This is a genomic window from Pseudomonas sp. B8(2017) (genome assembly GCF_002113575.1).
Taxonomy (GTDB): domain Bacteria; phylum Pseudomonadota; class Gammaproteobacteria; order Pseudomonadales; family Pseudomonadaceae; genus Aquipseudomonas; species Aquipseudomonas putida_Z.
Genome location: NZ_NEIO01000010.1, coordinates 57,672 through 173,014, shown reverse-complemented (window position 1 = coordinate 173,014; position 115,343 = coordinate 57,672). Strand labels below are relative to the sequence as shown.

At 62.5% G+C, this 115,343-nt stretch carries 95 protein-coding genes and 1 pseudogene (2 of these 96 cut by a window edge); 61 read left to right on the top strand and 35 right to left on the bottom strand.

The window, feature by feature from the left end:
* A protein-coding gene (locus CAG22_RS16535; RefSeq protein WP_025339481.1) for a GNAT family N-acetyltransferase crosses the window boundary here: on the top strand, positions 1-352 show its 3' portion. The gene continues 155 nt to the left of window position 1, outside the view; 352 of the gene's 507 nt are visible here — the last part of the coding sequence; its start codon lies beyond the left edge, outside the window; its stop codon occupies positions 350-352.
* Between the two features lie 332 nt (positions 353-684).
* On the opposite strand, the gene imm45 is transcribed toward CAG22_RS16535, so the two are convergent.
* The 4 genes from imm45 to CAG22_RS16515 all read right to left on the bottom strand — a co-directional run bounded on the left by imm45 (position 685) and on the right by CAG22_RS16515 (position 4,298).
* On the bottom strand, positions 685-1,014 hold the full coding sequence (gene imm45 / locus CAG22_RS16530; RefSeq protein WP_085588167.1) for an Imm45 family immunity protein: 330 nt from the start codon (positions 1,012-1,014) through the stop codon (positions 685-687).
* Between the two features lie 415 nt (positions 1,015-1,429).
* On the bottom strand, positions 1,430-2,353 hold the full coding sequence (locus CAG22_RS16525) for an MBL fold metallo-hydrolase (RefSeq protein WP_085588169.1): 924 nt from the start codon (positions 2,351-2,353) through the stop codon (positions 1,430-1,432).
* 98 nt (positions 2,354-2,451) lie between these two features.
* Complete coding sequence (locus CAG22_RS16520; RefSeq protein WP_085588171.1) at positions 2,452-3,654, bottom strand: NAD(P)/FAD-dependent oxidoreductase; 1,203 nt, start codon at positions 3,652-3,654, stop codon at positions 2,452-2,454.
* A 269-nt stretch (positions 3,655-3,923) separates the two neighbouring features.
* The gene (locus CAG22_RS16515; protein ID WP_085692999.1) at positions 3,924-4,298 is read right to left on the bottom strand and encodes a response regulator transcription factor; all 375 of its coding nucleotides are present in this window, start codon (positions 4,296-4,298) and stop codon (positions 3,924-3,926) included.
* 342 nt (positions 4,299-4,640) lie between these two features.
* Between CAG22_RS16515 and CAG22_RS16510 the strand changes: the two are divergent.
* Positions 4,641-4,865 (top strand): annotated as a pseudogene (locus tag CAG22_RS16510) (LysR family transcriptional regulator); the annotation flags it as partial.
* Positions 4,866-4,902: 37 nt separating this feature from the next.
* Here the strand turns inward: CAG22_RS16510 and CAG22_RS16505 are convergent.
* On the bottom strand, positions 4,903-5,916 hold the full coding sequence (locus CAG22_RS16505) for a GlxA family transcriptional regulator (RefSeq protein ID WP_085705812.1): 1,014 nt from the start codon (positions 5,914-5,916) through the stop codon (positions 4,903-4,905).
* A 270-nt stretch (positions 5,917-6,186) separates the two neighbouring features.
* Here CAG22_RS16505 and CAG22_RS16500 point away from each other — a divergent pair, with 270 nt between their 5' ends.
* The 4 genes from CAG22_RS16500 to CAG22_RS16485 all read left to right on the top strand — a co-directional run bounded on the left by CAG22_RS16500 (position 6,187) and on the right by CAG22_RS16485 (position 13,661).
* The gene (locus CAG22_RS16500; protein ID WP_085705811.1) at positions 6,187-6,849 is read left to right on the top strand and encodes a response regulator transcription factor; all 663 of its coding nucleotides are present in this window, start codon (positions 6,187-6,189) and stop codon (positions 6,847-6,849) included.
* A gap of 75 nt (positions 6,850-6,924) precedes the next feature.
* Entirely contained in the window at positions 6,925-12,420 is a 5,496-nt protein-coding gene (locus CAG22_RS16495) for a trifunctional serine/threonine-protein kinase/ATP-binding protein/sensor histidine kinase (protein ID WP_085705810.1), read from the top strand.
* A 69-nt stretch (positions 12,421-12,489) separates the two neighbouring features.
* The gene (locus tag CAG22_RS16490; RefSeq protein ID WP_085588180.1) at positions 12,490-12,912 is read left to right on the top strand and encodes a MerR family transcriptional regulator; all 423 of its coding nucleotides are present in this window, start codon (positions 12,490-12,492) and stop codon (positions 12,910-12,912) included.
* Positions 12,912-13,661, top strand: a complete 750-nt coding sequence (locus CAG22_RS16485; RefSeq protein WP_085588182.1) for an SDR family NAD(P)-dependent oxidoreductase — start codon at positions 12,912-12,914, stop codon at positions 13,659-13,661. The genes CAG22_RS16490 and CAG22_RS16485 overlap by 1 nt, the downstream gene beginning before the upstream one ends.
* Before the next feature lie 50 nt (positions 13,662-13,711).
* Here CAG22_RS16485 and CAG22_RS16480 read toward each other — a convergent pair whose 3' ends face one another.
* Positions 13,712-14,443, bottom strand: a complete 732-nt coding sequence (locus CAG22_RS16480) for an alpha/beta fold hydrolase (RefSeq protein ID WP_305880078.1) — start codon at positions 14,441-14,443, stop codon at positions 13,712-13,714.
* 196 nt (positions 14,444-14,639) lie between these two features.
* Entirely contained in the window at positions 14,640-14,873 is a 234-nt protein-coding gene (locus tag CAG22_RS27825) for a hypothetical protein (RefSeq protein WP_139833474.1), read from the bottom strand.
* 671 nt (positions 14,874-15,544) lie between these two features.
* On the opposite strand from CAG22_RS27825, the gene CAG22_RS16470 reads away from it, so the two are divergent.
* The gene (locus CAG22_RS16470) at positions 15,545-17,119 is read left to right on the top strand and encodes a phospholipase D family protein (RefSeq protein WP_085705809.1); all 1,575 of its coding nucleotides are present in this window, start codon (positions 15,545-15,547) and stop codon (positions 17,117-17,119) included.
* A gap of 138 nt (positions 17,120-17,257) precedes the next feature.
* On the top strand, positions 17,258-18,397 hold the full coding sequence (locus CAG22_RS16465; RefSeq protein ID WP_085705808.1) for a glutathione-independent formaldehyde dehydrogenase: 1,140 nt from the start codon (positions 17,258-17,260) through the stop codon (positions 18,395-18,397).
* 59 nt (positions 18,398-18,456) lie between these two features.
* Here CAG22_RS16465 and CAG22_RS16460 read toward each other — a convergent pair whose 3' ends face one another.
* Entirely contained in the window at positions 18,457-19,368 is a 912-nt protein-coding gene (locus tag CAG22_RS16460) for a LysR family transcriptional regulator (protein WP_075045463.1), read from the bottom strand.
* Between the two features lie 93 nt (positions 19,369-19,461).
* Here CAG22_RS16460 and CAG22_RS16455 point away from each other — a divergent pair, with 93 nt between their 5' ends.
* The 7 genes from CAG22_RS16455 to chrA all read left to right on the top strand — a co-directional run bounded on the left by CAG22_RS16455 (position 19,462) and on the right by chrA (position 25,895).
* The gene (locus CAG22_RS16455) at positions 19,462-20,409 is read left to right on the top strand and encodes a ketopantoate reductase family protein (RefSeq protein WP_085588188.1); all 948 of its coding nucleotides are present in this window, start codon (positions 19,462-19,464) and stop codon (positions 20,407-20,409) included.
* Complete coding sequence (locus CAG22_RS16450; protein WP_025339475.1) at positions 20,406-20,804, top strand: VOC family protein; 399 nt, start codon at positions 20,406-20,408, stop codon at positions 20,802-20,804. Before CAG22_RS16455 ends, CAG22_RS16450 begins: the two co-directional genes overlap by 4 nt.
* The gene (locus tag CAG22_RS16445) at positions 20,801-21,256 is read left to right on the top strand and encodes a MaoC family dehydratase (RefSeq protein WP_075045462.1); all 456 of its coding nucleotides are present in this window, start codon (positions 20,801-20,803) and stop codon (positions 21,254-21,256) included. Before CAG22_RS16450 ends, CAG22_RS16445 begins: the two co-directional genes overlap by 4 nt.
* Positions 21,253-22,485: a CaiB/BaiF CoA-transferase family protein gene (locus CAG22_RS16440; RefSeq protein ID WP_085705807.1), complete on the top strand. Its 1,233-nt coding sequence runs from the start codon at positions 21,253-21,255 to the stop codon at positions 22,483-22,485. The genes CAG22_RS16445 and CAG22_RS16440 overlap by 4 nt, the downstream gene beginning before the upstream one ends.
* The gene (gene aroE / locus CAG22_RS16435; protein WP_085705806.1) at positions 22,482-23,300 is read left to right on the top strand and encodes a shikimate dehydrogenase; all 819 of its coding nucleotides are present in this window, start codon (positions 22,482-22,484) and stop codon (positions 23,298-23,300) included. Before CAG22_RS16440 ends, aroE begins: the two co-directional genes overlap by 4 nt.
* A 290-nt stretch (positions 23,301-23,590) precedes the next feature.
* A complete protein-coding gene (locus CAG22_RS16430) occupies positions 23,591-24,532 on the top strand; it encodes a chromate resistance protein ChrB domain-containing protein (protein ID WP_139833473.1) in 942 nt (313 codons plus the stop codon).
* Positions 24,525-25,895, top strand: coding sequence for a chromate efflux transporter (chrA, locus tag CAG22_RS16425; RefSeq protein WP_085588194.1), 1,371 nt, complete (start codon positions 24,525-24,527; stop codon positions 25,893-25,895). The genes CAG22_RS16430 and chrA overlap by 8 nt, the downstream gene beginning before the upstream one ends.
* 41 nt (positions 25,896-25,936) lie before the next feature.
* On the opposite strand, the gene CAG22_RS16420 is transcribed toward chrA, so the two are convergent.
* The 13 genes from CAG22_RS16420 to CAG22_RS16360 form a co-directional block, all read right to left on the bottom strand.
* On the bottom strand, positions 25,937-28,348 hold the full coding sequence (locus CAG22_RS16420) for a TonB-dependent siderophore receptor (RefSeq protein WP_085705805.1): 2,412 nt from the start codon (positions 28,346-28,348) through the stop codon (positions 25,937-25,939).
* A 34-nt stretch (positions 28,349-28,382) separates the two neighbouring features.
* Positions 28,383-28,877 carry a RidA family protein gene (locus tag CAG22_RS16415; RefSeq protein WP_075045458.1) on the bottom strand — a complete coding sequence of 165 codons (495 nt, stop codon included), beginning with the start codon at positions 28,875-28,877 and terminating at the stop codon, positions 28,383-28,385.
* A gap of 19 nt (positions 28,878-28,896) precedes the next feature.
* A complete protein-coding gene (locus CAG22_RS16410; protein ID WP_085691918.1) occupies positions 28,897-30,459 on the bottom strand; it encodes an FAD-dependent oxidoreductase in 1,563 nt (520 codons plus the stop codon).
* A 517-nt stretch (positions 30,460-30,976) separates the two neighbouring features.
* The gene (locus CAG22_RS16405) at positions 30,977-32,077 is read right to left on the bottom strand and encodes an LLM class flavin-dependent oxidoreductase (RefSeq protein WP_085588200.1); all 1,101 of its coding nucleotides are present in this window, start codon (positions 32,075-32,077) and stop codon (positions 30,977-30,979) included.
* 31 nt (positions 32,078-32,108) lie between these two features.
* Positions 32,109-33,443 carry an LLM class flavin-dependent oxidoreductase gene (locus tag CAG22_RS16400; protein ID WP_075045455.1) on the bottom strand — a complete coding sequence of 445 codons (1,335 nt, stop codon included), beginning with the start codon at positions 33,441-33,443 and terminating at the stop codon, positions 32,109-32,111.
* Between the two features lie 72 nt (positions 33,444-33,515).
* The gene (locus CAG22_RS16395) at positions 33,516-35,135 is read right to left on the bottom strand and encodes an ABC transporter ATP-binding protein (RefSeq protein WP_085705804.1); all 1,620 of its coding nucleotides are present in this window, start codon (positions 35,133-35,135) and stop codon (positions 33,516-33,518) included.
* Positions 35,132-36,046, bottom strand: coding sequence for an ABC transporter permease (locus tag CAG22_RS16390; protein ID WP_075045453.1), 915 nt, complete (start codon positions 36,044-36,046; stop codon positions 35,132-35,134). The genes CAG22_RS16395 and CAG22_RS16390 overlap by 4 nt, the downstream gene beginning before the upstream one ends.
* 1 nt (position 36,047) lies before the next feature.
* Positions 36,048-36,998: an ABC transporter permease gene (locus tag CAG22_RS16385; protein WP_075045452.1), complete on the bottom strand. Its 951-nt coding sequence runs from the start codon at positions 36,996-36,998 to the stop codon at positions 36,048-36,050.
* Positions 36,995-38,614: an ABC transporter substrate-binding protein gene (locus tag CAG22_RS16380; RefSeq protein ID WP_085705803.1), complete on the bottom strand. Its 1,620-nt coding sequence runs from the start codon at positions 38,612-38,614 to the stop codon at positions 36,995-36,997. The genes CAG22_RS16385 and CAG22_RS16380 overlap by 4 nt, the downstream gene beginning before the upstream one ends.
* A 155-nt stretch (positions 38,615-38,769) precedes the next feature.
* On the bottom strand, positions 38,770-39,564 hold the full coding sequence (locus CAG22_RS16375; protein WP_025339460.1) for a class II aldolase/adducin family protein: 795 nt from the start codon (positions 39,562-39,564) through the stop codon (positions 38,770-38,772).
* A 17-nt stretch (positions 39,565-39,581) separates the two neighbouring features.
* On the bottom strand, positions 39,582-40,526 hold the full coding sequence (locus CAG22_RS16370) for a D-isomer specific 2-hydroxyacid dehydrogenase family protein (RefSeq protein WP_085705802.1): 945 nt from the start codon (positions 40,524-40,526) through the stop codon (positions 39,582-39,584).
* The gene (locus CAG22_RS16365) at positions 40,523-41,656 is read right to left on the bottom strand and encodes an acyl-CoA dehydrogenase family protein (RefSeq protein ID WP_085705801.1); all 1,134 of its coding nucleotides are present in this window, start codon (positions 41,654-41,656) and stop codon (positions 40,523-40,525) included. The genes CAG22_RS16370 and CAG22_RS16365 overlap by 4 nt, the downstream gene beginning before the upstream one ends.
* A 167-nt stretch (positions 41,657-41,823) precedes the next feature.
* Positions 41,824-42,714 carry a LysR family transcriptional regulator gene (locus CAG22_RS16360; protein WP_075045447.1) on the bottom strand — a complete coding sequence of 297 codons (891 nt, stop codon included), beginning with the start codon at positions 42,712-42,714 and terminating at the stop codon, positions 41,824-41,826.
* 198 nt (positions 42,715-42,912) lie between these two features.
* On the opposite strand from CAG22_RS16360, the gene CAG22_RS16355 reads away from it, so the two are divergent.
* On the top strand, positions 42,913-43,878 hold the full coding sequence (locus CAG22_RS16355) for an ABC transporter substrate-binding protein (RefSeq protein ID WP_085705800.1): 966 nt from the start codon (positions 42,913-42,915) through the stop codon (positions 43,876-43,878).
* 16 nt (positions 43,879-43,894) lie between these two features.
* Positions 43,895-44,851, top strand: coding sequence for an aliphatic sulfonate ABC transporter substrate-binding protein (locus CAG22_RS16350; protein ID WP_075045444.1), 957 nt, complete (start codon positions 43,895-43,897; stop codon positions 44,849-44,851).
* A 68-nt stretch (positions 44,852-44,919) separates the two neighbouring features.
* Here the strand turns inward: CAG22_RS16350 and CAG22_RS16345 are convergent, their stop codons facing one another.
* From CAG22_RS16345 to CAG22_RS16320, 6 genes are all read right to left on the bottom strand, one after another.
* Positions 44,920-45,411 carry a GNAT family N-acetyltransferase gene (locus CAG22_RS16345; protein ID WP_085705799.1) on the bottom strand — a complete coding sequence of 164 codons (492 nt, stop codon included), beginning with the start codon at positions 45,409-45,411 and terminating at the stop codon, positions 44,920-44,922.
* Positions 45,412-45,710: 299 nt separating this feature from the next.
* The gene (locus tag CAG22_RS16340; RefSeq protein ID WP_025339453.1) at positions 45,711-46,976 is read right to left on the bottom strand and encodes an MFS transporter; all 1,266 of its coding nucleotides are present in this window, start codon (positions 46,974-46,976) and stop codon (positions 45,711-45,713) included.
* Between the two features lie 33 nt (positions 46,977-47,009).
* Positions 47,010-48,080 carry a sugar phosphate isomerase/epimerase gene (locus CAG22_RS16335; RefSeq protein ID WP_085705798.1) on the bottom strand — a complete coding sequence of 357 codons (1,071 nt, stop codon included), beginning with the start codon at positions 48,078-48,080 and terminating at the stop codon, positions 47,010-47,012.
* 112 nt (positions 48,081-48,192) lie between these two features.
* The gene (locus CAG22_RS16330) at positions 48,193-49,698 is read right to left on the bottom strand and encodes a PLP-dependent aminotransferase family protein (RefSeq protein ID WP_085705797.1); all 1,506 of its coding nucleotides are present in this window, start codon (positions 49,696-49,698) and stop codon (positions 48,193-48,195) included.
* 426 nt (positions 49,699-50,124) lie between these two features.
* Positions 50,125-51,765, bottom strand: coding sequence for an ATP-dependent endonuclease (locus CAG22_RS16325; RefSeq protein WP_371916860.1), 1,641 nt, complete (start codon positions 51,763-51,765; stop codon positions 50,125-50,127).
* A gap of 272 nt (positions 51,766-52,037) precedes the next feature.
* Entirely contained in the window at positions 52,038-53,912 is a 1,875-nt protein-coding gene (locus CAG22_RS16320) for an ATP-binding protein (protein ID WP_256575239.1), read from the bottom strand.
* Positions 53,913-54,763: 851 nt separating this feature from the next.
* Between CAG22_RS16320 and CAG22_RS16315 the strand changes: the two genes are divergently transcribed.
* A complete protein-coding gene (locus tag CAG22_RS16315) occupies positions 54,764-55,000 on the top strand; it encodes a hypothetical protein (RefSeq protein ID WP_015270586.1) in 237 nt (78 codons plus the stop codon).
* A gap of 782 nt (positions 55,001-55,782) precedes the next feature.
* On the top strand, positions 55,783-58,335 hold the full coding sequence (locus CAG22_RS16300; protein WP_085705795.1) for an EAL domain-containing protein: 2,553 nt from the start codon (positions 55,783-55,785) through the stop codon (positions 58,333-58,335).
* Between the two features lie 22 nt (positions 58,336-58,357).
* Here the strand turns inward: CAG22_RS16300 and CAG22_RS16295 are convergent, their stop codons facing one another.
* The gene (locus CAG22_RS16295) at positions 58,358-59,272 is read right to left on the bottom strand and encodes a LysR family transcriptional regulator (RefSeq protein WP_054572910.1); all 915 of its coding nucleotides are present in this window, start codon (positions 59,270-59,272) and stop codon (positions 58,358-58,360) included.
* 199 nt (positions 59,273-59,471) lie between these two features.
* On the opposite strand from CAG22_RS16295, the gene CAG22_RS16290 reads away from it, so the two are divergent.
* From CAG22_RS16290 to CAG22_RS16185, 22 genes are all read left to right on the top strand, one after another.
* On the top strand, positions 59,472-60,440 hold the full coding sequence (locus CAG22_RS16290; RefSeq protein WP_015270114.1) for an ABC transporter substrate-binding protein: 969 nt from the start codon (positions 59,472-59,474) through the stop codon (positions 60,438-60,440).
* Positions 60,441-60,515: 75 nt separating this feature from the next.
* Complete coding sequence (locus CAG22_RS16285; protein ID WP_015270115.1) at positions 60,516-61,367, top strand: proline/glycine betaine ABC transporter permease; 852 nt, start codon at positions 60,516-60,518, stop codon at positions 61,365-61,367.
* Positions 61,364-62,197 carry a glycine betaine/L-proline ABC transporter ATP-binding protein gene (locus CAG22_RS16280; RefSeq protein ID WP_081742278.1) on the top strand — a complete coding sequence of 278 codons (834 nt, stop codon included), beginning with the start codon at positions 61,364-61,366 and terminating at the stop codon, positions 62,195-62,197. The genes CAG22_RS16285 and CAG22_RS16280 overlap by 4 nt, the downstream gene beginning before the upstream one ends.
* Positions 62,198-62,208: 11 nt before the next feature.
* Positions 62,209-63,732 carry a histidine ammonia-lyase gene (hutH, locus tag CAG22_RS16275; protein WP_038408167.1) on the top strand — a complete coding sequence of 508 codons (1,524 nt, stop codon included), beginning with the start codon at positions 62,209-62,211 and terminating at the stop codon, positions 63,730-63,732.
* Between the two features lie 159 nt (positions 63,733-63,891).
* Positions 63,892-65,412, top strand: a complete 1,521-nt coding sequence (locus CAG22_RS16270; protein ID WP_085705794.1) for an FAD-dependent monooxygenase — start codon at positions 63,892-63,894, stop codon at positions 65,410-65,412.
* 204 nt (positions 65,413-65,616) lie between these two features.
* Complete coding sequence (locus tag CAG22_RS16265) at positions 65,617-66,621, top strand: AraC family transcriptional regulator (RefSeq protein WP_085691898.1); 1,005 nt, start codon at positions 65,617-65,619, stop codon at positions 66,619-66,621.
* A gap of 107 nt (positions 66,622-66,728) precedes the next feature.
* A complete protein-coding gene (locus tag CAG22_RS16260; protein WP_085705793.1) occupies positions 66,729-68,159 on the top strand; it encodes a coniferyl aldehyde dehydrogenase in 1,431 nt (476 codons plus the stop codon).
* 29 nt (positions 68,160-68,188) lie between these two features.
* On the top strand, positions 68,189-69,547 hold the full coding sequence (locus CAG22_RS16255; RefSeq protein ID WP_085691896.1) for an FAD-binding oxidoreductase: 1,359 nt from the start codon (positions 68,189-68,191) through the stop codon (positions 69,545-69,547).
* 191 nt (positions 69,548-69,738) lie between these two features.
* Complete coding sequence (locus tag CAG22_RS16250) at positions 69,739-71,076, top strand: DUF1329 domain-containing protein (protein WP_085705792.1); 1,338 nt, start codon at positions 69,739-69,741, stop codon at positions 71,074-71,076.
* Positions 71,077-71,094: 18 nt separating this feature from the next.
* A complete protein-coding gene (locus CAG22_RS16245) occupies positions 71,095-72,921 on the top strand; it encodes a DUF1302 domain-containing protein (RefSeq protein ID WP_085705791.1) in 1,827 nt (608 codons plus the stop codon).
* A gap of 45 nt (positions 72,922-72,966) precedes the next feature.
* Positions 72,967-75,327, top strand: a complete 2,361-nt coding sequence (locus CAG22_RS16240; protein WP_085705790.1) for an RND family transporter — start codon at positions 72,967-72,969, stop codon at positions 75,325-75,327.
* 13 nt (positions 75,328-75,340) lie between these two features.
* Complete coding sequence (locus tag CAG22_RS16235) at positions 75,341-76,318, top strand: YCF48-related protein (protein ID WP_085705789.1); 978 nt, start codon at positions 75,341-75,343, stop codon at positions 76,316-76,318.
* A gap of 37 nt (positions 76,319-76,355) precedes the next feature.
* Positions 76,356-77,576, top strand: coding sequence for an amine dehydrogenase large subunit (locus tag CAG22_RS16230; protein WP_256582436.1), 1,221 nt, complete (start codon positions 76,356-76,358; stop codon positions 77,574-77,576).
* Positions 77,570-78,124: a MauE/DoxX family redox-associated membrane protein gene (locus tag CAG22_RS16225; RefSeq protein WP_085705788.1), complete on the top strand. Its 555-nt coding sequence runs from the start codon at positions 77,570-77,572 to the stop codon at positions 78,122-78,124. The genes CAG22_RS16230 and CAG22_RS16225 overlap by 7 nt, the downstream gene beginning before the upstream one ends.
* The gene (locus CAG22_RS16220; protein WP_256582435.1) at positions 78,121-78,717 is read left to right on the top strand and encodes a redoxin domain-containing protein; all 597 of its coding nucleotides are present in this window, start codon (positions 78,121-78,123) and stop codon (positions 78,715-78,717) included. Before CAG22_RS16225 ends, CAG22_RS16220 begins: the two co-directional genes overlap by 4 nt.
* Before the next feature lie 2 nt (positions 78,718-78,719).
* On the top strand, positions 78,720-79,238 hold the full coding sequence (locus CAG22_RS16215) for a methylamine dehydrogenase light chain (RefSeq protein WP_371916859.1): 519 nt from the start codon (positions 78,720-78,722) through the stop codon (positions 79,236-79,238).
* Between the two features lie 2 nt (positions 79,239-79,240).
* A complete protein-coding gene (locus tag CAG22_RS16210) occupies positions 79,241-79,663 on the top strand; it encodes a hypothetical protein (protein WP_085705786.1) in 423 nt (140 codons plus the stop codon).
* The gene (locus CAG22_RS16205; protein ID WP_256582434.1) at positions 79,660-80,283 is read left to right on the top strand and encodes a c-type cytochrome; all 624 of its coding nucleotides are present in this window, start codon (positions 79,660-79,662) and stop codon (positions 80,281-80,283) included. Before CAG22_RS16210 ends, CAG22_RS16205 begins: the two co-directional genes overlap by 4 nt.
* A gap of 55 nt (positions 80,284-80,338) precedes the next feature.
* The gene (locus CAG22_RS16200) at positions 80,339-80,833 is read left to right on the top strand and encodes a hypothetical protein (protein ID WP_085705784.1); all 495 of its coding nucleotides are present in this window, start codon (positions 80,339-80,341) and stop codon (positions 80,831-80,833) included.
* Positions 80,830-81,543: an NAD(P)H-dependent oxidoreductase gene (locus tag CAG22_RS16195; RefSeq protein ID WP_085705783.1), complete on the top strand. Its 714-nt coding sequence runs from the start codon at positions 80,830-80,832 to the stop codon at positions 81,541-81,543. The genes CAG22_RS16200 and CAG22_RS16195 overlap by 4 nt, the downstream gene beginning before the upstream one ends.
* A 2-nt stretch (positions 81,544-81,545) precedes the next feature.
* Positions 81,546-82,328 carry an enoyl-CoA hydratase/isomerase family protein gene (locus CAG22_RS16190; RefSeq protein ID WP_085705782.1) on the top strand — a complete coding sequence of 261 codons (783 nt, stop codon included), beginning with the start codon at positions 81,546-81,548 and terminating at the stop codon, positions 82,326-82,328.
* 178 nt (positions 82,329-82,506) lie between these two features.
* Positions 82,507-83,859 (top strand): sodium:proton antiporter, encoded by a 1,353-nt coding sequence (locus CAG22_RS16185; RefSeq protein ID WP_085705816.1) that lies wholly within the window; start codon positions 82,507-82,509, stop codon positions 83,857-83,859.
* A 90-nt stretch (positions 83,860-83,949) separates the two neighbouring features.
* Here the strand turns inward: CAG22_RS16185 and CAG22_RS16180 are convergent, their stop codons facing one another.
* From CAG22_RS16180 to CAG22_RS16165, 4 genes are all read right to left on the bottom strand, one after another.
* Positions 83,950-84,168 carry a general stress protein gene (locus tag CAG22_RS16180; protein ID WP_085691886.1) on the bottom strand — a complete coding sequence of 73 codons (219 nt, stop codon included), beginning with the start codon at positions 84,166-84,168 and terminating at the stop codon, positions 83,950-83,952.
* Positions 84,169-84,368: 200 nt separating this feature from the next.
* Positions 84,369-85,694, bottom strand: a complete 1,326-nt coding sequence (locus CAG22_RS16175; RefSeq protein ID WP_085691885.1) for an SDR family oxidoreductase — start codon at positions 85,692-85,694, stop codon at positions 84,369-84,371.
* Positions 85,695-85,919: 225 nt separating this feature from the next.
* Positions 85,920-87,221 carry an Nramp family divalent metal transporter gene (locus tag CAG22_RS16170; protein WP_085588295.1) on the bottom strand — a complete coding sequence of 434 codons (1,302 nt, stop codon included), beginning with the start codon at positions 87,219-87,221 and terminating at the stop codon, positions 85,920-85,922.
* Between the two features lie 196 nt (positions 87,222-87,417).
* On the bottom strand, positions 87,418-88,170 hold the full coding sequence (locus tag CAG22_RS16165) for an SDR family NAD(P)-dependent oxidoreductase (RefSeq protein WP_023662722.1): 753 nt from the start codon (positions 88,168-88,170) through the stop codon (positions 87,418-87,420).
* 100 nt (positions 88,171-88,270) lie between these two features.
* On the opposite strand from CAG22_RS16165, the gene CAG22_RS16160 reads away from it, so the two are divergent.
* From CAG22_RS16160 to CAG22_RS16100, 13 genes are all read left to right on the top strand, one after another.
* A complete protein-coding gene (locus CAG22_RS16160; protein ID WP_085705781.1) occupies positions 88,271-89,230 on the top strand; it encodes a LysR family transcriptional regulator in 960 nt (319 codons plus the stop codon).
* 124 nt (positions 89,231-89,354) lie between these two features.
* Positions 89,355-89,987: a hypothetical protein gene (locus tag CAG22_RS28760; protein ID WP_256582437.1), complete on the top strand. Its 633-nt coding sequence runs from the start codon at positions 89,355-89,357 to the stop codon at positions 89,985-89,987.
* A complete protein-coding gene (locus CAG22_RS16150) occupies positions 89,878-90,447 on the top strand; it encodes an acyl carrier protein (protein WP_085588299.1) in 570 nt (189 codons plus the stop codon). Before CAG22_RS28760 ends, CAG22_RS16150 begins: the two co-directional genes overlap by 110 nt.
* An 11-nt stretch (positions 90,448-90,458) precedes the next feature.
* Complete coding sequence (locus CAG22_RS16145; protein ID WP_085705780.1) at positions 90,459-91,733, top strand: beta-ketoacyl-[acyl-carrier-protein] synthase family protein; 1,275 nt, start codon at positions 90,459-90,461, stop codon at positions 91,731-91,733.
* Positions 91,734-91,890: 157 nt separating this feature from the next.
* Positions 91,891-92,817, top strand: a complete 927-nt coding sequence (locus CAG22_RS16140; RefSeq protein ID WP_170929312.1) for a beta-ketoacyl synthase — start codon at positions 91,891-91,893, stop codon at positions 92,815-92,817.
* Positions 92,814-94,112 (top strand): beta-ketoacyl-[acyl-carrier-protein] synthase family protein, encoded by a 1,299-nt coding sequence (locus CAG22_RS16135; RefSeq protein ID WP_085588303.1) that lies wholly within the window; start codon positions 92,814-92,816, stop codon positions 94,110-94,112. The genes CAG22_RS16140 and CAG22_RS16135 overlap by 4 nt, the downstream gene beginning before the upstream one ends.
* A complete protein-coding gene (locus CAG22_RS16130; protein WP_085588305.1) occupies positions 94,109-95,314 on the top strand; it encodes a beta-ketoacyl synthase N-terminal-like domain-containing protein in 1,206 nt (401 codons plus the stop codon). Before CAG22_RS16135 ends, CAG22_RS16130 begins: the two co-directional genes overlap by 4 nt.
* A gap of 43 nt (positions 95,315-95,357) precedes the next feature.
* Entirely contained in the window at positions 95,358-98,228 is a 2,871-nt protein-coding gene (locus CAG22_RS16125; protein WP_085705779.1) for an aminotransferase class III-fold pyridoxal phosphate-dependent enzyme, read from the top strand.
* Positions 98,229-98,237: 9 nt separating this feature from the next.
* Positions 98,238-98,975, top strand: a complete 738-nt coding sequence (locus CAG22_RS16120) for a 3-oxoacyl-ACP reductase family protein (protein WP_085588309.1) — start codon at positions 98,238-98,240, stop codon at positions 98,973-98,975.
* Positions 98,972-99,736, top strand: a complete 765-nt coding sequence (locus CAG22_RS16115; RefSeq protein WP_023662732.1) for an SDR family NAD(P)-dependent oxidoreductase — start codon at positions 98,972-98,974, stop codon at positions 99,734-99,736. Before CAG22_RS16120 ends, CAG22_RS16115 begins: the two co-directional genes overlap by 4 nt.
* Before the next feature lie 2 nt (positions 99,737-99,738).
* Positions 99,739-101,022, top strand: coding sequence for a DUF1302 family protein (locus CAG22_RS16110; protein ID WP_085705778.1), 1,284 nt, complete (start codon positions 99,739-99,741; stop codon positions 101,020-101,022).
* Between the two features lie 50 nt (positions 101,023-101,072).
* On the top strand, positions 101,073-101,909 hold the full coding sequence (locus CAG22_RS16105) for an outer membrane lipoprotein-sorting protein (RefSeq protein ID WP_085705777.1): 837 nt from the start codon (positions 101,073-101,075) through the stop codon (positions 101,907-101,909).
* Between the two features lie 33 nt (positions 101,910-101,942).
* Positions 101,943-104,552, top strand: coding sequence for an RND family transporter (locus CAG22_RS16100; protein ID WP_085705776.1), 2,610 nt, complete (start codon positions 101,943-101,945; stop codon positions 104,550-104,552).
* Between the two features lie 69 nt (positions 104,553-104,621).
* Here the strand turns inward: CAG22_RS16100 and CAG22_RS16095 are convergent, their stop codons facing one another.
* From CAG22_RS16095 to prpR, 3 genes are all read right to left on the bottom strand, one after another.
* On the bottom strand, positions 104,622-105,005 hold the full coding sequence (locus tag CAG22_RS16095; RefSeq protein ID WP_003253954.1) for a MerR family transcriptional regulator: 384 nt from the start codon (positions 105,003-105,005) through the stop codon (positions 104,622-104,624).
* A gap of 164 nt (positions 105,006-105,169) precedes the next feature.
* A complete protein-coding gene (locus tag CAG22_RS16090) occupies positions 105,170-105,748 on the bottom strand; it encodes an NAD(P)H-dependent oxidoreductase (protein ID WP_085616371.1) in 579 nt (192 codons plus the stop codon).
* A 447-nt stretch (positions 105,749-106,195) separates the two neighbouring features.
* Entirely contained in the window at positions 106,196-108,142 is a 1,947-nt protein-coding gene (gene prpR, locus CAG22_RS16085) for a propionate catabolism operon regulatory protein PrpR (protein ID WP_085705775.1), read from the bottom strand.
* A gap of 199 nt (positions 108,143-108,341) precedes the next feature.
* Here prpR and CAG22_RS16080 point away from each other — a divergent pair, with 199 nt between their 5' ends.
* The 7 genes from CAG22_RS16080 to CAG22_RS16050 all read left to right on the top strand — a co-directional run.
* A complete protein-coding gene (locus tag CAG22_RS16080; protein ID WP_085663873.1) occupies positions 108,342-109,400 on the top strand; it encodes a phosphotransferase family protein in 1,059 nt (352 codons plus the stop codon).
* On the top strand, positions 109,397-109,753 hold the full coding sequence (locus tag CAG22_RS16075; protein ID WP_085691875.1) for a DUF6285 domain-containing protein: 357 nt from the start codon (positions 109,397-109,399) through the stop codon (positions 109,751-109,753). Before CAG22_RS16080 ends, CAG22_RS16075 begins: the two co-directional genes overlap by 4 nt.
* A gap of 49 nt (positions 109,754-109,802) precedes the next feature.
* Positions 109,803-110,975 carry an acyl-CoA dehydrogenase family protein gene (locus tag CAG22_RS16070; RefSeq protein WP_085663871.1) on the top strand — a complete coding sequence of 391 codons (1,173 nt, stop codon included), beginning with the start codon at positions 109,803-109,805 and terminating at the stop codon, positions 110,973-110,975.
* Positions 110,975-111,742 (top strand): SDR family NAD(P)-dependent oxidoreductase, encoded by a 768-nt coding sequence (locus CAG22_RS16065; protein ID WP_085663870.1) that lies wholly within the window; start codon positions 110,975-110,977, stop codon positions 111,740-111,742. The genes CAG22_RS16070 and CAG22_RS16065 overlap by 1 nt, the downstream gene beginning before the upstream one ends.
* Before the next feature lie 96 nt (positions 111,743-111,838).
* A complete protein-coding gene (locus tag CAG22_RS16060) occupies positions 111,839-113,491 on the top strand; it encodes an acyl-CoA synthetase (RefSeq protein WP_256582433.1) in 1,653 nt (550 codons plus the stop codon).
* 56 nt (positions 113,492-113,547) lie between these two features.
* Entirely contained in the window at positions 113,548-113,871 is a 324-nt protein-coding gene (locus CAG22_RS16055) for a DUF485 domain-containing protein (protein ID WP_085663869.1), read from the top strand.
* On the top strand, positions 113,868-115,343 hold the 5' portion of the coding sequence (locus CAG22_RS16050) for a cation acetate symporter (protein WP_085705774.1). The gene runs 183 nt beyond the window's last position; 1,476 of the gene's 1,659 nt are visible here — the first part of the coding sequence; the start codon lies at positions 113,868-113,870; its stop codon lies off the right edge, out of view. The genes CAG22_RS16055 and CAG22_RS16050 overlap by 4 nt, the downstream gene beginning before the upstream one ends.

Here is a 115,343-nt window from a genome sequence, read left to right as displayed (position 1 = left end):
GTGGGGCGATCTTGATAGCTGGAGCAGTTCCGAATGGCAGGCACTCGTTGAACAGGAGTGCCACCGTACCTGGGTTGCCTATCACCGTGGCGCGATAGCCGGCTATTACGAGCTTTATCGCCCCGATGGCTGTAACTGCGAAATCCGCTACTTCGGGTTGGCACCGCAGTTTCTAGGGTGTGGCTTCGGCGGGGCACTCTTGAGTCACGCTGTTCGATCTGCGTGGGAATGGCAAGGTACAGAGCGGGTGTGGGTACACACATGCACGTTCGACCATCCTGCCGCGCTTGGAAATTATCAGGCGCGCGGATTTCGTGTTTTCAAGCAGGAGGAGACGCAGCCAAGCCAATGAGCGCTGGGGCCAGACTGCGAAAGCTCGCCATGGAAGAAGGCGGCCGTTCACGAGTGGCCGTTTTCGACCCAAAGCGAACACTGATCCAAAGCTCTGTAGTCAGTGCAGGCCTCATCGCCGGCAAGCCGGCTCCCACAGGAATATCACCAGCCTTCAGGCATGCGCTGTACTTGTGGGAGCCGCGCTTGCCGGCGATGGGCCGCGAAGCGGCCCCGATTACAGATGTCCGCTTTGGGTCGATAGCTGCCGGTCGGGGATGACCGGTTTCGACCCAGAGCAGTCGTTCGAGGCGTCTACGAAAACCAGAGTCGATTCGGTGCGACACCAACCGCTCAGCATCTGGAGGGGTGCGAACCAGGTTTATAGCCTTCAATCACAAGGACTTGTGAGACTTCACAGTCCGGATAGATCCACTTGCCCCAGTTGGCCAAAACCCACTCCTTGCTGAGGCCAAGGCATTCGGCATTGCTCTCCCTAGGTAGCCAAACCAGCGGCAGGCCGGCCTTATAGCCAGTGGTAACCATCAGCCCAAAGCGACGATCCTCGTCCAGTGTTTCAAAAACCATGAAATCGACAACATCTTCATACGGGTATGAACCCTTGGCTCTGAATACGGTTCCACGACTGAAAACCTCATTTGAGCATTCAAGAAGTGTTGTCATAAAATTCACTTTTCCTTATGTACAGGCAGCCCAAGGCTTTGAGCAGTTTACGACAACTCGTGGCTCAAACGCCTGCTGGGAGGCTGAAGATAGAGTTCGTCGAGCGGCCGCTCTGGGTCTAAAGCTGCTGGTCGTGGAGAGCTCGGTTAGGTATTTGGGCATTGAGGTCGATGACGCTCTGGAGATGGCGGAACAGACTGAGGTTTGACGATGTTATCTCTTTTAGCACCGGGATACAGGCCGGAGCCTTTTGAGGGGAGTTACCAGCGGAATCCAAAACTCTTCTATTTGAATACTTGCCTGCGCCTGAAGGTGCGCCTCTGCTACTAACCAGTTACTGACATTGAAAATCAAAACCCTTGTCCCGCTGGGTCCTTGAAAGGCATCCAGCGGAACAGGGGTAGAACATTTGGTATCAGTAGTTCCAGAAGCCTGCAATCCACCGGAAGGTATCACCATCAATGGCTACGCGGCCAACCGAAGGGAAGGGCAGGTGGGTGGCGACGAACAGTTCGCCACTTGCCGCCGCCTCGCGCAGCAGGCGCACGCGCACTTGGACCGACTCTTCCGGGTCGTGCTCGAAGCCGTTGTGCCATTCCGGGTGGTCGAAAGCCACCGGGAACAGCGCGTCGCCGGCGAAGGTCAAGCGCTCGCCGGCGGAATCGACGTAGACGATGCAATGGCCGGGGGTGTGACCGCCGGTAAGCTTGGACACCACGCCCGGCGCAACCTGGTGTTCGTCCTCGAAGATGTGCAGCCGGCTTTCGTAATGCGCCATGAATTCATTGGCAGTGCGACGCAGGACATCTGGGACTGGCTGCGGCATTTCGGTCAGGCTGAAGTCCGGGATCTTCCAGAAGTCGACTTCGGTAGCCGTGACGTGGATGCGCACCTCAGGGCTCAGACCGTTCTTCACAGTGTCGGTCAGCAGCCCGCCGATGTGGTCCATGTGCATGTGTGTGATCACGATATCGGTGATCGACGACAGCTCGATGCCGGCATCCTTCAGGCGCTTGGGGAGCTGCCCGGCGCGGGGGAAACCGGGGAACTGGTTGCCCAGGCCGGCGTCGATCAGGATGGTCTGCTCACCGCTGCGCACCAGCAGCACGTTCAGTGCCCAGTCGAACATGTCCGGGCCCAGGTACATCTCCTTGAACCACGCCGCGCGCTCTTCCGGCGTGGCGTTGGTCGACATGGTTTCGGTCGGCAGCGGCAGCACGCCGTCGCTGACCACCAGCACGTCGATCTCGCCCACGCGCAGGGCGTAGCGCGAAGGCACCAGTTCCTGGGCCGGGGTGGTGGCATCGGGCTGGGCGAAGGTATTCAGGTGCATGGTCATGGTGGTCTCCTGTTGCTTGTTAGGTCCGGTCCATCAGGCGAATGGCGCTCCCTCGGGGCCAGGGAGTGCGGGCGGAGCGAATAAAGTGGATAGAGCGATCAGGCCACCGGGATCAGCGGGTCAGCGGCGGCCAGGGCGGCGCGGCGGTCGGCGGCCGGCGGGTAGATCCAGACGGTATTGATCTGCGTCTTGAGTTCCTTGGCCTCGGCCTTCACCAGCTTCAGCTGGCGGTCCCAGCCTTCGGTATACACGGCGCCCCAGGCGCCGAGGTCTAGGCAGGTGACGTACTTGGGCTGGCGGTACTGGGTCGGGGCAACGCCAAGCAGGTCGGCGGCGGCGTTGTTGCCGGCGTGGCGTCCGAGGCTGATGGCGTGCTGGCAGGACATCGCGGCGAAGTTGCCGATATCGTCGGTCGCGGCGTAGGCGACGTCACCGGCGGCGAAGACGTTCTGCAGTCCACGAACCTTGAGGTTGCCGTCCACGTGCAGGCGGCCCTGACCATCACGTTGGGCTGTCAGCTGTTCGGTCAGCGGGCTTGCGCGGAAACCCACAGTCCAGATTACTGTGTGGCTCTCGATGTGGCGGCCGTCGGCGAGCGTCACGCCGTTGGCGTCCACGGCCGCGACGGTGGCGCCGGTGATCCATTCGATGCCCAGGCTGTCGGAGGCCTCGATGATCGATGGGCGGATGCCTTCGCCCATTACCGCGCCGATGCGCTCGCCGCGATCGACGATGACCACGCGGACATCCTGGTCTTCACCCAGTATCGCACGCAGGCGGGCCGGCATTTCGGTGCCGGTCTCGATACCGGTGAAGCCGCCGCCGGCGATCACCACGGTGTTGCGTGCGCGACCGGCCGGCTGGTTGCGCAGCGACATCAGGTGGCTTTCCAGATGCGCCGCCGATTCGATCTGGTCGACGTCGAAGGCATGCTCGTTCAGGCCCGGTACCGGCGGGCGGGACAGGTGGCTGCCGCTGGCCAGTACCAGGCGGTCGTAGCTCAGCTCCCCAGCGCGGCCGGTTTCATCGCGGTAGCCGACCTTACGGGACTGCTCGTCGATGCTCTCGGCGGTGCCCTTGACGAAGCGCACGCCCACGACCTCGAACAGCTCGGTCAGCGGAGCGAACATGCTGTGCACATCGGGTTCGTAGAAGCGCGGGCGGATGCGCAGTTCAGGCTGCGGCGCCAACAGGGTGATTTCCACATCGTTGCGGCCGTGCATGTCCAGCAGGCGGGCGGCGCTCAGTGCGCTCCACAGTCCACCGAAGCCCGCGCCAATAACCAGAAGTTGCTGTTTCATCATGTGCTCCTGACTCGAATGGATGAATTTCCTTGAAGTCACTGCTTCAAGTTCGGCGTGACGCTGACGGGTAGTTGCAAACCTGGTTTGCGTTGTGCCGTCTGCAGTCATCCGCTGTGAGTCCATGCTAGGGAGGAAAACTTCCGGGCGCACTTCTACATCGGTGTGCAGGAATTACGCATGTGTTGAAGAGAACTATACGAAGGTATCGACGGGGAGCTGCAGTGCAGTGATCAGGGACGGGAATAGCTTGCGGGGGATTTTCGCGTTCAGGATTTCAGAACTAGGGCAGTTTCGATGCAGGCCAGCAATTGTTCCGCTTCGAACGGCTTGGGCAGGCAGGCGATAACGCCGGGCATGTCCGTGCTGATACGTGGCCGCTCGCCGGGGTAGGCGGTCATGAAGATCACCGGAAGGTCCAGGCCACGGCTGCGCAGCGCTTCATAGAGCTCCACGCCGCACATGCCCGGCATCTGGATATCGGAGATCAGGCAGCTGGCCAGTTCCGGGCCGTCGGAGCCGAGGAACTCGCGCGCCCCACCGTAGGTGCGCGCCAGGTAGCCGGTGGCGCGCAGCAGGCCTTCCAGTGCGGTGCGAAGGGATTCATCGTCGTCGACTACTGCAATGACAGCCTTGATGCGCATTTGCGTCTTTTGCATCCTCTGGGGCGCGCGTGGCGGCGCCTGCCGTATTTGCAAGATACGCCGTCGAACAAGTCGGAGAAGTATACCTAGGTATCGTCGGGCAACACCTGGGTATGGATATTCCGGCTGGCCGTCTGATGCGGGTGATATTCGCAGCAGGACGTTGAGCGGAACAATACCCAGGTATTAGTTCGGATAACCAACGGGTGGCGATATTGCACCCATGTACAACTGACTCAGCGGTTACGCCTGAATAGCCTGCAATCACATCGCAAGCCTGGAGAAGTGAGCCGGCTCTGCGAAAGGCAGTTCGGATGCAACTTTCACCAGGCGGGCGAAACCATGAACAGAAATGACCTGCGACATGTTGATATCAACTTGCTGGTTGTCTTCGAAACCATGATGCGCGAGCGCAACGTGACCCGGGCGGGCGAACGCCTGTTCCTCTGCCAGGCCACCGTCAGCAGTGCGCTGAACCGCTTGCGGACGATGTTCGACGACCCGCTGTTCATTCGCAGCCTGCGCCCGGTGCGTGGCTGCTTTGCCCGCCACCTGGAGCTGCAGCCGGAGCGTTCGCTGGCGCTGGCCGTGGCCTGAGCGAGGCTCAGCGGCTGAAGCGGCTGCGGTAGTCGCGCGGGGAGATCGACAGGTGGCGCTGGAAGGTGCTGCGCAGCCGTTCCTCGTCGGCGAAACCGCAGGCGCGGGCGATCTGCTCGATGTTGCGCGAGGAGTTCTCCAGCAGGCGTTTTGCCGCTTCCAGGCGCAACAGTTCGATGGCCTTGGCCGGTGTGCGCCCGGTACGTTCCTTGTACACGCGGGAGAAATTGCGCAGGCTCATTTTCGCCTGCTCGGCGAGGCGTTCCACGGTCAGTTCCGGATCCCCCAGATTCTCCGCCAGCCACAGGTGCAACTCGTCGAAGGCCGGGCTGTCCTGGGTCTGTAATTGCAGCAGGGTGCTGTACTGCGCCTGCCCGCCGGGGCGCCTGAGGTAGACCACCAGCTCGCGCGCCGCCTGCATGCTGACATCGCGGCCGCAGTCGGCTTCCACCAGCGCCAGTGCCAGATCGATGCCGGCAGTGACCCCTGCCGAAGTCCAGACCGCGCCCTGTTGGATGAAGATCGCGTCGGCGTCCACCTCCAGAGCCGGGAAGCGCTGTTGCAGGGTGTCGCACAGAGCCCAGTGGGTCGCGGCGCGGCAGCCGTCGAGCAGCCCGGCCTTGGCCAGCAGGAAGGCGCCGCTGCACACGGAGGCCACCCGACGCACTTTGGACCCCGCGTGGCTCAGCCAGGCCGCCAGTTCGCCGTGGCTGTCGAGGGTTTCGCCGATGTCCGGGGCGCCCGGGACGACCAGGGTGTCGACCTCGGCGAGGTCGAGTTCAGCCAGCACGCTGCTATCCACCGACAGTCCTTCGACGGTGCTCACCAGTCCGCCGCGCAGGCTCGCCGTCAGCAGCCGGTAGCCGGGCAGGCCGCGCTGGGCCAGGGCCTTGCTGGCGGCCCAGAACACGGTCTGTGCGCCGCTCAGGTCGAGCAGGCCCATCTGCGGGTAGGCGACGAAGGCGACGGTGATCGGCGTCGTTGCCGGGAGCGGGTAAGGGAGCGCAAAGGCGCTTGCCATCGGGGTTCTACCTGTTCGGGTGGCCGGTCGGAAGTGGGCCGAAGGTGGCCGATATTCAGGGGTTTCTGGCCTGGCGGCGCTTCGCTTCGCCAGGCTAGCCTTGCGCGCAGCAGCGTTATGGCGTGCTCCATGGCGCGCGTTATGGCCAATATCCCGAAGGTATCGCTCCGGCCCCATGACCATTGGGCTGGCACTTTGCCGCGGGCCCCATCATGGACTAAATTTTTTGATCTGCACACCGCGAGTATCGCGGTCCCCCAAGGAGGCAAGATGAGCTCGTCGTCGCATTCCAATCCGCCGCAAGGCCCGAAGGAGCCGGTGGTCTATGTGGTCGATGACGACGAGTCCATGCGCCTCGCCCTCGATGGCCTGCTGCGCTCCATCGGCTTGCAGGTGCAGACCTTCGATTCGACCCAGGCCTTTCTGTCCTTTGCCCGGCGTGACGTCCCCAGCTGCCTGGTGCTCGACGTGCGCCTGCGCGGCGAGAGCGGCCTGGCGTTCCAGGAGCAGATGGAGAAGAGCGGGGTGCGTATGCCCATCGTGTTCATGACCGGCCACGGCGATATCGCGATGACGGTCAAGGCCATGAAGGCCGGCGCGGTGGACTTCCTCGCCAAGCCCTTTCGCGACCAGGACATGCTCGACGCGGTGGCCAGCGCCCTGGCCCGCGACGGTAAGCGGTTGCAGGTCGAACAGTCCGGCGCGGCGCTGCGACAGGCCTTCGAGGCGCTGACCCTGCGTGAGCGCGAAGTGCTGCGCTTCGTCGTCGCGGGGTTGATGAACAAGCAGATCGCCGCCGAGCTCAACCTCAGCGAAGTGACCGTCAAGGTTCACCGTGGCCAGGTGATGAAGAAGCTGGCCGCCCGCTCGGTCGCCGATCTGGTGCGCATGGCCGAGGCCCTGGGCGTCGAGCCGTTGCAGCGGACGACCTGAGCGCCGCCACGCGTATCGCATAACAGTCGCTGACCACTGGGGGCAGCAGAAAACCTTTCAGAGGTTGCCGAACCGATGGCCAGCAAACAGAAGATCCTATGGGACGACGGCGAGCGGGTATTCTGCCGCGTCCGTCCATCCGGTGACGACGGCGCCAGCGTGCTGCTTGTGCGCCCGGCCGCTGAACATCCGTTGCCCGCCACGCTGGAACGGCTGGCCCACGAGTACAGCCTGCGCGACGAACTGCACAGCGCCTGGGCACTGCGCCCGCAGGCGCTGCACCGTGAAGGCGGCAAGACCCGCCTGCTGCTCGATGACCCCGGCGGCGAGCCGTTGTCCCGTGTGCTGCGCCAGCCGCTGGACATCGCAACCTGCCTGCGCCTGGCCGTGGACATCGCCGTGGCGCTGCGCCACTTACACCAGCGCGGCCTGGTGCACAAGGACCTCAAGCCCAATCACATCCAGGTCAATTGCACCGATGGCCAGGCCCGCCTGACCGGCTTCGGCCTGGCCTCGCGGTTGCCGCGCGAGCGTCAGGCGCCCGAACCGCCGGAGACCATCGCCGGCACCCTGGCCTACATGGCGCCGGAACAGACCGGGCGGATGAACCGCTCCGTCGACTCGCGCAGCGACCTCTATGCCTTTGGCGTGGTCCTCTACCAGATGCTCACCGGCACGCTGCCGTTTTCCGCCAGCGACCCGATGGAATGGGTGCACTGCCACATCGCGCGCAAGCCAACGCCGCCCGGCGAACGGGTTGCCGGCTTGCCACCGATGCTCTCGCAACTCGTCCTCAAGCTGCTGGCCAAGACCGCCGAGGAGCGCTACCAGAGCGCCTCCGGCGTCGAACACGACCTGCGCCGTTGCCTGGACGACTGGCAGCGGAGCGGGCGCATCGAAGCCTTCAGCATGGACGAACAGGGCACGCCCGATCGCCTGCTGGTGCCCGAGAAACTTTACGGTCGCGAGCGGGAAGTGGAGATGCTGGTCGAGGCCTTCGCGCGCATCGTCGCCAGCAGCACGCCGGAGCTGGTGCTAGTGTCGGGCTATTCTGGAATCGGCAAGTCCTCGGTGGTCAACGAGCTGCACAAGGTGCTGGTCCCGCCGCGCGGGTTGTTCGCTTCCGGCAAGTTCGACCAGTACAAGCGCGACATTCCCTACTCGACACTGGTGCAGGCCTTCCAGGGGCTGGTGCGCACGTTGCTGGGCAAAAGCGGTGACGTGCTGGAGGGCTGGCGCAGCGACCTCTTGCAGGCGCTGGAGCCCAATGCCCGGTTGATCACCGACCTGATTCCCGAGCTGCGGCTGATCATCGGCGACCAGCCGCCGGTGCCCGATCTTGAGCCGCAACAGGCGCAGCGCCGCTTCCTGTTGGTGTTCCGCCGTTTCATCGGCGTGTTCGCCCGCGCCGATCACCCGCTGGCGCTGTTCCTCGACGACCTGCAATGGCTGGATGCGGCGACCCTCGACCTGCTCGAAGATCTGCTCACCCATTCGGAGCTGCGCCACCTGATGCTGGTGGGCGCGTACCGAGACAACGAGGTGGATGCCAGCCATCCGCTGACTCGCAAGCTACAAGCCATCCGCCAGGCCGGCGTGCGCATCGACGAGATACGCCTGGCGCCGCTAGCCCGGGCGCACATCGAGCAACTGATTGCCGAGGCCCTGCGCTGTCCGCCGCCGAGCATCGTCGCGCTGGCCCGGCTGGTGCAGGACAAGACCGCCGGCAACCCGTTCTTCGTCATCCAGTTCCTCCAGGCGCTGGCCGAGGAACAGTTGATGACTTACGACCACGAGGCGCGGCGTTGGCGCTGGGAGCCGGAGCGCATCCACGCCAAGGGGTTTACCGACAACGTCGTCGACCTGATGGTCGGCAAGCTCGCGCGCCTGCCGCTGGAAACCCGCCAGGCGCTGCAGCAGCTGGCCTGCCTGGGCAACACCGCGCAGATCAGTACCCTGGCGACCGTGCTCGACCTGCCGCCGGTGAAGGTGCATTCAATACTCTGGTCGGCTGTGCGCCAGGAACTGGTGGAGCGCCTGGAAGGCGCCTGCGCTTTCGTCCACGACCGCATCCACGAGGCAGCGTATTCGCTGATCGCCGAAACCGCCCGTGCCGAGGCGCACCTGCGCATCGGTCGCCTGCTGGCCGAGCAGACGCCGCCGGAACGCCGCGAAGAAGCGATCTTCGAGATCGTCGGTCAGCTCAATCGCGGCGCCCGGCTGATCGAGGCTCGCGCCGAGCGCGAGCAACTGGCCGATTACAATCTGCTGGCCGGGCAGCGCGCCAAGGCTTCAAGCGCCTACACCTCGGCGTTGGCCTATCTGCGCGCCGGCATGCAACTGCTCGACGGCGATTTCTGGGAACGCCGTCACGACCTGGGCTTTGCCCTGGAACTCAACTGTGCCGAATGCGAATTTCTCACGGGCCAGCTGGCGCAGGCCGATGAGAGGCTCACCGCGCTGACGCCACGCGCCGCCACCACGGTGGAGCAGGCGGCGGTGGCCTGCCTGCAGATGGACGTGTGCCTGTTGCAGGACCGCAGCGACAGGGCGGTCGCCGTATGCCTAGCCTACCTGGACGCAGTCGGCATCCACTGGTCGGCGCACCCGGACGACGAGCAGGTGCGCGAGGAATACCAGCAGATCTGGACGCAGTTGGGCGAGCGCAGTATCGAGCAACTGATCGACCTTCCGCTGATGGAGGACGCCGCCTCCCTGGCGACTCTCGATGCCCTCGGCAAACTTTTCGCCCCGGCGCTGCAGAGCGACGCCAACCTGGCTAGCCTGACCATCTGCAAGGCCGTAAGCCTGAGTCTGGAGCGGGGCAACTGCGACGCCTCCTGCATGCTTTATGCGAACGTGGGAAGGATTGCCGGCCGCCGCTTCGGTGACTACGAAGCCGGCTACCACTTCGGTCGCCTGGGCTGCGACCTGGTCGACCGGCACGGGATGAATCGTCATGAGGCTCGCACCTACCTGTGCTTCTCGATGTTCGTGGCGCGCTGGATGCGCCCGGTGCGCGAGTGCCGGGAACTGCTGCGCCGGGCTTTCGTCGCGGCCAACCGCGTCGGCGATCTGGCTTACGCCGCCTATGCCGGTAACGGCCATATCGCTGATGTGCTGTTCCTCGGCGAGCCGCTGGCGCAGGTGCACGTAGAGGCCGAGCAGGGACTGGCTTATGCGCAGAAGGTGCGCTTCGGCCTGGTGGTGGACTTCATAAGCACGCAGCTGGCGCTGATCCGTACGCTGCGCGGGCAGACCCCGACCTTCGGCTGTTTCGACGATGAGCTGTTCGACGAGGCGCGTTTCGAGGCGCACCTGGACAGCACGCCGGGCCTGGCGCTGGCAGCGGCCAAGTACTGGATACGCAAGCTGCAGGCCCGCTGCATGGCGGGCGATCACGCGGCGGCCATGCACTGTGTGGCGCGGGCGAAGGCGCTGCTGTGGGTTGTGGAGACCTTTACTGAGGAGTCCGAATACCACCTCCATGCGGCGCTGACGCTGGCTGCCACTTTCGATTCCGCGGCTGTCGATGAGCAATCTGAGCGCCTGCGAGAGCTGGCCGTGCATCACGCGCAATTGCAGGAGTGGGCACGGCAGTGCGGCGAATCGTTCGCCTGCCGGGTTGCTCTGGTGGGCGCGGAAATCGCCCGGGCCGAAGGGCGTTTGGTCGACGCAGAGTTGCTTTACGAAGAGGCCATCCGCCAGGCGCAGGACAACGGCTTCGTGCAGATCGAGGCGCTGGCCAACGAGCTGGCGGGGCGCTTCTACGGCGCGCGCGGCCTGGCCAAGATCGCCCGCGTCTACCTGCAGGACGCGCGATACGGCTACCTGCGCTGGGGCGCCGATGGCAAGGTGCGTCAGCTGGAAGGGAAACATCGCTACCTGCGCAACGAGGAGCCCGCGCCCGGCCCGACCGCGACCATTGCCACCCCGGTGGAGCACCTGGACCTGGCCACCGTGCTCAAGGTATCCCAGGCAGCCTCGGGCGAGATCGTCCTGGAGAAGCTGATCGACATGGTGATGCGCACCGCCATCGAGCAGGCCGGCGCCGAGCGTGGCGTGCTGGTTCTTGCCGAAGCGGGTGAGCCACGCATAGCGGCGCTGGCGACTGTCGGCGACGACGCGATGCAGTTGTGCAACGAACCGATCCGCGCGGCGACGCTGGCCGAGACGGTGCTCTACCAGGTGCTGCGCACTGGCGAGAGCCTGTGCCTGGACGACGCCATGGCCGAGCCGGGCCTCACTACCGACCCCTATGTCCGGCAGCACGGCGCGCGTTCGATCCTCTGCATGCCGCTGATGAACCAGGGCAAGCTCACCGGCGCGTTGTACCTGGAGAACAACCTCTCGGCGTGCGTGTTCAGCCCTGCACGGATCGCCGTGCTGCGACTGCTGGCCTCGCAGGCGGCGACCTCGCTGGAGAACGCGCGCCTTTATCGCGACGCCGCGGAACGCGAAGCGAGGATTCGCCGGCTGGTGGACGCCAACATCATCGGCATCATCGTCTGGAGTGCGGGCGGCGAGATAGCAGAAGCCAACGACGCTTTCCTGCGCATGGTCGGCTACGAGCGTGATGACCTGCTTTCCGGCCGCGTGCGCTGGCACGACCTGACACCGCCGGAGTCCTTCGCGCTGAGTCAAGCGCACCTTGCCTCGGCTATCCGGACCGGGCATGCACAGCCCTTCGAGAAGGAATACATCCGCAAGGACGGCAGCCGCGTTTCGGTGATCGTCGGCCTGGCGGCCTTCGAGGCCAGCCAACAGGAGGGGGTGGCCTTCGTGCTCGACCTCACCGAGCGCAAGCAGGCCGAGGAGCGCGTGCGCGAGGGCGAACGTCGCTATCGCGAGGTGCAGAACGAACTGGCCCACGCCAACCGCGTGGCGACCATGGGACAACTGGCAGCGTCTATCGCCCACGAGGTGAACCAGCCGATCGCCGCCACCGTGACCAACGCCAATGCCGCCCTTCGCTGGCTGGGGGCACAGCCGCCGGAGCTGGGTGAAGTCAGCCACGTGCTGGGGCGCATCATCAAGGACGCCAACCGCGCCGCCGAGGTGCTGGGGCGCATCCGCCAGCTGATCCGCAAGACACCGCCGCAGAAACAGGCCGTGGACGTCAGCGCGGCGCTGCGCGAGATGGTCGACTTCACCCGCGGCGAGGCGGCCAAGTGCGGCGCCGTGGTGCGCGTCGAACTTGCCGACGGCCTGCCGAAAGTGGAGGGTGACCGGGTAGAGTTGCAGCAGGTGATGCTCAACCTGATCGTCAATGCCCTGGAAGCCATGGACGGTGTGCCCGTTGGCGAGCGCCACCTACTGGTCTGTTCCGAGTCCGATGCGGGTGGCGTGCGAGTGAGGGTGTGCGATAACGGCCCGGGGTTCGCCGAGAACAACGCCGACCTGATCTTCGCGCCGTTCTATACCACCAAGGCCACTGGCATGGGCATGGGGCTGTCGATCTGCCGCTCGATCATCGACAGCCATGGCGGCCATCTCTGGGCCAGCGCCAACCAGCCCCGTGGTGCGGCGGTGCAGTTCACCCTGCCGGCGCATCCCACAATGGCCGACTGAAAAAGCGAAAGGGGGCTTGACCTTGACACTAGCGTCAAGCCCCCAGAGTGCTCCCCATCGGAGGTCAACATGCAAATCGGAGAGCTGGCCTTACGCGCCGGCGTCAGTACACGCGCGCTTCGCCACTATGAGTCGAAGCAGCTGATCGAGTCGGCGCGGCTGGACAATGGCTATCGCGACTACGCCGCGTCCATGGTGCAACGCGTGCTCTGGGTGCGCGAGCTGCTCGAGTGCGGCTTCAGCACCCGGCAGATCCACGGCCTGCTGCAGTACCTGGAGGAGGAAGAGGACAGCGAAGGCTTCCTCGCCTGCCTGCAGCAGCACCTGGAAAAACTGGTGGCCCTGGACGCGCTGCAGGCCCAGCTGGCCGAGCGCCGCGAACGCCTGGCGGAAAAGATCGAGCGCTATCTGCCCCTGCAACAGGACCTGCTGCGTGCTCCCGATTTGCGACCTCCCAAACGAGCGGATTCACAAGCAACGTTGGAGATATGATGGGAAAGCTAAGCAACAAGGTCGCCCTGGTCACGGGCGGCAACAGCGGTATCGGCCTGGCCACCGCGCAACGATTCGCCCAGGAAGGCGCCGAGGTGGTCATCACCGGGCGTCGTCGGCAAGCGGTGGAGGAGGCGGTCGAGCTCATCGGTGAAAACGCCGTGGGCATCTGCGCCGACGCCAGCCGGTTGGAGGAGCTGGACGACCTGTACCAGCAGATCGGAGAGCGCTTCGGCCGCCTCGATGTGCTGGTCGCCAACGCTGGCGTCATCCGTCCGGCTCCGGGCGATCAGGTCGATGAAGAGCAGTTTGACGAGCAGTTCGATATCAACGTCAAAGGCGTCTTCTACACCATCCAGAAAGCGCTACCGCTGCTGCGTGACGGCGGCTCCATCGTGCTGGTGTCGTCCATCGCCCACCTGAAGGCGCTGGAGGCCCACGTTGTCTACGCGGCGACCAAGGCGGCGGTGCGCTCCTTTGCCCGCAGCTGGGCAGCGGAACTCAAGGGCCGTAACATCCGCGTCAACTGCCTGAGCCCCGGCCCGGTCCGGACGCCGATCATCGGCAAGATGGGCATCGGCGAGGCGCAGTACGGTGAGTTCGAAAGGCAACTGGCGGGGTTAATTCCGCTGGGTCGGCTCGGTCGCCCTGAAGAGCTGGCGAACTCTGCGCTGTTCCTCGCTTCGGACGACAGCAGCTTCATCACCGGCGTCGACCTGTGCGTCGATGGCGGGCTGTCGCAGCTCTGAATGGAATAAGCCTGGGGCTCTGTGCCCCGGAGCTTTCGCTTGCAGCGGCATCAGCCCTTGATGAAGGCCAGCAGGTCCGCGTTAATGGTCTCGGCGTGGGTGGTGCACATGCCGTGGGGCAGACCGGGGTAGGTCTTCAGGGTGCCGTTGCGAAGCAGCTGGATCGAGAGGCGCGCGGAGTCGTCGAGGGGGACGATCTGATCGTCCTCACCGTGGAGCACCAGTGTCGGCACGGCGATTTGCTTCAGGTCTTCGGTAAAGTCGGTTTCCGAGAAGGCCGCAATACAGTCGTAATGGGCCTTGGCCCCGCCGTTCATGCCCTGGCGCCACCAGTTGCCGATCACCGCTTCGGAGACCTTCGCGCCCGGCCGGTTGAAGCCGTAAAAGGGGCCCCCTGCGACGTCGCGGTAGAAGTTCGAGCGGCTGGCGGCGAGCGCTTCGCGGAAGCCGTCAAACACCTTGAGCGGCAGGCCGCCGGGGTTCTTCGCGGTTTTCAGCATGATCGGCGGCACCGCGCCGATCGGCACCGCCTTTGCGACGCGGCCGGCACCATGGCGTGCGACGTAGCGGGCAACCTCGCCACCGCCAGTGGAATGGCCGATATGCACGGCATTCTTCAGATCCAGGTGCGCAACCAGTTCCGCAAGTTCCGCGGCGTAGGTGTCCATGTCGTTGCCTTTGTCGGTCTGTGTGGAGCGACCGTGGCCACGGCGGTCATGGGCAATCACGCGGTAACCCTGGCTTGGGGCCTGCACCATCGTCCATGGGTATCGCACATCCATACCTAGGTTTCACGGATGAACACTCTATGACTAGAGCTCGTCGGTTTACCGAACGTAGATCCTTGGGGGCTGGAAGCGATGCAGCACAGATGTGCCCAGCTTTCGAAGAGTTAAGAGGGAGTATTGGTCTGCTACCGACCCATAGCGGTCAGTTCCTCTGACAGCCTCAGACGAAGACTCCAGGCTGGGATAGCCACTATTGACCCAGGCGTATTTTCTCCAGCTCCGCTAAAGCGATCAGCAGTTCGGCAACAGACTGTGGCTTATGGAGATTGACGCCAGTTTGACGCGCCACCAGTTCAATTACAGCATCACGAGGCAATCCTATTTTTTGAGCTACCAGCAGGTCGCATGAGCGCGCATGTGACGCACGGTGCGAGAGTGGCTCGATGTCATCTAGCAGTTTTTTCTTATGCGAATTGAAGGACATTCTTTTACCAGAGTATTACTCGTCAACCTTGCTGCCAACGCTACTGCTTCGTCATAGTATTGCTCAAGGGCTGCTCTGGGTCGAAAGCCGTCAGTCACTACCGACCGGTATCGACCCAAAGCGGACAGTGATCCAAAGCACTGTTGTCAGTACCGGCCTCATCGCCGGCAAGCCGGCTCCCACAGGAATATCACCAGCTTTCAGGCATGCGCTGTACCTGTGGGAGCCGCGCTTGCCGGCGATGGGCCGCGAAGCGGCCCCGGTTACAGATTTCCGCCTTGGGTCGTTAGCAGCCATCCGCGACCGACCGTTAGCTGTCATTTTGCCCAACAGCAATCATTGTGGGAGCGGGTTCACCCGCGAACACCGGCACCGCCGGTGCCATCCATCGCGGCGCTTGCTTCGCGGGTAAACCCGCTCCCACAGAGTTCGCGTCGCGCTTACAAAGCCAGTTAACTTTCAGCGTCACCGACAATGCCGATGGCCCTCATTGGGTGCCCGTGACGCCCAGAAGCGACACCGCGGTCAGCAGGAGATGAACTACGCTTCTGTAACAACACCGCAGATCGAAGAAACATTGCACAAGGTCGATACGGCCGGATGCTGGTGGTAAGGGACTGGCCATTCTTCGGGACCCGGCACCCTCATCGCCATCACCCGGGGTAGCCTCCGTGACAATCAAACAGCCCCTTGCTGCTCTGCTGTTACTCGCCCTGCTGTCTGGTGGTTGTACAACGCCCAATGTCTCTCACGAACCCAGTCAGGCCTTGCCTGCGAACGATTCGGCGTTCGGTCGCTCCATCCACGCCCAGGCAGCCCCCCATCAAGGCCAGTCGGGCTTTCGCTTGTTCTCCGATAGTGCCGAGGCTTTCGCCGCACGCGCCGAACTGATTCGCAATGCTCAAAGCAGCATCGACTTGCAGTACTACATCGTTCACGACGGCATCAGTACTCGGATACTGGTGCGCGAGCTGCTCATCGCCGCCGACCGCGGCGTCCGCGTCAGGATCTTGCTCGATGACACCACCAGCGATGACCTGGAGCGAATTATCGCGACACTGGCGGCGCATCCGCATATACAGATCCGCGTGTTCAATCCACTGCACCTGGGCCGCAGTACCGTCGTGACGCGTACGATGGGCCGGCTGTTCAACCTGGCTCGGCAGCACCGGCGCATGCACAACAAATTGTGGGTGGTGGACAACAGTGCGGCCATCGTCGGCGGGCGCAATCTGGGGGACGAGTATTTCGATGCCGAGCCCAACAGGAATTTCACCGACATCGACATGCTCGGCGTCGGGCCGGTTGCAGAACAATTGGGACATGGTTTCGACCAGTACTGGAACAGTGCCCTGAGCAAGCCCATCGAGCAGTTCATCTCGACCAGTCCGACGACCGGGGACCTGAAAAACCTCCGGACTCGGCTGGACGAGTCCCTGGAGAAAGTACGCCAACAGAATCATGCGCTCTATCAACAACTGATGAGCTATACCACCCAGCCACGCCTGAATGACTGGCGCAGGGAGTTGATCTGGGCATGGAACAAAGCGATGTGGGATGCACCGAGCAAGGTCTTGTCGAGTGGCGAGCCAGCCCCGTACTTGTTGTTGGCCACCCAATTGGCACCCGAGCTCAATGGGGTATCCAAGGAGCTGATCCTTGTCTCGGCGTACATGGTGCCCGGCCAACCAGGGGTGGTGTACCTGACCCGTCGTGCCGATGCTGGCGTGTCGATCAGCTTGCTGACCAACTCACTGGAAGCCACCGATGTACCCGCAGCGCACGGTGCTTACGCGCCTTATCGCAAAACCTTGCTGGAGCATGGTGTGCAGTTGTTCGAATTACGCAGCCAATCCGGTGACAATGGCGACAGCGACAGTGGGCTGGGCCTGTTTCAAGGTGGATCCTCCAATAGCTCCGAGTCCAGCCTGCATAGCAAGGCGATGATATTCGACCAGCAGAAAGCGTTTATCGGCTCGTTCAATTTCGACTCGCGCTCCTTGTTGTGGAATACCGAAGTCGGCGTGTTGGTCGATGACCCTGAGCTTGCTGGACGGGTGCGCGAACTGGCTCTGGAGGGGATGGCACCGGCTCTCAGTTATCACACCCGGCTGGAAAAGAATCAGCTGGTATGGGTCACCGAAGACGATGGCAAGCAACATACATTGACCAAGGAACCGGGGAGTTGGTGGCGACACTTCAATTCCTGGCTCAGCAGCGCGATCGGGCTGGAGAAAATGCTATAGCGTGGTTAGATCCAAGGCGCGACGATGATTAGCGCCACTGATCTGCTATTCACGTACAGCACTGAACACCTGAGGTAAATCCATTACCCCAACAGGGTAGGGCGCTTTTCCATCGCCCCTGACTTCTGGGAGTTCAGCATGAAAGCAATCGTATACAACGCACCGCGCGACGTCGCCGTCAAGAATGTTGCCGATGCAAGGATCGAGAAGCCTACCGATGCGCTGGTGCGCATCACCACCACCAACATCTGCGGGTCCGACCTTCACATGTATGAGGGGCGCACATCGTTCGAAGCCGGGCGTGTGTTCGGCCATGAGAACCTCGGTGAGGTGATCGAGGTGGGGGCAGGGGTGGACCGCGTCAAAGTCGGTGACTGGGTCAGCCTGCCGTTCAACATCGGCTGCGGGTTCTGCGAAAACTGCGAAAAAGGCCTGACAGGATTCTGCCTCACTGCTAATCCGGGTGCTGCCGGGGCCGCATATGGTTTTGCCGACATGGGTCCCTACCAAGGTGGCCAGGCCGAGCTGTTGCGTGTGCCATACGCTGATTTCAACTGCCTGGTGCTGCCGGAGGACGCCCAGGAACGTGAAGATGACTACGTCATGCTTTCGGATATTTTCCCCACTGGCTGGCATGCGACAGAGCTGGCCGGCCTGCAGCCGGGCGAGAGCATTGCGATTTATGGAGCGGGCCCTGTCGGGTTGATGGCGGCCTATTCGGCAATCATCAAAGGTGCCTCCGAGGTGTTCGTGATCGACAACCAGCCGGATCGTTTGAGGCTGGCCGCGCAGCTAGGGGCAACCCCCATCAACGCGGTCGAGCAGAAGGCTGTGGACAAGATCATGAACCTGACCCACGGCAAAGGCACCGACCGGGGATGCGAATGCGTGGGTTACCAGTGCTGCGACAAGCATGGCCATGAAGCGAACTACCTCACCATGAACAACCTGGTTGCCTCGACCAAGGCTACCGGTGGCATAGGCGTCGTGGGTGTGTTCGTGCCAGAAGATCCGGGTGCGAAGAACGACCTGGCGAAGCAGGGCAAGATGGCCTTCGATTTCGGGGCGTTCTGGTTCAAGGGCCAATTCATCCGCACAGGCCAGGCGAACGTGAAGGCCTACAATCGCCGCCTGGCGCAGCTCATTCATCATGGGCGCGCCAAGCCTTCCCAGATAATTTCCCATCGTTTGACGCTTGCTGAAGGCCCCGATGCCTACAAGCACTTTGATGCGCGGGATGATGGCTGGACGAAGGTGGTGCTCAAGCCTGCTGCCTGACTCGCACCCCGATGTTTCCAGGCAAGGAAGCTCGGCGAGGGAGGCGTTCGTCTGGTGTGCTAACTGGCACCTGCTTGAAACAAGCCCCGAACCACCTCCCTCATCCAGCGATTCCCGCTGTCTTGCTGGTAGCGCGCGTGCCAATGCTGCTTGACCGTGAAGCCCTCCACTGCAAACGGGCAATCGTGCACCTGCAGACCATGCATGTCTGCAAGTGTCTGCCCGATGTGCCGTGGCAGCGTTGCCACCAGGTCGGTCGACCCGACAATCATCCCCAACCCTAGAAATGCCGGCAGCTCCAGCATGATCCTGCGTTCGATGCCGGCCCGCGCCAAACCAGCCTCCAGTAACTTTTGCCCGGTCCCGGCACTGATCTGTACATGCCCCTCGCCCTGGTAGCGCGCCACGCTCATGCCTTGGCCCAAACGAGGGTGTTGTGGGTTGCTCAGGCAGACCCAGTCCTGTTCGAACAACACTTGCTGATACATCCCCGCACCCAGCCAAGGCACAAAGCCGATGGCCAGGTCCGCCTCGCCGGACTCCAGCGCGCTTTCGGTGTTGCCATCTATGCGCGCCGCCTCCAGGCGAATACCCGGCGCATGGGTACGCAGGTGGTTGAGGATGCTTGGCAGCAGGGTGATATGGCTGGCATCACTGACGCACAGGCGAAAGCGACGCTGGGCCGTGGCAGGAACGAATTGCGGCTCCCAGGTAGTCAGGCGCCGCAGCGATTCCAGCACCTCGCGGCATGGCCCGATCAACTGGTCTGCCCGCGGGGTAGGGGCCATGCCCCCGGGGGTGCGCACGAACAGCGGGTCGTTCAGTTCTTCACGCAAGCGCCCCAACCAGATACTCACGGTAGGTTGACTCTGGCCGAGCTGTTCAGCGCTACGGGTCACGCTACGGCAGTGGTAAAGCACATCGAACAGCTGCAGCAGCTTGGGATCAGGCAAGGCATCGAGCGTGCTCATTATTGCGAAACTCAATAAGTGTATTGAGGCCATTGTATAGCCGAAATAAGCCTCGCTGCATAAGGTGGTCGCAAACCACAGGAGGTCAGCGATTTGAAAATCTGCATTCTGGGCGCCGGCGCCCTGGGTTGCGCCATTGGTGCGGCCTTGAGCGAGGCGGGGCACGAAACCTGGCTGTTGAATCGTGGCCAGGCGCATGTCGAGGCGATGAATTTGCGCGGGCTGCGGGTGCAGGATGAACGCGGCGAGCGGCAGGTCCGGGTGAAGGCGGCTTGCGACGCGGCAACCGTGGGCGTGGCCGACCTGGTAGTGGTGCTGGTCAAGTCGTTCCACACCAGCGAGGCGATTGCCGGTGCCAAGGCGCTGATCGGGCCGCAGACGCTGGTGCTATCGCTGCAGAACGGTCTTGGCCACGAAGACATCCTGGCCGAGGCCGTGGGGCGTGAGCGGGTATTGGCCGGCAAGACCTACGTCGGTGGCGTGCTGCTGGCGCCGGGTTCGATCCGTGCCGGCGTGGCAGGCAAACACACCTTCATCGGCGAGCTCGACGGCCAACGGACCTCGCGTGTGCAGGCCATCGCCGAGGCTTTCAATGGCGCCGGGCTCGCCACCACGGTCAGCGACAACATTCTCGGCACCATGTGGGACAAGCTGCTGGTCAACGTCGCGACAGGCGCGCTCAGCGGCATCACCATGCTCAGTTATGGCCAGCTGTACAGCGAGCCGCTGCTGGAAAGCACCGCCAAGGCAGCGGTCAGCGAAGCCATCGCCGTCGCCGAGCGGGCCGGCATCCGCCTGAGCCTCACCAGCCCGGACGCTGCGTGGTGCCTGGCAGCTGAAGGCCTGCCGGCAAGCTTCCGTACCTCAATGCTGCAGAGCCTGGAAAAGGGCTCGGTCACCGAGGTCGATTTCATCAACGGCTCCGTCGTGCGCTGGGGCCAGCGCCACGGCGTGGCTACGCCGGTCAACGCGACCCTGGTTGCCTGCATCAAGGGTATCGAGCGCGCCATGGCCGATCAGCAGAAGGGAAGTAATCCATGAGCCAGCCGAAAGCCTACCTTGAACACGTTGCGTTCTGGGTGCGGGACATCCAGTGGCACATCCGCTTTTTCAGCGAGGTGTGCGGCATGACCATGCGCGAGATGCAGGGTGACGCCGAGCAGCCTGCGCAGTACTGGACCCTTGGTGGCCTGCAGTTCATCCACCAGCCGGACTTTGCCGGCCCGGAAGGGCGCATGGCACACCTGGGCATCATGTGCGAGGACCTCGAAGCCGCGTTGGCCGCCGCACAGCGTTTCGGCGTCAGCGAAATGCCTCAGGGCCGCAACTGGCTGCGCCTGCCTGACGGCCTGGCGGTCGAGTTCATTCAGGCATTGCCGGCGAAATGCGTCGCCCAGGCACTGGCCATCGACCCACGTGCAGAGGTGGTGGCATGAGCGTGGTGGAAAAATACTGGGACGATGCCTGCGAAGGCGATGAATGCATCAGCCCCACCTACACCGTTACCCGCGAACGCATCCTGGCCTACGCCGAACTCACCGGCGACCACACGCCGGTGCATGTCGACGAGGCGTACGCCAACGCGAGCCACTTCGGCTGCCTGGTTGCCCATGGCCTGTTCGGCCTGTCGATCGCCGACGGCCTGAAGACCCAGTGCGAATACCGCTTTGTACCGGGCATGTCGCTGGGCTGGACCTGGGACTTCGTGCTGCCGATCAAGGTCGACGATGTGCTGCACGTGCGCATGCGCGTGGGGGCGATGCGCCCGAGCAACAGCCGACCGGGCTGGGGCATCGTGGTCTTGCCGTCGGAGCTGATCAACCAGCATGGCGAAGTCGTGCAGCGTGGCGAGCACCGGCTGATGGTGCCGAGGAGAGTGCAGGCATGAGCCAGGCATTGCCATTGTCAGGTATTCGCGTCATCGACTACAGCCACTTCCTGGCCGGGCCCTATGTGGGCCGTTGCCTGGCAGCACTGGGCGCCGAGGTGATCAAGGTCGAACGGCCGGGCAGCGGCGATGCCGGCCGCCAGCACGCGTTTACCCTTGATGAACAGCAGAGCGGTTACTTCCTGCAGCTGAACATGGGCAAGCAGGGCGTCAGCGTGAACATGAAGGACCCGCGTGGCAAAGCTTTCATGCAGCGCCTTACCGACTCGGCCGATGTGTTCATCGAAAACTATCGCCCCGGCGCCCTGGACAAACTGGGCCTGGGCTATGCCGAGCTGTCAGCGCGCAACCCGCGTCTGGTGTACTGCTCCATCTCCGCCTACGGCCATACCGGCCCGGATGCCCACCGCGCCGGCTTCGGGCTGATCGCCGAGGCCAAGAGCGGGATCATGCAGATGGTCGGCGTGCCGGGCGAAGCGCCGCCGTTGCTGCGCATTTCCCTGGGCGACATGTACACCGGCATCCATGCCGTGGCGGCGATCAATGCGGCGCTGCTGGGCAGACTGAACAGCGGCCGGGGCCAGCACATCGACATGGCCCTTTACGACACGCTGGTGTCGATGCATGAATACGCGGTGCAGTGCTACACCTTGTCCGATGGCACGGTCCTGCCCGAGCAGACCGGCCATGACATGCCCACCTCCACCCTGTACGGCGTGTTTCGTGCGGCTGATGGTGACCTGGTAATCGCCGCCCAGGTCGACGACGCCTGGAAGCGCTTTGCCGCGATGCTCGAAGCCAACGGTGGCCCGCCCGGGTTCGGCAGCGACAGCCGCTACCACAGCCTCAATGGCCGCAACGCCCACCGCCAGGCGATCCTGGCCGTGGTGCGTGACTGGGTTGGTGCGCGCCGGGTAGCCGATATCCTGCAATTGCTCGATGACATCGACATCCCCAGCGCCAAGGTTCAACGCATCGACGAGGTCGTGGCTGACCCACAGATCCAGGCGCGCAACATGGTCATCGAGCAGCAGCACCCGCGCTACGGTACCTTGCGCCTGCCCAACCTGCCGTTCCGCTTTTCCGAGTGCGACACCACGATCCACCAAGTGGCCCCGGACCTCGGTCAGCACAATGCCGAAGTGGCCGCCGGCCTAGGTTTCAGCCCTGAAGAAATCACCGCCATGCAGGCAGACGGTGTGCTGTTCACCCATGGAGATGCACGATGAGCGACCGCTATGCAGTGATCGGCCGACCGATCAACCACACCAAGTCCCCGTTGATTCATGGCCTGTTCGCCCAGGCCAGTGGCCAGTGCCTGGAGTACGGCGCCATCGAGGGCGAGCTCGAGGGCTTCGAGGCCCAGGTGCTGAACTTTCGCAACGATGGCGGGTTGGGCATGAACATCACCGCGCCGTTCAAGCTGCGCGCCTTCGAGCTGGCTGACCAACGCAGCGAGCGCGCACAGCTGGCGCGGGCGGCCAATGCATTGAAGTTCGAGAATGGCCGTATCTTTGCCGAGAACTTCGACGGCATCGGCTTGCTGCGGGATATCGAGGAAAACCTCGGTGAACCACTGGCCAATCGGCGGGTACTGTTGCTCGGCGCCGGTGGCGCGGTACGTGGTGCATTGCTGCCGTTTCTGCAGGCGGGGCCAAGCGAACTGGTGCTTGCCAACCGTGACATGGCCAAGGCGCTCAGCCTGCGCAACGAACTGGATCACCCAAGGCTGCGCATCAGCCGTTATGAGGAGCTGGAGGGACAGTCCTTCGACATCGTGGTCAATGCCACTTCCGCGAGCCTCACCGGCGAGCTGCCGCCGCTACCTGAAGGCGTGCTGGGCGAGACGCGGCTGGCTTACGAGCTGGCGTATGGCAAAGGCCTGACGCCGTTCCTGCGCATGGCCAAGGCGCAGGGTGTGGGTCGCCTGGCCGACGGTGTCGGCATGCTGGTCGAGCAGGCGGCGGAGGCGTTCGCCTGGTGGCGCGGGGTGAGGCCAGAAACCCGGGCAGTGATCAATCGCCTGACCATTCCACTGGAGTAGGATCCCGTTCCTATGGAACTCCACATAACTCCTTGATTTAGCAGGGACCCTGTGGGAGCGGGTTTACCCTGGTGCCAGTCAGTTGAGCGATTTGGGGCCGCTTTGCGGCCCATCGCCGGCAAGCCGGGCTCCCACAGGTACGGCGCAGACCTCAAGATTTTCGCGGTCCCTGTGGGAGCCCGGCTTGCCGGCGATGGGCTGCGCAGCAGCCCCAAAAGCTACGGGCCTGTTGATTTTGCACAGTTTCAGATTAATGTAGAGGTACAAACATATTGTGTTGAGTACTCTACATGATCCACTGGTCGCTACTGATCCTCGGATTGCCGACGGCCAATGCCACCGAGCGCATGCGTGCCTGGAGAAGCCTGAAGGCCTCCGGAGCCGCAGTGCTGAGGGATGGTGTTTACCTGCTGCCCGAACAATGTGCGGGTCGGGAAGTTTTCGAGGCAGTCGAGCGTGACGTGCTGGCTATCAACGGCACCGCATTTCTCCTGTCGCTGCCTGAGCGTGAAGAGCGCTTCAGCAGGCTGTTCGACAGGAGCGACGAGTACGCCAGCCTGATGGAAGAAATTGCAGGCTGCAGGGCCGAGCTGGCGCCAGAGAATGCGCTGCAGACCGCACGGCAGGTGCGCAAGCTCAGAAAGGCCTTCAGCCAGTTGGCGGCGACCGATTTTTTCCCGGGCGTGCCCAAGGCACAAGCCGATGCGGCGCTGCAAGAGCTCGAAGCCGCGATTGGCCGCGCACTGTCTTCCGATGAGCCGAGTGCCCACGACGAGGCGATCACCCGACTGGAACGCAACGACTACCAGGGGCGCCTTTGGGCCACCCGCAAGCGCCCATGGGTGGATCGGCTGGCATGTGCCTGGTTGATTCGTCGCTTCATCGATGCCGACGCTCGATTCATCTGGCTGGACAGGCCTGAAGACTGCCCGGGCGATGCGCTGGGCTTCGATTTTGATGGGGCCAGGTTCAGCCATGTCGGCCAGCGGGTGTCCTTCGAAACCCTCATCGAGAGCTTTGCCCTGCAGCAGCCGGGCCTGGCACGCTTGGCCGCAGTCATTCACTATCTGGATGTGGGAGGCAACCAGCCCTCGGAAGCCCCAGGTATCGAACGTGTCCTCGCGGGCTTGAGACAAAGCATTGGCGATGACGATCAACTGACAACGGTCGCCGGGGGTATCTTCGATGGCCTTCTGACGGCTTTCGCGAGTGAGGAAGCGCAAAATGGTTGATAGCACCTCTGCAGTGGGCGAACAGCCACCATCGCAAGCGGTTCAGCGGCCGGTCGGACTGTTCGAAGCATTCCTGTTCTGGCTCAAGCTGGGCTTCATCAGTTTTGGTGGGCCCGCCGGGCAGATCTCGATCATGCACCAGGAACTGGTCGAGCGCCGGCGCTGGATCAGCGAGAAGCGGTTCCTGCACGCGCTGAACTACTGCATGTTGTTGCCAGGCCCCGAGGCACAGCAACTGGCCACCTACATCGGTTGGCTCATGCACCGCTCCTGGGGCGGGGTGATTGCCGGCGTATTGTTCGTATTGCCCTCGCTGTTCATCCTGATTGGCCTGTCCTGGGTCTACATCGCCTTTGGCGAGGTCCCGGTGGTGGCGGGGGTCTTCTACGGCATCAAGCCTGCAGTCACGGCCATTGTCGTCCACGCGGCGCACCGGATCGGCTCGCGCGCGCTGAAGAACGGCTGGCTGTGGGCCATGGCCGCAGCGTCGTTCGTGGCCATCTTCGCCCTCGATGTGCCGTTCCCGTTGATCGTGCTGGTTGCCGGTATCGCAGGCTATGTGGGCGGTCGCTTCGCCCCCGGCAAATTCGTGATCGGTGGTGGTCATGGGGCTGCCAGGAACAGCTACGGCCCGGCCCTGATCGACGACGACACACCAACGCCTGAGCATGCGCGTTTTCGGGTGGGGCATTTGCTGCGTCTGGTGCTGATCGGCGCCGTATTGTGGACCTTGCCCATGGGGCTGCTGACACTGACGTTTGGCTGGGCCGGCACTCTGACGCAAATGGGCTGGTTCTTCACCAAGGCCGCACTTTTGACCTTCGGTGGCGCCTACGCCGTCCTGCCCTATGTGTATCAGGGCGCCGTCGGGCATTACGGCTGGCTGTCACCCACTCAGATGATCGATGGCCTTGCCTTGGGAGAAACCACGCCAGGACCATTGATCATGGTGGTGGCTTTCGTCGGCTTCGTCGGTGGCTACGTGCATCCGATGTTCGGTGAGCAAAACCCGTTCCTGGCCGGTGCAGTCGCGGCCAGCCTCGTCACCTGGTTCACCTTCCTGCCGTCGTTCCTGTTCATCCTCGCCGGTGGCCCGTTGGTGGAATCGACCCACAACGAGATGAAGTTCACCGCACCGCTGACGGGGATCACGGCCGCGGTCGTGGGGGTGATCCTGAACCTCGCCATGTTCTTCGGCTATCACGTGCTCTGGCCAAAGGGTTTCAGTGGGGCGTTCGACTGGCCTTCGGCGTTGATCGCCATTGCTGCCGCAGTGGCCCTGTTCCGCTTCAAGCGTGGCGTGATCCAGGTACTGTTCAGTTGCGCCTTGGCCGGTGTGGCGGTCCATATGTTGCGTGGTTGATACCGGTTGCCGGCCGACATCGTCGGCCGGCTTGTCACGAATCAGAAGGTGTAGGTCACCCGCCCGAAGTAATACCCGCCGGTAAAGCCATAGGGCGAGTACACCCCGTATCCCTTGACCATGGTCTTGCTGCTCGGTGCCTGGCGCTCGGGGTAGATATCGAACAGGTTGCGCGCCCCGATCGCCAGCTCCAGGTCCTTGGTCAACTGGTAGCCTGCATCCAGGTCGGTGATCCAGCGCGCTTTGTACTCGCGGTCCAGCGAACGGTCGTTGGCGGCATTCACCTCGCGCCAGGATCCGTAGCGGGTCAGCCCCAGGTTGACCCGGTAGCGATCCAGGCGCCAGTTGCCGCCAAGGATCAGCTTGGTGTGCGGTTGTACCTCGGTCAGCAGGTTGCGCGCCTGGCGATTCATCAGCTCGTAGGGCGTGCCAAGGATGTTCACGCTCTGCTTGTAGTCGAGGATCTCGGTGTCGTTCCAGTTGAAGGCCGCCGTCCACTTCACCGTCCCTGCACCGCCCAGGTCCTGGTCGTAGCTGCCCACCAGGTCCAGGCCCTTGGTGCGGGTATCGGCGCCGTTGGTGAAGTACTGGCCGCCCGAGGTCGAGTCGATACCGTTGGCGAGCAGGGCCTGGGTGACCTCGGGGCCGAGCAGGGTACCGGTGAGGGTGATGCGGTCGCGCACGTTGATCAGGTAGGCATCGGCGGTGAAGGCCAGGCGCTCGCCGGGCTGCCAGGCCAGCCCCAGGCTGTAGTTGGTGGACTTCTCCGGTTTCAGTGGTTCGGCGCCCAGCGCCTTGGCGGCGGCCGAATCCACCGGCAGCACGCCATAGTTGATCGACTGGTACACGCCGTCGACCACGCCGTAGGTGGTGGAGCGGGCGCTGAACAGGTTGTTGGCCAAGGACGGCGCGCGGAAGCCGTTGCTCACCGTCGCCCGCACGGCCAGTTCGGGGGTCAGCTCGTAGCGGGTGGTCAGCTTGCCGCTGCGGGTGGCCCCGATATTGCGATCATAGTGCTCGTAGCGCAGGGCAGCGCCCCAGTACCACTGCGGCAGCGGGTTGAAACCCACGTCCAGGTAACCGGCGTAGCTGTTGCGGCTGGCACTGGCGGCCTCGGCGGGGGAGATGCCGTTGGTGACCTGGGCGCCGGAGGCGGCGCAATTGCCGGGCGCCTTGCAGTAGCCGCCGTCGGCCCAGCTGGCCCAGTCGCCAGCCTGCACCTGGTAGGTATCGCGGCGCTGTTCCAGGCCCCAGGAGAAGTCCAGCGGCTTGGTCAGCCCAACTTCGAAGCTGCGGCGCAGGTCGAGGTTGCTGGTCAGTTGCGAGCTGACCCAGGTGCCGGATTCGAAATGGTTGGGCGTGGCCTCGCCCAGTGACGGGTTCTGGTTGTTCCAGGTGCCCTGTTCGGCCTCGTTGCGCCCGTAGGTACTGGACAGGTCCCAGTCCCATTCGCCGGCCAGGCCCCTGGCGCCAAACGCCGCCTGGTAGTCGTATTCCTCGATGTACCAGGTGGGCGTATAGCCCGAGGGGCGCCCGTTGGGCCCGGTGGTGATGGTGTTGACGATGGTCGGCAGGCGGAAGTTCTGGCCCTGCTCGGCCTTGCGGTACGACCAGGTGCTGAACGAGTAGAGCGTCAGGTCGTCTTGCAGCGGCAGTTCGGCGTTGTAGCCCAGAGTCAGAAGGTTGATCTTCGGCGTGCCATAGCCGCCGTAGGTAACCTTGCCGGCGCGGTCCAGGGCTTCGGCCTGGCTGTAGCCATTGGCGCTGGCCTTGTTGTCGTCGTTCTGGCTGCGGGCGTCCAGTGCCAGCTGGACGATGCCGTCGCGGCCGATCTCGAAGCCCTTGTTCAGGCTTTGCTGCACTGTCTGCTTCTTGCCGTCGTAGCCTTGGCCTGCGGTGGTCACGGCAGTGCCGCTGGCGTCGGCCTTGAGGATCACGTTGATCACCCCGGCGATGGCGTCGGAGCCGTATTGGGCGGCCGCGCCATCACGCAGCACCTCGACATGGTCGATGGCACTGATGGGAATCAGGTCGAGGTCGGCGGGGGCAGCGCCGGCGTTGATGCCGCTGATGTTGAGCGTGGCGCTGGTATGGCGGCGCTTGCCGTTGACCAGCACCAGCACCTGGGCGGCGTTGAGGCCGCGCAGGTTAGGGGCGCGGGCCATGCCGCTGGCGTCCCAGCCGGTCTTTTCCGGCAAGGTCAGCGACGGCACGCTGGCGCTGAGGGCTTCCATCAGGCCGGGCTTGCCGGTTTCCTGCAACTGCTTGGCGCTGATCACATCGATGGGCACCGGGCTGCTGGTTACGGTGCGTTTCTCGCTGCCACGGTTGCCGGTGACGATCACCGTGCCCAGGGCCTGAGCGGCGGGTTCCTCGGCCAGGCTGGGTGCGTTGTGCAGCCCGGCGGCCAGGGCCACGCCAAAAAAAGAGGCAGTTTTAAAAGCTGGCTTCATGCACGCAGTTCCTTGTCTGGCATGGCTGGCGCACTTACGGCGCCTTGGCCGCGATCGCGTCGATTTCCACCAGCGCGCCCGGCAATGGCAGGGCCACCACCTGGATGGCGGTGCGGGTCGGTGTACGGGGTTGCTCGGCGGTGGCGAAGAACTCGGTGTAGGCCGCCTGCAGCCCGGCGAAGTCGAGGGCGCCGCCGTTGGCCGGGTCGCCTACCAGGAACACCCGTAACTGGACGATGTCGCCAAGGTCCAGGCCCTGGCTGTGCAGCGCCGTGCGCAGCTTGTTCAGCACCGAGCGGGCCTGGGTTTCGGTGTTGCCCAGCGCCGCAACGCTACCCTTGGGCGCCTTTGGGTCGGCCACGTCCGGCAGGGTGCCGCTGATGAACGTCAGCTGGCTGCCGGCCGGTACCGTGACCAGCTGCGAGATGGGGAAGTTCGAGCCGGGTGGCGCGACGCGCTTGATGCCGTCGGCGTGGGCGTTGAGGGTGAGCGACATGAGTACTCCGGCAAGCAGAAGAAGACGAGGCATGGGGGTGGTTCCTTGCAGGTCAGGCGGCAACGCCGCGGGTGGTCTGGCTGGCGTGTTTGGCAATCAGGCCGACCACCCGGCGGGCGGACTCGGCGGCACTGTTCTGCCAGATGCCCACGCCGCCATGGGCCAGGGCGTCGCTGGCCAGCCAGGTACGCCCCTGGGGCTGGTTGAGCAGGTCGTAGCCGGGCTGGGCGACTTCGTCATGGACGATCCACGGCGCTTCGCTGAAGGGGATCTTCGACCAGTTCACCACCACCGGCCTGGCCAGCTTGTGGCTGTGGCCCGGGTGCAGCGATTCCACCGCCTGGCGCGAGGAGGCGACCTGGGCCTGCAGCGGCTTGGCGGCAAACTGCTGGGCCACCGCGCCCGTGTTGTAGGTGGCGACCAGCACACCCTGGGCGCTGTTGAGGTGATCGCTGGGGTACCACAGGGTGCGGGCTTCGTGGTTGATGTAGCTGAGCCCGCCATAGATCTGGAAGTCGGTTTCCCAGAAGCGCGGCGACTGCCAGGCCACCTTGTTGGCCTTGTCGCCTTCGGCGCTGGCGATGGCCTGCCTGAAGGCCTTGTCGAAGTTGTTCGGCAGCTTGGCCAGCAGCGGCAGGGGCAGGGTGACGATGGCGTAGTCGGCCTGTTCGACGTGCTGCTGGCCGCTCTTGCGGTCGCGCCAGACCACCTTGGCACCGTTGTCACCGGTGTCCACCCCCAGCACCTCGGCGCCCAGGCGCACGCTGTCCTTGACCTGGCGATAGAACGCCTTGGGAATCTGGTCCATGCCACCGACCGGCTGGAACATGGTCGAGGAGAACTCGGGGATTTCGTCGAACACCAGCGGCAAAAGCAGGTTGCTGTCCAGCAGCTGGTCCAGCGGCACCGGCTGACGCTGGATCGGGGTCTGGTCGCCGGCGCCGGCGAAGCGGGTGTAGCCGGCGCGTACCGAACCGCGGTACTGCTGCTGGCTGTCGAGGTCGCCGTAGACCTTGAGGAAGTCCAGCAAGGCCTTGCGCTGGCTGCTGTCGAGCTCGGCATCGAGGGAGTTGCGGCTGACACTGCGCGCCAGCAGTTCGCTGAAGTGCCCGCGGGTGTCGTTGACTGCCTGGCGCAGCAGCAGCGGCGGGCGAGCCAGGTCTGGTTGGGCCAGGGCGTTGCGGCTGCTGTTGACCAGCACCTGCAGCTCCACGCCCAGCTCACGGCAGTAGCCGAGGATGGTCAGGTGATGGCTGGGCAGGCGCGCGGCGCCGGCGTTGAAGAAGTGGCCCGGGTCGAACTCGACGGTTTGCGAACTGCCGTCGTTGTGCTCGACGCGGTCGCCCTGGCGCAAGGTCCAGACCCGGCCACCGACCCGCTCGCGGGCCTCCAGCACGGTGACCGAAAAGCCGGCCTTGCGCAGCTCGTAGGCGGATACCAGGCCGGAAATACCCGCCCCGACAATCACCACGCGCTTGCCGTTGCCGCCGCTTGCGGCCAGTTGCAGGGGTTGGAAGGTGGCAGCCAGGGCATTCTGCCCCAGCGCGCCCAGGGCTGCCGAATAGCCGCCAATAGCGGCGAGGCGGGTGATCAGGTCTCTACGGGACAATCCCATGTCGCATGCTCCGAGAAGGTTGGGTTCGGATGTGCGCAACGGGCGGATCGAAGGGAGGGACCCGACGGCGGCTGGCACAAATCCATTTGCCTCCGCCATGTTGGGGTCGGTTTACAGAACCTAATGGACTTTCACGGTGCTGTGAAAGGCTTTTTGGTTCTATATTAATTATGTTTATTGCTGATAAAGCTAATCAGTAGAAATGCGTAATACTGATGTTGAGGCGGGTGCATCGAGGCGTCGAACCGCCGCGAAGCCCGCTCTCATAGAACTGCACATAACTCATTGAATTAGCAGGGACCCTGTGGGAGCGGCTTTAGCCGCGAACACCGGCGCAGCCGGTGCCATGCACAGTGTTGGATTCTTCGCGGCTAAAGCCGCTCCCACAGGGTACGAGGATCGCTTGCAAATTCAGTTATCTGTGCGACAGCGCGGCCCAAAGGGCTGGGGCGACGAGTCCTGTGCAGTTCCGTGAGCGCGAGCTTGTCCGCGAAAGGGCCTGCACAGGCGGCAGGGCCTATGCAGAACGCGTACTGCGTCCTGCCTCACGCTGGGCCACCAGCGCGCGGATCCGCGGAATCAGCTCTTGTCCGTACTCCACGGCATCGCGCAACTGCTCGAAACCACGGAACAGGAAGGTGCTCACACCCAGTTCGTAGTAGGCCAGCGCCGCTTCGGCCACCTGCTCGGGCGTGCCCACCAGTGAGGTGGAATTGCCGGCCCCGCCGCCCAGGGCTGCGATTTCGGTCCACAGCCGGGTATCGTGCACCTTGCGCTGGCCGGCCAGCTGTACCAGGCGCTCGGAGCCGACATTGCTCTTGCCGAAATTCTTCTCGCGGCGGTTGCCCTGGCGGATGCCGATGCGCTGCCTGGCATCGGCCAGGATGCGTTCGGCCCGCGCCCAGGCCTCTTCCTCGGTGGCCCCCAGGATCGGCCGCAGCGACAGGCTGAAGCGGATGTGATTCTCCCGCCCGTGGCGGGCCGCGGCCTTGCGCACCTGGGCAATGCGCTCGCGCACCTGCTCCAGTGGCTCCCCCCACATCATGTACACATCGGCGTGTTTCGCCGCGACCTCCACCGCCGCCTCCGAAGCGCCGGAGAAGTACACCGGCAGCTTGCCCACCGGCTTGACCAGGGTCAGGTTGTCTTCCACCCGGTAATGCTCGCCGTGGTGGTCGAACGGTGTGGTCTGCGTCCAGGTGTTGCGTAGTACCTGCAGGTATTCGTCGGTGCGGGCGTAGCGGGCATCCTTGTCGAGGAAGTCGCCGTCGCGCTGCAGGTCGCCGCTGTCGCCGCCGGTGATCACGTTGATCGAGGCGCGGCCGCGGCTGAGCTGGTCGAGGGTGGCGAACTGGCGGGCGGCGAAGGTTGGCGCCTGGAACCCGGGGCGGTGCGCCACCAGCAGGCCGATGCGCTCGGTCAGCGCGGCTACGTAGCTGGCCAGGATCATCGAGTCCGGCGCGCTGGTGTTGACTGCCAGCAGGGCCTTGTCGAAGCCGGCGTATTCCTGGGCCTGGGCGAAGGCCTTGATGAAATCAAGGTCGACCAGCGGGCCGCGCGGGGCCTGTGATTCGCTGCTTTCCTGGGGGCCGATGAGGCCGATGAATTCTAGGCTCATGCAATGGAACTCCTTTTCGTGTGGGGCGGATTCAGGCAGCTGCGATCTGCCCGCGGCGCAGCGTGTTGCGGTTGGTCGGAACGCTCAGGCCAAAGCTGTCGCGCAAGGTGCTGCCGCTGTATTCGCTGCGCACCAGGCCGCGCGCTTGCAGCAGGGGCACCACCAGCTCGGTGAAATACTGCAGGCCATCGGGCAGCAGCGAGTTGATGATGAAGCCGTCGGCGGCGCCGTCTTCGAACCAGTCCTGCAAGGCGTTGGCGACCTGCTCGGGGGTGCCGGTGAAGTCGCGTCTTGGGCGCGAGAAGCGCAAGGCCAGTTGGCGCAGGCTCAGGCTTTCGTCGCGGGCCAGTTGCTTCAACTGGTCGGCGGTGCCCTTGTGGCTGTTGTCGCCAAGGGTGCCCAGGTCGGGGAACGGTGCATCCAGCTCGTGCTGGCTGAAGTCGTAGTCGTTGAACGGGCGGCCGAGGGCGACCAGGGCGTCCTCGATGCTCACCAGGTCGACGGCCTGCTGGTAGCGGCGCTCCACCTCTGCTTCGTCGCGGCCGACGATGGGGCGGATGCCCGGCAGGATGAACAGCTGGTCCGGGTCGCGGCCATGGCTTGCGGCGCGTTGCTTCAAATCCTGGTAGTAGGCGCGGGCATCGCTGAACGACTCGGGGTTGACGAAGATTGCATCGGCGTTCTGCGCGGCGAAGTTGCGCCCGTCCTCCGACACGCCGGCCTGGAAGATCAGCGGCTGGCCCTGGGGCGAGCGCTGGATGTTCAGCGGGCCCTTGACCTTGAAGAACTCGCCCTTGTGGCCCAGGGTGTGCAACTTGGCCGGGTCGAAGAATTCGCCGCTCTGCTTGTCGCGGGTGAAGGCGTCGTCTTCCCAGGAGTCCCACAGGCCCTTGACCACCTCGACATGCTCGCGGGCGATGCGGTAGCGCACGGCGTGGGGTGGGTGCTGGTCCTTGCCGAAGTTGTCGGCGGTGCCCGACAGCCATGAGGTGACCACGTTCCAGCCGGCGCGGCCGCCGCTGATCAGGTCCAGCGAGGCGAGCTGGCGGGCGACCTGGAACGGTTCGGTATAGCTGACCGTGACCGTGGCCACCAGGCCGATATGGGTGGTGACCGCCGCCAGTGCAGAGAGAATGGTCAGCGGCTCGAAGCGGTTGAGGTAGTGGGGGCTGGAGCGGGCATGGATGTGCAGGCTGTCGGCGATGAAGGCGAAATCGAACTTGGCCGCCTCGGCCAATTGCGCCTGCTGCTTGTAGAAACCGAAGTTGACGCTGGCGTCGGCCAGCGCCTCGGGGTGCCGCCATTCGCCCCAGCCGTGGCCTACACCGTGGATCATCGCGCCGAGATGGATCTGTCTTTTGCTCACGTTCAATACCTCTTGCCAGATAGGCCTCAATGTCTGATCCGCGCGGCACGCCCGTGCCGCACGGCAAAACGGTCAAACCGCCACGGGCAGCACGCTGCGCGAATGCCCGGGTATCGCCTCGATCAGCGCTCGCGTATAGGCGCTGGCCGGTTGGCCGAACACCTGCACCGCCGGCCCTTGCTCGACCACCTGGCCGCGCTGCAGCACCAGCACCTGGTCGGCCATGCTCGCCACCACCGCCAGGTCGTGGGAGACCAGCACATAGGCCATTCCCAGCTCGCGCTGCAGCTCATCCAGCAGGGCGAGGATCTGCGCCTGCACCGACACGTCCAGCGCACTGACCGGTTCGTCGAGCAGCAGCACCTCGGGCTCCAGGGCCAATGCCCGGGCGATCGCCACCCGTTGGCGCTGGCCGCCCGACAGCTCCCGGGGCAGGCGGTCGAGGAAGTGCACCGGCAGCTGTACCCGCGTGATCAGTTCACGAGCCTTGCGCTCCAGGGCCTCGCCCTTGAGCAGGCCGAACGACACCAGCGGTTCGACGATGCTGTCGAACACGGTGAAGCGCGGGTCCAGCGCGGCGAACGGGTTTTGCTGCACCAGCTGGATGCGCCGGCGCAGGGGGCGGAACTGCCGCCAGCTGCAGGCACTGACGTCCACGCCAGCGAACTCCACCCGCCCGTGGCTGGGTTTTTCCAGCTCGAGGGCGATCCGTAGCGCGGTGCTCTTGCCTGAGCCCGACTCGCCGACGATGGCCAGGGTCTGCCCGGCATGCACCTCAAGGTTCAGGTCATGCAGGGCGGTGAAGTGGGCATCCTGCCCGGGCAACGCGAAGTGCTTGCCGACGTTGCTCAGGCGCAGCAGCGCTGCCTGGCCCCTCGGCGCGCCAGGCCTGCGCCGTGGCACGAAGGCCGGCGCGGCGTTGAGCAGGTCGCGGGTGTAGGGCTGCCGTGCGCCCCAGAGGATCTGCCTGGGCGAGGCCTGCTCGACGAGCTCACCCTGTTTCATGACCAGCAGGCGGTCGGCGCGGTCGCAGGCCATGCCCAGGTCATGGGTGATGATCAGCAGCGCGATGCCGCGCTCGGCCACCAGCCGTTGCAGGTGGTCGAGGATGCGCCGCTGCACCGTCACGTCCAGCGCGCTGGTGGGCTCGTCGGCGATGATCAGCCGCGGCTCGCCGGCCAGGGCGATGGCGATCAGCACCCGCTGGCGCATGCCGCCGGAGAGTTCATGGGGGTACTGGCGGGCGCGCAGCGCCGGGTCGTCCAGGCCGACCTGGGCCAGCAGTTCCAGCACCTCGGCATCCACCGTCGGGTAGCGTCGGCCGCGAGCCAGCAGCAAGGCCTCGGCAATCTGCCGGCCGATGCGCAGGGTCGGGTTGAGGCTGACCATCGGGTCCTGCGGTACCAGGCCGACGGTGCGCCCGCGCAACTGGCGCCGGGTACGCTCGCTGGCCCGGGCCACATCCACGCCGTCGACCCACAGCTGGCCCTGCTCGATGCGGGCATTGCCCGGCAGCAGGCCGAGCAGGGCATTGGCCAGGGTCGACTTGCCCGAGCCGGACTCGCCGACGATGGCCAGCGTCTCGCCCTGTGCCAGGCTGAACGACAGCCGGCGCAAGGCCTGGATGGGTTGCCCGGCGAAGGTGTAGCTGACACTCAGGTCGCGGACCTCGATCAGGGGGCGCTGGCTCATCGGGCATGCTCCTCGGCGCTGCGCGCCAGGTGGTTGAGGCTGAACACCACGGCCACCACGAACAGCCCCGGCAGCAGGGAGACCCAAGGGGCGGTGATCAGGAAGTGGCGGCCGTTGGCGATCAGCGTGCCCCATTCCGCCGCCGGCGGCGCCGCGCCGAAGCCGAGGAAGCTCAGCCCGGCGGTGGCCAGGATGGCGGCGCCGAAGTCCAGGGTGGCGAGCACCGCCACCGGGCCCCAGGCGTTGGGCAGCACATGGCGCAGCAGCGTGCGCGCCCAGCTGGCGCCGCCCAGGCGGGCGGCCTCGACATAGGGCAGGGTCTTGATGCGCAGCACTTCGGCGCGGGTGGTGCGGGCAAAGCCCGGGATGATGCCGACGCCCACAGCGACTGCCACCGGCACCGTGCCAAAGCCGATCGCGGTGACGATGGCCAAGGCCAGCAGCAGGCCGGGCAGTGCCAGCAACACATCGATCAGGCGCATCAGCGCCGCGTCGACGCGCCCACCGGCAAAGCCGGCCAGCACGCCCAGGCCGAGGCCACCGAGCAGGGCGATGGCCACCGCCAGCAATGCGGCCAGCACCGACAGGCGCGCGCCATAGACCACCCGGGTATACAGGTCGCGACCCAGCTCGTCGGTGCCGAACCAGTGCACCACGCCGGGGGCGCTGAGCTTGTCGGCGGGCGAGGTGGCGTAGGGGTCGAAGCTGGTCAGCAACTGCGGGGCCAGTGCCGCGAACAGGGCGAACAGCACGATCAATAGCGCCAGGCTGAAGCCGGGCCTGCGCAGCAGCGGGATCAGGGCCTGCCGGGCGCGCTGCAGGTGCGTGCGCCGCTTCCAGGCGCTGGCAGGATGTGCCACCTCGCCCGTGGGCTGGGTGTCGATCGGGGACAGGGAAAGGTCGATGGTCATCTCAGCTCACCTTGGCCGTGTGGGTAATGCGTGGGTCGAGGTACGGGTAGAGCAGGTCGACGATCAGGTTCACCACCACGAAGGCGGTGGCCGATACCGCGACGATCGCCAGCACCACCGGGATGTCCTGGCGCAGCACGGCCTCCTGGGCCAGGCGGCCGACGCCGTTGCGAGAGAAGATGGTTTCCACCAGCACCGCGCCGGATACCGTATTGCCGACCTGCAGGCCGATCAGGGTCAACAGCGGCAAGGCCGCGTTGCGCAAGCCATGGCGCGCCTGCACCTGGGCCCGGCTCAGGCCCTTGGCGAAGGCGGTGGTGATGTAGGGTTCCTGCCACACGCCCTGGAAGCCACGCTGCAGCACCTGGGCGTACACCGCGGCGCTGGGGATCGCCAAGGTGATCGCCGGCAGCACCAGGCTGGCCAGGCCCTGGCTGCCGGTGGCCGGGAACCAGCCGAGGGCGAAGGCGAATACCTGGATCAGCAGCAGGCCCATCCAGAACACCGGCACCGAGAAACCCAGCGACGGCAGGCGTGCCAGGGCGGTCTTCAGTGGCCGCCATTGCAGGTAGGCGGTCAGGTAGGCCAGGCCGACCCCGGCCAGCAGCGACAGGGCGATGGCCGCGCCGGCCAGGGCCAGGGTCTGCGGCAGGCGCTCGGCCAGCAGCGCAGTGACCGGCCGGCCCAGTGACAACGACTGCCCGAGGTCACCGTGCAGGGCGCGCCACAGCAGGTCGAAGTACTGCTCGAGCAGCCCCTTGTCCAGCCCGTAGTAGGCGCGGGCCTTGGCCAGGTCCTCGGGTGACAGGCCATCGGCCTCCATGCCCGAGGCGCTGAGCATGATCGCCAGGGTGTCGCCCGGTAGCAGGTAGAGGATGAAGTAGGTGATGGTGTAGGCGCCCCACAGCACCAACAGGGCCTGGCCGATGCGGCCGATCAGGTAGCGTTTCATGGCTGGCCGACCTGGATGTCACTGAGCAGCGCGAAGCCTTCTGCAGTCCAGCGGAAGTCCTTGACCCGCGGCGCGGTGGCGGCTTGCCAGACGCGTTCGTACAGCGGGAACGCAGACGCCTCGTCGACCAGCAGGTCCTGCAGCTGGCCATAGGCCTGGGCCCGTTGCGGGGCGGCGGTGGCGGTGATGCCGCTGTCGAACAGCGCCTGGGCCCTGGCCAGGGTGTGCGGTTCGTAGGTGTTGGTGGCCAACGTGGTGCTGCTTGCCGCCCGCGGGTCGAGGATGGTCTGCAGGATGATCGGGTCGGCGCGGGTCATGTAGGTGGAGGTCAGGTCGTAGTTGCCGGACGCGTTCCCGGCCACCCATTCGGCGCGGGTCAGCACATTGAGCTTGAGGTCGATGCCGACCTTGCGCAACTGGTCCTGCACCAGCACGTCACCGGCGCTTTCGGCCGGGGTCAGGTTGTAGCGCAGGGTCAGGCGCTGGCCGTTCTTGTGCCGGTAGCCGTCCTCGCCCTTGTGCCAGCCGGCGGCCTCGAGCAGTTGCTCGGCGCCCGTAGGGTCATAGGCGAGCTTGTCGGCCTGGGGCTTGAAGTACGGCGTGGTGACGTCGTAAACGCCACTCACCACCGGGAACGCGGCGTTGTACACGGTATGCGCGTAGCTGGTGCGGTCGATGGCCTTCTGCAGTGCCAGGCGCACCTGGCGGTCGGCCAGCAGGCGGTCGTTGCGGGTGTTGGGGTAGAGGTTGAGCGCCGGGCCCGGCAGCGAGCGGCTCTGGATGGTCGCGCCCTTGGCCTGGAACAGCTTCAGGTCGACTTCCGAGAACGGGTTGCGCGGCCACAGGATGTCGGCCTTGCCCTGCAGGAACAGGCCGTTGCGCACGCTTTCCTCGGGGATGTAGCTGATGTCCACGGCATCCAGGTGCGCCGGGCCCTGGTTGTGCATGTTGGCTGATGGCCAGGCGTAGTCGGCACGCTTGACCAGCCGGGCGCCCACCTCCGGGGTGTAGTGCTCGAGGATGAACGGGCCGGTGCCGATGATGTTGCCCAGCGAGCGCGCCTGGGCGGTCAGCTTGTAGGAGGCCGGCGCAAGGATGGCCAGGTTGGTGGTCGAGGTGGCCTGCAGGAAACCGGCATTGGGTTTGGCCAGGACCAGGCGCACGGTGAAGTCGTCCAGCACCTCGGCGTGGTCATAGCCGGCCAGGTAGGTGGCACCGAAGGTGGCCGGCAGCTGCGTGGCGAAGGCCTTGTTGCTGTCGAAGGCGGTTTTCACGGCGTGGGCGTCGAAGCGTTCGCCGTTGCTGAAGGTGACGTCCTGGCGCAGCTGGAAGGTGTAGCTCAGGGTATCGGCACTGACCTCCCAGCTTTTTGCCAGCCAGGGAATGATGCGGCCGGTTTGCGGGTCCTGGTCGGTCAGGGACTCGGCCACGTTGCGCAGCAGTACGCGGTGCTCCAGCCAGTAGACCTGGAAGGGGTCGACGCTGACCAGGGTGGTGTTGTCGCCCCAGAAGGCGATGTTCAGGGTGTTGCTGGCCGAGGTGTTGCCGGCTGGGGAGCAGGCGGTGAGGGCCAGGGCCAGGGAGCCGATGGCGAACAGGCGGTGCAGTCGGGGCATGGGATGGTCCTTCATTGAGTTGGGGTTACCTGTGCCGGCCTCTTCGCGGGCATGCCCGCTCCCACAGGAGTTTCACTTTCCTTGAGTGGTGCGCCGTACCTGTGGGAGCGGGTTTACCCGCGAAGAGGCCGGTACCGGCGACAGCTGCCTTCCAGTCAGTCCTGGTAATCGCGGCCCTCGCGGTCCAGCTGCCGGATCAACGCATCCCAATGCCGCTGGATGCCTTCCCCCTTGCCATCGGAAAACCGCTTCGACTGTTCATGCACCTTGGCAATCGCCGCCTGCGATGCATGCAGCAGCTGGTCATTGCCCCCGGCCTGGGCCGCCACCTGGATGTTGCAGGCCCGCTCCAGCCCATGCAGCTCACGGAATGCGTGCTCGACGCTGATCCCCCCGGTGAGCAACCCGTGGTTGCGCAGGATGAGGATGTTGCTGTCGCCCAGGTTGGCCACCAGCCGCTGCTGTTCGTCCAGGTCCAGGGCCACGCCTTCGTAGTCGTGGTAAACCACCCGGCTGTAGTAGGCCAACGCGTGCTGGGAGATCGGCAGCAGGCCGTCACGCTGGGCCGATACCGCTGCGCCATCCCGGGTGTGGGTGTGCAGCACGGCCTTCAGGTCTGGGCGGGCGCGGTGGATTGCGCTGTGGATCACGTAGCCGGCCTGGTTGATGCCCAGCCCCAGCGGGTCGTCGATGATGGTGCCGTCGACATCGACCTTGACCAGGTTGGAGGCGGTGATTTCGTCGAACAGCAGGCCGAAGGCGTTGATCAGGAAGTGTTCGTCCGGCCCCGGCACGCGGGCCGAAAAGTGCGTGTAGATGTGGTCGGTCCAGCGGAACAGGGCGGCCAGGCGGTAGGCGGCGGCCAGCTTGACCCGTACCTCCCACTCTTCGGCGCTGACCCGGTCGCGCACCTTGTCGGTGCTGGTAGTGACGGCAGACAGTGAACTCATGGTGTGCTCTCCGGTAATCAGTAGCCGCGCGCGGTGTCGACCAGGTTGGCCAGGGGCGCCTGCTCGCGGTAGCGGTGGAAGTTGGCGATGAAGGCTTCAAGCAGGGCCGGGTAGCCGTCCTCGGAAATGGCCGAGGTGTGCGGCGACAGGAACACCCGTGGGTGGTGATACAGCGGGTGGCCGGCGGGCAGCGGCTCGGGGTCGGTGACATCCAGGCTGGCGCGGCCGATCAGGCCGCTGTCCAGGGCCTCGAGCAGGGCTTGCTGGTCAAGCAGGCCACCGCGGGCGATGTTGATCAGGTGCAGGCCAGGGCGGGCATGGGCCAGCACCTGACGGTCGACCAGGCCACGGGTGGCGGCGGTGAGTGGGGCCGCCAACACCAGGTGTTCGCTGCCGGCGAACAACTGCTGCAGGTCGGCGGCGCGCTCCACCCCGGGCACCTCGGCGATCGCCTGGCCGGGGCGACTCAAGGCCAGCACCTGCATGCCAAGGGCCACCGCCTTGCGCGCCAGGCTCTGGCCGATACTGCCAAAACCGAGAATGCCCAGTGTGCGGCCGCGCAACGGCGCCAGAGGGGTCAGGCGCCAGTCGGCATCCTTGACCCACAGCCCCGGCAGTTGCTTGGCGGCGGCGAACACCAGGGCCAGGGCGAATTCGGCCACCTGCTCGGCATTGGCGCCCTTGCCGCTGGTGACCGGTGTGCCCTGGAACACCCAGTCCGGGTAGAAGTCGATGCCCGAGGACACCAGCTGCACCCACTTCAGGCCCCAGGGCCAGCCCGGCGGCGGGGTGTCGATGCGCTGCCCGCGCACGTTGATCGGGCGCAGGATGAATACATCGGCAGGGGCTTGGAGGGCCAGCTGGCCGGGGGCGATATCGATGACTTCATGGTCCGGCAGGTGTTCGCGCAGGTGCTGGTTGGCCTGGGCATCGAGCTGGCTGGCGATGATCGAATGGCTCATGCGTGCACCTCCGCCAGCGCCGCGCGGCCGGCCTGGCCAAACACCACATCGTCCTGCGGGGTGTGGATGCGGCTGCAGAGCACGTCGCGGTAGTGCCGTTCCAGTGGGTTGCGCCGCGACAGCCCGGGGTTGCCGGCGGCCTCGATGGCCAGCTCCACGGCCTGGATGGCGTTGGCGCTTACCAGGTGCTTGAGCTGCCCGGCATGCTGCGCGGCGACCTGCCCGGCGGTGGCTGCGTCAAGCAGGCCCTGGTTGGCGAACAGCAGGGTGTCGATGCGCCCCAGCACGTCCTGGAAGCGCGGCAGGCTGGCCAGCGGCGCGCCCAGGTTGGAGGGGGCACGCTGCTTGAGAAAAACCGCCAGCCAGTCGCGGGCGGCACGGGCCACGCCGTCGTACACCGCCGGCAGCAGTACGGCCATCCACAGCAGGCTCTCGCCGTCGAGTTCGGCCTTCGGTGCGCTTGCAGGGCTGACGCTGACGGCGTGGTCGAGGGGGATCAGCACGTCATCGAAGCGCACTTCATGGCTGCAGGTGGCGCGCATGCCCAGGTGGTCCCAGTCATCGATGATGGTGATGCCGGGCGTGTCGCGGTGCACCAGGAAGCCGCCGACCAGCGGGTCGGCGTCGTCGCTGCGGCCCCAGACCAGGTACCAGGTCAGGCCGTGGCTGCCGGTGGAGTAGATCTTGCGCCCGCTCAGGCGCCAGCCCTCGGCTGTGCGCCGCGCCACGGTGGCGGGCAGGCCGCCGCGGGCCGGGGTGCCGAGTTCGGGTTCAACGCGCAGGGCGTTGATCAGTGCGCCCTGTTGCACGGCATCGCGGGCCACGCGCTGGCGCAGGTGTTCGGGCCAGCGGGCCTCGTCCTGCAGGCGAAAGTGCTGCAGGTACTGCATCACCAGGATCAACGCGGTGGCCGGGTCGCCCTTGCCGACTGCGCCGATCACCCGACGAGCGCTGGCCAGGTTCGCGCCAGCGCCACCGAGCGCGCGGGGTACGGTGAAGGCGAGCAGGCCGTGGCGGTGCAGCAGGTCGAAATTGTCCTGGGGGAACTGCGCGCTGCGGTCGTAGCGTTCGGCGTTGGCCGCGAGGGCCTGCGTCAGCTCGGCGAGGGCGCTGTCGGAGGGGTGACTCATGGGGTTTCATCCCTGAATGACGGTGTGTTGCTAAGACCGTATTCGTATGGATGATCGCTGTAAAAGTCTTTTTGGTTCTATGCTAATTATTTGTTTTAAGAATTTATTGTTTTTACTGTTATGCATGAATTGCATTTATTGGCGGGGCGCCAGGCGCCCCTGCGTGGTCACCCCAGCAGCCTGTGCCCAGCCACCTCGCCGAAAAGCTCGACGGGTTCCTGCAGGTTGCCCAGGTAACGTGGATGGAACAGCCACAGGTCTACCTGCGGCTTGAAATCACTGACGTTGATCACGTCCAGCGCATCGCGGTGGCGGCTGGCCTGCAGCAGTGGTTCGGGCACCAGCCCCAGGCCCTGGCCGTTGGCGACCAGGCCCAGTTGCAACTCGGTGCCGAAGGTTTCCAGGTTGATCGACAGGCTCAGCCCCTGTTCGCTCAGCGCCCGCTGCAGGCCGGCGCGGAAACCACAGCCGTCGGGGTTGAGCACCCATCCACGGGTGTAGCAGTCCTTGAGCTTGTAGCTGCGCTTGGTGACGCTGCCCTTGGCGGCTACCACCTTCAGCGGCATGCGCGCGATCGAGCGGCTGGCGATGCCTTCGGGGAAGATCTTGCCCGGTGGGAACAGCGCGGCGGCGGCGTCCAGTTCAGCGTTTTCCATGCGCGCGATGAGGCTGCTGCCCCAACCGCTGCTGACCTGGGTGCGCAATTGCGGGTAGGCCTCGCGAATCTGCGCCAGGGCATCGAGCAGCACCACGTCACCCAGGGTTTGCGGCACACCCAGGCGCAGGGTGCCCGAAGGCGCGCCATCGTTGGCCACCAGTTCGCGCAGCGAGTCGATCTCGCGCAGGATCGCCTTGCACTGCTCGTACACCCGCAAGCCCATGGGGGTGGGCTTGAGCGGCTTGGTGTTGCGGTCGAGCAGGGTGGCGCCAAGGTCTTCCTCGAAGTTCTGCACCCGGCGGGTGATCGCCGGTTGCGTCAGTTGCAGGGCCTCGGCGGCGAGGTTGGTGGATTGGCAGCGGATGACCGCGACGAAGGCGTCCATATCATCGATTTTCATAATTGGCGCTCACAGGGTCGGAGGGAAAATAAGGCATTAGCATAATCTGCCTGGCGGGTAATGCCATTGGTTCTGTTTTGATAGATGAAAACGCATATTAGGATATTCCTAAAATCAATTTAATTTATTTGACGGATCTCGTTAGAGTCGCCTGGCACGGGCCGCATGATGCTGCCCGCCCAGACACCGAGGAACGCCATGTCCATCCGATCGAAGCTGCTGACCCTGGCCGCGGCCCTGCTGCTGGCCAGCCAGGCCGGCGCCGCCGAGCGCCTGACCCTGCGCATCGGCGACCAGAAGGGCAACATGCGCGCCCAGCTGGAAGCCGCAGGCGCATTGCGCGACCTGCCGTACGACATCCACTGGGCCGAGTTCCCCGCTGCCGCGCCGCTGGCCGAGGCGCTCAATGCCGGGGCGATCGATGCCGGCATCATCGGCGATGCGCCGCTGCTATTCGTGCTGGCTTCGGGGGCACCGGTCAAGGCCATTGCCGTGGACAAGTCCGACCCCTATGGCACGTCGCTGCTGGTGCGTCCTGACGCGCAGCTGCACAGCGCGGCGGAGCTCAAGGGCAAGCGCATCGCCACCGGTCGCGGGTCGATCGGCCATCATCTGGCCCTCAAGGCACTGGACCAGGTCGGCTTGAGCGAGAAGGATGTGGAGTTCCGCTTCCTCGGGCCGGTGGACGCCAAGATCGCCCTGGCCAACGGCTCGGTGGACGCCTGGTCGACCTGGGAACCCTACACCGCGCTGGCCGAGCTGAGCGGGCAGGGCCGGGTGCTGGTCAACGGCCGCGGCCTTTCCAGCGGCAACAGCTTCCTCGCCGCCACCGACAAGGCGCTGGATCAACCCGAGCGGCGCGCGGCGTTGCAGGACTACCTCAACCGCCTGGCCGGGGCGCAGGTCTGGGCCAACCAGCACCTGGACAGCTACTCGAAAACCCTGGCCGCGATCATCGGCTTCCCCGAGGACGCCGCCCGCCTGCAGTTCGAGCGCCGCCAGCTGCGCTGGCAGGTGATCGACCCGCAGACCGTGGCGCAACAGCAGGACACCGCCGATTTCTACCACGCCCACGGCCTGATGAGCGAACGCCTCGACGTGGCACCGACCTTCGCCACTGGCTTCACCCTATCCGATGCCGCCACGCTGGCCGCGCAACCCTGACTCCGGAGACCTCTACATGTCCTTCAAACCCCTGCGCCAGCTTGGCCTGGCGCTGCTGGCCAGCGCCTTGCTGCCGAGCCTCGCCAGCGCCGAACAGACCCTGCGCATCGGCTACCAGAAATCCTCGACCCTGCTGACCCTGCTCAAGGCCCGCGGCAGCCTCGAACAACGCCTGCAGGCCGAGGGCATTCGCGTCAGCTGGCACGAGTTCCCTAGCGGCTTGCCATTGCTGGAGGCGCTGAACCTGGGCAATGTCGACCTGTCGGCGGATGTTGCCGACACCGTACCGGTATTCACCCAGGCTGCCGGCGCCAGGCTTACCTACTTCGCCCGGGAGACGCCTTCGCCAACGGCCCAGGCCATCCTGGTGCCCGCGGACTCGCCACTCAGGACCCTGGCCGACCTCAAGGGCAAGCGCGTGGCGGTGACCAAGGCCGCTGGCAGCCACTACCTGCTGATCCAGGCCCTGGCCAAGGCCGGGCTGACCTTCAAGGACATCACCCCGGCCTACCTGATCCCTGCCGACGGCCGCGCCGCCTTCGAGAACCACAAGGTCGATGCCTGGGTGACCTGGGACCCTTACGTGGCCAGCGCCCAGCGCCAGCAGAACGCCCGCATCCTGGCCGACGGCAGCGAACTGGCCAGCTACCAGCGCTACTATCTGGCCAGCAGCGACTATGCCCAGGCCCACCCCGAGGTGCTGCAGCAGGTGTACCAGGCCCTGCGTGAGGCAGGTGTCTGGACCAAGGCCAACCCGGCGGCCGCAGCACGCATCCTCGGGCCGCTATGGGGCAACCTGGACAGTGCCACGGTGCAGCAGGCCAATGCGCGGCGCAGCTACGACGTGCAGCCGGTGAAGCCGGAGAACCTGGCCGAGCAGCAGCGCATCGCCGATGCGTTCTACCGCGAGGGGCTGTTGCCCAAGGCGGTGGATGCCAAGGCGGTGAGCTTGTATCAGCCGGTTGCAGACTAGCGTGAGTTGTCTGTTTGGTTTGTTCTGTCTTGTTTTCAATGTCCGCTTTCGGGCGAAAGCGGTAACTATCAACTAATGGATTTGGCCATTTCCGACGTTCCAGTCCAACCGGTTTGCTCATAGACCGGTTTACCCGTCTCGGTGGCGTGCAGGACAGCGAAGGTGATGCCTCGGCGAGCGAACTCGGCGTCAGCAGCCTGCATCAAGGCTGAAGCCAGGCCACGGCGACGGTAGGCCGGCTGGACGAACACATTCAGCACGTACCCACGCTTGTCCAGGGTCGGGTGCGATGGATGGGGAGGCCAATCAATGCTCATCAAGCCAATGGCTGCGACAGGTTGGTCGCCATCCAGGAGCTTGAAACCGTAGTACCGACCGTCACCGAGTCGCTCTTCCAGCCATGGGCGAAAGTGCTGAGTCATGACTTGCAGTTTTTCAGGGTCGCCACCTGCTTCAAGAAACATCTCCTGGCGATGCGAGCAGATCATTTCTGCGTCAGCGGGCCCGACAGGCCGGCACTCCAAGCCTGAAAACTCTCCACATCCTTGTAGGTCGATCATCGTTTATCCCGTGTCAGTGGCCGATTCATGGAAAGGCAGCCTATGGCACCTTCAGGCCTGTTTGCAATGGCTGACGATCGACCTTGGCAAGCCACTCAGCTTTTGTCATCTCTCATGGAACTGCACATAACTCATTGAATCAGCGGGGCCCATGTAGGAGCGGCCTTGCGTCGCGATGGGGCGCGCAGCGGCCCCGGCAATTTCAACTGTTGCGCATCAATCCTGGGGCCGCGATGCGGCCCTTTCGCGACACAAGGCCGCTCCTACAGGTACAGCGACAACCTCGAGAGCAACGATGATCAGGCTTGTACCGCATTGACCCCGCCAGTGGGCATGGATTTTTTGCGCACCGCTTGATAGAGAAGGCTGGACACCATGAAGCCCACGATGGCCAGTATGCTCATCAAGGTGAACACATAGTTGTAGCCCTGTTGACCAGGGAAGTGGTCGAGGAGCGCGCCATAGATGACGTAGGCAAACATGCCGGGGGCATAGCCGATCAGGCAACCGATGCCGAAGGCCGAGCCGGTGATGTGCTGGGGAATACCGACTTCGCCCATGGGTGCCCAGAACACGCCGCGCATCGAGAACACAATCAGGGCGAAGGACAGGGTGGCCGCCATCCCCGCATAGATGAAGCCCGGGCTTTTTGGAATCAGCATGATCACGCCCATCAACGGCAGTAACGCCAGGAATGCCCACTTCAGGTAACGGCTGGTGCTCTTGAACTGCTTGTCGGCAATGAAACCACCGGCAGGCCCACCGAGGATTTTCAGGAAGTACTGGTTGATGATGCCGTAGGCGCCGACCAACGCCACGGGCAACCCGTACATTTCCTTGAGGTAGGGAATGAAATAGGTCAGGCCGCAGTAGACGATGTAGACCATGAACACGTTGAGACTGACCAACCAGATACCGGGTACCTTGATCGCCTCCATCAGGTTCGCCAGACCGTTTTTCGGCTTGGCGGCCGATTGCGCGTTACCGCCCTTGAGCAGGAGCCAGGTCAGGGTGCCGGCCAGAATGTCGATGACCGAGTAGAACAGGATCGCCGACTTCAGGCCGGTTTCCCCCGAGCCCATGGCGACGAACACGCCCAGTGCGGAAAAGGCCACCAGCGTATCAACCACGCCACGCCCGCCTTCCAGCAGGCCGAACAACCGGCCTTGCTCCTGATCGTCACCCAGATTACGGATGGCTTTGAGCAGCGATGGCCAGAACAGGCAGTCGGCACAGACGGCCAACAGGCTGAACACGATCAGCAAGCTGCTGAAGGGCGGAAAGGTTGCCAGGTACAACCCAAGAGCTCCGGTCCCGATCAGGCCGAGGGGGATCAGTTTGCGCGTGTCGTAGCGATCGGCGAGCAGGCCGCCAACCACAAACAGTGCAGTCGCGATGATCGCGTTGGCACTCAACAGCACGCCGATTTCAGTGTGGCTCAGGCCCATGAATTCCTGCATGGGGACATAGAAGGCGTCCTTGAGGTTCGCCAACTTGTAAATGGTGCCGCCACCGAGGATGAGAATCAGGAGTCTGAGCCATTTGGCCTTGTTTTGAGTTGTCATTATTGTTCTCCGGGCGTAATCGGGTCGTCAGGTTCAGGCGTTGGAAGGGGTGGCCAGGGTCAGTTCAGCCAAGGTGCGCAGTTCGCCCAGCAAGCGTCGGACATAGGCCACCTGATTGTTCGCCCAGCGGTGTTCGTCGGCCAGCATGCGCTCGAGCGAGTAGCCTTTCGGGAGCGGCGTTTCGCTCATCTCCCGGTAAGCAATGAATGGATCGGCCGCTTCAAGGCTCTGGCGGAAGGCCGGGGCCACGTAGTGATTTTCCTGCTCGAGAATGAACGCGATCACCTGTGGGGTTGCTTCGCCCAGCATCAACAGTTCGAACAGCATGCGGGCGCTGGGCAGGTCGTCTTCGTCGCTGCCTTGCAATACGCCGTAATGGCCGAAGCCGTTTTGTTCGGGGACGATGCGTACGCCCTTGAGGTGAGCCTGGCGGATGTGCGGCGCCAGGTTGTGCAGGGCCTGCAGGGGCTGTTCGCAGGCATTGATCATGTTGCCGAAGTCGAACAGGGCATGCAGGCGAGGGTGGTTGAGACGGTTGAGCAACTGCGCGATTTCGCTGCTCTTGAGTTCTTCATGCTGCTCGAAGTCAAAGTACAGATCGTTGGCGTCGGCCTGTTGTGCGAGGTAGTGCAGGTCGGTCTCGATCACGTCCATCACCCGCGACAGCGTGCCCTCGTAACGTGAGTAGACACGGATGTTGCGCACCCCCAGGGCCTTGGCGATGGCGATCACCTGGTCGACATCCTTTTTCAGCGTGCTGCTGATTTCCAGGTGCACATCCAGCCCCAGCGCCTTGGCCTTGCTGGCAAACGCCTGGAGCTGCTCTGGCGACATCTGGCTCAGGCTGTTTTCCTCGCCGTCGAGCAAGTGCAGGCTCAGGCCTTGCAGCTCGTGGCGATAGGCGAAGTCCAGCAGGTCGGCGGGGGTGACACGACCGTGGGTGAGGTTGGTCAGTAGCGGATAGGCGTGGGCAAACAGGCGCAATTGCCCGAGACGCTCAAGCAACCGCTGGGCCAGTGCTTCGGTCAGCGCTGGAGCAGCTACCTGTTCGACCACCTTGTGGCTCAGCAAGGCGTTGAATCGTTCCTGGATCTTGTTGTTCATTAGAGTCGTTCCTGGTTCAGACTCCGGGTCTACCGGCGCAGCCTTTATCGCGCCAGTCAGGAACTCTCGATAGATCCATTATCAACTAATTGATAAGGCCACTTGCCTCGCATCAAGTGGCCGGCGGAAGGTAACCCAGCGTGCGCAAGGCCTGGGCCAGCTCCTCGACACGCTCCCGGGCCTGCTTTTCAGGCGTGCCGGCAAAGCCGATCAACAGGGCAGGTGGCAGGTCATGCTTGATGCGGTAGTCGCTCAAGGCGTAGGTGTGAATGTTGTGTCGGGCCAGTTGCCGGGCGATGTCAGTGTCACTGAGTTCGGGGGGCAGCCAGGCGATCAGGTGCATGCCGGCATCCGTCGGAGTGATCCTGAAAAAGCTGCCGATCTGCTTTTCAAGTTGTTCGATCAATGCCTGCTGGCGCGCCTTGTACAGTGCACGCATGCGGCGGATGTGCCCCAGGAAGTGGCCTTCGCTCATGAAGTCCGCCGTTGTGGCCTGAAGCAGCGTGGGCGGGCTGCGATCCATGACCGCGCGCAGGGTGCAGAAGGGCTCGACCAGAGCCTGCGGCAGAATCACGTAACCCAGTCGCAGTGACGGAAAGAGCACTTTGCTGAACGTGCCGACGTAGATCACCCGGGCCATCTGGTCCAAGGCATACAGTGCCGGGAGAAGTCGACCACTGTAGCGAAACTCGCTGTCGCAATCGTCCTCGATGATCCAGCTCTGATGCTGCGCAGCCCAGTCGATGAGCGCCTGGCGCCGCACATAACTCAGGGTGACACCCAAAGGATGCTGACGCGAAGGCGTACAAAATACCAGGCGTGCATCAGGGCACTCGGCAAGGCCTTGCTGGACATCGATCCCCTGCTCATCAATACGCAACGGAATGATCTTGGCCCCTTGGGCTTGCAACGCAATTCGCGCGGCGATGTGCCCGGGGTCTTCCATCCAGACACTGTCCTGCGGATTGAGCAGCAGCATGCCCAGCAGGTTGAACGCTTGTTGTGCGCCGGAAACGATCACCACTTGCTCGGCATTGCAGTCGATACCTCGCGCATCGAAGACGTATTCGGCAATCGCTGTGCGAAACGCCTGCAAACCTTGCAACTCGCCATAACCCAGAATCGCCTTGGTCGGCTTGAGCAAATGACGGTTCATCAGGCGCCGCCAGATGGCTTGCGGAAATTCTTCATAGGTGCTGTGACTGGGCAGGAAGGAGGTCGGCGTCGCGGGATCCCAGTCGGCATAGGACACCCCGCGAAAATGATCGCTGCGCAGCGACAGCATCGACTGGCTCAGTTCGGACAGGCGCGGTGGCTGGCGCGGTTGCTCGTCCTCGATACGCCGGCTTTCCCACTCAGTACCGACATACGTACCTGCACCCGTGCGCGAGGCCAGGAAACCTTCGGCAATCAACTGATCGAAAGCATTGAGGATGGTGATCCGCGACAGCCCCAACTCGATGCTCAAGGTCCGGGTCGACGGCAGGCGCACGCCCTCCTGAATTCTGCCGTTGAGTATCTGTTTGCGAATCTGCAGATACAGCTGGCGGTACAGGGGTATGGCACTGGCACGGTCCAGTTCGATAGCCGACAGCAGCAAACCTGTGGGGGATTTCATGACATGCTCGTCTGGTGAAATGGGACTTGACCTGGAAACCGTCAGGCGACGGGGCTTTCAGGGTAGCGAGCGATACCCGATAAGTCATCCGTCCGGCTTTGATGTCTGGCGCAGCGTCCGTTTTGGGTCGAAAGCAGACACTGGCGAATGTCCGCTTTCGACCCATAGCGGTCCTTCGCCGAGGTCGGCAATCGGCCAAAAGCGGTCACTGCATCTCTTTTATGAAACTAGGGAGTTTCAGTCACGGGTATCGAGTACACAGGGCGCCCCCAAGTCCTTTTCCCTACAACTCCTAGCTGCATTGGCAAAGCATTCAGTGACTATTCTCTGCTTGCTCGATTGGCTGATGATCGCTTTCTAACGAAGCCCAGAGGGACTGGGCTGATTCTCCATAGCGGTCAATATGATCGAGCATCAGGAATTAATTCAACTATTCCAGATCATTAAGCGATTAATTATTGCCGTCATTTCTGTAGATAGCTCCGGTCTAAATGATAAATTCTCCTTGGAGAAGGCCTCACTGAACTTTACCGCCTTATGATGTTTATCAGTGAATTCGGCAGCCCGGGAAAGATTGTTATTTTTTAGATAGTCCTGAATGTACTCATACTCGCCGATTTCAGGCAAGTCAGACTTTTCATAAACCGATTCAAAACATTCCCTTGGAATATAATTTTCAATTTCTCGACAACGGGTAACCCATACATACCCACGATCACTAGCAACGCTTGAAAGAAGCTCTGTTACTCTGTTCTTCAATTTTCCATTTTTACTACTTCTATCGCTATCGCACGCAAATATAAAATTTCTATTTATTTTTACAGCGCTAACCGCTTCCTGCAAATCCGCTTCTGGAGTACTAGCGTCTATGTGAGCTAGCACGCTACCGCCATAGTAAATAAATTGATAATGATGACCCTCCTTGTAAGTCCCCTCACCCCACAATTCAATAAACTTATTCAAATAGATTCTATCTGATGGCCCTTCTACCCAGATGATGCCATTTGCCTGGAGTATGTCACTGGCTTTGGCACCTAGATCGTCTAGAACGGAATAGCCGCGATTTAGGTCATCCAAAATCAGGCCAAGAACCTCGCCATTCTGCTTTTTCACATGGAGAATTTGCGCATCATTTTCACCATGGAAAAGGTCAATTGCGACCTGCGAGTGCGTTGTCAAAAAAATATGACAATTTTTTGACTGCGCATAATCCAGTAAAAATGAAAACAAATTCCTTTGCAACGAAGGATGCAAATTATTTTCCAGCTCTTCAAATGAGAAGATATAACTTGCGATGTCTTTTTTCTCAAAATCCGGGCGCACCAAGAGATTAAGTAATGTTAATATAATAGTCTTCAGCCCGCTGCCTGATGCTGAAAGCGGAACAAGACCCTTCCCTTCCTCGCCAAGATAAATCTCCCACGTATTACTATCGGAATGATGCTGAACGACTATCTCTGAAAATACAGCATCAGGCGTAAAAATTACATTTAGCGCCGTAAGTAATCTGACCTGAATCAAGTCTCTATCAAGATGCGAGCTATTTATATAGCTCTGAATAATATTTGTGGCTCCCTCGCCATTGCTTTTCAGTGTAAACTCACGTGCATATTGTTCCTTAACAAGGTCCCTATCCGCATCAAGCGGAACATGTCGATAATTTCTATGTTTACTGGTTGCTACAGCGCGGCTAATCCGCGAAATTTCACCGGGTAACAAACTTGCATCGTACCCCTCAATCATGAGGACTTCTACATCTCTTCCCGACTCCTTCCATATAACACGTTTACCTATAAAATTCTGGCCATGTCCCCGCCAGTGGTTATTAGGTAAGTCGCCCCCCGTTGTACTGCTACTAAAATGTGGCCGTAATTCGGTCTCGGTTAATATTTCTCCAAATTCGATGTTTTTCCCTATTTCATTTTCGACTCCGCGCTCCCTAAACATATGATCCACGGCGGCAATAAGACTTGACTTGCCTATATTATTTTTGCCAACTATCACATTTACTGGCTTGATCGTCAAAAAGCCAGCTCCGTCCTGTTTAAAGCCTCTATAATTCCGCACCCAAAAACTAGTATGAATAGTCAAGTTCTACCTAGCCTATATTTGAGGTTAAAGTGACAGACTGGAAACATCTATCAGTATACTGTCGCTCAATGAACGACTGCTCTCGGCCGTAAGCTGTCAGTGGTGAAGGGCAGCTTTGGGTCGATTTCAGCCGTTCAAGGCGAAGTCGGGCTCTGGTCAAATCCGATGCAAGCAACTGATCAAGTCGAATGCAAATGGATTGTCAAGTCAATGCAATTACGCAGGCCGCCTCATTACTGAGCTGGCCGCTATGTCAGCATCTCACCCAAGCGTCGAAACCAGCCCCGAACTTCTCCGACTGGATCTCGCTCATCTAGCATCGCCGCAGTCATGCGAGGGAAGGCCTGTTGAGCAAGCTTCCTTTTTGCATTGGAATCTTTTAGAGGCTTGCCATTACCCGAATGAGCGACGAAAGCCTCACCAAAAACCTTGGGTGTGGATTTGCCCTCCACAGGGTGATCGGTGACCTCGACCTCGAATCCAAACGCGAGCGAGATAGCGTCTTTGTGCAGGTAGCTTTCAATCTCGTGTTTACTGGTAACTACTGCCCATGAGCCGTTTTGCCGTTCGTTCACCTTCTTAGCAGATTCGGCATAGTCAGGCACATCCCCGTCATAAATATGCACTTCACGCTTGTTGAGACCCCGGAGGTAATGCTGATTAACCCAGTGCTCCAATGTGCCCCCGCCAAGGACAACGAAAGCGACGCGTTCATCAGACATCAGGTTTGGCAGTGTTGCATCGGCTTGATATAGCGCACTGGACAAAGCTTTCAAGGCTAAGACGTCGGTGGGGCCTTCGACGCAGATTAACACCTGGACTCGGCTGTCAGGGGTCACGCCAAGAGCTTCCGCGACTTGGCCGAATGCATCGACACCTGATTGGATCAACGGCCTCTTAGTCTCAGCATGGCGTGAGACGTATCGGATGCTTTCCTGGGGGAGCGCCGAGGCGAATCCGGGACTGTGCGTGGTTAGAAGTACTTGGCAGCCAGAATCCTCCGACAGCGTTTTGAATGAATCGATAAGGATGCGTTGGTTGTTCGGATGTTGCGCTGTCTCAGGCTCCTCAACAGCGTAAATGATGCTGCGCTTGGTACTAGTCTTGAGACGACGCTCTGCCTCAGCTTTGAAAAAGCTCACCAACACTAGGCGCCGTACACCGCTACCTCGTTTATTCAAGGGAATACCGTCATCGGTGTTCAAGCCGAGAGAAAACAAGCTCTGCCATTTTGCGGGGGTGGGTGGGGTAAATTCGGGAGTCAGCTCACTGGCAAGATTCGGATCGATGGTGGCCAGTGCGGCATGCGTATTCTTGGCAATTTCCTCCGCCTTCTCGCGCACTTTTGCTTGTATGCGCGCGATATCTTCCTGGACCTCGGCAATAGCAGCAGCGACAGCCGCTTTCATTGGACTCTGAACCTCGTTGTCGGAGTCGCGACTGCTTCTATCACTTTGGAATAGAGCGAACATAGGCAGATGTGGCTCGATCTGCTCCCAGATTCGCTTCACGTCTTCTTTGGGCTTGCTAACGGGAATAGCTGTTTCTTGGAGCATAAGATCGTCGGTGGCGTTCCAGATGGCGCGTCTCATGCCGGGATTTCCCTTCAGAGCGACTTCGATTCCTTGATCTTTGACGATTTTCTGAAGTTCTTTCTCTTTGAGTTCTAGCAAATTGCTGCACGAAGCTGCGCTGGGATGGTTCGCGATCACCAGAACTTCTGCGGATGGCTTTTTACTTTTGCAATCGAAAGTTTTTCGGATCTTCAATCGCCCATCTTGAGCCAACAGGTATTCGCTCGCCAAGGAGGTCTCAGCGCCTGCGTCCAACGTCAACGTGGATGGAAGCTCCGAAAACTCACATGTGATTGAGACGGTTTTGTCGGGGTTGTGAACGTGTGCGTCACCTTGTTCCATGAACACAAGGTCCCCGTTGAAAAATATTTCCAAGGCTTCCAAGATGGTCGATTTACCGATGTCATTCCGCCCTACGAATGTCGTCAAATCATCGAATTCGACCCGTACTTCTTCCCTGTAGCAGCGGAAGTTAACGACGCTGATTGCTTCCAAGCGCATTCTGGCGCTCCCCTTGAGCATGTCTCGATTGCTGGACTGGCTGCGCATCGATGATGCCTCGGAGCGCTAGGTAGAGCAACGGGAATGAGCGAGTGGCATTTGAGGGAGGTAGCGCGCTTCTACACAAGGGCGTACCCAGTCAACGCCGCGTATGCTGGTCCAGATAAGAAACCCATGCATGGGCGAAGGGCATGGATCCGCAGACGATAAAAACGGCCAGCACGGCAGTATTTCGGACGTGTAGAAATCAGAGGATGCTTTTGGCCGGGTGCTGCCTGTAGTGAGAGGCAGCAATCGGCCAATAGTTGTCCTCAGAGAATGACAGCTATGGGTCGATAGACGCTATTCGCGGTCGATCGCTTTTGGCCCAAAGCGGACGCTAAAGGATAACTGGTTTCGTAAGCGCGACGCCGTCCCTGTGGGAGCGGGTTTACCCGCGAAATGGCCGGTGCAGGCGACACAACATGATGATCACTGCTGATTGGCCAGCAGGTGATGAGTGAGAGGCGCCAACGGAAGTGTTACTGCACATTCCCTTCGCTTGAAACGCTTCCCTGACACCGGTAGTCTTTGCCCGCTGCTGTAAGTCCAGCGGCCGGGTTTGGTCACCCGCAATCATCAAGGCGCACAAGCGCCCGCTCTGCGATACAGTTGGCGCTTTTTTGTGCCCGCTGTTTCGTTTTATGGCGGCTGTGCGTGGGGCGCCTCCGTGCGCGCCGGTTTCCTTGATTCCCGGTTGACCAACCCGCGTACAGTCGCCACCCATTCGTTTGGTCACGTTGTGTGGCGGCTCCAGTGAATCAAGGAGCGACACAATGACAAAAGGCTTACCCGATCCTCCCGTACGCGCCACCACGGCGTCCTCCAGTTTCTCCACGTGCGAATGCAGCCATCCACCGTTGTTTGCCGTGCGTTCTGGGGTGGACTACGAAGATGCGCTGGTGCATCTGTCCACGCTGCTCAAAGGCGCGTTTGCGACCAATCTCAAGGCACTGGAGCTGGCCAAGGGAACCTGTCGTGATCTGTTGTTGAGCAATGACCATGGGCTGGATTCGGCCAAGGCGGTGGTGGAGGCGTTGCTGGATGGGGTGGAGAGACAGCAACTGGTTGGGCGGAAGACGGTACCGGGTGTCTGACGAGCGTTTGGGCTTTGTTGGACTCAAGCGGCAGCCGTGATTGACCTCGAGGGCCTCTTCGCGGGTGAACCCGCTCCCACAGGTACAGCGCCAACTCGAAGCCAGCGCAGTACCTGTGGGAGCGGGCGCGCCCGCGGAGCAGACGACGCGGTGGATGGCACCGGCTTTGCCGGTGTTCGCGGGCATGCCCGCTCCCACAGGTTCAGCGTCAACTCGAAGCCCGCGCAGTATCTGTGGGAGCGGGCGCGCCCGCGAAGCAGACGACGCGGTGGATGGCACCGGCTTTGCCGGTGTTCGCGGGCATGCCCGCTCCCACAGTTTCAGCGTCAACTCGAAGCCCGCGCAGTATCTGTTTGAGCGGGCGCGCCCGCGAAGCAGACGACGCGGTGGATGGCACCGGCTTTGCCGGTGTTCGCGGGCATGCCCGCTCCCACAGGTTCAGCGTCAACTCGAAGCCCGCGCAGTACCTGTGGGAGCGGGCGCGCCCGCGAAGCAGACGACGCGGTGGATGGCACCGGCTGTGCCGGTGTTCGCGGGTAAACCCGCTCCCACAATGATCGCCGTTGGGCAAAACGACAGCTATGGGTCGCTATCCGCGGTACGCACCAGAACCGTTATCCAACCTGGCGGTCGTTCACCGCTGGCAGGCCCCCGCGCTGTACTGACCACAGCCCCGTATCAGGCTCTAGGTTGCCTTTCGCCAATCACCGATCGTCAGCTCCATCGACCTCCAAGCTTGCCGCCCGGTCAACCGGGAGACCCTAGGCCGCGATGGTGAACCAATGGACGTCTTTGCTGACAATGAAATGTCGACCCGCAGTGATGTGGTCGGGCAACTGATCGTGGCGTTTTCCCTGATTCTGCTGTTGGCCTTGTTGCTGGGGCTGTTCTCCCTCTACCGCCTCGCCGGGGCGCTGGACGCCCGAGAAGTGGAGCAGAGCCGCTTCTATGCTGAATCCGCCATGGCCCAGCTGCAGAAGAACGACAAGACGTTCCTGCTGACCCATGCCAACTGGCAGGCCGCCTATGATCACTTGGGCGGGCAGGTCGATGCACATTGGGCATACGACGAGGACAATGTCGGCGCCACGCTCTATACCTCCGATGGGTACGAAGGCGTATATGTGCTCGATGACGACGGTACGCGGTACGCAATACTGGACGGTAAGCTCAGCCAGCAGGGCCTTGAGCAGCATACCGTCAGTGCCGGCAAGATCCTGCAGGAGGCTCGACAAGCAGCGCAGCACGAACAGGCGTCTTCAGGCTATCTGGTCTTTCGTGGCCAGCCGGCGGTGTACGTCGCTGCACTGATCCGCCCGCAGACCCAGCCGGCCCGCCCGCCGGGACCAACTGCGGTGTTGGTGTTCATTCGGGTTCTATCGCCACAGGTGCTCTTGCCGCTGGGGCAGGCGGCGGGGCTGTCCGGCCTGGCCGTGGGCGATTCGGCCGATCAGCGCCAAGGGCGCGGTGCCCTGCCACTCGAAGGCAGCGGCCACACCTTGACATGGGATATACCGCAGCCCGGCACCGAACTGATCCACACGGTAATCGCGCCCTTGGCTATCGCCGTTCTATTCATCGCGCTGAGCATGGCATTGTTTGCACGCTATGCGATCCGCGCCAGCAGCAGGATCGATCGCAGCCACCGTGCTCTGGTGACTTCCAGGGTTGCCCTGCAATCAAGTGAAGAGCGCTTCAAGGCAGTGGCCGAAGCTGCCTCGGACTGGATTTGGGAAACGGATGTGCTCCTTCGCCTGACCTACCTTTCGGACCGGTTCACCGAACTCACCGGGCACCCCGTCGAAGCCTGGAGACAGCGCCCGATTACTGAGTTGCTATCGTGTGATACCAGCAACCTCCGGACCTCGCTGCACAGCCTGGCCGCGACAGGCTCTTCTGGCACGCTGCGCTGCCAGTACCAGGACCATCTAGGCCAGCAGCGTATCTGCAGGATCGCTTCGCGCGCGATCGTGGCCGAGGGCGTGTGTACCGGCTTTCGTGGCACTTGCAGCGACATCACCGACGAAGTCGCCGCCCATGCCCAGATTCAGCACCTCTCCTTGCACGACGCCCTGACCGGCCTGCCGAATCGCAACAAGCTGTTCCGTTTCCTCGAACAATCAGCCCCTGGCGCTGAGCTACCCAAGGTGGCGCTGTTGATGCTCGATCTGGACAACTTCAAGCCAATCAACGACAGCCTTGGGCATCCGGCCGGCGACGCGGTGCTGCTCGAGGTAGCGAGCCGCCTCGGTCAAGTTACCCGCGACAGTGATCTGGTCGCCCGTCTGGGAGGCGATGAGTTCATCGTCGTCCTGACCCGGCCAGGCGATCACCAGGACATGGACCGATTCTGCATGCGCGTGATCGAGGCGATCAAACGCCCCATTCAGGTCGAAGGGCATGTCGTGCAAGTGGGGGTAAGCCTGGGTGTAGTGCTGTCGGCCGAGTACCCTGGTACGCCGAGCGACCTGATCCGACACGCCGACGTGGCCCTTTACAGCGCCAAGCAGGCGGGCAAGAACACCTGGCGATTCTTTTCGGCACAGATGAACGCAGCATTGATGGAAAAGCGTGTGCTGGAAAGCGAGCTGCGCGAGGGCATACCGCGTGGCGAGCTGGTGCTGCATTTTCAGCCGCGCTTCAAGGTCGATGGGGTCTCGATCGCATCGGCCGAGGCCCTGGTGCGCTGGCAACACCCGCGCCTGGGCTTGCTCCGCCCGGATCGTTTCATCCCGCTTGCCGAAGAGTCCGACCTGATCGTGCTGCTTGGCAACTGGGTGCTGCAGGAAGCCTGTACCAAGGCGCGGGGCTGGCCGCAGGCGGTGATGGTCTCGGTCAACATGTCGCCGGCCCAGTTCAGCCGCAGCGATGTGGTCCGCGACGTCGGCAACGCGTTGCGCGCCACCGGGCTGCCAGCCCATCGCCTGGAGCTGGAAATTACCGAGAACGTCATGCTCAACGATGTCGAAGGCGCACTGCACACCATGCTTGCACTGAAGGAGCTGGGCGTGCGCCTGAACATGGACGACTTCGGGACCGGTTACTCCTCGTTGGGTTACCTGCGTACCTACCCGTTCGACAGCATCAAGATCGACAAGCGCTTCGTGCAGCACCTGGGCAAGAGTGGCAGCGACCGTAGCGTGGTCCAGGCCATCATCAACCTTGGCAATGCAATGGGCATGACGGTGACTGCCGAAGGTGTCGAGACCGCCGAGCAACTGGCCTTGCTCAGCGATGACCAATGCCATGAAGTACAAGGCTTTTTGCTCAGCAAACCGCTGGAAAACGAGGTACTGATGGGGATGATGAAAGACCAGATATCGTTAGCGCAATGACGCCTCGCAGAGGAGGGCAGTTTCATTCGGATGCAAACGACGGCCGCTCCGCGAACCATGCCACCGCCAGGTCCTTGAACGCCTCAGCCGAAGGCGTCAGCGGATAGCGCTGATCATGCGCCAGCACGATGCTGTGCGTTGGCAATTTCTCCTCGGTCGGCCGACACACCAGCGCTTGGCCATCATAGCTGCGGTCACCAAATGGCCGGGTGTAGATCAGCGCCACGCCAAACCCGTTGGCGACCAGGCTACGCTGCATCTCGAAGGTGCGCACGCGGTGCACAGCGGCGGGCGAAAGATCGTAGAAGCTGAACAGGTCCAGCACATGCTGCCAGCTGTGGACCTGATCGGTGACTACCAGGGTGTATTCGGATAGCGCTTTGAGGCTGACGCGCGACTCCTTGGCCAACGGGTGATCGGCAGCCAGCAGTACCTGAGCGGTCAGCTGGCACAGCTGGGTGCATTGAGTGTTCGGCGGCAGACCCAGATCGTAGGTGATCGCCAGCTCTATCGCGCCCTCACTCAGCCGCTTGCCAACATAATCGAAGCTGCCTTCGCGCATATCGACCGTGACCCTCGGGCAGGACTCCTGCATCCGGCGCACGATCTGTGGCAGGCAATAGGGCGCCAGGTCTTCAAAACACCCGACCACCAACTCTCCGACACACTCTCCCGCATTGGCATTGATCTCGGCAAAGGTCCGAGCCTCGCTCAGAACGCGACGGGCCTGGACCATGACGGTACGCCCGAACGGGGTCAGCGAAATGCCGAGGCCACGTTGGCGCACGAAAATCGATTGGCCCAGCACCTCTTCCAATTCGCTGATGGCCGCCGAAATGGAGGGCTGCGAAACATGAAGCTCCATGGCGGCAGTCGTCAGGTTCCCGTGCTTGGCCGCTGCGAGCGCGTAGCGCAGTTGTCGCAGTGTGAACTTCATAGGTTTTTCCGTTGTGATACATCAGGACATATTATTTTATCCTTTTTTGAGGTTGTGAAATATTTCCTCTGTGCAGTGGCCACCGATCACAGGTGCCACGCCGATGCCGATTGCAAGGCTGATCAGCCAGTTTGGCGACCCTCTTTGGGCCGGATGCCCTCGACTACTGCAATCCATGTTCTTGTTTGGGAGCGTCACAATGAAAATTACAAAGGCTCTGCTGACCACGACACTATCTTTCGGGCTGCTGGCGGCCGCTGGTGCCAGCCAGGCGGCCGGCTGGTGCGAGTCTGGCAAACCGGTGAAATTCGCCGGATTGAACTGGGAAAGCGGGATGCTGCTCACGGACGTGATGCAGTTCGTGCTGAAAAATGGTTATGGCTGTGAAACCGACAGCCTGCCAGGTAACTCCATCTCCATGGAAAACGCCCTGAGCAGCAACGACATTCAGGTGTTTGCCGAAGAGTGGGTAGGGCGCAGCGAGGTCTGGAACAAGGCTGCGGCCGCCGGCAAGGTCGTTGGCGTCGGCGCGCCGGTCGTTGGCGCAGTCGAAGGCTGGTATGTGCCGCGTTACGTGATCGAAGGCGACCCCAAGCGCAAACTCGAAGCCAAGGCACCGAACCTCAAGACCATCGCCGATCTTGGGCAATACGCCCAGGTATTCAAGGACCCGGAAGAACCGGACAAGGGGCGCTTCTACAATTGCCCGGCCGGCTGGACCTGCGAGCTGGACAACAGCGAGATGCTCAAGCACTACGGCCTGGAAAGCAGCTACACCAACTTCCGCCCGGGCACCGGCCCGGCACTGGATGCCGCCGTGCTGTCGAGCTACAAGCGTGGCGAGCCGATCCTGTTCTACTACTGGTCGCCGACGCCGCTGATGGGCCTGGTCGACCTGGTCAAGCTGGACGAGAAGCCAGGCGTGGATAAATCCCTGACCATCAAAGTGGGCCTGTCGAAGGCCTTCCACGAGCAGGCGCCGGAACTGGTGGCGGTGCTGGAGAAGGTCAATCTGCCGATCGACCTGCTGAACCAGAACCTGGCGCGCATGAGCAAAGATCGCATCGAGTCGCCGGAGCTGGCCAAGTTGTTCCTCAAGGAGCACCCCGAGGTCTGGCACAGCTGGGTCAGCGAAGACGCAGCCAAAAAGGTGGACGCGGCACTCTGAGCGTGTGGGCTCGTCCGGCTCCTGCCGGACAAGGCACGCGACAGTCCGTTTCATGCACTTGCTCGAGAGAATTCCATGTTTCCCAAGAACTTCACGTTTTCCATTGCCGACTGGGTCAATGGCTGGGTCGATGCGCTCGTAACCAACTACGGTGACGTGTTCCGGCACATCTCCGACACCCTGCTGTGGGCCATCGTCAACCTCGAAGGCCTGCTGCGCGCAGTGCCCTGGTGGCTGATGCTGGCCATCGTCGCCGGTATCGCCTGGCACGCCACCCGCAAAGTCGTGACCACTGCCGTGATCGTCGGCTTGCTGTTCCTGGTCGGCGCGGTCGGCCTCTGGGACAAGCTGATGCAGACCCTGGCGCTGATGCTGGTCGCAACGCTGATATCGGTCTTGGTCGGCATTCCGCTGGGCGTGCTGTCGGCGCGCAACGATCGCCTGCGGGCGGTGTTGATGCCGCTGCTCGACATCATGCAGACCATGCCTAGCTTCGTGTACCTGATACCGGTGCTGATGCTGTTCGGCCTGGGCAAGGTGCCGGCGATCTTCGCCACCGTCATCTATGCCGCGCCGCCGTTGATTCGCCTGACCGACCTGGGCATTCGCCAGGTGGATGGCGAGGTCATGGAGGCGATCAACGCTTTCGGTGCCAATCGCATGCAACAACTGTTCGGCGTGCAGCTGCCACTGGCGTTGCCGAGCATCATGGCCGGTATCAACCAGACCACCATGATGGCCCTGTCGATGGTGGTCATCGCCTCGATGATCGGTGCCCGTGGCCTGGGTGAAGACGTTTTGGTCGGCATCCAGACCCTGAATGTGGGCCGCGGCCTTGAAGCGGGCCTGGCCATCGTGATTCTGGCGGTCGTGATCGACCGTATTACCCAGGCCTATGGCCGACCACGGCATGGGGTGGGCAAATGAGCGCCAAACAGACAATGAACAAGATCGAAGTCAAGAATGTCTTCAAGATATTCGGTGCTCGCGCCGAAGATGCCCTGAAACTGATCCGCCAGCAAAAAGCCAAGGATCAGGTCCTGGCCGAAACCGGCTGCGTGGTCGGGGTCAACGATCTCTCGTTGTCCATCGGCAGCGGCGAGATCTTCGTGATCATGGGGCTGTCGGGCTCGGGCAAGTCGACCCTGGTGCGCCACTTCAACCGGCTGATCGACCCGACCAGCGGCCAGATCCTGGTCGATGGCGAAGACATTCTGCAGTACGACATGGAGGCCCTGCGCGAATTCCGCCGGCACAAGATCAGCATGGTGTTCCAGAGCTTCGGCCTGTTGCCGCACCGCACCGTGCTGGACAACGTCGCCTACGGCCTGAAAGTCCGTGGCGAGAGCAAGGCCATGTGCACAGAGCGTGCCCTGCACTGGATCAACACCGTGGGCCTCAAGGGTTACGAAAAGTCGTACCCGCACCAGTTGTCAGGCGGCATGCGTCAGCGCGTCGGCCTGGCCCGCGCCCTGGCTGCCGACACCGACATCATCCTGATGGACGAAGCCTTCAGTGCGCTCGACCCGCTGATTCGCGCCGAAATGCAGGACCAGTTGCTGGAGCTGCAGAAGACCCTGCACAAGACCATCGTCTTCATCACGCACGACCTGGACGAAGCGGTGCGTATCGGCAACCGGATTGCCATTCTCAAGGACGGTCGCCTGGTCCAGGTCGGCACACCGAAAGAAATCCTCTACCAGCCTGCGGACGAATACGTCGATCGTTTCGTGCAGCGTCGCGTAGCTTCGCTTTAAGGAACGCGTGTATGTCGTTTGCCGAAAGAATCATCATCGCCGAGGCGCCAGTGCGTTGGCAGGACGTGGTGGCTGTGGCCCGGCATGGCGCGAAGCTTGAGCTGGCCCCATCGGCCTGGGCGCGGATCGAGAACGCCCAGGCGATTGTCCAGCGCATCGTTTCCAGCGGTGACCGCGCCTATGGCGTCAACACCGGGCTTGGCGCCTTGTGCAATGTCTCGTTGCAGGACGAACAACTCAGCCAGCTGTCGCACAACACCTTGCTCAGCCATGCCTGTGGCGTGGGTACGGCGCTGTCGGACGAACAGACCCGGGCGATCATGTGCGCGGCGATCATCAATTTCTGCCAGGGCCGTTCCGGCCTGCAGCGCAAGGTGGTCGAGGCGCTGCTGACCCTGCTCAACCAGCACATCACGCCGCAGGTGCCGAAGCAGGGGTCGGTGGGGTACCTGACCCACATGGCGCATATCAGCATCAGCTTGCTGGGCGTCGGCCAGGTCAGCTATCGCGGCCAGATCATGCCGGCGCAGCAGGCCTTGGCCGAGGTCGGCCTGGCGCCGGTCAAACTGGGTGCCAAGGATGGCCTGTGCCTGGTCAACGGTACCCCTTGCATGACCGGCCTGAGCTGCTTGTCGCTGGACGACGCCACTCGGTTGAGCCAATGGGCGGACGTTATCAGCGCCATGAGCTTCGAGGCCCTGCGCGGCCAGCTCGATGCCTTCGACCCTGAAATCATCGCGATGAAACCGCACCCCGGCATGCAGCGCGTGGGCAGTAACCTGCGGCGCCTGCTCGACGGCAGCGAAATCATTGCCAGCAGCCAAGGCATTCGCACCCAGGACGCCTTGAGCATTCGCTCGATTCCGCAGGTTCATGGCGCCGCGCGCGATCAGCTGGAACACGCTGCGCGGCAGATCGAAACCGAACTCAACTCCACCACCGACAACCCGATGCTGCTGGGTACGCCCGAGTCGTATAGGGTGGTTTCCCAGGCGAATCCGCACGGCCAGTCGGTGGCCATGGCGGCCGACTTGCTGGCCATCGCGGTGGCCGAGATCGGGGCGATTGCCGAGCGTCGTCTCGATCGCCTGATCAACCCGTTGGTCAGCGGCTTGCCGGCCTTCCTGGTCAGCCAGCCGGGGGTGAATTCGGGCATGATGATTGTCCAGTACGTGGCCGCTTCACTGTGTGCGGAAAACCGTCAGCTGGCACAACCGGCAGTCGTCGACAACTACGTCACCTCCGGCCTGCAGGAGGACCATCTGAGCATGGGCACCAATGCCGGGTTGAAGCTGCACCGCGCCCTGGAGAACTGCACGCAGATCCTCGCCATCGAATACCTGTTGGCGGCCCAGGCATTCGAGTTCCTCAAGGAGCAGCGCTTTGGCGCGGGTACCAGCGTTGCCTGGCGGTTGTTGCGCGAACGGGTCCCGGCGTATGCCCAGGACCGTTGGTTGGCCCCGGATATCGCCAGCAGCGCATCGATCCTGAAGGACCCGGGCCTGCTTGGCGCTGCATTCCCCGAGCTGCTATGACCGATGCAAGGGCCACTCAAGGCTTTGGCTCGTGAGGGTCAAGACCTGTGCAATCGGGGGGCAAATGCCCCTTGATTGCGAACGACCAATAAAACGTTGACTTTGCGCGCGCCCAGGAACATTCATGATTCCAAGGTCATTGATGTTCGAGGTGAGATCATGGCGCAGACCGACGTTCTCATTGTCGGAGCCGGTCCGACCGGGCTGGTTCTTGCTCTTTGGCTCAACAGGCAAGGCGTCGCTGTAAGGATCGTCGACAAGAGCAGTGGTCCTGGCGAAGCTTCTCGCGCCATGGCTGTTCAAGCCCGCACGCTGGAGCTCTATCGTCAGCTCGACCTGGCCGAGCCAGTGATAGAGGCCGGCTATAAAACCCCTGCCATGAACATGTGGGCACGCGGTCGGCACAGGGCGCGTATCCCCTTGGGCGACGCAGGCAGAGAAGTTTCAGCGTATCCCTTCGTGTTGATCTACCCCCAGGACCGCCATGAGCGCCTGCTGGTGCAGCAGCTCCAGTCACTCGGGGTGGATGTGGAACGGCAGACCGAACTTCTATCCTTCGAGGAGGGTGAAAGCCATGTCACGGCCCTGCTGAAACATGCTGATGGGCGAGAAGAGTCCTTCACTGCGGCTTTTCTGGCGGGGTGCGATGGCGCTCGGTCGCTTGTTCGGCAAGGGATCGGCAGCGGTTTCGAGGGCGGCACCTACAAACAGCTTTTCTATGTTGCGGATGTCAGGGTAAATGGCGTCGAGCCGGCAGGTGAGGGGCATATCGCTTTTGACAAATCCGATTTTGTGCTGCTCTTGTGCTATGGCGAAAAGGACCAGTACCGCTTGATTGGCACCGTGCGTGATGAGCGAGCCGAGCATCCTGAACATCTGACGTTCGAGGACGTTGGCCATGATGCCATCAACGGCTTGAACCTCAGGATTACCGCCGTGAACTGGTTTTCCACCTACCGTGTTCACCATCGCGTCGCGGACCATTTCCGCCGTGGCCGGGCGTTTCTGCTCGGTGATGCAGCGCATGTGCATAGCCCGGCGGGAGGGCAGGGCATGAACACCGGCATTCTGGACGCGATCAACCTGGCATGGAAGCTGGCCGCGGTGTTGAAAGGGACGGCGCCCGACACATTGCTCGACAGCTACCAGATCGAACGCCAGGCATTTGCCCGCACGCTGGTGGAGACAACTGACAAACTGTTCACCTTCGTTACCGCTCAGGGCGGATTTGCCGACTTTGTACGTACTCGCATCGCGCCGCTCTTCGCGAGCGTTGCATACAAGAGCGAAAACGTCCGCGAGTACCTGTTCCGAGTGGTTTCGCAAACCACCCTCGATTACCGCGAAAGCCCGCTGAGCCAAGGCAAGGCCGGTGGAGTTCAGGGCGGTGATCGCCTGCCATGGCTGCCTGTGGGCACCGAGGACAACTACGCTTCACTGGCAGCCATTCAGTGGCAGGTGCATGTTTACGGCGAAGCCAAGGCCGATTTGTCCCAATGGTGCGCAAGGCACGGTATTGCACTGCATGTTTTCGCTTGGGAGGATGCGTACGAGAAAGCCGGCGTTGCCAGAAATGCTGCTTACCTGTTGCGGCCTGACAACTATGTCGCGCTGGCTGATCCTGAGGGGGAGGCGACTACCTTGAGCCGGTATTTCGAGGAGCAGGGATTGATGCGATGACCACCCCAGCCCCACCAGTCTTGCGCTGTTATGGTCGATACTGAATCTGTCGGCATTTTCCGTGGTTGCACACATGCGTACGCTGTGTATGAATTGTGACTGACAGGCGCCAATTGGGTCTATCAAGAATCACTCAAGTGTTTTGTGTTTGCGTGGCAAGCGCCCTTGAGCCGCTCCACCCAGCACCGATCTGCGAAGAACAACATGAAATCAGCGCGTACCGTTATCTCGGAGAACTTTTTCCGACGCTTCAAGGATATCTTCGCCCCACACCTCGACGCGCTTGGCATTGACCTGGCGCTGCTTGAGCGCGCCGATATTGAAATCCCCGGTGAACAATATGTCGCGCTCTGGGAGGCCGCCGGTAGCTGCAACCCTGCTATCGGCCTGACCTTGGGCAGTCAGACCGAAGCCGACGACTTCGGCGCGCTGGGCCACGCCTTGCACTGCGCACCTAGCGTTGAAAAGGCCCTGATGACGCTGCACACGTACCTCGTGGTGTTCGCCCAGGAGTCGTCCATCGATTATTGCTGCGAGGGCCGGCAGCTGCGTGTCACCTACCAGGTCACCGACACTACCGTACTCAATCGCCGTCAGGATGCAGAGTTTGCCATTGCCGCGATTCTGCGACAGCTGCAACTGATAACTGCCAGCGCAGTACGGCCATTGCGGGTGGACTTCGAGCACCCTCGTCCGGCAGATGTCTCCATGCACAAGCAATTGTTCATGTGCCCGGTGTTTTTCAACCAGCCGACCAACCGCATCACGTTGCCAGCCCAGGTGCTTGGCCTGCCTGCCACCCGAGGTAACGATCGACTGTTCAAGGCCCTGGAGCCGTACCTTCAGCAGGAGCGCGAGCAACGAAACATCAGCGACGAATTGCTGCCCCGGATCACCCGCATGATCGCACTCGGCATGGCCAGTGGGTTGCCGTCACTCGATCAGGTCAGCCAATACCTGGGCCTCAGCCGGCGTACCCTGCAACGTCGCCTCAAGGACCTGGATATCGAGTTCTCGGTATTGATCGAGGAGGTACGCCGCGACCTGGCAATGGGGTACCTGAACCACTCCGACTATTCGATGACACAGATTTCACTGTTGCTCGGCTACGCCGAATCCGGTTCGTTTACGCGGGCATTCCGCCGCTGGACCGGGCATTCACCGCAGCAGTACCGGCTGGCCGGTCGTACCCATGGCACCGGTGGCTGAAACTCTGGCACCTGCGGTCAATTCAGCCGTTGTCCCCCTCTATACCCTGAAAGAAGCGCCTGCGCCTGCCTTGGGCAGCTGGCCCACTTCATTTCAGGAGAGCGACGATGAACACAGCGGTAAACGCCAGCCCGGCCAAGTGTGGCGAAGCCGAGGCGTTACGCATTCTTTCGCTGCAGCGAGCCGCACAGCGCGAGCAGCCGATACCCACAGTGCAGGAACGCCGTCGGCATCTGCAGCGCCTGAAGCGCTTGCTGCTGGACAATCAGGAAGCCATCTGTGCGGCAATCAGCATGGACTTTGGCAACCGGGCCGATCAGGAAACGCTGCTGCTGGAGCTGTTTCTCAGCGTGGACGGCATTCGCGACTGCCATGGAAGGTTGGGCCGCTGGGCCAGGTCGCAGCGGCGTAAAGGCTCGTTCTGGTTCCCGGGGGCACGTAATCGTGTAGTACCGCAGCCCAAGGGCGTTGTCGGTGTGGTCGCACCGTGGAACTACCCCCTTTTCCTGGTAATGGGGCCAGTGACCAGTGCCCTGGCAGCGGGGAACCGCTGCATGGTGAAGATGGCCGCCAACTCACGGAATCTGTGCGCTTTGCTGCACCGCCTGGTGGGCGCGTACTTCGATGAGCGGACCTTGGCCATTGTGCCGAATGTCAGCGGTTCGGTTTTCTCAGGCCTGCCTTTCGATCACCTGATCTTCACCGGTTCTGCAGCGACAGGTCGCCAGGTGATGAAAGCGGCTGCCAGCAACCTGACACCGGTAACCCTGGAGTTGGGTGGCAAGTCTCCGGTGATCATCGCCGACGATTTCGATCTGAAGACCGCAGCCAGCCGAATTCTGCAAATGAAAACGGTGAATGCGGGGCAAACGTGCGTTGCGCCTGACTACCTGCTGATACATGAAAGCAGGCTCGAAGCCTTCGTCGAGCAGTGCAGGGGCATCGTTCCTGCACGTTATCCGACGCTGGATTCAAAGGACTACACCTCGATCGTGGATGGTGCCTCGTTCGAGCGTCTGCTGGGGTATCTGGACGATGCACGGGGCAAGGGGGGCAGGGTGATCGAGCTGTTACGGGGCAAGCTCAGTGATCCAGCCTCACGAAAGATTGCGCCGGTGCTGGTGGTCGACGTGTGCGATTCGATGCTGCTCATGCAGGAGGAGATCTTCGGACCGATCCTGCCAGTGAAGACCTATCGCTGCATCGACGAGGCGCTGGAGTACATCAACGACCGCGACCACCCGCTGGCACTTTATCTCTTCACCCACCAACAGGCGTTGCAGGAACGGGTAATCGCCCAAACCCGCTCTGGAGGGGTGGCGCTGAACGACTGCGGACTGCACGTGGCCCAGCATGATCTTCCGTTCGGCGGTGTGGGAGCCAGCGGCATGGGGCATTACCACGGTTACGAAGGCTTTCTTGAGTTCTCCAAGCTGCGTCCGGTGTTCCAGCAATTCGCCTGGCCGGCTTTCCCTCTGCTGTACCCACCCTATGGCAAAACCTTCGAGCGTTTGATTCGGCTGATGCTCGGCCGCTGATCTCAACCTATCCAATGCGAGAACCCGGCATGACTGATAACGAGGCATTGCATGAGCACCGTTCCTTCTGGCAGCACGCCTATGGAGCCTATTCACCTGACGCGCCCCTGAGCGAGGACCTGCGCGTCGATGTTGCAGTGATCGGCGGTGGCTTTACCGGGCTGAACGCGGCCTGGCAATTCAAGCGCGACAACCCCGGGGCCCGGGTACTGGTGCTCGAGGCAGCGCTGATCGGTTTCGGCGCCAGTGGGCGTAACGCTGGCTTCAGCACCAAGCTGTTCGGGCTGGAACCTGAGTTGGTGGTACTGCGCTGGGGCAAGCAGAGGATGATCGATGCCCATCACTACCTGGAGAAGGCGGTGACGCACACCCGCGAGCTGATCGAAACGCATGGAATCGATTGTGACTACCGGCATGCGGGCCTGATGCGGGTCAGTTACTCCTCTGCGCAATTGGCACGTTTGGGCAAGACCCTGGAGTTGTATGAGTCACTGGGGCTGGCAGCGGACATGCAGTGGCAGAGTCAGGCCCAATTGCGTCAACGCAACGACTCGCCACATCTGCTTGGAGGGATTCGGGAGGCCGACACGGGTTACCTGAACCCGTGCAAGCAGGTGCGTGGCCTGAAGAAACTGGCAGCGGCGGCCGGGGTTCGCATTCATGAGTCCACACCGGTGCTGGATATCGACAACAGTGGCGGCGCAGTTGTGTTGAATACCCCCTCGGCAAGGGTAACCGCCGACAAGGTGGTCATTGCTACCAATGCCTACGCACAGGATGTTCCCGGGCCTCGCAGCCTGCGCTGGCGGCAATTGCCGTTGTGGACCTACCAGATTGTCACCGAGCCTTTGAGCGACGACATGTGGCAGCGCCTGGGGTGGCAAGGCAGGGAAGCGTTCGGTGATAACCGGCAGATGTTGCATTACTTCCGCCCCACGGTCGACGGTCGCATTGTCATGGGCGGTGGCGATGTACAGGCCTATACCGGCAGTGCCATGCAGGAGCGCCCGTCCACGGCCGCCTGGGAGCATTGCGAGGCCCACCTGAAATGGATCTATCCGCAGTTGCGTGACGTTCGGGTCGCCTATCGCTGGGGTGGGCCGGTTTCAGTCAATGCCGACATGGTTCCTGAGGTCAGTTTCATCGGTGATGAACGCATGATCTATGCCGGAGGCTGCTTCGGCCATGGTGTCGCATTGAGCCACCTCAATGGCCGGACGATCGCCGATCTGCTGCAGGGGCACAAGAGCGAGCTGACCGATTTCTGGATCGTGAACCGCAAAATCATCCCGATGCCGGGCAACACCTTGTCGTGCTGGGCCGGGCGTACTGCGCGAAGAATGCTGCGGGCCTGGGATTGGTGGGAGGAGCGTAGCCTCAAGGCGTGAGACTGCGCGGCATGGCACCGGATGACAAACATCCTGACGCATCCTGCCAAGCCTCGGCCTGCAGCTTTGAATACTGTCTATCTCACAGAGTCGGAATCGACCTTGGGCTGTTCCTCGGCAGCCCCTTTTTACCCCTCTGTTTGCTGCGAACTGCCTTTCGATAACCACAAGAACCACGCAAGGAAAAGTTCATGAAACCACGCCCCCTGTCCCTGTTGGGCGGCGCGCTGCTGGCGCTGCTCGGTACCACCATTCCGTTCACGGCATTTGCCGACCTTACCCCCACTGGCGCCGAAAAGGCCGGGAACGCCGATGGCAGCATACCCGCATGGAGCGGCGGCCTGACCCAGGCGCCGGCCGGCTGGTCGCCGGGCCATGGCGACCCGTATGCCGGTGACAAGCGCCTGTATTCGATCGATGCCAGCAACGTCGCTCAGTACCAGGGACAGTTGCCGGAAGGGCAGGTGGCGCTGATCAAGGCCTACCCGGGCTACCGCCTGGACGTATACCCGACGCACCGCAGCTGCGCGATCCCCGCCGAGGTGGCCAAGCGTACTCAGGACTTCGCCGGCCAGGCGAGCATTGGCGCCGACGGCTGGCGCCTGGAGCATGCAGCCGGCGCCGCAGTACCGTTCCCGCAACCGAAAAGCGGCATCGAGGTACTGTGGAACTACAAGCTGCGCTACATGGCCAAGGGCCGCAAGGCGCAGATCTCGTTCCTGCGCCGTGAGGCCGGCGGCGGGCTCACCGAGGTCCGTCAATGGGCCAGCGAGTACTACCCCTACAATGATCCCGCGGTAAAGGCACCCGCGGACACCGACGACATCGAGGCCAAGCTGCTCTACGACATCCAGTCGCCATCTTCGCGCGCGGGTGAAATGTACCTGGTGCACGCCCGTCTGGACCAGCCGCAGAACGCCTGGATCTACTTCCCAGGCCAGCGCCGCGTGCGCCAGGCGCCAACCTTCGCTTACGACAACCCGATCGCCGGCTCCGACAACCTGTACTTCGTCGACCAGATCAACATGTTCACCGGTGCCCTGGACCGTTACGACTTCAAGCTGCTGGGCAAGCGCGAGATGGTGGTGCCGTACAACTCCTACCGCCTGGTGGACAAGAGCAACACCTACGACAAGCTGATCGGCGAGCATTACCTGGACCGCGACGCGCAGCGCTACGAAAAGCACCGCGTATGGGTGGTCGAAGCCACGGTCAAGGCTGACAAGCGCCACTCGTTCACCAAGCGCGTGTTCTACTTCGACGAGGACAGCTGGAGCCTCCTGCATGTGGACATGTACGACGCCAAGGGCAACCTGTGGCGGGTACAGGAGGGCAGCTTGTGGGCCGACCCCGAGATCCAGGCCTGCACCAGCTTCGAGTACGTCAGCTATGACCTGATCGCCCGGCGTTACATCGCCGATGGCTTCACCCAGGAGGGGGCTGCCTTGGACCTGACCGCCGGCCTGCAAGGCCGGGTTGGCGACAAGCTGTTCAACGCCAACGAACTGCGCCGTCGCGGCGAGCGTTAATCCTCCGGAGACCACAGCATGAACAAACTCCCTTCGCGGGCATGGGCGAAGGCCGCACCGTGCCCGGCGCTGGCCCTGGCGGCATTCGGAATGCTTGGCACCCAGCCTTGCCAGGCCTTTACCTTCGGTAGCGAGGGTGGCCTGTCGGGCAGTTTCGACTCGTCCCTGTCCTACGGTTTCGCCAGCCGCCTGCAGGCCCCCGACTGCCATATGCTGGGTAACGACAACGGCGGTTGCAATACCGGCACCGGCAACGAGCTGGGCCGCTACTACAACCTCGAGCGCGGCAACGGCTACGCCAATGCCGACATCAACTACAGCAACGCTGACGATGGCAACCTCAACTACCACAAGCACGATGTGTTCTCTCAGGTGATCAAGGGCACCCATGAGTTGAGCCTGCGTTTTGGCGAGGGCTGGAGCGCGCTGGGCCGGGTTGCCTGGGCCCGTGATTTCAAGATGGACGATACCCGGCGCACCGACCTGCAAGGCCCGGCTAGACGCGACGCCACCAAACGCTTCGACTTGCTCGACCTGTGGTTGGCGAAAAGCTTCGACATTGGTGAGATGCCGGCCAAGGTCAAGGTTGGCAACCAGGTGATCAGCTGGGGCGCGGAGATGTTCATCAGTGGTGGCATCAACCAGATAAACGCGTTGAGCCTGCCCAAGTACCATACCCCGGGCACCCAGCTCAAAGAGGTGTTCATCCCCGCGCCCATGGCCTCGTTCAGCCTGGGCATGACCGACACCCTGAGCCTGGAGGGCTACTACCAGTTCAAGTGGAATGCCTACGATGTCGACCCGGTAGGCACCTACTTCTCCACCGTCGACATCGTCGGTGAAGGGCGCAGGGCGATCCATTACCCGACAAGCTTCGTCGAGGGCCTGCAGCCCGGCACCTGCGCCGGTACACCGACTGGCCGTTGCGGTGACCCGCTGACCAGTGGCCTGAGCCACGATCAACTGGTGGCCAGCGGCCTGGCGGTGCCGTATGGCGGTGAGCGCAAGGCCAGCAACGGCGGGCAGTACGGCCTGGCGCTGCGCTGGATGGCCGAGTCGATAAACACCGAGTTCGGCCTGTTCTATCAGCGCTATCACGACAAGCTGCCCTTTGTCGGCTATACGGCACGGAGCAATCCTGACGCCTTGGTCGTGGACGACTATTTCATCAACTATGGCGAGGACAAAGACCTGTTCGGCCTGTCGATGAGCACCCTGGTCGGCCCTGTGGCCGTGGCCGGCGAGCTGTCGTTCCGGCCCCGGGATAGCGTGGCAATAGACCCCACGGTAGCGTTCGGGCAGGCCTTCACTGGCAGTTTCAACCGTTACAGCGTGTTCGACACCGGGGTGAGCAAGGGTTTTGTCGAGGAACGCAAATGGCAGGCTGACGTCAACGCCACCTACACCTTTTCGGCTAACGACCCCTTGGGCTTCATCCCCAGTGCCCTGGGTGCGTCTGATGGCTTCCTGCTGGCGGAGGTAGCGGTCACTCGCTATCCGGGGCTGGATGACTCGGGCCGGGTGCCCTACGTACTGCCGGACTACTCGCTGCCCGACCGCACCTCCTGGGGCTACGTGACTGAGTTCGGCGTCAACTACCCGAACCTGTTCGGCAGTGGCGTGACCGTCACGCCACAGCTGGACTTCAGCCACGACGTCAAGGGCACCACGCCCAACGCCATGCCCTTCGTCGAGGGGCGCAAGTCGCTGACCAGCTCGTTGCTGTTCAACTACCGCGACAGCTGGAAAGGCGGCCTGCAGTGGGTGCGCTACTGGGGCGGGGGCGACAACAACCTGATGGCCGACCGCGACTTCATCAGCGGCAACATTTCCTACTCCTTCTGATCCGGCCGCCAAGCGCTGGCAAGGTGCGTGGCGGGGAGGCTTTTCATGCTGGCTTATCTGGTCTCGGCGCTCGAGCGCCTGGTCTTTCGCCATCGCCTGGCGACCCTCGGCCTGCTGGCCGTGGTTACCCTGGTGATGGGCCTGTTCGCCGCGCGCCTGGAGATGTCGGCGGGCTTCGACAAACAACTGCCCCAGCAACACCCCTATATCAAGACGTTCAACCAGTACCGGGATGTACTGTTCGGTGCCAACCGGGTCATCGTGGTGCTGCGGGCGAATCATGGTGATATCTGGAACAAGGCGGCACTGACTCGCCTGCATGACTTGACCCAGACACTGTTCTTCCTGCCGGGCGTCGACCGGCGCAGCGTCACTTCGCTGTGGACGCCGAACACCCGCGCGGTGCAGATCACCGAGGAGGGCATGAAGGCCGAGGACGTGGTCGGCGGCGACGTCACTGTCGGCAACCTCGATGCCCGGGCCATCGCCGGCATCCGCGAGCGCACCTTGGCCGGTGGTTTCGTCGGCAGCCTGGTAGCCAACGACCAGCGCGGGGCGATGGTGGTAGCGGAGCTGGCCGACCCGGACCCGGTGACGGGCAAGCGCCTGGACTACCTGGCCTTCAGCCGCCAGCTCGAAGCGCAGGTGCGGGCGCAGTACGCCGACGCTGACTTTGATGTGCAGATCATCGGCTTCGCCAAGCAAATGGGCGATATCGGCAGCGGCGCCCGCAGCGTGGTCGAGTTCTTCGCCCTGGCCTTCGTGCTCACGGCACTGGCCGTCTACTGGTATACCCGCTCCTGGCGGCTGACCGTGCTGCCGCTGGTGTGCTCGCTGGTGTCGGTGGTGTGGCAGTTCGGCACCCTGACGCTGCTGGGCTTCGGCCTCGATCCGCTGGCGATCCTGGTGCCGTTCCTGGTGTTCGCCATCGGTGTGTCCCACGGCGTGCAGCAGGTCAACTTCATCGCCAAGGAGGTCTGCGCCGGTGCCGATGGCATGACCGCCGCCCGGCGCAGTTTCGTCGGCTTGATGATCCCGGGCACCCTGGCCCTGATCACTGCTTTCGTCGGCTTCGCCACCCTGGTGCTGGTGCCGATCCCGATGATTCGCGAACTGGCGATCACCGCTTCGGTGGGGGTGGCCTACAAGATCGTCACCAACCTGGTGATGTTGCCGCTGCTGGCCAGTTACTGCCGTTTCGACCGGCACTACGTGGCCAAGGTAGAGCGCCTGCGGGCGCGCCGCGAGGGGCTGATGACCGGCCTCGGGCGCATTGCCGAGCCACGCAACGCAGTGCTGGTGACTGCGCTGGGTTTCGGCCTGATGGCGCTGGCGGTATGGCAGAGCCAAGGCCGGCACATTGGCCATGTGCTGCCGGGGGCGCCCGAGCTGCACGCCGACTCGCGTTACAACCAGGACGTGGAGCAGGTGGTCAGCCATTTCGCCCTGGGGCTGGACCTGTTCACCGTGGCCGTGCAGACCTCGGCTGGCGGTTGCTACCGGCATGATGTGATGGCCTATGTCGACCGTCTCACCTGGTACCTGGGCACCTTGCCCGCCGTGCTGTCGGCGCAGTCGCTGCCAGCCATGGCCAAGCTGGCAGCCTCCGGGGTCAATGAAGGCAATCCGAAATGGGCGGCGCTGCCGGTCGACGAACTGTCCCTGGGCGAAACCGTGCGCCAGGTGCCCGAAGCATTGCGCCTGTTCGATGCCGACTGCACCGTGCTGCCGGTCAACCTGTACCTGGCCGATCACAAGGCCAGCACTCTCAAGCAGGTGACCGCGGCCGTCGAGCAGTACCGCGAGCGTCATGTCCTGCCCGGAGTGGACGTGCGCCTGGCCAGCGGCAGTGCCGGGGTGCAGGCGGCCACCAATGCGGTGGTGGAGAGTTCCGAGCTGCCGATGATGCTCTACGTGTACCTGACCATCGTCTTGCTGGTCGGGCTGGTGTACCGCGACTGGCGAGCCATGCTCGCCTGCTGCCTGCCGCTGACCCTGGCGACCTTCCTCGGCTACTGGTTCATGAAGGCCCTCGACATCGGCCTGACTGTGGCCACCTTGCCAGTAATGGTGCTCGCGGTGGGCGTGGGGGTGGATTACGCCTTCTATATCTACAACCGCCTGCAACTGCACCTGGCCGTGGGGCGCGACATCGTCGCCGCGTTCCAGCAGGCCCTGCGCGAGGTGGGTGTGGCCACAGTGTTCACTGCGCTGACCTTGTCGGTGGGGGTGGCCACCTGGTCGTTCTCGGCGCTGAAGTTCCAGGCCGACATGGGCCTGCTGCTGACCTTCATGTTCATGGCCAACATGCTCATGGCCGTGACCCTGCTGCCGGCCTTGGCGGTGGTGCTGGAAATGCTGGTTCCGCGACGGGGGCCGGTTCGCGCACCCCTGGCCGCTCATTGAGAAGGGCTGACTGATGAAGACCGTTCGATTGCTGCCCTGGTTGCTGGGGCTGATGTGCACAGGACAGACATGGGCGGCGCCGGCCATTGCCCTGAACGATGTGCGCCATGCGCCATTGGTGGCGGTGGCCCGGACCGGTGCCGGGGTGGTTGCGGTGGGTGACCACGGCGTGGTGGCGTTGTCCGGTGATGGCCAGCAATGGCGCCAGGCGCGCAGCGTACCGGTGGATGTGCTGCTGACCGCGGTCAGTTTCATCGACGATCGTCAAGGTTGGGCGGTGGGGCATGGCGGAGTGCAGCTGCGTAGCGTCGATGGTGGCCAGGACTGGGTGTTGCAACAACGCCTGGAGGGCAAGCCGGTGCTGTTGTCGGTGGTGTTCACCGATGCCCATCACGGCATGGTCGTGGGTGCCTATGGCTATGCGGCGCGTACGGTCGATGGCGGCGTCAACTGGCTACCGATGCAGGTGGGGGAGGAGGGCGACGACTTCCACCTCAATCAGGTGTTCCAGGCCACCGACGGCAGCCTGTTCATCGTCGGCGAGGCCGGCCATGCCTACCGCTCCACTGACCAGGGGGTGTCCTGGCAGCCCCTGGACACGGGTGTCAGTGGCTCACTGTGGACCGGCACCGGCCTGCGCGATGGCCGCGTGCTGCTGGCAGGAATGAGTGGGCGGGTGCTGCTGGGCGACAGCCTGGGCCGACACTGGCAGGCACTCGACAGTGGCAGCCAACAGGCGATCACTTCTGTGACGCAGCTGGACGATGGCCGCGTGGCCCTCGTGGGCAATGCGGGCCTGACGGCGGTTTCCGATTCGCAGGTGACGCACTTCACCAGCGCCCAGCGCGAAGACCGCCTGAACCTGTCGGCCCTGGCCGCGCAATCCGGCCACCTGCTGCTGTTCGGCGCTGCCGGCGTTATCGAGGGTGTGGCACCGGATGCCAAGGCAACTGTCACTACGCGCCAATCCACCGAAAATACCCCTCGATAGACTCAAGCCCAGGCCGATCGCCTGTTGCGGAGCCCCTATGTTCAAGCGTTCCTTGTGTCATCTGTTGTGTGGTCTGTCGTTGTTCGGCGCGGCATCGTTGGCGTTGGCCGGGTTCGTGCCGGAGCAGGCCCGTGTCGAAGTGCTCGGTGATCACCGTGACCAGCACAGGTTCTGGATATGGGGCAGCAATGCCCCCAACATGGTCGATGGCCGCGCCTACCTGTTCGACGATCAGGGTCGCAACCTGGGCCAGTTGAGCACCGGCATCTGGTCCAATGGTTTGCAACTCGCACGCAGCCGCGACGAACTGTATGCCACCGAGATCTACTTCAGCCGTGGCGTGCGCGGCAAGCGCACCGACGTGGTCACCGTCTACGACGCCAAGACCCTCAGCCCCAAGCGCGAGATCCCGATCCCGGCCAAGCGCATGACCGCGCTGATTTCAACGGGCCTCACCGTGCTGTCCGACGACGAACGCTTCCTGCTGGTGCTCAACTTCACCCCCGCACAGTCGATTTCGGTGGTGGACCTGGAAAACAGCCGTTTCGTCACCGAAGTGCCGATCCCTGGGTGTGCTTCGATCTATCCTGCCGGCCCGCGGGACTTCTACGCGATCTGCGGCAACGGCGGCTTCTTCCACCTGCGCCTGGACGAGCAGGGGCAAGTGGCCTTGCAAGAGCGCACCGCCCCTGCGTTCGATCCGCTGCAGGATCTGCTGCTGACCACCGGTGTACGTGATGGCGACACCTGGTACTTCGTCTCGCAACACAACCACGCCTATGCCCTTGGCATGAACCCCGACGGCGTGCGGCCGATCAAGCAATGGTCGCTGCTGAGCGAGCAGGAACGCACCGACGGGTGGGGTATTGCCGGTAACCACGGTGTGGCCCTGCACCAGCAGAGCGGGCGGTTGTATGTGTTGATGCACAAAGATGTGCCGGAGAACTACCAGAAGCCCGGCACCGAGGTGTGGGTGTTCGATGTGGCCACGCAAAAGCGTGTTGCACGCCTGCCGCTCAAGGAGCAGAGCACCGCCATCGGCGTCAGCCAGGGCGCGCAACCACGGTTGTACAGCCTCGACTGGCTGGTGCCGATGCCGAGCCTGTTCACCCTGTGGATCTACCTGACCGAGGGCGATGCCGGGCTGATCCCACTGCTGCGCCAGGGAGTGAACCTGTACGACGCCGACAGCGGCGAGCACTTGCGCAGCGTCGGCGATATCCCCCTGGGCTTTCTGAATGTGGTGGCGCCATGGTGATCGCCGAACTGCTGCATGACCCCTTGGTGCATGTCGCCAGTGTCGGCGCCCTGAGCTTGCTGCTGGGGGCCGCCGCACTGCACAAACTGCACGAACCCCGAGCGTTCGCCGACGTGCTGCAACGCTATGCCCAGGTGTTGGGAGCATGGTGCGCGGCGCCCGTCTGGACGTATGCGCTGCCGATGCTTGAGGTGCTGGGCGCCGCTGGCCTGCTGCTGGGCCTGTGGTGGCCATGGACGGCGCTGCCAGCTGTGTGCCTGCTGGTGCTGTATGCCGGCGTACTGGCCCTGGCCGTGCGTCAGGGCTCTGCCATCGAGGACTGTGGCTGCCATTTCGGTGGCCGTCCTCAGCCTCCAGCGCCGGCACTGGCATGGCGCAACCTGCTGCTGGCGCTGCTCGCCTGCAACCTGCTGGCACCGATGGCCGAGCGTCCGCTGACCTGGCTGGACGCCTTCACCCTGGTGTTCGTCTTTGTCAGCGCTGCCGCTGTGTACCTGCTGGCGAACCTGCTGATCTCCAACCGCGCATCCCTGAGGCAACGTCCATGACTCATGCTTTGATCATTTCCAGCCTGCTGTCCTGGGCGATCACCCTGATGCTGATCCTCGCCGTGTGGGCCCTGGCGCGTCAGGTCGGGCTGCTGCACGAGCGTATCCAGCCGGTAGGCGCACTGTCGCTGGGCAAGGCGATCAAGGCCGGTGACGCGGCGCCGGTATTCACGCTGGCGAGCCTGACCGGTGGCTCGGTGAGCCTGGGCGGCGCGAGCGGGCAGGCCACCTTGCTGTTCTTCCTGTCCGAGACATGTCCGGTGTGCAAGACGCTGTTGCCCGTGCTCGATGCGCTGCGTCGCCAGGAGCGCCTGCACATCGTGCTGGCCAGTGATGGTGAGCCTGACGAGCACCTGGCCTTCATTGCCGCCCAAGGTTTGCAGGCATACCCCTACCTGCTGTCGCGGGAGGTGGGCCTGGCCTACCAGATCAGCAAACTGCCCTATGCCGTGCTCATCGACGAGCACGGCACGGTCGCCAGCCATGGCCTGATCAACACCCGTGAGCACCTGGAAAGCCTGTTGGAAGCACGGCGCCTGGGGCATGCCACGGTCCAGGCGTACAAAGCCGCGCAGCAGGGGTACCACGCATGACCATCAAATGGTTTGACGAAGCCACCCAACTGTTGACCCGCCGCGTCGCTCGCGGCACTTCGCGCCGGGGTTTTCTTGGTGGGCTGGGTACCTTGCTGGTCGGCGTCGGGGCAACGACCCTGTTGCCTGTATTCCGTGGCAGCGCGTTCGCCCAGTCCAGTGCCGGGCTGCAGGAGTCGGGTGACCCGAACAGCTGCGAATACTGGCGCCACTGTGCCATCGACGGTTTTCTCTGCGGCTGCTGCGGCGGTACTTCCAGCAGTTGCCCGCCGGGCTCCGTGCGCTCGGACATCACCTGGATCGGCACCTGCCGCAACCCCACCGATGGCAAGGACTACGTGATCTCGTACAACGATTGCTGTGGCAAGAGCAACTGCGGACGTTGCGTGTGCCAGCGCGACCAGGGTGATACGCCGCTATACCGCCCGCAGAGTTCCAACGACCTCAACTGGTGTTCCGGCAGCCAGGCGGACATGCCATACCACTGCTCGCTGTCGGTTGTGATCGGGGTCAAGGAGTGACCATGGCCGGGCGACTGCCATGGATGCTGTTGCTGGCAGCGCTGTCGGCCCAGGTACCGGCCACAGAGCCACGTCAGTTCGATTACATGCTCAATTGCCAGGGCTGCCACTTGCCCGATGGCAGCGGTAACCCGCAGCGAAGCGTGCCGGCCTTTGCCGGCCAGTTGGGCAAGTTCCTCTGGATACCCGGCGGCCGCGAATATCTGGTGCAGGTACCGGGTTCGGCATTGTCGGGGCTGTCGGACGATGCCCTGGCCGGAGTCCTCAACTGGATGCTGGTGCGTTTCGATGCCGGCCATCTACCCCCGGACTTCAAACCCTATACCGGCGATGAAATACAGCAGTGGCGTGGGGCAGTGCCTGCGGATGTCGAGACTACCCGCAACCGGCTGCTACAGCGTATCGCCGAACGAGAACGACAATGAGAGCACCCCTACCGATGAAGCCAAGTCTTTGTGCCAGCCTGCTGGTATTTGCCGTCACGTTGCAGGCACACGCTGCTACACCACCGCCCCAGGCCGCCACCTGCGTGGCCTGCCATGGCGCCGAGGGCCAGGGCAACCCGACGCTGGGCGCACCACGCCTGGCTGGGCAGCAGGTTGATTACCTGCTCACGCAATTACGCGATTTCAAGGCAGGGCGCAGAGGCTACGCCCCGCGGGATGGCCATGGCGCACAGATGCGCGCCATCGCGGCCAATGTGGCGGAAGGTGACCAGGAACCGCTGGCGCGCTATTTCGCTGCCCTTGGTGCCGAGCCTGCAAATGCGCCGACCACATCCAACGGCGAGGGCCAAGCGCTTTACCAACACACCTGTGCCGCATGCCACGGGCCGCAGGGGCAGGGCTTTGCGCACCTGAAAACGCCCAACCTGCGTGTGCTCGACCGAGCCTACCTCGACCGACAGTTGCAATCGTTCAGCGACGGGCTACGTGGCAGCGAACAGCATGCCAGCGAGTTGGCGGTCTGGATGCGAGGGATCGCCTTGCAACTGCATGACGATCAGCAACGAAAGGTACTGCTCGATTACATTGCCGGGCCATGACTCACGGCTGCCCGGCACCTTCGGATTCTCGACCAACAGTAATGGTGATTTCTCTATGCCGTCAGGCACATTCATCAAGGGCTTCCGTCACGAGCTGGCCAACCGCGCCTTCGCCAGGGCTGCAGTCAGGCGCATGGCCACACGCCTGCAGGGCCAGCCAGCGCACCCGTTCTGGAAAACCTACGCCGACCTTGAAACCTTCAACCAGCCACGCTACGAAGCCGCAGCTCAGTTGTGGGGGCTGGACACGGCCCCTGGCCTGTTCACCCGCTGGAAATCATGGCTGGTTTCCTCTGTCCCGCGGCCTCTGCAAGGGTTGCTGCTGCGGTTGGTCCATCGTGAGACCGTGAAGTACTTTGCCTGGCTGCAAAGGCTGCGCGAAGCGGGCCCCTCAGGCGCACAGCGCTTTCTCGATTACATGATCGATCAGGAGCAACTGCAGCTGGACATGATGCGCATGGCCCTGAATGGGCGCTATCGCGATGTAGTGCGCAAAGCCGACGAATTCTTCCTCAAGTACAACGGTGTCAAACTGCTGGAGTTGCCATGAACGTTCTGATTGTCCACGCCCACAACGAACCCCGGTCATTCAACAGCGCCATGGCGCGGCTGGCAGCAGAGGTCCTGGAGGACAAGGGCCATTGTGTAGTGATGTCGGACCTGTATGCCATGCGGTTCAATCCGGTGGCCAGTGCCGAAGACTTCCGGGAGCGTGCAAACTCGGATTACCTGGTCTACGCCCTTGAACAGCGTCATGCCGTCAGCAGTGGGACTTTGGCCGCTGACATTGCTGGCGAGCTGGACAAGATTCGCTGGGCCGATCTCATCATCCTCAATTTCCCCATCTACTGGTTCAGCATGCCAGCCATCCTCAAGGGCTGGATCGACCGAGTGTTTGTCTCGGGCTACTGCTATGGCGGCAAGCGCATCTACGACCACGGCGGGCTCAAGGGCAAGCAAGCGATGCTGGCATTCTCGCTGGGAGGGCAGCCGCACATGTTCGGCCCGGATGCGATTCATGGCGAACTGGAAACTTTATTGCGGCCCATCCAGCGTGGCGTGCTCGGCTACGTAGGTTTGTCGGTACTACCTCCATTCGCCGCGTTTCATGTGCCGTACATCAGCGAAGACGCTCGACATGAGTACCTCGAACAATACCGTCAGCACCTGCTGACGCTCGATGAGCGTCCACCTCTGGTGTTTCCGTCACTGGATGATTTCGACAGCAATATGCGGCCCAAACGCGGACAGGCGAGGTGAACATGCAAGTTCATGTAGAGCGGCAGGATGAAATTGCCTTCCTGACCCTGGGAAACCGCGAGCGTCGCAACAGTTTCGATATCACGATGGCAACTGCACTGCTTGATGCAGTTCGAACCTTGGCAGCGCGTCCGCCGAAGGTAGTGGTGATGCGTAGCAGCGCTGAGCACTTTTCGGTGGGCGGTGATGTGCAACATTTCCGCCAGTTGCTCGCGGGGGAGCAGCAAGCCTGCATGGAAGGTGTCGAACAACTGGTCGGCGCTGTGAACGAAGCGGTGCTTGGTATCACCAGGTTGCCGTGCCCTGTGCTGGGGCTGCTCAATGGCGCCGTTGCCGGCTTCGGGCTTTCATTGGCGTTGAGCTGTGATCTGTTGATCGCCAGTGAAGATACTCGCCTGCACTATGCCTACGGTGGTATCGGCATCACCCCGGACGGCGGTGGCAGTTGGCATTTGCCGCGCCAACTTGGCCTGCACCGCGCCTTGGCCCTTGCATTGCTCAATGGATCACTGACGGCCTGTGAGGCTCGCTCGCTTGGCTTGATCATGGACGTAGTGGCCAGCGAGCATTTGCAGGCAACAGGCCTGCGCATTGCTGGCCGTCTGGTCGCTGGTGCAAGCGCCGCCCAGGCAGGCGCCAAGGCGCTGTTGCGCAATGGTCTGCTTGATGGGCTGCCCATTGCATTGGAAAACGAGCGGGAAACGTTTGTGCGCCTGAGCACCAGCAGTGATTTTGATGAAGGGGTGAGGGCATTCTGCATGCGCCGAACTGCATCGTTCAGCTGAGGTTGGCCCGCTCATTCGCTGGTGGGTCTGGTTTGTCTGGGGGGTAGGGTGCAGTACGGGACTGCGTCCGCATGTGGAATACCATCTGCCACTCCGATGGAGGCAAATGCAGCGGAACGACCTGTTTCGCCAGAAAGTCCAAAATGTAGTCGAAAATTCTTTCAAGGCTTGTGCGCAGATGACCTTCATCGTCTGGTTCGCCATGCTGGGCGCCGTCTTGCTGCTACTGGCGCTCTCATCCTCCTACCTGCGATGGATCCCTGTGACTTCGTCCGTGGTGTGCCTTGCCCTGGGTATCGGCCTGGGCACATCGGGGTTGGGTTTTCTTCATCTGGACCTGAGCAAGGCGAGCGGCTGGATGGAGCACCTCACCGAAGTCGCTGTGCTGTTTTCGCTGTTCTTCAGTGGCTTGAAGTTGCGCCTGCCCTTGCATGACCGCAGATGGTGGGGCGCCTTCTACCTGGCGGGGCCGGTGATGTTGGTCTGCATCGGTGGGGTAACGCTGGTGCTGCATCATGGCCTGAACCTGGGGTGGGGCATATCGGTTTTGATCGGGGCGATACTCGCACCCACAGACCCCGTGCTTGCCACCCTGGTACAGGTGGTTGATGCCCGTGATGATGATCCGGTGCGTTTCAGCTTGTCTGGCGAGGCAGGGCTCAACGATGGCGTGGCGTTCCCCTTCGTCATCCTCGGGTTGTTCCTTCAGCAGGATACCGGCCAGGCATGGTTCAGTGACTGGTTGTTCAAGGACATGCTGTGGGCGGTGACCGCAGGCCTGTTGCTTGGTTACTGGATGGGGCGCGGCCTGGGCAAGCTCACGCTCTTTTTGCGACTGCGCAACGACGACAGTACCGTGTCGCCCAATGACTACCTGGCCCTTGCCCTGATTGCGCTGGCTTACGTGAGCGCCGAGTCGGTTCAGACCTATGGGTTTTTAGCGGTGTTCGCTGCTGGCCTCGGTTTACGCCAGGCAGAGGTTCAGACCTCCAATGGCCCCGAAGAGCCGGCTGCTGAACATCTGGTACAGCCCGTGGTAGGCCACCAGCATGTGGCGCCGGAGATGGCCGTCAAAGGCGATGTGCAAGGCCTCGACGACTCGCAGGTGGCAGCAGGCATCATGTTGGGGGATATGCTGGCTTTCGGCAGCTTGATCGAACGGGCAATGGAGGTGTTTCTGGTGACCATGCTCGGGGTAGTACTCATCGAGCATTGGGACTGGCGGGCCTTGATCGTAGCCGCAGCGCTTTTCCTGCTGATTCGTCCCTTGAGCATCCTCCTGTTCCCGGCTCGAGGAATGCTGGATATCCGGCAGCGTGGGCTATTGGGATGGTTTGGCATTCGAGGAATCGGCAGCTTCTACTATCTGTTCTACGCCCTCAATCACGGGCTGCTTGCCACGTCAGCCGCGCAGAGCATCAACCTGGTTCTATCGGTGGTGGCGCTAAGCATTCTGCTGCACGGATTGAGCGTTCAACCGCTGCTTGCCAGATACGAAGCGTGGAAGGGGCGGCTCACTGCTTCGGTGTAGTTTGAAACCGACGCGGCACGTCTGGTGGCCGCTGCGTTCAATCTGAAAAAAAGCCAGGGCGCCGTGCACCCTGGCCGAACTCATTTCAAGTTAGCGATTTTCACTACCACGACCGCCGCCGTGGCTGTTCTGTCCGCCTTTGCGTCCTGCCTCGGAGGCGCGCTCACGGTCGTTGGCAAAATTGCCCCCAGAGCTCTGGCCGCCTTTGTGACCTGCCTCCGATGCCTTCTCACGGTCATTGGCAAAGTTGCCTGGGTTGTTCTGTGCGGTACCACCTTGGTGGCCACGATTGGATTGGTTGTCAGCCATGATCTTTCACCTCATGTCGTCACACAGGAAAGTCTGTGTTCAACTCGGACGTCAGGCAGGGGGGCGTTTGCTCCACTGCTTTCTGCTCGTCCCGACGGGTTGCGCGAAAGAACCCGTGCGGGCGACTGTGGCGCCACAGAGCTTTGTTCTCCAACCTTTGGGAGGGTTCTGACTTGCGTCGAGTTTGACGGCACGGTCGTTCAGCTCCTGCGTCGTGAATGGGTGATTGCAAAACCTACGATCATTCCAAGCGCCGCTGCGCCGATCAGTAGAGGCGTCTTGTCTTTTGACTTCCTCCAACCCCCGTCGATACTCCTCCTGCCACTCGGCGGCTCAAAGAGGTTGCCAGATGATGTTTCGGCTTTGGGACTGCGGTTTATTCCCCGACGCGTCAGCCACCCCGATAACAGAGGCAGACCTGGTACCAGGTAACTGGCCAGATGCGCCAGGCGGGCCGTGGCACCGACCGTGGTGTGAGCGCGTGGTGAGATTGCGCAGGCCACCATGGCCTTCGCCACAAGTTCGGGATCATATACAGGGCCCGGAGGCGTCAGCGCATGGCCTGTGTAGTTGCCGCCGTCTCGGAAGCCCGGTGTGTCCATGACGGCCGGATAGATATCGCACACGTGGATATCGCGAAACTCCGTCAATTCCCCCCGCAGCGCCTCGGTCAGGCCACGCAAGCCGAACTTGCTAGCCGAGTACGCGGCTGCATAGGGTTGGGCCACCCAGCTGCCCAGTGACAGTGTGTTGATCAGGATGCCGCTGCCTTGGGCCTTGAACAGGGGAAGGGCTACAAAAGCGCCGCGCAGGTAACCCATCAGGTCAGTCTGGATGACCTGCTCATGGGCCTCCAGTGGAGTTTCCTCGAAATTGCCGACCGCGCCAACGCCAGCGTTGTTGATCCAGATATCGATCCGTCCGCGGCCAAATGCTGCTGCCTGCGCGGCCAGCGCTTGCACCTGGTCGTTGCGGGTGACATCGGTCGTGATCGCTATGGCATCCGTCCCGCAGTCGGTGCATTCGTCCAGGACGTCGAACAACGCTTGTTCATCGCGCGCGGCAAGCACCAAACGAGCACCCTTGCAGGCAAATGCGTGCGCGGCGGCACGGCCGATACCGCTGGAAGCACCAGTGATGACCACGACTTTGCCGCGCAGCGGCCCTCTGCCCGGATAGCCCTCTCGGGGCGATTCCCGCTCTTTGCCAGACGTAGTCTGGTCGTCAACTGACGCGATCGTTTCGCTGGCTTCGATCCGAGAGATTTCAAGAGCGGTGCCGTCGACCAGGGTCAACGTCAGCCCTTCAACCGTGCCAGCCTCCCGGTTCGGAAACACGGGTTCCCCTTCGGCATCCACGCTGTCGTAGATGAAACGCTTGCCCTCGATCCAACCCACGGCGGTCAGAAGCTCAGGGCCGAGGTAGTACTTCCCGTCCTGGAAGAAGCCTGGGAACTGATGTGCCCGCTCCACGTTTTCCACGCGATAGCGTTCACCTGATTTCATACCTGTCGCTTGATCGATCATTTTGCGAACCCCTGTAGATCTCGAAAATGTCAGCCTTCTGCTAGGCATCTTTGCGTGATGGATATGCAGGGGAAGCCAAGGCGGGTCGTAAAGTTCAGACCAACAAGTCCGGTGGTACGCTGCGTAATGGAATGCAGGCAGAAAAATACCGGTCACGCCGGTATCAGGCAGAGGCGCAGTGCCGGTCAGCCCCGGCCAGCATTGAGCCAGGGCTGTGCGTTACCTTCAGGCGATAAGGTCTACTGCCAGCTGGAAGGCTACCCATAGCGCCAGGCCAGTGGCGAAGGCCAGCGCGATGTTTTCGAACCAGTTGTTGCGGTACGCCTTGCCCAGCAGCGATTTCTGGTTGGACATGATCAGCAGGCCCAGCGAGATCACCGGCAGGCCGATGATGTTCAGCGCGCTGACACCGATGGTAAGGGTCACGAAGTCGGGCATACCCGGGATCGACCAGGCCAGTGGCGTCACCAGGATGAACAACATGAACCATTTGTGCATCGGGTCGTTGTGGAATTCCTTTCCATAGCGTTCGCGCCGCTCGGGCTTCACATGCTGGAAAGCGTCGGTGATCAGCATGGGGAACGCAGTGGTCTTGCCAGAAATGCTGGCGAACAAGGTGGCGAATACGCCGACGAAGAAGATGTACCAGCCGATTGGGCCGAAGAACAGTTCCAACGCCTTGCCCAGGTCGCCAAGCGTTTTCACCTCGATGCCGTTGGGCCGCAGGATTTCCGCGCCGACGATCCAGATTGCCAGGTTGATGACGATACCGACGAATACCGCAAACAGCAGGTCGTTGCGCTGGATGCGTTTGTGTTGCGGGCCGACCCAGCCTTTTTCACGCATGACATAGGGGTGCACGAAGTTGGCTACCGAACCTGCCACGGCACCGATCACCGATACCGCTACCAGCAGTGCGCCGTGAACGCCTTCATCGGCTGGAATGCTGAAACCGATGGTGCCTTTGACGATACCCGCCACGTCGGGGCCGGACATCACCGCCAGCGCCAGGAAGGCCAGGGTCATCACCGCCAACAGTACTTTCATGACGCCTTCGATCATTGCGTAGATGTTGCGCCCCACCAGCATCCACACGGCCAGCACCACGGCCATGGAGCACAGCAGTGGGTAGTCGATCCGCAGCAACATCGCAAGCGCTTCACCCGCACCCTTGATCATGTAGGCGTTCATCAGGTGCCCCATCAACAGGGCATAGGCCAACATGAACCAGGCGAACACCGGGTGCAGCTGCGCATAGCCCTGCAGAATGGTCATCCCTTGGTTATTGCACAGCTGGAAGCGGGCGATGATGTTTACGATCAGGTACCGGAGCAACAGCGAAACGGCCAGCACCCACATCATGGCGTAACCGTAGTTCGCCCCGGCGACAGATGAGGTTATCAGATCTCCTGCCCCCAGCCACGACAGAACCGCGATGACGCCGGGGCCAAGCAATTTGATCAGCTTTGACAGGCGATTTTGAGGGGTTACGGCAGTTTTCCCCTCGACAGAAGGTATGCTCGACATGGTGACTCCATTGTTTTTTTTGTGAGAGCGGAGCGTAGTCGATCACAGTAGATAGGATGTCGTACAACTTAAATTCCAGCAAAGATGTTTCTTAATGTTTCGAGGCAAAGTGCAATGTCCATAGAACGGTCGAGACGACACTGACAGGCTCCCTCAAACAGTGAGGGAAGGCCGCATTTGTCGCGGCCTTTACTCGTTAGACTTGCGCCTGGCCACCGTCGACGAACAGTTCGGCCCCGTTGACGAAGCTGGCGTCGCTGGACGCCAGGAACAGAGCGGCTTTGGCAATCTCTTCAGGCTCGCCGACGCGCCCCAAGGGAATCTGCGATGCCAGGTAGTCCAGCAGGCCTTGCTGCTGAGCTGCGTCCGGCCCGGCGAGGTCTACCAGACCCGGGGTGCGAGTCGCGCCGGGGCTGATGGTGTTGACCCGGATGTTGCGATCTTTAAGGTCGAGGATCCAGTTACGGGCAAAGGCACGCACTGCAGCCTTGGAGGCCGCGTACACGCTGAATGCGGGTGTGCCCGAGCTGGCGGCAGTGGAACCGGTCAAAATCACTGAAGCGCCTTGAGCCAGAAGTGGCAGCGCTTTCTGAACCGTGAACAGCGTACCTTTGACGTTACGATCAAAAGTGTCGTAGTAATGTTCTTCAGAAATGTCTCCCAGAGGCAACATCGAGCCACCCCCTGCGTTTGCGAACAACACGTCGATTCGCCCGTGCTCTGCAGCCACCTGTTGGTACAGGGCATCAAGTTCGTCCGGCTTGGAAGAATCCACTCGAACCCCTACCGCGCTGCCAATCTGTGCGACGGCGTTGTCCAACTCCGCCTGGCGGCGCCCTGTGATGAATACTCGTGCGCCTTGTTGAGCAAAAAGCTTGGCGGTCGCCAGGCCGATGCCCGAGGTTCCGCCAGTCACGATTGCGATTTTGTTTTCAAGCTTGCCAGTCATGATCATCTCCGGTGTTTGCGATGTTGCGTTGGGAGAAGCGTATCGACGACCGGGAAAAACCAAAATAGAATTGTTGGAAACTCATCGTTGCAGAAATGAAATGAGCAAACTTCCGGATTTTGAAGGGTTGGCGATGTTTGCCAAGGTAGCCGAGGAGGGCTCGTTCGCAGCCGCCGCCAGAGTCATGGGCGTTTCAGTACCCACAGTGTCCAGGGCGGTAGCACGGCTGGAGGAGCGACTGGGGGGGCGCCTGTTCAACCGCACATCTCGACAACTTTCATTGACCGAGTTCGGTCAGAGCATGGCGGGCAGGGCTGGGGAAATCTACCGACAGGCCGAAGAGGTGGAAGGCGAGGCAATGGAGCTCTCCGTTCGACCTCGCGGCCTGGTTCGCCTCGCGATCCCCATGTCGTTCGGCTTGAGATGGGTCGCGCCCTTGATGCCCCAACTCATTCGGCAGTATCCAGAGCTCTCGGTAGACCTCCATTTGTCCGACGCTTCGGTCGACTTGATCGCGGATGGCTTTGACGCGGCCTTGAGGATCGCTGCATTGCCCGACTCTTCATTGGTGGCTAGAAAACTGTGTGCCGTGACTCAGTTTCTTGTCGCCTCACCGGCCTACCTCAATCAGCACGGAAGGCCAAAGCACCCCCGAGAGCTTGCAAGTATGCCTTGCCTTAGCTACGCCTACCGTGCTCGGACGCAAGTCTGGAGATTCACGCATACATCTGGAGTAGAAGAGGATGTCGTGCCTACCGGGCCTTTGCGTGTCACTAATTCGGAGGCGATGATCCCAATGCTGCTAGAAGGGATGGCGATCTCTGAACTGCCTGAGTTCATCGCGAGTGAGTATCTGACGGATGGGCGCCTGGAAAGAATCTTGCCGGAGTGGAGTATGACTCGGGGCGGCTTGTATTTCGTGACACCGTCTGCGCGAACCCGGCCAGTGAAGATCAGAGCTGTTTCCGATTTCTTCTTTGAACACCTGTCCGCGCCGACGTGGCGCTGGACGCCGGGGTATGAGTCATCAGGTGATATTCAGCGAGCAGGGCTGGAGTAAGGTTGGTCCATCTACGGAGAATGACATGGGTAGTCAACTTCCAAAGGCCCTGGCCCATGAGAAACGCCGGAATCAGAAAAATTTTCCCCAAAATACCCTTTGATACTCCAGCAGCCTATGGCTGGTGCTTGCCAGCGCCGTAGCGCTTCTTGCGGGATCAGTATCCGCGCTGCTTCTGTTCTCCCTCGATCACGCGGCCCAATGGCGTGCAACCCACCGCTGGGCCATCTGGCTGTTGCCTCTGACCGGCTTTGCAGTGGGGCTGGTTTATCACTTGATCGGCAAGCCGGTGAACGCAGGCAATAACCTGCTAATCGACGAGATTCACGCCTCGAAGAAAACCGTTCCGCTGCGCATGATGCCTCTGGTGTTTGCGGTCACGGTTATATCCCACTTCTGGAACTATCGTGCTGTTTCAAACAATCGATTTTGTCATTTTACGATCCCTCTCCAAGCACCATTGAGCTGCATAAATCAAAGGTTCCAAGGCGCGTCGGGATTTCTCGCAAAAAGCGATGATGGCACGTTGACTCTCCCCTTAGGGGGAGACTTTAGACTCCCGGCCCTCGATATATCTGGCCTGAAAACAGCATTTTTTGGCCCGATGAATTTATTCATTCAATGCGGCTTTTGTAGGGAAACAATCAATGAACAATCCCTTGGAATTGGACAGCGTTATCAGCAGTACACAGGAGATTCTTGCGCAGTTGCTGGTGTTGGACCAGGCCGACGTGGCAGAGCACAGCAGTATCGTTGACGACCTCGGCGCCGACTCGCTGGACATCGTCGACCTGAGCTTCCAGTTGGGCCGTCAGTACGGTTGCACCTTGCCGAAAACCAGCGTGCTGGATCACGCGGTAGCGGTGTTCGGCGACGCCACCCGGTTTGTCGAAAAAGGCCGAATCACGCAGGACGGCGTGGCCTTGCTGGAGCAGAGCCTCAGCGCTTATGCGCCGGGCCAGTTGCACGTGGGCATGCAGCCGGGCGATGTCTTCTCGGCCACCACCGTGCGTAACTGGGCGCAGCAATGCCATAACGTTTTCAACTACCTCCCCGAGGCCTGCCCTGAGTGTGGCGCGGTTCATGCCCAACTCAATGAACGCAAACAAGTGGTGTGTGGCGGGTGCAGTGCTCGCCTGACCCCTCTGGACGGTGACTCGATCTCGCGTCTGTTGGTTGAGCAGTACGCGGCCACCCAGTTGAAAGCTTCGGCGTAGGGGTTGCCTTGATGCAGGCCCGAGAGGTTCTGGTCACCGGCTATGGCCTGGTGGCTCCCACGGCACTGGATGCGGGCTCGCTGTTCACGACGATCAGCGAAAACCGTTCCTGCATTCGCCGGCACCCGGCGTTTGTCGAACTGGGTTTTGCGAACCCGGCGGCCGGATTTATCGATGAGCAACAATGGCAGGCCATCGCGGCGGCCTTTCCGGGCGATCTGCAGACCACCTCCCGCCAGGAATGGCTGGCGCATTACGTGGCCCGTCAGGCGCTGGCCCATGCCGGGTTGGCCGACGGCGCATTTGCCCGAGTCGCCAGCGGTATTTTTGTCGGGGCCAACAAACATTGCGTGAGCGGTGATTTGCGGGACGCTAGCCGTTACATGGACGATCAGGGGCGGGTCGATCTCGACCAGTACCTGGATAACCACACCTTCAGCGGTGGGGCGTTTGCCCGGCGGGTTGATCAGCAAACCCGCCATCTCGCCGAATGGCTGGGTGTACGTGACCATATCTCCACACATTCCGATGCCTGTGCCGCCGGCACCATGGCCATCGGCAGCGCCTATCGAGCGATCGCCCGTGGCGAGATCGACCTGGCGTTGTGTGGCGCGGTGGAGTTGATGGCCCATGAATTGTCCTACTACAGCTTTGATGGGCTGGGCGCACTCTGCCAGCGAGTGGACTTTTCCCCACAAGAACAGAGCCGGCCGTTCATGCCGGACCGCTGCGGTTTTGTGCTGAGTGAAGGGGCGGCGCTGTTGGTGCTTGAATCCCGCGAGCATGCCGAGCGTCGTCAGGCCTGTTCGCTGGGCCGGGTGCTGGGTTACGCGAATCTGTGCGAGGCAGAGAAAATCACCTCCAGCAGCCGCGATGGCAGCAAGTACGCCGCCTGCATGACCGCGGCCCTGGCCGATGCCGAACTGCCCAGTGCGGCTGTGGACCATGTGAATGTTCACGGTACGTCGACACAGGCCAATGACCGTTGCGAGGCCCTGGGCCTGGCGCAGCTCTTCGGCGAAACCCTGGAGCAGATGACGTTCACCGCCAACAAATCTGCCGTAGGGCATTCGTTGGCCGGCAGTGGTGCCATTGAGGCGGTGCTGTCGTTGATGAGCATCCAGTTGGGCGTGGCCTTGCCGACCCTCAATTTTCAGCCGGAAAAATCCGAATTTCCGGAGTTGAAATTCCTTTGCGAACCGTTGCAGCAACCGATCAATGTCGTGCTCTCAAACTCCTTCGGGTTTGGTGGCGTAAATAGTTCGTTGGTGCTGGGCAGGGCATGACATGACCAGATCCAATTCAACTGCTGTTTATATCACTGCAGCGTCGGTACTCAACGCCGCCGGTACTGAATGTGCGCCTCGTGACAGTCAACCTCAGGCCGCGCAACCGCTGGATTTCGACCCGGCACGCCTGGCCCGTTGTGTCACAGCGCCCGCCTTGCCGGCTGGTGTGTACGACCGCAAACTGTCCCGCAGCCTCGAGCCTCAGGGCGCGCGGCTGCTGTATTGCGCCGGCCGTCTCGCCGAGGCCTTGCGTGGTCTGGAACTGCCCGATGAGCGGATCGCATTGACCGCTGCCATTCCGGAAGTGGATGGCCCCAGCTCGTGCTGGGATGCAGTGCAGGCCATTGGCGCACAACCGGCGGATCTGTTGGCGCAGTTCTTTGCCCACACACCGCCGCTGCATGCGTTGATGATGCTCAACAGCAGCGTCATGGCCCACGCGGCCGAGGCCTTGCGTTGCAAGGGGCCCATGGGCGGTTTTTGCTCCCAGGGCAATGCCGGGCTGGATGCTTTGATGGAGGCCGCCGCCCATCTGAGCGAAGGCCGTGCCGATGCTGCCGTCGTCGTCAGTAGCAGCCCGAACATCACTCCGGCGTTGTACCTGCGTGACGCTACACACCCACCTGTGAACCCCGGCCCGTGGGTTTTCGGCGAAGGTGCTGCGGCACTGTTGCTGACGACCAACCCGGGCAGCGGTGCTCAATCTGCGTTGCGCATTGCCGGGTTTGCCCGTGGTTACAGCGCGCAACCCGAGCGTGGGCTGGCGGTTGGTCGCGACGTCATCGAGCGCGCTTTGAGCAACGAAAAACTGTGCCTCAGCGATGTCGGGCAAGTCGTCGCCGATGCACAGGATCCGCAGATTGCCGCGTTGTTTACCCTATCGGGGCACACCCTCGAACACTCCAAGGCGCTGGTAGGTGACCTGGGCGCCAGCGCCTTGCTCAGCGAAATCGCTGTGACCTGGGCACTGGATGGCAGCCGTTACACGCTGTTGCTCGAACATAGCCGAGGCGGGCATTGGGGCGCGGTGCTGCTGGCCAGAACGTCGTCGGACACAGAGACAATGGAGAGTTATCCATGAGCCCCACACGGATCGTGATCACGGGCATGGGCGCCGTCACCGGCTTCGGTTTCGAGTGGCAGTCCATGTGGCAAAGAATGTTGGCCGGCGAGCATTGCATTCGGCCATGGCAACCGGAAGGCGTCGAGGCGGGTGCGTTCCCCGTGCGTTACGCAGCGCCCGTGGATATGGGCTTGATGCCGGCACACTTGAAAGACCATCCGGCCTGGGGATTGTCGCTGGAAAAACGCACCCGCTTTGGTTGGGTCGCGGCCACCCAAGCCATTGCCGACAGTGGCCTGAGCCCCGAACAGTTGCGTGGCGCGGCGGTATTGTCAGCGTCCGGCGCACCTGCTCATCGTTTGCAGGACATGCTGCTCAGCCTGGCGGATAACCCGGCGCAGGCTCCGTCCTGGGCTCAATTGATGGCGCGACAGGCGCAGGTCGATCCTGACAGTTCACTGTGTCAGAGCAACGACCGCCTTGCGCGGGTGATTGCCGATGGTATCGGCAGTGAAGGCCCGGTGATCAATATCAGCAGCGCCTGCGCGGGAGCGTCCCAGGCCATCGGCAATGCATTCCAGATGATCCGTCGCGGCGAGGTCGAGCTGGCCATTGCCGGGGGCGCCGATTCGGTGCTGAGCCTGGACACCATGACCGCGCTGTATCTGCTCGGCGCCGCCAGCAGCGAGCAGCGTTGGGGCACCGAACTGTGTCGGCCGTTCGACCGCCATCGCAGTGGCTTGATTGCGGGTGAAGGCGGTGGTTTTGTCGTGCTCGAAACCCTCGAACGGGCGCTCGCCCGAGGGGCAACGCCGTACGCCGAAGTGCTGGGTTTCGGCAGCAGCCTGGATGCCTACAAAATCACCGCGCCCGACCCGCAGGGCCGGGGAGCGGTGCTGGCGATGCAGATGGCCCTGACGGATGCAGGGCTGGAGCCGCAACAGGTCGATCTGATCAATGCCCACGGTACGTCGACACCGCTCAACGATGCCGCCGAAACCCTGGCGATCAAGACCCTGTTCGCCGAGCGCGAACATTATCGGCGGTTGCTGGTGACGGCCAACAAATCCCAGTTCGGCCACCTGATTGCGGCCGCCGGAGCACCGGAGTTCATGCTCACGGCCCTGGCCTGCCGGGATGATCGGGTCACGCCGACCCTGAACCTGCATGATGCCGACGAACAATGCGACCTCGACTACTGCGCCCATCAAGCGGTCAAGCGCAAGGTCGACGTTGCCCTGAGCAACTCCTTCGGTTTCGGCGGGCTCAACACTTCACTGGCGCTGGGCAAGTACCGGGAGGTGCCGCGATGAAACAGGCTATCGCGATTGCCGGTGCGGGTTGCGTGTTGCCCAGTGGCTGGGGTGTCGAGTCTTTCTGGGCGGCTGCGAACGAAGGGCGCAGCGCAATTACGGCGCTGAACGCCCGACGGTTCAGCAGCGAACGCGTGGTGGCGTTCGGGCAAATTCAGGATCAGGACCACCAACGCAGCCGACAAGACCTTGCGCAAAACCTTCAGCGTTACTGCACGCCGGCAGTGATCTGGGGTGTCAGCGCGGTACGTCAGGCTTTGGAAGAAGCAGGCCTGGCCGATGAGCAGCCGGATGTCCGTTTCGGTTTGTATTGCTGTCAGGGCGGCTACACCCATCCGTCTCTGGAATCCTATGCCGAATTGTTGCTCGGCTGTCGGCAGGACGGCGTCGCCGACATGGCGGCGTTCGCCAGACGGATCCTGCAAGACCGTGCCCAGGACCCTTTTCTGGTGCTCAAAGGCTTGAGCAACTGCTTGCTGGGTGTCACCAGCCTGGCGCTGAAACTGGTGGGTGAGTGCAACGCCTATATGCAAGGTGTCGCCGGCAACCTGGCAGCCTTGCGTGAGGCTACGGCCGCTTTGCAGGATGGCCGGATTGATGCGGCAATCATTGTCGGTGCGGGCAGCGAGCTGGATGCCCTGGCGCTGTCCGGGTTGGTCCAGGCGGGAGTCATCAGCGCCAACGGCTCGAACACTCTGCTGCCGTTTGACCTTCGGGGCACCGGCGGCATTGCCGGGGAGGGCGCGGCAGCATTGGTGCTGCGCCGGCGCGAAGACCTGCCGGCCGGTCCTCAGGCGTGCCTCGCCGACATGACGGCCCATGCCACCCTCGGTCGCTTGAGCCTGCCCGACAGCCCAACCGATCTGTTGGTGTGCAGCGGCACCGGCGATGCGCACAAAGACAGCGTGTTGTGCCAGACGCTGGCCCTTGCGCGCGCCTCGCACATCACCAGCGGGTTGGCGATCAACGGCATTCTCAGCGCGGCGCCGAGCCTGGTGGATCTGATGCTTGCGCGTTGCGCATTGCAGGCCCAAAGCGTGCCGCCGATTGCCGGTTTGCAGCAGCCAGTGGCAAACCTGCCGTTTATTCAGGGCGCGCCCCACGCCGCGAGCCTTGAGCATTGCCTGGTGATGAACCGCGACGACAACGGATTCAGCGCCGCCTATCAAGTGCTCTACAGCGCAAAGGTCACTCAAGACTGACGCTGACTACCGCCTATTTTTTACTTTCAGGGATATGACAGTCATGGATTATCGCGATTTCGTTCGGCCCAAATTCGTCGGCCTGCTCCAGGCACTGGGCCTGGAGTGTGAGTTTCAGCGCGCCCTCGGTAGCCAGTTGTTCTACCGCAACCCCAAGGGCGACATGGTCACGGTCACCGACTTTCTCGGCGGTTACGGTGCGGCACTGTTCGGCCACAACGACCCACAGTTTGTCGATCAGCTATGTGGGCTGCTGCGCAGCGACGTGCCGTTCAACGCACAAATGTCGATCCGCGGTGCGGCCGGGCAATTGGGGCGAGAGCTCAGCGACGCCTTCAATCGCGAACTGAAGAACACCGAACGTTATATTTCGACTTTCTCCAACAGTGGCGCCGAAGCGGTGGAAATCGCCGTCAAGCACGCGGAGTTCCGTCGCCAGAAGAACCTGCAAAAGCAGTTTGACGACATCGATTTCACCCTGGCCAACCTGACCGCCAGCGAACGCGCCTACCGCGAGCTGGATGTGTCCGACCTCGACCTGCCTGCAGGTGTCCTGCCGGCCACCCTGAACAGCGTGACCTTGCGCCAGGTGGTTGAAGCCGTTCGCCAACACAACCTGGCGCAGTTGCACATCGAACCGGTATTCGTCGCCCTGCGCGGCAGCTTCCACGGCAAATTGGTCAATACCGTGCAACTGACCTATGGCCGTCAGTACCGCGCGCCGTTTGCCCGTTTTGGTCTGAACGTCGAGTTCATCGACCCCCAGCAGCCCCATCAGTTGCAGGAATTGCCGGCCCGGCACACGCACCATTGGTTGAGCCTGCAATGGGACGGCGAACACCTGAACGTGCTGAAACTGCCGTTCAGCGCGATTACCGCCGTGTTGGTGGAGCCGATTCAGGGCGAAGGCGGTATCAACGAGTTCGCGGCCGAGTTCTACCTGGGGCTGCGCAAGCTGTGTAACGAGCAACAATGCCCGCTGGTGGTCGATGAAGTGCAGTCGGGTTTTGGTCGCGCCGGGACGTTTCTTGCCAGCAGCCAGTTCAACCTGCAAGGCGACTATTACTGCCTGTCCAAGGCCCTCGGCGGCGGCTTGATGAAAATCGCCGCGACGGTGATCCGCAGCAGCCACTACGAGGGCGAGTTCAGCTACATCCACAGTTCGACCTTCGCCGAGGACGATCCGTCCTGCCATATCGCGCTGTCGGCATTGCGCCGGTTGTTCGCCAATGACGACGCGATGCTCAAAGACATACGCACCAAGGGCGCCTACCTCAAAGCCTCGCTCAATGAACTGAAGATGGCCTATCCGGATGTGATCGCCGATGTGCGCGGGCGCGGCTTGCTGGTAGGTTTGGAACTGCACGACCTGAGTGTCAGCAGCTCGCTGGTACAGGCGTCGGCCCAGTACAACGATGCCTTGGGCTACTTGATCGCCGGCTACCTGTTGCAATTCGAAGCGTTGCGGGTAGCACCTTCGGGCAGCAACTCCAACGTGATTCGCCTGGAGCCGCCAGCCTGTATCACCCTGGGCGAAATCGACGGGCTGATCGGTGCCCTGCAACGGGTCTGCGACATGCTGCGCCGTGGCGATGCGTTGCCGTTGGCGGCGGGTATCTGCGCGGACTCGATTCCCGCCGTGCCAGCCCGTCAGGACGATTTTCGGGTGGCCGAGCCCGTTGAAAAAATCGATGCCAAGGTCGAAGTCGTCGCCCGGGTAGCGTTCATCAACCACCTGATCGATGCCGATATCCTCGGTGACGTCGATCCCTCGCTGGCAGCCCTGAGCCCGGAACAGAAACGCACGTTCATCAACCGCACCAAGCCTGAACGCCGCGCTGCGCCAGTCGGCCCTGTGATCATTCGGTCGCGCCTCGGCATGGCGGTGGAGTTCACCTTGTACCCGCTGTGCATGGATTCGGATGCCATGGCCGAGTACATCCTCAGCGGTGACCTGGACAGCATTCGCGACGAAGTCGGCAGGCGTGTCACCGATGCCCGCGCCGACGGCTGCAGCATCGCCGGCCTCGGAATGTACACCTCGATCGTCACCAACAATTGTCAGGCGCTGAAGATTGCCGACATGGCGCTGACGTCCGGCAATGCCCTGACCATCGGCATGGGGCTCGAAGCCATCGAGCAAGGCTGTGTACAGCAAGGCCTGGCACTGCGCGAGCAAACCGCTGCCGTTGTCGGTGCCGCCGGTAACGTTGCCTCGACCTATGCCTCGGTGCTGTCCGCCACCGTCGATCACCTGATTCTGATTGGCAGCGGTCGTGACGGCTCGATTCGGCGCCTGGAGAAAACTGCCCAACTGATTTACGCCGACGCGGCCCGTTCGATCCTCAAGGGCACAGCCGAACACGACCGTTTGGCGCAGCGACTGCTGAGCCTTGATGGTTTTTGTGACTTGTTGCCCTCACATGGACAAAAAGCCGACCTCGGTTTGCACATCGCCCGTCTGGTGGATGAGCGCCTTGGCGCGAACGCTTTCATCACGGTCACCAACGATCTCGACGCCCTCAAGGGCGCACGGGTTGTCCTGTGCGCGGCCAATGCGCCTCAGCCATTCCTCGGCGCCGAACATTTCGCCGAGCGCAGCGTTATTTGCGATATCGCCGTGCCGCTGAACGTTCATCAAGACATGCCGAGCCAACGCGAGGACGTGCTCTACATGCACGGCGGCATCGTCCAGACGCCGTTCGACGACGGCCTGGCGCCCAACGTGCGGGCCTACCTGAAAAAAGGTCAGCTGTATGCGTGCATGGCCGAGTCGGTGTTGATGGGCTTGTCTGGCATGAGCCAGCACGGCTCCTACGGCGATATCAGCCGTGAGCAAGTTCAGCAGGTCCGCGCACTGGCCGCGACCCACGGCTTCACCCTCGCGCAATTCAAAACTCAAAACTCGCTTTAAGGAGCGGTCATGACTCAGAAAATAGCTGTCGTGACCGGCGGCAGTCGCGGCATTGGCAAGTCCGTCGTGCTGGCTCTGGCCGGCGCGGGTTATCAGGTTGCCTTCAGTTATGTCCGTGACGAGGCGTCAGCCGCTGCCTTGCAGGCACAGGTCGAAGGGCTCGGCCGGGAGTGCCTGGCTGTGCAGTGTGATGTCAAGGATGCGCAGAGCATTCAGGCGTTTTTTGAACGGGTCGAGCAACGTTTCGAGCGTATCGACTTGTTGGTCAACAACGCCGGTATTACCCGTGACGGTTTGCTCGCCGCGCAATCGTTGAGCGACATCACCGAGGTCATCCAGACCAACCTGGTCGGCACATTGTTGTGCTGTCAGCAGGTGCTGCCCTGCATGATGCGCCAACGCAGCGGGTGCATCGTCAACCTCAGCTCGGTGGCCGCGCAAAAGCCCGGCAAGGGCCAGAGCAACTACGCCGCGGCCAAAGGCGGTGTAGAAGCATTGACGCGCGCACTGGCGGTGGAGTTGGCGCCGCGCAACATCCGGGTCAACGCGGTGGCGCCCGGCATCGTCAGCACCGACATGAGCGAAGCCCTGGTCGGCGCCCATGAGCAGGAGATCCAGTCGCGGCTGTTGATCAAACGGTTCGCCCGGCCTGAAGAAATTGCCGACGCGGTGCTGTATCTGGCTGAGCGCGGCCTGTACGTCACGGGCGAAGTGTTGTCCGTCAACGGCGGATTGAAAATGCTATGAGCCAGGCACGCACGATTGTGATCACCGGCGCGGCCAATGGTATTGGCCGCGCCGTCGCGGAAAGTTTTGCAGCCCAGGCCGAGCACCTTTTGATCTTGCTTGATCGGGATCTGGCAACCTTGCAGAGGTGGGTCACCGAGGGCGAATTTGCCGCTCGCATCGAAACCCATCAAGCGAACATCGCCGATCTCGCCAGCCTGCAACTTCTGTTCAAGGGCCTGGCCAACCGGGTCGGCTTTGTCGATGTGCTGGTCAACAGCGCCGGGGTTTGCGACGAGAACGAGCCTGAAGATCTGGACAACTGGCACAAGGTGATTTCGATCAACCTCAATGGCACTTTTTACGTCACCTCGTTGTGCCTGCCACTGATGGCGGATGGTGGGCGGATCGTCAACATGTCGTCGATCCTCGGCCGAGCGGGTAAGGTTCGCAACACCGCTTACTGCGCCTCCAAACACGGCATCATCGGCATGACCAAGGCCTTGGCGCTGGACCTGGCGCCACGGCGAATCACCGTCAATGCCATCCTGCCCGCCTGGATCGACACACCGATGCTGCAAGGCGAATTGGCGGCTCAGGCGCGCATCGCCGGGATCACCCACGAGCAAATCCTGCGCAATGCCAAGAAGAAGTTGCCCCTGCGGCGCTTCATTCAGGGCGACGAAGTGGCGGCCATGGTCCGTTATCTGGCGAGCCCGCAGGCGAGTGGTGTTACAGCGCAAAGCCTGATGATCGACGGCGGTGCCGGGTTGGGAATGTAGCCATGGCTCGACTGGGATTGAACCGCGGCCTTTTGGCCGCGCTGGTCAGCCTCGGCTCGCCGGTAGCGATCGCCGAGTGGTTGCCGGAGCATCATGAAGCGGAGATCGGCGTAGCCACGGCCGTGCGTCTGCACGGTGACGACCAGGTCACGCAAAAGGCCGTGTACCTCAAGTTCAGCCTGGAGGATGCCTGGGACAGCGGCTATTACAAGGCCAAGGGCCGAGCCCGGTACGACTTCCGTTATGACGGCAACAACCCCTACAGTGCGCAAGCCCGGGACGATTACCGGGCGACCGCCGATTGGCGGCACCTTTACTGGGGGCTCTACGTCGGTGACGGCGAGCTGACGGTGGGCTGGCAGCAGGTGGTGTGGGGGCGTGCAGATGAATTACGGGTGCTCGATCAGATCAACCCGCTGGACTATCGCGAGGGGGTGATCGGTCTGTTGGAGGACTGCCGCATCGCCGTGCCGATGATTCGCCTGGTGCAGCCGGTCGCCGAGTGGGAGCTGGAAGCGCTGGTGATCACTGATTTCGTGAAAAACCAGGCGCCGGCCGTCGGCAGCGAGTTCGATGCACCGATCTTTGCCACACCCGATCCGCAGATGTTTGTGGTCGATTCGCGGCCCGGTTATGACGGTCACAGTGGCTTCGGTTATGGCGCCAGTGCCAACGGCCGGATCGGCACGGTGGATGTCAGCTTCGTTGCCCTCAACGCCCGCCAGCAGGACCCGGTTTACGCCGTCGAAGGCCAGACCGAAGAGGGCCTGATTCGCCTCGAACGGCAATTCCCGCGCTATTCCATGGGCGGCGCCAGTGTGGCCATCGATGCCGGCCACAGCATCGTGGTACGCAGTGAAGTCGCCTACTTCGACAATTGGCGCGTCACCAATCCTTACCGCGCTTACGGCAGCGACCAGACGGCGATGACCAAGTCGCTGCTGGGCGTCGATTACCTGTTGCGGGACTGGCTGATCTCGACGCAGTGGCAACATCAGCGGCTGCTCGACTGGCAGCCCGGCATGGTCCAGGACAAACGCGACGACCTGTTCACCGTGTCTGCCGAAGGCTCGCAGTTCCAGGATCGCCTCAAGACCCGCCTGGTTTTCGGCATGTCGCCGCCAGCGCAGGACGACAGTTTCGTTCAGGGGATCTTCACCTACAAACCGGTGGACTGGCTCAAGTTGGGGCTCGAAGTCGATGTGTTCTTCGGCAAGCCCGACCGCCAGTTCGGTGCGTACGCCAACCGCGATCAGGTGCGCGTGTCCGCCGGTTATCTGTTCTGACCACACCAGTGCGGTGTGCGAACCACTCAAACAATGAAAAGGAAATCGCGATGTTGCCCATCTTCAAGACCCTGACTGTAAGCGCACTGCTGCTGAGCGCCGCTGCCGCCATGGCAGCTGAAACACCCACGGCCGACGACATCATTCGCCAGGCCCGGGACCGCGATGACGGCAAGAGCTTCATGTCCCAGGTGTCCCTGATCCTGATCGACAAGCAAGGTAAAAGCCGCATCCGCGAGTTCAGCTACCTGCAAAAGGATTACCCGGACAGCGACAAATTCACCATGTATTTCTCCGCGCCGAGTGATGTGCGTGACGTCGCGTTCCACATCGAAAACCCGCGCGAGGCCCTGGGCCTCGAAGACAGCCAATGGATGTATTTGCCCGTCAGCCGACAGACCCGAAGGATTTCCACCACCGACAAACGCGGGGCGTTCATGGGTAGCGACTACTCCTATGCCGACCTCGACAAGATTCGCGCCGAAGACTATCGCCAAACGCTGGTTGGCGAAGAGCAGTTGCAGGGCCGCGATTGCTACGTGATCGAGCGTGTGCCGGCGACGCCTGCCGTGCTGGCCAAGACCGGCTACAACAAGCTCAAGGTCTGGGTTGACAAGAAAAACTCACTGGTGCTGCGCCAGGACTTCTTCGATGTAAAAGGTGTGATGTTCAAGCAGATGCGCACTCTGAAGACTGAAACCATCGACCAGATCGACAGCATTACCTTCAGCGAAACCGAAGACTTCATCGCCGGTACGCGCTCTCAGCTGCGTTTCAACCAGTTGCAGTACAACGTAGCGCTGGACGACCGCCTGTTCACGCAGACCGCGATCAAGCGCGGGCTGAAAGCCGGCGACTTGCCGGAATACGCCGTGTCTGCCCGCTAAGCGCCGCTCTCGATTCATCTGGAACCCTCATTCATGGAAAGATACCTGAACTTCGTCGAGCGCCATGCGCGGGCAATTGTGTTCGTGCTGGTGGCGATCACCGCCTACTTCACCTACACCCTGGGCGCGCTGATGTCGGACACCAATCCGTATCTGCTCAAGGACACTCACCCGGCGCGCAAGACGATCATTGATTTGCAGCGCGAGTTCACCGGCACATATGACTCGGTCATGGTGGCGCTGAGCAACCCCGAGAGTGTCTTCAACACCACGTCGCTGAACGCCCAGTTCGAGTTGTCCCAGGCCATACGCCGGCTGATGCTGGCGAACGATGAGGACCGTGTCGAACTGCAGCGCATCGTTGGCCTCCACAGTGGCGATCCCGATGCCCAGGCCTTGCTGGTGCAGATCCTCGCCGAAGGCTTTTCACAGAACGATTACGCTGCCGCCAAAGCGCTGCGCGACCATGGGATTGCCCGGCACTGGGACAGCCACGACCTGCAGTTCCTGAGCTTTCTTGCCGAGCGGCTCAACCCGATCCAGGAAATGGCCTCGATGGCTGACCTGGAAAACATCAGCTTGAGTGCCGATGGCGAGTTGTGGATCCACAAGACCCTGCACGCCCTGGATATGGACCCGAGCAAGGTCGAAGCGCAGATCATGGGCAACGAGCAGATGGTTGGTGGCGTCGTCTCGGCGGACAAGAAAGTCGCCATGGTCGTCGCCGAACTGGGCACCAAACAGGACGACGCTCAGGCCCAGTTGCGTGCCTATCACCAGGTCCGCGAGATCATCGCGAAGTACCAGGCCGCTCACCCGGAGTTCACCGATGAGGTGTTCATCGCCGGCATGCCGATCTTCATTGCGGCCCAGCAGGAAATCATCGATCACGACCTGGCGATGCTGTTCCCGATCGTATTCCTGTTGGTGACCTCTCTGCTGGTTTTCTTCTTTCGCAAACCACTTGGCGTGGTGCTGCCGCTGTTCAATATCCTGTTCTGCACCATCTGGACCCTTGGCCTGATGGCGCTGCTGCGTGTGCCGATGGACTTGCTCACCAGTGTCTTGCCGGTGTTCCTGTTCACCATCTGTTGTGCCGATGCGATCCACGTCATGGCCGAGTATTACGAACAGCTCAATTCGGGCAAGTCTTTCCGCGAAGCCAACCGTGAAACCCAGCGCCTGATGGTCACGCCCGTAGTTCTGACAACGGTCACGACTATTGCGACGTTCTTGATTTCCACCACCAACAACATTGTCAGCATCCGCAACTTTGGCGTGTTCATGTCCATTGGCCTGACGGCGGCGCTGATCATCTCGTTGCTACTGATTCCGGCGTGGATTTCGATCTGGGGCAAAGATGCCGTCCCGCGCAAAGTGCAACTCAAAGAGTCGCTGATCTCCCACTATCTGGTGGTGTTCTGTGCCTGGCTGATTCGCTGGCGCAAGCCGGTATTGCTGGTGACCCTGCCGTTGTTGGCGATGATGACGGTGTTCACGTTCAAGGTGGATATCGAAGACTCGGGCATTGCCTACTTCAAGAAGGATAGCCCGGTGCGGATGTCTGACGAGTTCATCAACCGGGCCGGGGTCGCGGGTACGTCGCCGGGCTGGATCGCTTTCGACACCAAGACTCCGCGTGGCGCGCTGACCACTGAAACCGTGCAGTTCCTCGAACGTCTGGACCAGTTCATCAGGGCCCAGCCGAACGTGAGTTACACCTATTCGGTGGCGACCTACATCAAGCGCATGAACCTCGTGCTCAACGACATGAACCCTGCTTTCCTGCGGGTGCCGCAGGCGGTGGAGCAGGTGACGGTGGTCGATGATGACGGGAAACCGGAGACCTTCGAAGTCGATGGCAACTCGCTCATCGAGCAACACATCATGATGTTCGAGAACGGTGGCGGCACTGACTTGCAGAACGTGCTCAATGCCGATTACTCGAAGGCGGTGACGCTGTTCACCATGACCTCCTCTGTGGCGGGCGATTACCAGGCGATGCTCGATAAACTGGACGCCTGGCTGGCGATCAACAAACCGGCCAACCTGCAAGTCACCCATGCCGGTACGCCGTACGTATGGACCGGGGTGTTGCAGGAAATCACCCAGGGTCAGGTGCTGAGCTTCTCGCTGGCGTTGCTGGCCGTGACCTTGATGATGATGTTCTGGCTCAAGTCAGTACGCCTGGGCATCCTCGGCATGCTGACGTTGCTGACCACGTCGGTGACGGTGTACGGCAGCATGTACCTGTTGGATATCGAGTTGAACATCGGTACCACACTGGTGACGTTCCTGGTGGTGGGCGTCGTGGATTACGCCGTTCACCTGCTGTCACGGATCAAGATGCTGGTGCAGAAGGGCATCGAGGTCGACGAGGCCATCCTGGCGGCCATGCAGGGCGTCGGGCGCTCGACGGTGGTCAATGTCGTGATCTTCTCGATGGGCTTTGTCGCGCTGCTGTTCTCCGCCTACAAACCCGTCATTGACCTGGGGGTACTGGTGATACTGGCGCTGTCATCCAGTGGCTTCATGACCATTTTGTTGGTCACGCTGATTTCGCCGTGGTTCTTTGCCTCGATTGTGCCGCAACCAGCAGTGCAAGAGGGCGAGCAGCCGCGGGGTGAGGCTGTGCCAGGCTAAATCGCCGGGGCGCCTGCGTGTTGAAAACGGCACGGGGCGCCATGGCCGTTCAGGGGCGGCGGTGCGGATTCAGCGGGCTTTTTCCAGGTGTTCGAACTGGCATTGCATCTGAGCATCTTTGAGGCTCAGCTCAAACTCTACCAAGCCGTCATGCACTTGCTGCAAGGCCTGGATCTGCCCCATCAATTCCTGCTTTTTGTTATCGATGGCCTGCATGGCCAGATCCCAGGGCAGCTCCTGGCCGCGATGATCCTGCAGAATGGCCTGCATTTCCTTGAGTTTGAAACCGAGTTGCTGAGCACATTTGATGAAGGTCAGCAGCTCTACGCTTTGCTGGCTGTAGATGCGGTACTTGCCTTCGCGTTGCGGGGGGGGCAAGAGGCCGATTTCTTCGTAATGTCGAATGCTTTTGACGGTGGTGCCCGACAGCTGGGCGGCTTTGCCGATGTACATGAAAATCCCTTTTTGACGCATCAGAAGCGAAAAGATGTCGCGCGCTCGCACAGGCGCGCGACATCTTTGCACAAGCGTCAGGGGGTTGGAAGCCAAGTTGGACAAGGTGTCGCAGCAGGGAGGCTCGGCTGGGTAGCGCAGGGGCACGATACGACCGGGGCCGATCAGCGGCTGGCGACTGCCTGGACTTGTTTGAGCCAGGCTTCACGCTGTTCCGGCCTGGAGCCCAATACCGGACCGAAGGTCAGGGTTTTCAGGGGTTTTATGCCGCAGAACTCCAGGGTGGTCTTGCGCATCTGGTGCAGGCCCGGCATGCGATACACCCACCGGTAGTACCACGGCGGCGTGTCCATGGTCACCAGAAGGTGAGCTGTGCGGCCCTTGAGCAGCTTATCCGGGAAGGGCGAGCCCTTGCGGTACTTGAAGGCAAAACCGGGCAGAAACACGCGGTCGAAGAACCCCTTGAGCAGCGCCGGAATGCCGCCCCACCAGATCGGGTACACCAATGTCAGGTGTTCGGCCCAGGTAATGTCGTTCTGTGCGTTGATCAAATCGGGCTCAAGCAACTGGACCTGGTTATAGCCATCGTGCAAGACCGGATCGAAATCCAGGGTGTCCAGGCGCAGCAGGCGCACCTCATGGCCTGCTTGCGTGGCGGCCTCGACATAACGTTCGGATACAGCGCCGCAAAAGCTGTCGTTCGAAGGGTGGCCGAGGATTACGAGCATGCGTTTGCTCTTCATGACGAACTCCAGGTGATGAAGAGCCAAGGGTAAAGTCTGCCCCTTACGGTAGAGTCAAGCGTTGCCGGTTAGCGGTAGAGACAAACAGTTCAGCAGCGCTCGGGTGTAGCCCGGCAAATCGTCGAATGAGTGGGCGCAGGAACGTAATGTGTCAGGATCCCCGAAGAACATTTGGACAGGGCTCTAGAGCGGGATTTCTGGATTACAAAAGCAGAAATGTACCCCCAGAAATACCCTTCGATACCCTCAGTAGGATACGCGATCGAGAATGGCGATTTCGGCTAGCCATCGATGTGGTATACGGTGGGCATCAGTGCATCTCCAAGGTGCAGTGGCTGGAAACTGGGCGGGCCCGCGCCTGTACTGGAGCGCTCCTGACTAACATCTTCCGTCGACGTGGAACGATACTCAATCGGTAATTGGCCGTTGGGTGGCCAAGTACCTGATTCACCGCACTGACCTGAGCCTTCGCCATAACGTGGTCCGACTGATTCCCAAAACCCGCGCCGCTTCGTCGAGATTGCCCTGGCAGTTGTCCAGGGTTTCCTGCACATGCCGCAGTTGGGCGGCCTTGCCGATGCTGTGCAGGTCCGACTCCCGGGAGGGCCTGGCACGGCTGGTTGGCGCGACACTTTCGCACAGCTCGGGCAGCACCCGCGCCAGATACTGTTCGTTCACGCCATGCTCCCCCAGCAGCTCGCAGGCCGAGAGCATCGCCCGCTCGATCACGTTCTCCAGCTCACGCACATTGCCTGGCCATCCATAACGTGCCAGGTAAGGCAGCAGGGCGCCTGGCACCTCCGCCGCGCCAGGCGGCTGACCCTGGACCAGCAGGCGCTGGCTAATGCCTCGACAGATCAGGGCGATATCCTCGGGGCGCTCGCGCAAGGGCGTGGTCTGTAGGCGCAGGATGTTGAGCCGGTAATACAGGTCGGTACGAAAATCGCCATCTTGTATCGCAGCACTCAGGTCCTGATGGGTGGCGGCGATGATGCGCACATCGATCGCGATCGGCTCGGTGCCGCCCAAACGCAGCACCTCGCGCTCCTGCAGTACCCGCAACAAGCGCGTCTGCAGTGACACGGGCATGTCGCCTATTTCGTCGAGGAACAGCGTGCCACGGTGAGCCACTTCGAACAGGCCGGGCTTGCCGCCCTTGCGCGAGCCGCTGAAGGCGCCTTCCTCATAGCCGAACAGTTCGCTTTCCAGCAGCGACTCGGGGAATGCCGCGCAGTTGATGGCTACGAAGGGGCCATGCCCGCGCGGGCTTTCGTTATGGATGCCCTGGGCCAGCAGCTCTTTGCCGGTACCGCTTTCACCGGTGATCAGGATGGTTGACTGGCTGGCGGCGAAACGCCTGGCCAACTGCAGCATTTCACGATTGGCCCGGCTGTTGCCGTCGAGCTGCTCAAGCCGGTAGCGGGCAGTGAAGGCGCCGGGGCGGCGGGTGGAGCGGATGCGTTGATCCGCGCGCTGCACGGCGGTGGTGTCCTGGCAGGTCAGGACGAGGCCGGTGCGCTGGCCGTTCTCCAGGATCGGCAGCAGGTTGCTGACCACGGCATGTGAGCCGAGCCGGATCACCCGGTTTTCTTCGCCGCCCTGTGCAAACGCGTGCTGCAGGTCCAGTTCCGGGCACAGCTGCTGCAGCGGACGGCCCAGCGCGGCGCTGAGTGGCAAGTCCAGCAGGTGGGCCAGGGCCGGGTTGAGCGACTGCACCACGCCCTGGTTGTCGACCGCCGCCACGCCGGTGGGGATGTGTTGCAGCACGGCGTTCAAGTGCCGGCGCTTGGCGATCTCGATGCGTTGGCTGTCGAGAATGCCCAGGGCCTCTTCGAGCGCCTTGCGCACCGTGTCCTCGCTCAGCGACAGCACGCCGTGCAGGCCGGCCTGTTCTGCCAGCTCCACCACCGTCGAGGAACCGATGATGCTGCGACACCCCAGCCGGGCGGCCTGTTCGACTGCTTGGCGCGCTTCTTCCAGGGAGGTGTAGGCGGCCTGGTGAACCTGCACCGTGAACAGCGCGGCCATGGCCTTAAGGCCCTGGTCGATGCGGTTGTAGCTGAGCAAGGCCACTTGCGAGGCATGCTCGCGCGCCTGCCCCAGCGCCCGCAGCAGGTCATCGCCACCCACGCGCATCGTCAGTACCGGGCGCGCCAGGTGCTTGCGCAGGTAGGCGGCAGTGGCCCCGGCGCAGATGAATACGTCGGCTTCACCGCGCAACTCCAGTTCGCGGGCGACTTGCAGCGCCTCGGTCACCGAGGTGTCGAGCACTTCGATGTGGGTGTCGGGGTAGTCCGCGGCGAGTGCGGCCACCATTTGCGCGAGGCGGCTGCGTTGCCGGGGGCGCTGCAGGTGGCTGATCAGCACGACGACCTGGGACGTGGGGGAGTGCATGGTGGCGCCTGTTCAGAAATGAAATGTTTCCATCGTGAACTAATTTGTTTCACATATGCAATAAGGCGCCTCGTCAGGCTTTCCCATGAAGCGCTGCAAGCCAGGTGTGACGGGCTCTGCAGGTGTGCCTGGCAAAGTTGGCCCGGGCGTTGCTCTAGCTGACCTGCCCACTTGAAACCGAAGGCAGGACCATTGATTCATGAGCAGTTCCTCTACGACTTGTCCGGCAGGCGACGCGCTCGCGGTCTCGGCCGATGAGCAGCGCCTTGTCGACTTCATCCGCGAGCAGGCAACGGCAACACGCGTTGTCATGCAAACCCGCAAGCGCCTAAGCGGCGGTGCCATCCAGGAAAACTGGCTGCTTGAACTACTGATCGAGGGCGGCCCCTGGGCCGGTGCCCGGCGCTGGGTGTTGCGCAGCGACGCGCTGTCCGCGCTGCCGGCCAGCCTCGACCGCGCCCAGGAGTTCGCCGTGTTGCAGGTGGCCCACCAGGCCGGGGTGAAAGTGCCGCGGCCGCTCTGGCTGTGCCGAGATACCCAGGTCCACGGGCGGGTGTTCTTCCTGATGGAATACGTGCCGGGGGTTGCTGCCGGGCGGTTGCTCAGCGCAGGGGCGGGCGCCCAAGGTCAGGCCCGGCTGGCGGAGCAGCTCGGCGCCAACCTGGCGCGCCTGCATCAGATCCGCCCGCTGAGTGTGGCATTGGACTTTCTGCCCGTGCCGCAGCGTTCGCCGGCCTTGGCCACCGTCGATGCCTACCGTCGTTACCTCGACACCCTCGACGATGCCTACCCGGCGCTGGAGTGGGGCCTGCGCTGGTGCGAGCTGCATGCCCCGCGCGACAGCCGTCTGTGCCTGCTGCACCGCGACTACCGCACCGGCAACTACCTGGCCAGCGAGCAGGGGCTGGAGGCGGTGCTGGACTGGGAGTTCACCGGCTGGGGCGACCCATACGAGGACCTGGGCTGGTTCACCGCCCCCTGCTGGCGTTTCACCCGCCCTGACCTGGAAGCCGGCGGCATCGGCCAACTGGCGGACTTCCTGCGTGGCTACCACCAAGTATCGCCACTGTGGATCGAGCCCGGCCAACTGCGTTACTGGCAGGTCATGGCGACCCTGCGCTGGGCGGTGATCGCCCTGCAGCAGGGGCAGCGCCACCTGTCCGGCGAAGAGCCTTCCCTGGAGCTGGCACTGACTGCGCGCCTGCTGCCCGAGCTTGAACTCGACATCCTGAACATGACCGGAGCCGATGCGCCATGACCCAGCCGCACGCCCATGAACTACTCGAAATCGCCCGCCAGACCTTGCTGGAGCAGGTATTGCCGGCGCTGCCCGGCGAGCTGCGCTACCCGACTTTGATGATCGCCAATGCCATGGCCATCGCCGCCCGGGAGAACCGCCTGGACGCCGTCGTCAGCCTTCAGGAGCAGACGCGCCTGGCCGCGCTGATCGATGCGCCCGCCCCGTCATTGCAGGATGCCCGCGGCCAGCTGGCGCGGGCGATTCGCCAGGGGCGCCATGACGCCCCGCACAGTGCTCGCACCCTGGTCGAGACGCTGCGCCAGGTAACGCTCGACTGGCTGGCGATCAGTAACCCCAAGGCCGTGCGCTGAGCGCGGCGAGCCCTAGTTTCAAGACCGACACGTACGAAGAAGGAAACCCATGAATTTCGCGCTCCCAGACGAACTGCTCGAACTGCAGGCCAGAACCCGCACCTTCATTGCCGAACAGGCCATCCCGTTCGAAAACGACCCACGCCAGGATGGCCACGGCCCCAGCGACGCCCTGCGTCGAGACCTGCAGGCCCGCGCCCAGGCCGCAGGCCTGCTGACGCCCCACGCCAGCCGCGAAATGGGTGGGCTGGGCCTGAGCCATGCGGCCAAGGCCATCGTCTTCGAAGAGGCCGGCTACTCGCCCCTGGGCCCGGTGGCGCTGAACATCCATGCCCCGGACGAAGGCAACATCCACCTGATGGACGTGGTGGCCACCGAAGCGCAGAAGGACCGCTGGCTGCGGCCTTTGGTCCAGGGGCATGTGCGTTCGTGCTTCGCCATGACCGAACCGGCGCCGGGCTCGGGGTCCGATCCGTCGATGCTGCGCACCACCGCCACCCGCGATGGCGACGACTACCTGATCAACGGCCGCAAATGGTTGATCACCGGGGCCGACGGCGCCGGGTTCGCCATCATCATGGCGCGCATGGAAGATGGCTCGGCGACCATGTTCCTGTCCGACATGCAGCGTGAAGGGATCGTCCACGAACGTCAGCTGGATACCCTGGACAGCTGCTTCACGGGTGGCCACGGGCAATTGCGCTTCGACAACCTGCGGGTGCCGGCCAGCGATGTGCTGGGCGAGATCGGCAAGGGCTTCCGCTATGCCCAGGTGCGCCTGGCCCCGGCGCGCCTGACCCACTGCATGCGCTGGCTCGGTGCCGCACGACGGGCCCATGACATTGCCTGCGACTACGCGCGCACCCGCGACGCCTTCGGCAAGCCGCTGGGCGAGCACCAGGGCGTGGGTTTCATGCTGGCCGACAACATGATGGACCTGCATGTGGTGCGCCTGGCGGTGTGGCACTGCGCCTGGGTGCTCGACCAGGGCCAGCGCGCCAATGTCGATTCGAGCATGGCCAAGGTGATCAGCGCCGAGGCGCTGTGGCGGGTGGTCGACCGTTGCGTGCAGGTGCTGGGCGGGCGCGGGGTGACCGGGGAAACCGTGGTGGAGCGGATCTTCCGCGACATTCGCCCGTTCCGCATTTATGACGGCCCGAGCGAAGTGCACCGCATGAGCCTGGCGAAGAAACTCCTCGACCAGCGCCCGGGAGCCCACTGATGCAGCCGACCCTTGCCCGATTGTTCGCCCTCGATGGGCGCCGCGCCCTGGTGACCGGCGCCTCCAGCGGCCTTGGCCGACATTTCGCCAGCACCCTGGCGGCGGCCGGAGCCGAGGTGGTGGTGACGGCCAGGCGCCTGGCGCCGCTGCAGAGCCTGGTCGAGTCCATCGAGCTGGCCGGTGGTCGCGCCCGGGCCCTGGCCCTGGATGTCACCTGCCGCGACGATGTGTGCCGGGTGCTCGACGCCGCCGGCCCGCTGGATGTGCTGGTCAACAACGCCGGGGTGAGCGACAGCCAGCCGCTGCTGGCCTGTGACGACCAGAGCTGGGACCGGGTGCTCGACACCAACCTCAAGGGCGCCTGGACCGTGGCCCAGGAGTGCGCCCGGCGGATGGTCGCCGAGGGGCAGGGCGGCAGCCTGATCAATGTCACCTCGATCCTCGCCAGCCGCGTGGCCGGCGCCGTCGGCCCTTATCTCGCGGCCAAGGCCGGGCTTGCCCACCTGACCCGCGCCATGGCCCTGGAACTGGCGCGCCATGGCATCCGGGTCAACGCCCTGGCGCCGGGCTACGTGATGACCGAGCTCAACGATGCGTTCCTGGCCGGCGAGGCGGGGGAGAAGCTGCGCGCGCGTATCCCAAGCCGGCGCTTCAGCCAGCCACAGGACCTGGACGGCGCCTTGCTTTTGCTGGCCAGCGATGCCGGGCGGGCCATGAGCGGCGCCGAGATCGTGGTCGATGGCGGGCATCTGTGCAGCAGCCTGTGAGCTGACCCGGACCCAAGCCTGAGGCGAGAACAACAATAAGCAGGAGATGTGTATGTACCTTCAATGCCTGGATAACCTGTCGATGGGGTGGCAGTGATGATTCACCCAACCTTCGAGCATGAGCTTGCCCCCAACAACGCCAACCATGTGCCCCTTTCACCCTTGTCGTTCCTCAAGCGCGCCGCCCAGGTGTACCCGCAGCGCGATGCCGTGGTCTATGGCGAGCGGCGCTACAGCTACCAGCAGCTGCACCAGCGCAGCCGGGCCCTGGCCAGTGCGCTGGAACGGGTCGGTGTGCAGCCGGGCGAGCGGGTGGCGATCCTGGCGCCGAATATCCCCGAGATGCTCGAGGCGCACTATGGCGTGCCGGGCGCGGGCGCCGTGCTGGTGTGCATCAATATCCGCCTGGAGGCGCGCAGCATCGCCTTCATCCTGCGCCATTGCGCGGCCAAGGTGCTGATCTGCGACCGTGAGTTCGGTGCGGTGGTACAGCAGGCACTGGCCATGCTCGACACACCGCCATTGCTGGTGGGCATCGACGATGACGCGGCCGAGCCGTGCGAGCTGGCCGATGACCTGGACTACGAGACGTTCCTGGCCCAGGGCGACCCGGCCAGGCCGCTGAGCGCGCCGCAGAACGAATGGCAGTCGATCGCCATCAACTACACCTCCGGCACCACCGGCGACCCCAAGGGGGTGGTGCTGCATCATCGCGGCGCCTACCTCAATGCCTGCGCCGGGGCGCTGATCTTCCAGCTGGGGCCGCGCAGCGTCTACCTGTGGACCTTGCCGATGTTCCACTGCAACGGCTGGAGCCACACATGGGCGGTGACCCTGTCTGGTGGCACCCATGTGTGCCTGCGCAAGGTTCAGCCCGAAGCGATCCATGCGGCGATTGCCGTGCATGGCGTGACCCACTTGAGCGCCGCGCCGGTGGTGATGTCGATGCTGATCCATGCCGAGCACGCCGGCGCGCCAAGCGGGCCGGTAGCGGTGATCACCGGCGGCGCTGCGCCACCCAGCGCGGTGATCGCCGCCATGGAGGCACGCGGCTTCAGCATCACCCACGCCTACGGCATGACCGAAAGCTACGGCCCCAGCACCTTGTGCCTGTGGCAGCCGGGGGTCGACGAACTGCCGCTTGAAGCCCGTGCGCAGTTCATGAGCCGCCAGGGTGTCGCCCACCCGATGCTCGAGGAGGCCACGGTGCTCGATACCGGCACCGGCCGCCCGGTCCCGGCCGACGGCCTTACCCTTGGCGAACTGGTGGTTCGCGGCAACACCGTGATGAAAGGCTACCTGCACAACCCTGAGGCCACCCGGGCCACATTGGCCAATGGCTGGCTGCACACGGGCGACCTGGCCGTGCTGCACCCGGACGGCTACGTGGAAATCAAGGACCGGGCCAAGGACATCATCATTTCCGGCGGCGAGAACATCAGCTCGCTGGAGATCGAAGAAGTGCTCTACCAGCACCCCGAGGTGGTCGAGGCAGCGGTGGTGGCGCGCCCGGATTCGCGCTGGGGGGAGACACCCCATGCGTTCGTCTCCCTGCGCGCCGATGCACGGACCACGGTCACGGAAGGCGACCTGATCCGCTGGTGCCGTGAACGCCTGGCGCATTTCAAGGCGCCGCGACATGTATCCCTCACGGAGTTGCCCAAGACAGCCACCGGCAAGATCCAGAAGTTCGTCCTGCGCGAGTGGGCCCGGCAACAGGAGGCTCAGACCGCCGACGCCGAGCACTGATCGAGCTGCAACACCTGCACACCCCATAACAACAAGTACATTGATCGAGGTGTCCCATGTCCAGCCTGTTATACGCGCATGTTCGCGCCAGCGCCCGGTTCCAGCAACTGGTGACGCGCAGAAACCGTTTTACCCTGATCCTGTTCGTAATGATACTGGCCACATTCTATGGCTACATCGCATTGGTATCGTTCTGGCCCGAGCTGATCGCCACGCGCCTGGCCGAGGGGTCGAACATGACCTTCGGCGTCGCGGCCGGCGCTTTCCTGTTCGTGTTCTTCTGTGCGCTGTCGGCGTTCTATGTGTACCGGGCCAATGGCGAGTTCGACCGCCTGACGCAGGCGCTGGTTGCCGGGCTGGAAGAGGAGCAGGGCGCATGAAGAAACTACTGCTTCTGGCTTTGTTGCTGCACTCCGGCCTGCTGTTGGCATCGCCTGCGCTCGACGCAGGCCAGCGTCAGCCGCTCAACCTGCATGCGATAGGCATGTTCATGGTGTTCGTGCTGTTCACCCTGTGCATCACCTGGTGGGCAGCGCGGCGCACCCGCTCGACGGCGGACTTCTACAGCGCCGGTGGCGGCATCCTGGGCTGGCAGAATGGCCTGGCGCTGGCCGGTGACTACATGTCCGCCTCGACGCTGTTGGGGATCACCGCGCTCATCTACACCTCCGGCATGGACGGCTACATCTACCTCATCGCCTTCTTCGCGGGCTGGCCGGTGTTGCTGCTGTTGATGACCGAGCGGCTACGCAACCTGGGCCGCTTCACCTTCGCCGACATCACCTCGTACCGCCTCGACCAGGGCAAGGTGCGCGCCATGGCCGCCATCGGTTCGCTGACCGTGGTGTGTTTCTACCTGGTGGCGCAGATGGTCGGGGCCGGGCAGTTGATCAGGCTGCTGTTCGGCCTGGACTACCACATCGCCTTGGTGATCGTCGGTGCGCTAATGATGCTGTATGTGACCTTCGGCGGCATGGTGGCGACCACCTGGGTGCAGATCATCAAGGCATTCCTGCTGCTGGTGGGCGGCTCCGTGGTGCTGTTCCTGGCAATGCGCGAATTCGACTTCAGCTATGACACGCTGGTCAGCAAGGCCATGCACACCCATGCCCTGGGCGAGCGTCTGCTGGCGCCCGGCAGCCTGCTGGCCGACCCGTTGACCGCGCTGTCGCTGAGCCTGGGGCTGGTGTTCGGCACCGCCGGGCTGCCGCATATCCTGATGCGCTTCTTCACCGTCAGCGATGCCCGGGAGGCGCGCAAGTCGGTGCTCTATGCCACCGGGTTCATCGGCTACTTCTTCAATGTCATTTTCCTGCTGGGCCTGGCGTCGATCGTGATCGTCAGCCAGCAGCCGCAGTTCTTCGAAGGCGGACAGGTGGGTGGCAAGCTGCTGGGCGGGGGCAACATGGTGGTCATGCACCTGGCCCAGGCCGTAGGCGGCAACCTGCTGCTGGGCTTTTTGTCTGCCGTGACCTTCGCCACCATCCTGGCCGTGGTATCAGGCCTGGCCCTGGCCGGGGCGTCCGCCATCGCCCATGACCTGTATGCGCGGGTGATCATGAAAGGCGCGGCCAGCGAGGCCCAGGAGCTGCGGGTGACCAAGCTGGCGACCCTGGGCCTTGGCCTGGTGGCGATAGCCCTGGGCATCGTGTTCGAAAACATCAACGTGGCCTTCATGGTCGCGCTGGCTTTTGGCATCGCCGCTTCGGCCAACTTCCCGGTGCTGTTCCTGTCGATGTTCTGGTCGGGGCTGACCACCCGTGGCGCGTTGGCCGGTGGCTACGTCGGGTTGGTCAGCGCCATGGGCTTCGTGGTGTTTTCCAAATTGGTGTGGGTGGATGTGTTGCACTTC

Excerpts from the sequence above, each read along its gene's own strand:
- CAG22_RS27825 (WP_139833474.1), bottom strand. The coding sequence starts at position 14,873 with ATGTCCTTCAATTCGCATAAGAAAAAACTGCTAGATGACATCGAGCCA.
- CAG22_RS16145 (WP_085705780.1), top strand. The coding sequence starts at position 90,459 with ATGCAGGCCCGAGAGGTTCTGGTCACCGGCTATGGCCTGGTGGCTCCC.
- CAG22_RS16125 (WP_085705779.1), top strand. The coding sequence starts at position 95,358 with ATGGATTATCGCGATTTCGTTCGGCCCAAATTCGTCGGCCTGCTCCAG.
- CAG22_RS16065 (WP_085663870.1), top strand. The coding sequence starts at position 110,975 with ATGCAGCCGACCCTTGCCCGATTGTTCGCCCTCGATGGGCGCCGCGCC.
- CAG22_RS16295 (WP_054572910.1), bottom strand. The coding sequence starts at position 59,272 with ATGAAGTTCACACTGCGACAACTGCGCTACGCGCTCGCAGCGGCCAAG.
- CAG22_RS16375 (WP_025339460.1), bottom strand. The coding sequence starts at position 39,564 with ATGAGTTCACTGTCTGCCGTCACTACCAGCACCGACAAGGTGCGCGAC.
- hutH (WP_038408167.1), top strand. The coding sequence starts at position 62,209 with ATGTCGTTTGCCGAAAGAATCATCATCGCCGAGGCGCCAGTGCGTTGG.
- CAG22_RS16270 (WP_085705794.1), top strand. The coding sequence starts at position 63,892 with ATGGCGCAGACCGACGTTCTCATTGTCGGAGCCGGTCCGACCGGGCTG.
- CAG22_RS16135 (WP_085588303.1), top strand. The coding sequence starts at position 92,814 with ATGAGCCCCACACGGATCGTGATCACGGGCATGGGCGCCGTCACCGGC.
- CAG22_RS16465 (WP_085705808.1), top strand. The coding sequence starts at position 17,258 with ATGAAAGCAATCGTATACAACGCACCGCGCGACGTCGCCGTCAAGAAT.
- CAG22_RS16115 (WP_023662732.1), top strand. The coding sequence starts at position 98,972 with ATGAGCCAGGCACGCACGATTGTGATCACCGGCGCGGCCAATGGTATT.
- CAG22_RS16350 (WP_075045444.1), top strand. The coding sequence starts at position 43,895 with ATGTCCTTCAAACCCCTGCGCCAGCTTGGCCTGGCGCTGCTGGCCAGC.
- CAG22_RS16285 (WP_015270115.1), top strand. The coding sequence starts at position 60,516 with ATGTTTCCCAAGAACTTCACGTTTTCCATTGCCGACTGGGTCAATGGC.
- CAG22_RS16395 (WP_085705804.1), bottom strand. The coding sequence starts at position 35,135 with ATGAGCCAGCGCCCCCTGATCGAGGTCCGCGACCTGAGTGTCAGCTAC.
- CAG22_RS16130 (WP_085588305.1), top strand. The coding sequence starts at position 94,109 with ATGAAACAGGCTATCGCGATTGCCGGTGCGGGTTGCGTGTTGCCCAGT.
- CAG22_RS16195 (WP_085705783.1), top strand. The coding sequence starts at position 80,830 with ATGAACGTTCTGATTGTCCACGCCCACAACGAACCCCGGTCATTCAAC.
- CAG22_RS16430 (WP_139833473.1), top strand. The coding sequence starts at position 23,591 with ATGATCCACTGGTCGCTACTGATCCTCGGATTGCCGACGGCCAATGCC.
- CAG22_RS16055 (WP_085663869.1), top strand. The coding sequence starts at position 113,548 with ATGTCCAGCCTGTTATACGCGCATGTTCGCGCCAGCGCCCGGTTCCAG.
- CAG22_RS16405 (WP_085588200.1), bottom strand. The coding sequence starts at position 32,077 with ATGAGCCTAGAATTCATCGGCCTCATCGGCCCCCAGGAAAGCAGCGAA.
- CAG22_RS16495 (WP_085705810.1), top strand. The coding sequence starts at position 6,925 with ATGGCCAGCAAACAGAAGATCCTATGGGACGACGGCGAGCGGGTATTC.
- CAG22_RS16245 (WP_085705791.1), top strand. The coding sequence starts at position 71,095 with ATGAACAAACTCCCTTCGCGGGCATGGGCGAAGGCCGCACCGTGCCCG.
- CAG22_RS16070 (WP_085663871.1), top strand. The coding sequence starts at position 109,803 with ATGAATTTCGCGCTCCCAGACGAACTGCTCGAACTGCAGGCCAGAACC.
- CAG22_RS16240 (WP_085705790.1), top strand. The coding sequence starts at position 72,967 with ATGCTGGCTTATCTGGTCTCGGCGCTCGAGCGCCTGGTCTTTCGCCAT.
- aroE (WP_085705806.1), top strand. The coding sequence starts at position 22,482 with ATGAGCGACCGCTATGCAGTGATCGGCCGACCGATCAACCACACCAAG.
- CAG22_RS16105 (WP_085705777.1), top strand. The coding sequence starts at position 101,073 with ATGTTGCCCATCTTCAAGACCCTGACTGTAAGCGCACTGCTGCTGAGC.
- CAG22_RS16525 (WP_085588169.1), bottom strand. The coding sequence starts at position 2,353 with ATGACCATGCACCTGAATACCTTCGCCCAGCCCGATGCCACCACCCCG.
- CAG22_RS16445 (WP_075045462.1), top strand. The coding sequence starts at position 20,801 with ATGAGCGTGGTGGAAAAATACTGGGACGATGCCTGCGAAGGCGATGAA.
- CAG22_RS16250 (WP_085705792.1), top strand. The coding sequence starts at position 69,739 with ATGAAACCACGCCCCCTGTCCCTGTTGGGCGGCGCGCTGCTGGCGCTG.
- imm45 (WP_085588167.1), bottom strand. The coding sequence starts at position 1,014 with ATGACAACACTTCTTGAATGCTCAAATGAGGTTTTCAGTCGTGGAACC.
- CAG22_RS16255 (WP_085691896.1), top strand. The coding sequence starts at position 68,189 with ATGACTGATAACGAGGCATTGCATGAGCACCGTTCCTTCTGGCAGCAC.
- CAG22_RS16060 (WP_256582433.1), top strand. The coding sequence starts at position 111,839 with ATGATTCACCCAACCTTCGAGCATGAGCTTGCCCCCAACAACGCCAAC.
- CAG22_RS16280 (WP_081742278.1), top strand. The coding sequence starts at position 61,364 with ATGAGCGCCAAACAGACAATGAACAAGATCGAAGTCAAGAATGTCTTC.
- CAG22_RS16500 (WP_085705811.1), top strand. The coding sequence starts at position 6,187 with ATGAGCTCGTCGTCGCATTCCAATCCGCCGCAAGGCCCGAAGGAGCCG.
- CAG22_RS16335 (WP_085705798.1), bottom strand. The coding sequence starts at position 48,080 with ATGAACAACAAGATCCAGGAACGATTCAACGCCTTGCTGAGCCACAAG.
- CAG22_RS16205 (WP_256582434.1), top strand. The coding sequence starts at position 79,660 with ATGAGAGCACCCCTACCGATGAAGCCAAGTCTTTGTGCCAGCCTGCTG.
- CAG22_RS16380 (WP_085705803.1), bottom strand. The coding sequence starts at position 38,614 with ATGCCCCGACTGCACCGCCTGTTCGCCATCGGCTCCCTGGCCCTGGCC.
- CAG22_RS16505 (WP_085705812.1), bottom strand. The coding sequence starts at position 5,916 with ATGGCAAGCGCCTTTGCGCTCCCTTACCCGCTCCCGGCAACGACGCCG.
- prpR (WP_085705775.1), bottom strand. The coding sequence starts at position 108,142 with ATGCACTCCCCCACGTCCCAGGTCGTCGTGCTGATCAGCCACCTGCAG.
- CAG22_RS16220 (WP_256582435.1), top strand. The coding sequence starts at position 78,121 with ATGACTCATGCTTTGATCATTTCCAGCCTGCTGTCCTGGGCGATCACC.
- CAG22_RS16260 (WP_085705793.1), top strand. The coding sequence starts at position 66,729 with ATGAACACAGCGGTAAACGCCAGCCCGGCCAAGTGTGGCGAAGCCGAG.
- CAG22_RS16370 (WP_085705802.1), bottom strand. The coding sequence starts at position 40,526 with ATGAGCCATTCGATCATCGCCAGCCAGCTCGATGCCCAGGCCAACCAG.
- CAG22_RS16190 (WP_085705782.1), top strand. The coding sequence starts at position 81,546 with ATGCAAGTTCATGTAGAGCGGCAGGATGAAATTGCCTTCCTGACCCTG.
- CAG22_RS16300 (WP_085705795.1), top strand. The coding sequence starts at position 55,783 with ATGGACGTCTTTGCTGACAATGAAATGTCGACCCGCAGTGATGTGGTC.
- CAG22_RS16460 (WP_075045463.1), bottom strand. The coding sequence starts at position 19,368 with ATGAGCACGCTCGATGCCTTGCCTGATCCCAAGCTGCTGCAGCTGTTC.
- CAG22_RS16180 (WP_085691886.1), bottom strand. The coding sequence starts at position 84,168 with ATGGCTGACAACCAATCCAATCGTGGCCACCAAGGTGGTACCGCACAG.
- CAG22_RS16410 (WP_085691918.1), bottom strand. The coding sequence starts at position 30,459 with ATGGGATTGTCCCGTAGAGACCTGATCACCCGCCTCGCCGCTATTGGC.
- CAG22_RS16120 (WP_085588309.1), top strand. The coding sequence starts at position 98,238 with ATGACTCAGAAAATAGCTGTCGTGACCGGCGGCAGTCGCGGCATTGGC.
- CAG22_RS16100 (WP_085705776.1), top strand. The coding sequence starts at position 101,943 with ATGGAAAGATACCTGAACTTCGTCGAGCGCCATGCGCGGGCAATTGTG.
- CAG22_RS16415 (WP_075045458.1), bottom strand. The coding sequence starts at position 28,877 with ATGCCTCGTCTTCTTCTGCTTGCCGGAGTACTCATGTCGCTCACCCTC.
- CAG22_RS16185 (WP_085705816.1), top strand. The coding sequence starts at position 82,507 with ATGACCTTCATCGTCTGGTTCGCCATGCTGGGCGCCGTCTTGCTGCTA.
- CAG22_RS16390 (WP_075045453.1), bottom strand. The coding sequence starts at position 36,046 with ATGACCATCGACCTTTCCCTGTCCCCGATCGACACCCAGCCCACGGGC.
- CAG22_RS16265 (WP_085691898.1), top strand. The coding sequence starts at position 65,617 with ATGAAATCAGCGCGTACCGTTATCTCGGAGAACTTTTTCCGACGCTTC.
- CAG22_RS16355 (WP_085705800.1), top strand. The coding sequence starts at position 42,913 with ATGTCCATCCGATCGAAGCTGCTGACCCTGGCCGCGGCCCTGCTGCTG.
- CAG22_RS16170 (WP_085588295.1), bottom strand. The coding sequence starts at position 87,221 with ATGTCGAGCATACCTTCTGTCGAGGGGAAAACTGCCGTAACCCCTCAA.
- chrA (WP_085588194.1), top strand. The coding sequence starts at position 24,525 with ATGGTTGATAGCACCTCTGCAGTGGGCGAACAGCCACCATCGCAAGCG.
- CAG22_RS16520 (WP_085588171.1), bottom strand. The coding sequence starts at position 3,654 with ATGAAACAGCAACTTCTGGTTATTGGCGCGGGCTTCGGTGGACTGTGG.
- CAG22_RS16360 (WP_075045447.1), bottom strand. The coding sequence starts at position 42,714 with ATGAAAATCGATGATATGGACGCCTTCGTCGCGGTCATCCGCTGCCAA.
- CAG22_RS16420 (WP_085705805.1), bottom strand. The coding sequence starts at position 28,348 with ATGAAGCCAGCTTTTAAAACTGCCTCTTTTTTTGGCGTGGCCCTGGCC.
- CAG22_RS16235 (WP_085705789.1), top strand. The coding sequence starts at position 75,341 with ATGAAGACCGTTCGATTGCTGCCCTGGTTGCTGGGGCTGATGTGCACA.
- CAG22_RS16175 (WP_085691885.1), bottom strand. The coding sequence starts at position 85,694 with ATGATCGATCAAGCGACAGGTATGAAATCAGGTGAACGCTATCGCGTG.
- CAG22_RS16320 (WP_256575239.1), bottom strand. The coding sequence starts at position 53,912 with ATGCGCAGCCAGTCCAGCAATCGAGACATGCTCAAGGGGAGCGCCAGA.
- CAG22_RS16365 (WP_085705801.1), bottom strand. The coding sequence starts at position 41,656 with ATGAGTCACCCCTCCGACAGCGCCCTCGCCGAGCTGACGCAGGCCCTC.
- CAG22_RS16160 (WP_085705781.1), top strand. The coding sequence starts at position 88,271 with ATGAGCAAACTTCCGGATTTTGAAGGGTTGGCGATGTTTGCCAAGGTA.
- CAG22_RS16485 (WP_085588182.1), top strand. The coding sequence starts at position 12,912 with ATGGGAAAGCTAAGCAACAAGGTCGCCCTGGTCACGGGCGGCAACAGC.
- CAG22_RS16450 (WP_025339475.1), top strand. The coding sequence starts at position 20,406 with ATGAGCCAGCCGAAAGCCTACCTTGAACACGTTGCGTTCTGGGTGCGG.
- CAG22_RS16225 (WP_085705788.1), top strand. The coding sequence starts at position 77,570 with ATGGTGATCGCCGAACTGCTGCATGACCCCTTGGTGCATGTCGCCAGT.
- CAG22_RS16095 (WP_003253954.1), bottom strand. The coding sequence starts at position 105,005 with ATGTACATCGGCAAAGCCGCCCAGCTGTCGGGCACCACCGTCAAAAGC.
- CAG22_RS16290 (WP_015270114.1), top strand. The coding sequence starts at position 59,472 with ATGAAAATTACAAAGGCTCTGCTGACCACGACACTATCTTTCGGGCTG.
- CAG22_RS16385 (WP_075045452.1), bottom strand. The coding sequence starts at position 36,998 with ATGAAACGCTACCTGATCGGCCGCATCGGCCAGGCCCTGTTGGTGCTG.
- CAG22_RS16480 (WP_305880078.1), bottom strand. The coding sequence starts at position 14,443 with ATGGATGTGCGATACCCATGGACGATGGTGCAGGCCCCAAGCCAGGGT.
- CAG22_RS16230 (WP_256582436.1), top strand. The coding sequence starts at position 76,356 with ATGTTCAAGCGTTCCTTGTGTCATCTGTTGTGTGGTCTGTCGTTGTTC.
- CAG22_RS16110 (WP_085705778.1), top strand. The coding sequence starts at position 99,739 with ATGGCTCGACTGGGATTGAACCGCGGCCTTTTGGCCGCGCTGGTCAGC.
- CAG22_RS16330 (WP_085705797.1), bottom strand. The coding sequence starts at position 49,698 with ATGAAATCCCCCACAGGTTTGCTGCTGTCGGCTATCGAACTGGACCGT.
- CAG22_RS16080 (WP_085663873.1), top strand. The coding sequence starts at position 108,342 with ATGAGCAGTTCCTCTACGACTTGTCCGGCAGGCGACGCGCTCGCGGTC.
- CAG22_RS16490 (WP_085588180.1), top strand. The coding sequence starts at position 12,490 with ATGCAAATCGGAGAGCTGGCCTTACGCGCCGGCGTCAGTACACGCGCG.
- CAG22_RS16150 (WP_085588299.1), top strand. The coding sequence starts at position 89,878 with ATGAACAATCCCTTGGAATTGGACAGCGTTATCAGCAGTACACAGGAG.
- CAG22_RS16165 (WP_023662722.1), bottom strand. The coding sequence starts at position 88,170 with ATGACTGGCAAGCTTGAAAACAAAATCGCAATCGTGACTGGCGGAACC.
- CAG22_RS16440 (WP_085705807.1), top strand. The coding sequence starts at position 21,253 with ATGAGCCAGGCATTGCCATTGTCAGGTATTCGCGTCATCGACTACAGC.
- CAG22_RS16200 (WP_085705784.1), top strand. The coding sequence starts at position 80,339 with ATGCCGTCAGGCACATTCATCAAGGGCTTCCGTCACGAGCTGGCCAAC.
- CAG22_RS16210 (WP_085705786.1), top strand. The coding sequence starts at position 79,241 with ATGGCCGGGCGACTGCCATGGATGCTGTTGCTGGCAGCGCTGTCGGCC.
- CAG22_RS16340 (WP_025339453.1), bottom strand. The coding sequence starts at position 46,976 with ATGACAACTCAAAACAAGGCCAAATGGCTCAGACTCCTGATTCTCATC.
- CAG22_RS16075 (WP_085691875.1), top strand. The coding sequence starts at position 109,397 with ATGACCCAGCCGCACGCCCATGAACTACTCGAAATCGCCCGCCAGACC.
- CAG22_RS16515 (WP_085692999.1), bottom strand. The coding sequence starts at position 4,298 with ATGCGCATCAAGGCTGTCATTGCAGTAGTCGACGACGATGAATCCCTT.
- CAG22_RS16090 (WP_085616371.1), bottom strand. The coding sequence starts at position 105,748 with ATGAAGAGCAAACGCATGCTCGTAATCCTCGGCCACCCTTCGAACGAC.
- CAG22_RS16345 (WP_085705799.1), bottom strand. The coding sequence starts at position 45,411 with ATGATCGACCTACAAGGATGTGGAGAGTTTTCAGGCTTGGAGTGCCGG.